General features: G+C 34.4%; 106 protein-coding genes, 4 pseudogenes and 4 other annotated features. Of the genes and pseudogenes, 35 read left to right on the top strand and 75 right to left on the bottom strand.

Annotated features, from left to right (window positions below):
• Nucleotides 1–91 precede the first annotated feature (91 nt).
• The 3 genes from ABH957_RS26320 to ABH957_RS26310 all read right to left on the bottom strand — a co-directional run bounded on the left by ABH957_RS26320 (nt 92) and on the right by ABH957_RS26310 (nt 1,701).
• Nucleotides 92–280 (bottom strand): DUF3970 family protein, encoded by a 189-nt coding sequence (locus ABH957_RS26320; RefSeq protein ID WP_215573431.1) that lies wholly within the window; start codon nt 278–280, stop codon nt 92–94.
• Between the two features lie 69 nt (nt 281–349).
• Nucleotides 350–1,135: a class I SAM-dependent methyltransferase gene (locus ABH957_RS26315; protein ID WP_404490897.1), complete on the bottom strand. Its 786-nt coding sequence runs from the start codon at nt 1,133–1,135 to the stop codon at nt 350–352.
• Between the two features lie 227 nt (nt 1,136–1,362).
• Nucleotides 1,363–1,701: a hypothetical protein gene (locus ABH957_RS26310; RefSeq protein WP_404453501.1), complete on the bottom strand. Its 339-nt coding sequence runs from the start codon at nt 1,699–1,701 to the stop codon at nt 1,363–1,365.
• Nucleotides 1,702–2,185: 484 nt separating this feature from the next.
• On the opposite strand from ABH957_RS26310, the gene ABH957_RS26305 reads away from it, so the two are divergent.
• The 8 genes and pseudogenes from ABH957_RS26305 (at nt 2,186) to coaW (ending at nt 8,122) form a co-directional block, all read left to right on the top strand.
• Nucleotides 2,186–2,338, top strand: coding sequence for a YqbF domain-containing protein (locus ABH957_RS26305; RefSeq protein WP_078179002.1), 153 nt, complete (start codon nt 2,186–2,188; stop codon nt 2,336–2,338).
• 170 nt (nt 2,339–2,508) lie between these two features.
• Nucleotides 2,509–2,943 (top strand): exosporium protein ExsC, encoded by a 435-nt coding sequence (gene exsC, locus ABH957_RS26300; protein WP_002165595.1) that lies wholly within the window; start codon nt 2,509–2,511, stop codon nt 2,941–2,943.
• A 293-nt stretch (nt 2,944–3,236) separates the two neighbouring features.
• Nucleotides 3,237–4,439: an MFS transporter gene (locus tag ABH957_RS26295; protein WP_404453495.1), complete on the top strand. Its 1,203-nt coding sequence runs from the start codon at nt 3,237–3,239 to the stop codon at nt 4,437–4,439.
• Nucleotides 4,440–4,604: 165 nt separating this feature from the next.
• A pseudogene (locus ABH957_RS26290) lies at nt 4,605–4,896 on the top strand (hypothetical protein).
• A 178-nt stretch (nt 4,897–5,074) separates the two neighbouring features.
• Nucleotides 5,075–5,443, top strand: coding sequence for a hypothetical protein (locus ABH957_RS26285; protein ID WP_113937515.1), 369 nt, complete (start codon nt 5,075–5,077; stop codon nt 5,441–5,443).
• Between the two features lie 176 nt (nt 5,444–5,619).
• Nucleotides 5,620–6,819 (top strand): LL-diaminopimelate aminotransferase, encoded by a 1,200-nt coding sequence (locus ABH957_RS26280; protein WP_404490896.1) that lies wholly within the window; start codon nt 5,620–5,622, stop codon nt 6,817–6,819.
• A 55-nt stretch (nt 6,820–6,874) separates the two neighbouring features.
• Nucleotides 6,875–7,273: a 3-hydroxyacyl-ACP dehydratase FabZ family protein gene (locus ABH957_RS26275; RefSeq protein WP_002127819.1), complete on the top strand. Its 399-nt coding sequence runs from the start codon at nt 6,875–6,877 to the stop codon at nt 7,271–7,273.
• A 27-nt stretch (nt 7,274–7,300) separates the two neighbouring features.
• Nucleotides 7,301–8,122 carry a type II pantothenate kinase gene (gene coaW / locus ABH957_RS26270; RefSeq protein WP_404453492.1) on the top strand — a complete coding sequence of 274 codons (822 nt, stop codon included), beginning with the start codon at nt 7,301–7,303 and terminating at the stop codon, nt 8,120–8,122.
• Between the two features lie 15 nt (nt 8,123–8,137).
• Here coaW and ABH957_RS26265 read toward each other — a convergent pair whose 3' ends face one another.
• The 6 genes from ABH957_RS26265 to ABH957_RS26240 form a co-directional block, all read right to left on the bottom strand.
• The gene (locus ABH957_RS26265) at nt 8,138–8,647 is read right to left on the bottom strand and encodes a 2'-5' RNA ligase family protein (RefSeq protein WP_113937519.1); all 510 of its coding nucleotides are present in this window, start codon (nt 8,645–8,647) and stop codon (nt 8,138–8,140) included.
• A 117-nt stretch (nt 8,648–8,764) separates the two neighbouring features.
• A complete protein-coding gene (locus ABH957_RS26260) occupies nt 8,765–9,244 on the bottom strand; it encodes a CcdC family protein (RefSeq protein WP_113937520.1) in 480 nt (159 codons plus the stop codon).
• Nucleotides 9,245–9,276: 32 nt separating this feature from the next.
• Complete coding sequence (locus ABH957_RS26255; RefSeq protein WP_040963093.1) at nt 9,277–9,948, bottom strand: DUF4052 family protein; 672 nt, start codon at nt 9,946–9,948, stop codon at nt 9,277–9,279.
• Nucleotides 9,945–10,817: an ATP-binding cassette domain-containing protein gene (locus ABH957_RS26250; RefSeq protein ID WP_012261132.1), complete on the bottom strand. Its 873-nt coding sequence runs from the start codon at nt 10,815–10,817 to the stop codon at nt 9,945–9,947. Before ABH957_RS26250 ends, ABH957_RS26255 begins: the two co-directional genes overlap by 4 nt.
• The gene (locus ABH957_RS26245; RefSeq protein ID WP_000805182.1) at nt 10,814–11,194 is read right to left on the bottom strand and encodes a GntR family transcriptional regulator; all 381 of its coding nucleotides are present in this window, start codon (nt 11,192–11,194) and stop codon (nt 10,814–10,816) included. The genes ABH957_RS26250 and ABH957_RS26245 overlap by 4 nt, the downstream gene beginning before the upstream one ends.
• A 171-nt stretch (nt 11,195–11,365) precedes the next feature.
• Nucleotides 11,366–11,959, bottom strand: a complete 594-nt coding sequence (locus tag ABH957_RS26240; RefSeq protein WP_404512535.1) for a DUF4825 domain-containing protein — start codon at nt 11,957–11,959, stop codon at nt 11,366–11,368.
• A 441-nt stretch (nt 11,960–12,400) separates the two neighbouring features.
• Here ABH957_RS26240 and ABH957_RS26235 point away from each other — a divergent pair, with 441 nt between their 5' ends.
• Genes ABH957_RS26235 through ABH957_RS26205 form a run of 7 tightly spaced genes read left to right on the top strand, consistent with a single transcriptional unit; the run spans nt 12,401 to nt 13,556 of the window.
• The gene (locus ABH957_RS26235; protein WP_000156202.1) at nt 12,401–12,541 is read left to right on the top strand and encodes a YrzI family small protein; all 141 of its coding nucleotides are present in this window, start codon (nt 12,401–12,403) and stop codon (nt 12,539–12,541) included.
• A gap of 27 nt (nt 12,542–12,568) precedes the next feature.
• On the top strand, nt 12,569–12,712 hold the full coding sequence (locus ABH957_RS26230; protein ID WP_000142704.1) for a YrzI family small protein: 144 nt from the start codon (nt 12,569–12,571) through the stop codon (nt 12,710–12,712).
• Between the two features lie 26 nt (nt 12,713–12,738).
• Entirely contained in the window at nt 12,739–12,882 is a 144-nt protein-coding gene (locus ABH957_RS26225; protein ID WP_000668987.1) for a YrzI family small protein, read from the top strand.
• Between the two features lie 26 nt (nt 12,883–12,908).
• A complete protein-coding gene (locus ABH957_RS26220; RefSeq protein WP_000668953.1) occupies nt 12,909–13,052 on the top strand; it encodes a YrzI family small protein in 144 nt (47 codons plus the stop codon).
• Nucleotides 13,053–13,078: 26 nt separating this feature from the next.
• Complete coding sequence (locus tag ABH957_RS26215; protein ID WP_002120145.1) at nt 13,079–13,222, top strand: YrzI family small protein; 144 nt, start codon at nt 13,079–13,081, stop codon at nt 13,220–13,222.
• Between the two features lie 25 nt (nt 13,223–13,247).
• On the top strand, nt 13,248–13,388 hold the full coding sequence (locus ABH957_RS26210; protein WP_000672237.1) for a YrzI family small protein: 141 nt from the start codon (nt 13,248–13,250) through the stop codon (nt 13,386–13,388).
• A gap of 27 nt (nt 13,389–13,415) precedes the next feature.
• Nucleotides 13,416–13,556: a YrzI family small protein gene (locus ABH957_RS26205; protein ID WP_002065956.1), complete on the top strand. Its 141-nt coding sequence runs from the start codon at nt 13,416–13,418 to the stop codon at nt 13,554–13,556.
• Nucleotides 13,557–13,778: 222 nt separating this feature from the next.
• Here the strand turns inward: ABH957_RS26205 and ABH957_RS26200 are convergent, their stop codons facing one another.
• A complete protein-coding gene (locus ABH957_RS26200) occupies nt 13,779–14,864 on the bottom strand; it encodes an AI-2E family transporter (protein ID WP_000837889.1) in 1,086 nt (361 codons plus the stop codon).
• A 149-nt stretch (nt 14,865–15,013) separates the two neighbouring features.
• Here ABH957_RS26200 and ABH957_RS26195 point away from each other — a divergent pair, with 149 nt between their 5' ends.
• Nucleotides 15,014–15,835 carry an HNH endonuclease gene (locus ABH957_RS26195; RefSeq protein ID WP_000189680.1) on the top strand — a complete coding sequence of 274 codons (822 nt, stop codon included), beginning with the start codon at nt 15,014–15,016 and terminating at the stop codon, nt 15,833–15,835.
• Nucleotides 15,836–16,063: 228 nt separating this feature from the next.
• On the opposite strand, the gene ABH957_RS26190 is transcribed toward ABH957_RS26195, so the two are convergent.
• The 9 genes and pseudogenes from ABH957_RS26190 to ABH957_RS26150 all read right to left on the bottom strand — a co-directional run bounded on the left by ABH957_RS26190 (nt 16,064) and on the right by ABH957_RS26150 (nt 22,064).
• On the bottom strand, nt 16,064–16,156 hold the full coding sequence (locus ABH957_RS26190; RefSeq protein WP_001289318.1) for a putative holin-like toxin: 93 nt from the start codon (nt 16,154–16,156) through the stop codon (nt 16,064–16,066).
• Between the two features lie 143 nt (nt 16,157–16,299).
• Nucleotides 16,300–16,413: pseudogene (locus ABH957_RS26185) on the bottom strand (alkanesulfonate monooxygenase); the annotation flags it as partial.
• A 217-nt stretch (nt 16,414–16,630) separates the two neighbouring features.
• On the bottom strand, nt 16,631–17,359 hold the full coding sequence (locus ABH957_RS26180; protein WP_002127829.1) for a hypothetical protein: 729 nt from the start codon (nt 17,357–17,359) through the stop codon (nt 16,631–16,633).
• Nucleotides 17,356–17,946: a TetR/AcrR family transcriptional regulator gene (locus ABH957_RS26175; protein WP_002127831.1), complete on the bottom strand. Its 591-nt coding sequence runs from the start codon at nt 17,944–17,946 to the stop codon at nt 17,356–17,358. The genes ABH957_RS26180 and ABH957_RS26175 overlap by 4 nt, the downstream gene beginning before the upstream one ends.
• 251 nt (nt 17,947–18,197) lie before the next feature.
• Nucleotides 18,198–18,707 (bottom strand): ribonuclease FAU-1 family protein, encoded by a 510-nt coding sequence (locus tag ABH957_RS26170; protein ID WP_001038143.1) that lies wholly within the window; start codon nt 18,705–18,707, stop codon nt 18,198–18,200.
• Nucleotides 18,708–18,826: 119 nt separating this feature from the next.
• The gene (locus ABH957_RS26165; RefSeq protein WP_113937523.1) at nt 18,827–19,891 is read right to left on the bottom strand and encodes a hypothetical protein; all 1,065 of its coding nucleotides are present in this window, start codon (nt 19,889–19,891) and stop codon (nt 18,827–18,829) included.
• A 12-nt stretch (nt 19,892–19,903) separates the two neighbouring features.
• Nucleotides 19,904–20,377 (bottom strand): tetratricopeptide repeat protein, encoded by a 474-nt coding sequence (locus ABH957_RS26160; RefSeq protein ID WP_002013416.1) that lies wholly within the window; start codon nt 20,375–20,377, stop codon nt 19,904–19,906.
• 184 nt (nt 20,378–20,561) lie between these two features.
• The gene (locus tag ABH957_RS26155; protein WP_404490894.1) at nt 20,562–21,251 is read right to left on the bottom strand and encodes a phosphopantothenoylcysteine decarboxylase domain-containing protein; all 690 of its coding nucleotides are present in this window, start codon (nt 21,249–21,251) and stop codon (nt 20,562–20,564) included.
• 12 nt (nt 21,252–21,263) lie between these two features.
• Nucleotides 21,264–22,064, bottom strand: a complete 801-nt coding sequence (locus ABH957_RS26150; RefSeq protein WP_125930143.1) for an AAC(3) family N-acetyltransferase — start codon at nt 22,062–22,064, stop codon at nt 21,264–21,266.
• A gap of 172 nt (nt 22,065–22,236) precedes the next feature.
• Here ABH957_RS26150 and ABH957_RS26145 point away from each other — a divergent pair.
• Nucleotides 22,237–22,687: pseudogene (locus ABH957_RS26145) on the top strand (hypothetical protein).
• A gap of 96 nt (nt 22,688–22,783) precedes the next feature.
• On the opposite strand, the gene ABH957_RS26140 reads toward ABH957_RS26145, so the two are convergent.
• The 9 genes from ABH957_RS26140 to ABH957_RS26100 form a co-directional block, all read right to left on the bottom strand.
• On the bottom strand, nt 22,784–24,031 hold the full coding sequence (locus ABH957_RS26140; protein ID WP_404490893.1) for a glutathionylspermidine synthase family protein: 1,248 nt from the start codon (nt 24,029–24,031) through the stop codon (nt 22,784–22,786).
• 20 nt (nt 24,032–24,051) lie between these two features.
• The gene (locus ABH957_RS26135; protein ID WP_404453480.1) at nt 24,052–24,651 is read right to left on the bottom strand and encodes a hypothetical protein; all 600 of its coding nucleotides are present in this window, start codon (nt 24,649–24,651) and stop codon (nt 24,052–24,054) included.
• A gap of 107 nt (nt 24,652–24,758) precedes the next feature.
• Nucleotides 24,759–25,175, bottom strand: coding sequence for a GNAT family N-acetyltransferase (locus tag ABH957_RS26130; RefSeq protein WP_113937526.1), 417 nt, complete (start codon nt 25,173–25,175; stop codon nt 24,759–24,761).
• Nucleotides 25,176–25,236: 61 nt separating this feature from the next.
• Nucleotides 25,237–26,175: a DMT family transporter gene (locus ABH957_RS26125; RefSeq protein ID WP_404490892.1), complete on the bottom strand. Its 939-nt coding sequence runs from the start codon at nt 26,173–26,175 to the stop codon at nt 25,237–25,239.
• An 87-nt stretch (nt 26,176–26,262) separates the two neighbouring features.
• Nucleotides 26,263–26,763 carry a GNAT family N-acetyltransferase gene (locus ABH957_RS26120; RefSeq protein WP_113937528.1) on the bottom strand — a complete coding sequence of 167 codons (501 nt, stop codon included), beginning with the start codon at nt 26,761–26,763 and terminating at the stop codon, nt 26,263–26,265.
• A 34-nt stretch (nt 26,764–26,797) separates the two neighbouring features.
• Nucleotides 26,798–27,343: a GNAT family N-acetyltransferase gene (locus ABH957_RS26115; RefSeq protein ID WP_404453476.1), complete on the bottom strand. Its 546-nt coding sequence runs from the start codon at nt 27,341–27,343 to the stop codon at nt 26,798–26,800.
• 15 nt (nt 27,344–27,358) lie between these two features.
• On the bottom strand, nt 27,359–28,060 hold the full coding sequence (locus ABH957_RS26110; protein ID WP_113937530.1) for a nucleotidyltransferase domain-containing protein: 702 nt from the start codon (nt 28,058–28,060) through the stop codon (nt 27,359–27,361).
• 14 nt (nt 28,061–28,074) lie between these two features.
• Nucleotides 28,075–28,758, bottom strand: a complete 684-nt coding sequence (locus ABH957_RS26105) for a DNA alkylation repair protein (protein WP_404490891.1) — start codon at nt 28,756–28,758, stop codon at nt 28,075–28,077.
• A gap of 147 nt (nt 28,759–28,905) precedes the next feature.
• Complete coding sequence (locus tag ABH957_RS26100; protein WP_113937532.1) at nt 28,906–29,574, bottom strand: hypothetical protein; 669 nt, start codon at nt 29,572–29,574, stop codon at nt 28,906–28,908.
• Between the two features lie 218 nt (nt 29,575–29,792).
• Here ABH957_RS26100 and ABH957_RS26095 point away from each other — a divergent pair, with 218 nt between their 5' ends.
• Entirely contained in the window at nt 29,793–30,620 is an 828-nt protein-coding gene (locus ABH957_RS26095; RefSeq protein WP_113937533.1) for a peptidoglycan-N-acetylglucosamine deacetylase, read from the top strand.
• A 42-nt stretch (nt 30,621–30,662) separates the two neighbouring features.
• Here the strand turns inward: ABH957_RS26095 and ABH957_RS26090 are convergent, their stop codons facing one another.
• The 5 genes from ABH957_RS26090 to ABH957_RS26070 form a co-directional block, all read right to left on the bottom strand.
• Nucleotides 30,663–31,088: a WapI family immunity protein gene (locus ABH957_RS26090; RefSeq protein WP_404512533.1), complete on the bottom strand. Its 426-nt coding sequence runs from the start codon at nt 31,086–31,088 to the stop codon at nt 30,663–30,665.
• Between the two features lie 221 nt (nt 31,089–31,309).
• On the bottom strand, nt 31,310–32,581 hold the full coding sequence (locus tag ABH957_RS26085) for a PTS ascorbate transporter subunit IIC (RefSeq protein ID WP_000459912.1): 1,272 nt from the start codon (nt 32,579–32,581) through the stop codon (nt 31,310–31,312).
• 24 nt (nt 32,582–32,605) lie between these two features.
• On the bottom strand, nt 32,606–32,875 hold the full coding sequence (locus tag ABH957_RS26080; protein WP_000757313.1) for a PTS sugar transporter subunit IIB: 270 nt from the start codon (nt 32,873–32,875) through the stop codon (nt 32,606–32,608).
• Nucleotides 32,876–32,888: 13 nt separating this feature from the next.
• Nucleotides 32,889–34,994 carry a BglG family transcription antiterminator gene (locus ABH957_RS26075; protein ID WP_404453461.1) on the bottom strand — a complete coding sequence of 702 codons (2,106 nt, stop codon included), beginning with the start codon at nt 34,992–34,994 and terminating at the stop codon, nt 32,889–32,891.
• A 405-nt stretch (nt 34,995–35,399) separates the two neighbouring features.
• Nucleotides 35,400–35,945 carry a TetR/AcrR family transcriptional regulator gene (locus tag ABH957_RS26070; protein ID WP_404512531.1) on the bottom strand — a complete coding sequence of 182 codons (546 nt, stop codon included), beginning with the start codon at nt 35,943–35,945 and terminating at the stop codon, nt 35,400–35,402.
• 173 nt (nt 35,946–36,118) lie between these two features.
• On the opposite strand from ABH957_RS26070, the gene ABH957_RS26065 reads away from it, so the two are divergent.
• A complete protein-coding gene (locus tag ABH957_RS26065) occupies nt 36,119–37,567 on the top strand; it encodes a DHA2 family efflux MFS transporter permease subunit (RefSeq protein WP_404453455.1) in 1,449 nt (482 codons plus the stop codon).
• A gap of 47 nt (nt 37,568–37,614) precedes the next feature.
• Here the strand turns inward: ABH957_RS26065 and ltaS are convergent, their stop codons facing one another.
• The 15 genes from ltaS to ABH957_RS25990 form a co-directional block, all read right to left on the bottom strand.
• A complete protein-coding gene (gene ltaS, locus ABH957_RS26060) occupies nt 37,615–39,588 on the bottom strand; it encodes a lipoteichoic acid synthase (RefSeq protein ID WP_113937537.1) in 1,974 nt (657 codons plus the stop codon).
• A gap of 384 nt (nt 39,589–39,972) precedes the next feature.
• Nucleotides 39,973–40,140 (bottom strand): ATPase, encoded by a 168-nt coding sequence (locus tag ABH957_RS26055; protein WP_404447110.1) that lies wholly within the window; start codon nt 40,138–40,140, stop codon nt 39,973–39,975.
• Nucleotides 40,141–40,223: 83 nt separating this feature from the next.
• Nucleotides 40,224–40,382, bottom strand: a complete 159-nt coding sequence (locus tag ABH957_RS26050) for an SRPBCC family protein (RefSeq protein WP_002084908.1) — start codon at nt 40,380–40,382, stop codon at nt 40,224–40,226.
• 160 nt (nt 40,383–40,542) lie between these two features.
• The gene (locus ABH957_RS26045) at nt 40,543–42,168 is read right to left on the bottom strand and encodes an ABC-F family ATP-binding cassette domain-containing protein (RefSeq protein WP_002013447.1); all 1,626 of its coding nucleotides are present in this window, start codon (nt 42,166–42,168) and stop codon (nt 40,543–40,545) included.
• Nucleotides 42,169–42,480: 312 nt separating this feature from the next.
• A complete protein-coding gene (locus ABH957_RS26040) occupies nt 42,481–45,597 on the bottom strand; it encodes an MMPL family transporter (RefSeq protein ID WP_404512529.1) in 3,117 nt (1,038 codons plus the stop codon).
• Nucleotides 45,598–45,825: 228 nt separating this feature from the next.
• Nucleotides 45,826–46,392 (bottom strand): TetR/AcrR family transcriptional regulator, encoded by a 567-nt coding sequence (locus ABH957_RS26035; RefSeq protein ID WP_002084903.1) that lies wholly within the window; start codon nt 46,390–46,392, stop codon nt 45,826–45,828.
• 126 nt (nt 46,393–46,518) lie between these two features.
• Nucleotides 46,519–46,974, bottom strand: a complete 456-nt coding sequence (locus tag ABH957_RS26030) for an NUDIX domain-containing protein (protein WP_404453445.1) — start codon at nt 46,972–46,974, stop codon at nt 46,519–46,521.
• A gap of 110 nt (nt 46,975–47,084) precedes the next feature.
• The gene (locus ABH957_RS26025) at nt 47,085–48,248 is read right to left on the bottom strand and encodes a GNAT family N-acetyltransferase (protein ID WP_404512527.1); all 1,164 of its coding nucleotides are present in this window, start codon (nt 48,246–48,248) and stop codon (nt 47,085–47,087) included.
• A gap of 289 nt (nt 48,249–48,537) precedes the next feature.
• Complete coding sequence (locus ABH957_RS26020) at nt 48,538–49,044, bottom strand: SpoIIAA family protein (RefSeq protein ID WP_033734078.1); 507 nt, start codon at nt 49,042–49,044, stop codon at nt 48,538–48,540.
• A 17-nt stretch (nt 49,045–49,061) separates the two neighbouring features.
• The gene (aroA, locus tag ABH957_RS26015; protein WP_404512525.1) at nt 49,062–50,351 is read right to left on the bottom strand and encodes a 3-phosphoshikimate 1-carboxyvinyltransferase; all 1,290 of its coding nucleotides are present in this window, start codon (nt 50,349–50,351) and stop codon (nt 49,062–49,064) included.
• 16 nt (nt 50,352–50,367) lie between these two features.
• Nucleotides 50,368–51,468: a prephenate dehydrogenase gene (gene tyrA, locus ABH957_RS26010; protein WP_404512523.1), complete on the bottom strand. Its 1,101-nt coding sequence runs from the start codon at nt 51,466–51,468 to the stop codon at nt 50,368–50,370.
• Entirely contained in the window at nt 51,461–52,561 is a 1,101-nt protein-coding gene (hisC, locus tag ABH957_RS26005) for a histidinol-phosphate transaminase (RefSeq protein ID WP_002136935.1), read from the bottom strand. Before hisC ends, tyrA begins: the two co-directional genes overlap by 8 nt.
• Nucleotides 52,562–52,579: 18 nt before the next feature.
• Nucleotides 52,580–53,752, bottom strand: a complete 1,173-nt coding sequence (aroC, locus tag ABH957_RS26000; protein WP_404453432.1) for a chorismate synthase — start codon at nt 53,750–53,752, stop codon at nt 52,580–52,582.
• Between the two features lie 53 nt (nt 53,753–53,805).
• Nucleotides 53,806–54,025, bottom strand: a binding site (T-box leader).
• Nucleotides 54,026–54,034: 9 nt separating this feature from the next.
• Entirely contained in the window at nt 54,035–55,111 is a 1,077-nt protein-coding gene (locus ABH957_RS25995; RefSeq protein ID WP_002013433.1) for a bifunctional 3-deoxy-7-phosphoheptulonate synthase/chorismate mutase, read from the bottom strand.
• 194 nt (nt 55,112–55,305) lie between these two features.
• Nucleotides 55,306–55,542 (bottom strand) — a binding site (T-box leader).
• A 54-nt stretch (nt 55,543–55,596) separates the two neighbouring features.
• Nucleotides 55,597–55,833 (bottom strand) — a binding site (T-box leader).
• A gap of 108 nt (nt 55,834–55,941) precedes the next feature.
• Nucleotides 55,942–59,454 (bottom strand): DUF4020 domain-containing protein, encoded by a 3,513-nt coding sequence (locus ABH957_RS25990; RefSeq protein ID WP_404512521.1) that lies wholly within the window; start codon nt 59,452–59,454, stop codon nt 55,942–55,944.
• Between the two features lie 150 nt (nt 59,455–59,604).
• Here ABH957_RS25990 and ABH957_RS25985 point away from each other — a divergent pair, with 150 nt between their 5' ends.
• Nucleotides 59,605–60,042: a YndM family protein gene (locus tag ABH957_RS25985; protein ID WP_002032800.1), complete on the top strand. Its 438-nt coding sequence runs from the start codon at nt 59,605–59,607 to the stop codon at nt 60,040–60,042.
• Nucleotides 60,043–60,246: 204 nt separating this feature from the next.
• Here the strand turns inward: ABH957_RS25985 and ABH957_RS25980 are convergent, their stop codons facing one another.
• Genes ABH957_RS25980 through ABH957_RS25970 form a run of 3 tightly spaced genes read right to left on the bottom strand, consistent with a single transcriptional unit; the run spans nt 60,247 to nt 61,659 of the window.
• Nucleotides 60,247–60,771 carry a cysteine hydrolase family protein gene (locus ABH957_RS25980; protein WP_404453426.1) on the bottom strand — a complete coding sequence of 175 codons (525 nt, stop codon included), beginning with the start codon at nt 60,769–60,771 and terminating at the stop codon, nt 60,247–60,249.
• 42 nt (nt 60,772–60,813) lie between these two features.
• Nucleotides 60,814–61,353 carry a GNAT family N-acetyltransferase gene (locus ABH957_RS25975; protein WP_404453423.1) on the bottom strand — a complete coding sequence of 180 codons (540 nt, stop codon included), beginning with the start codon at nt 61,351–61,353 and terminating at the stop codon, nt 60,814–60,816.
• A gap of 9 nt (nt 61,354–61,362) precedes the next feature.
• Nucleotides 61,363–61,659 carry a YfzA family protein gene (locus ABH957_RS25970; RefSeq protein ID WP_193653291.1) on the bottom strand — a complete coding sequence of 99 codons (297 nt, stop codon included), beginning with the start codon at nt 61,657–61,659 and terminating at the stop codon, nt 61,363–61,365.
• Nucleotides 61,660–62,058: 399 nt separating this feature from the next.
• Here ABH957_RS25970 and ABH957_RS25965 point away from each other — a divergent pair, with 399 nt between their 5' ends.
• The gene (locus ABH957_RS25965) at nt 62,059–62,559 is read left to right on the top strand and encodes a kinase (protein WP_404453419.1); all 501 of its coding nucleotides are present in this window, start codon (nt 62,059–62,061) and stop codon (nt 62,557–62,559) included.
• 29 nt (nt 62,560–62,588) lie between these two features.
• Here ABH957_RS25965 and ABH957_RS25960 read toward each other — a convergent pair whose 3' ends face one another.
• The 4 genes from ABH957_RS25960 to ABH957_RS25945 form a co-directional block, all read right to left on the bottom strand.
• Nucleotides 62,589–63,245, bottom strand: a complete 657-nt coding sequence (locus tag ABH957_RS25960; protein ID WP_404453903.1) for a hypothetical protein — start codon at nt 63,243–63,245, stop codon at nt 62,589–62,591.
• Nucleotides 63,246–63,299: 54 nt separating this feature from the next.
• Nucleotides 63,300–63,722 carry an SMI1/KNR4 family protein gene (locus ABH957_RS25955; RefSeq protein ID WP_404453416.1) on the bottom strand — a complete coding sequence of 141 codons (423 nt, stop codon included), beginning with the start codon at nt 63,720–63,722 and terminating at the stop codon, nt 63,300–63,302.
• A gap of 468 nt (nt 63,723–64,190) precedes the next feature.
• Nucleotides 64,191–65,573, bottom strand: a complete 1,383-nt coding sequence (gene entB / locus ABH957_RS25950) for a cell wall-binding protein EntB (RefSeq protein ID WP_404512519.1) — start codon at nt 65,571–65,573, stop codon at nt 64,191–64,193.
• 216 nt (nt 65,574–65,789) lie between these two features.
• Entirely contained in the window at nt 65,790–66,281 is a 492-nt protein-coding gene (locus tag ABH957_RS25945; protein ID WP_404512517.1) for a nitroreductase, read from the bottom strand.
• Between the two features lie 261 nt (nt 66,282–66,542).
• Between ABH957_RS25945 and ABH957_RS25940 the strand changes: the two genes are divergently transcribed.
• From ABH957_RS25940 to ABH957_RS25925, 4 genes are all read left to right on the top strand, one after another.
• Nucleotides 66,543–66,923 carry a VOC family protein gene (locus tag ABH957_RS25940; protein WP_002142261.1) on the top strand — a complete coding sequence of 127 codons (381 nt, stop codon included), beginning with the start codon at nt 66,543–66,545 and terminating at the stop codon, nt 66,921–66,923.
• A gap of 52 nt (nt 66,924–66,975) precedes the next feature.
• Nucleotides 66,976–67,461 carry a GNAT family N-acetyltransferase gene (locus tag ABH957_RS25935; RefSeq protein ID WP_404453409.1) on the top strand — a complete coding sequence of 162 codons (486 nt, stop codon included), beginning with the start codon at nt 66,976–66,978 and terminating at the stop codon, nt 67,459–67,461.
• 221 nt (nt 67,462–67,682) lie between these two features.
• Nucleotides 67,683–69,020 carry an FAD-binding oxidoreductase gene (locus tag ABH957_RS25930; RefSeq protein ID WP_404453406.1) on the top strand — a complete coding sequence of 446 codons (1,338 nt, stop codon included), beginning with the start codon at nt 67,683–67,685 and terminating at the stop codon, nt 69,018–69,020.
• A gap of 216 nt (nt 69,021–69,236) precedes the next feature.
• Nucleotides 69,237–70,073 carry a COG4705 family protein gene (locus ABH957_RS25925; RefSeq protein WP_404453403.1) on the top strand — a complete coding sequence of 279 codons (837 nt, stop codon included), beginning with the start codon at nt 69,237–69,239 and terminating at the stop codon, nt 70,071–70,073.
• A gap of 95 nt (nt 70,074–70,168) precedes the next feature.
• Here the strand turns inward: ABH957_RS25925 and ABH957_RS25920 are convergent, their stop codons facing one another.
• Nucleotides 70,169–70,933: a VOC family protein gene (locus tag ABH957_RS25920; protein WP_404453400.1), complete on the bottom strand. Its 765-nt coding sequence runs from the start codon at nt 70,931–70,933 to the stop codon at nt 70,169–70,171.
• Nucleotides 70,934–71,156: 223 nt separating this feature from the next.
• The gene (locus tag ABH957_RS25915; RefSeq protein ID WP_404453397.1) at nt 71,157–72,203 is read right to left on the bottom strand and encodes a DUF2332 domain-containing protein; all 1,047 of its coding nucleotides are present in this window, start codon (nt 72,201–72,203) and stop codon (nt 71,157–71,159) included.
• A 423-nt stretch (nt 72,204–72,626) separates the two neighbouring features.
• Here ABH957_RS25915 and ABH957_RS25910 point away from each other — a divergent pair, with 423 nt between their 5' ends.
• Complete coding sequence (locus ABH957_RS25910) at nt 72,627–74,129, top strand: malate:quinone oxidoreductase (protein WP_404512515.1); 1,503 nt, start codon at nt 72,627–72,629, stop codon at nt 74,127–74,129.
• Nucleotides 74,130–74,192: 63 nt separating this feature from the next.
• Here the strand turns inward: ABH957_RS25910 and lsrB are convergent, their stop codons facing one another.
• Genes lsrB through ABH957_RS25890 form a run of 4 tightly spaced genes read right to left on the bottom strand, consistent with a single transcriptional unit; the run spans nt 74,193 to nt 78,686 of the window.
• On the bottom strand, nt 74,193–75,236 hold the full coding sequence (lsrB, locus tag ABH957_RS25905; protein WP_404453391.1) for an autoinducer 2 ABC transporter substrate-binding protein LsrB: 1,044 nt from the start codon (nt 75,234–75,236) through the stop codon (nt 74,193–74,195).
• A complete protein-coding gene (locus tag ABH957_RS25900; protein WP_002189993.1) occupies nt 75,233–76,231 on the bottom strand; it encodes an ABC transporter permease in 999 nt (332 codons plus the stop codon). The genes lsrB and ABH957_RS25900 overlap by 4 nt, the downstream gene beginning before the upstream one ends.
• Nucleotides 76,228–77,196: an ABC transporter permease subunit gene (locus ABH957_RS25895; protein WP_404453388.1), complete on the bottom strand. Its 969-nt coding sequence runs from the start codon at nt 77,194–77,196 to the stop codon at nt 76,228–76,230. Before ABH957_RS25895 ends, ABH957_RS25900 begins: the two co-directional genes overlap by 4 nt.
• Nucleotides 77,193–78,686, bottom strand: a complete 1,494-nt coding sequence (locus tag ABH957_RS25890; RefSeq protein WP_404453385.1) for a sugar ABC transporter ATP-binding protein — start codon at nt 78,684–78,686, stop codon at nt 77,193–77,195. The genes ABH957_RS25895 and ABH957_RS25890 overlap by 4 nt, the downstream gene beginning before the upstream one ends.
• 241 nt (nt 78,687–78,927) lie before the next feature.
• Between ABH957_RS25890 and ABH957_RS25885 the strand changes: the two genes are divergently transcribed.
• The 4 genes from ABH957_RS25885 (at nt 78,928) to lsrF (ending at nt 82,750) form a co-directional block, all read left to right on the top strand.
• Entirely contained in the window at nt 78,928–79,860 is a 933-nt protein-coding gene (locus ABH957_RS25885; protein WP_404512513.1) for a sugar-binding transcriptional regulator, read from the top strand.
• Nucleotides 79,860–81,422: an autoinducer-2 kinase gene (gene lsrK / locus ABH957_RS25880; protein WP_404453381.1), complete on the top strand. Its 1,563-nt coding sequence runs from the start codon at nt 79,860–79,862 to the stop codon at nt 81,420–81,422. The genes ABH957_RS25885 and lsrK overlap by 1 nt, the downstream gene beginning before the upstream one ends.
• 176 nt (nt 81,423–81,598) lie before the next feature.
• Nucleotides 81,599–81,961, top strand: a complete 363-nt coding sequence (locus tag ABH957_RS25875) for a cupin domain-containing protein (RefSeq protein ID WP_000909986.1) — start codon at nt 81,599–81,601, stop codon at nt 81,959–81,961.
• Nucleotides 81,962–81,967: 6 nt separating this feature from the next.
• Nucleotides 81,968–82,750 (top strand): 3-hydroxy-5-phosphonooxypentane-2,4-dione thiolase, encoded by a 783-nt coding sequence (lsrF, locus tag ABH957_RS25870; protein ID WP_404453379.1) that lies wholly within the window; start codon nt 81,968–81,970, stop codon nt 82,748–82,750.
• A gap of 149 nt (nt 82,751–82,899) precedes the next feature.
• On the opposite strand, the gene ABH957_RS25865 is transcribed toward lsrF, so the two are convergent.
• The 9 genes and pseudogenes from ABH957_RS25865 to ABH957_RS25825 all read right to left on the bottom strand — a co-directional run bounded on the left by ABH957_RS25865 (nt 82,900) and on the right by ABH957_RS25825 (nt 89,483).
• On the bottom strand, nt 82,900–83,403 hold the full coding sequence (locus tag ABH957_RS25865) for a GNAT family N-acetyltransferase (protein ID WP_404453376.1): 504 nt from the start codon (nt 83,401–83,403) through the stop codon (nt 82,900–82,902).
• A 471-nt stretch (nt 83,404–83,874) separates the two neighbouring features.
• Entirely contained in the window at nt 83,875–84,156 is a 282-nt protein-coding gene (locus ABH957_RS25860; RefSeq protein ID WP_404453900.1) for a hypothetical protein, read from the bottom strand.
• 76 nt (nt 84,157–84,232) lie between these two features.
• A pseudogene (locus ABH957_RS25855) lies at nt 84,233–84,451 on the bottom strand (IS1595 family transposase); the annotation flags it as partial.
• A 147-nt stretch (nt 84,452–84,598) separates the two neighbouring features.
• Nucleotides 84,599–85,018, bottom strand: a complete 420-nt coding sequence (locus ABH957_RS25850; RefSeq protein ID WP_404490883.1) for a VOC family protein — start codon at nt 85,016–85,018, stop codon at nt 84,599–84,601.
• Between the two features lie 207 nt (nt 85,019–85,225).
• The gene (locus ABH957_RS25845; RefSeq protein WP_404453371.1) at nt 85,226–85,930 is read right to left on the bottom strand and encodes a nucleotidyltransferase domain-containing protein; all 705 of its coding nucleotides are present in this window, start codon (nt 85,928–85,930) and stop codon (nt 85,226–85,228) included.
• Nucleotides 85,931–86,121: 191 nt separating this feature from the next.
• A complete protein-coding gene (locus tag ABH957_RS25840) occupies nt 86,122–86,559 on the bottom strand; it encodes a VOC family protein (RefSeq protein WP_000250787.1) in 438 nt (145 codons plus the stop codon).
• A gap of 184 nt (nt 86,560–86,743) precedes the next feature.
• Nucleotides 86,744–87,070, bottom strand: coding sequence for a heme-degrading monooxygenase HmoA (hmoA, locus tag ABH957_RS25835; RefSeq protein WP_404453368.1), 327 nt, complete (start codon nt 87,068–87,070; stop codon nt 86,744–86,746).
• Between the two features lie 97 nt (nt 87,071–87,167).
• Complete coding sequence (locus ABH957_RS25830; RefSeq protein WP_404453366.1) at nt 87,168–88,382, bottom strand: MFS transporter; 1,215 nt, start codon at nt 88,380–88,382, stop codon at nt 87,168–87,170.
• Between the two features lie 57 nt (nt 88,383–88,439).
• Entirely contained in the window at nt 88,440–89,483 is a 1,044-nt protein-coding gene (locus ABH957_RS25825) for an ArsR/SmtB family transcription factor (protein WP_404490882.1), read from the bottom strand.
• A gap of 354 nt (nt 89,484–89,837) precedes the next feature.
• Here ABH957_RS25825 and ABH957_RS25820 point away from each other — a divergent pair, with 354 nt between their 5' ends.
• Nucleotides 89,838–90,329 carry a DinB family protein gene (locus ABH957_RS25820; protein ID WP_404490881.1) on the top strand — a complete coding sequence of 164 codons (492 nt, stop codon included), beginning with the start codon at nt 89,838–89,840 and terminating at the stop codon, nt 90,327–90,329.
• A gap of 293 nt (nt 90,330–90,622) precedes the next feature.
• Here ABH957_RS25820 and ABH957_RS25815 read toward each other — a convergent pair whose 3' ends face one another.
• A complete protein-coding gene (locus ABH957_RS25815; protein WP_404512511.1) occupies nt 90,623–92,911 on the bottom strand; it encodes a glycoside hydrolase family 3 C-terminal domain-containing protein in 2,289 nt (762 codons plus the stop codon).
• A 226-nt stretch (nt 92,912–93,137) separates the two neighbouring features.
• On the opposite strand from ABH957_RS25815, the gene ABH957_RS25810 reads away from it, so the two are divergent.
• Nucleotides 93,138–94,373 (top strand): helix-turn-helix domain-containing protein, encoded by a 1,236-nt coding sequence (locus ABH957_RS25810; RefSeq protein WP_404490879.1) that lies wholly within the window; start codon nt 93,138–93,140, stop codon nt 94,371–94,373.
• Nucleotides 94,374–94,619: 246 nt separating this feature from the next.
• The gene (locus ABH957_RS25805; protein WP_002084844.1) at nt 94,620–95,813 is read left to right on the top strand and encodes a NupC/NupG family nucleoside CNT transporter; all 1,194 of its coding nucleotides are present in this window, start codon (nt 94,620–94,622) and stop codon (nt 95,811–95,813) included.
• A gap of 77 nt (nt 95,814–95,890) precedes the next feature.
• Here the strand turns inward: ABH957_RS25805 and ABH957_RS25800 are convergent, their stop codons facing one another.
• Nucleotides 95,891–97,138 (bottom strand): glutamate-5-semialdehyde dehydrogenase, encoded by a 1,248-nt coding sequence (locus ABH957_RS25800; protein WP_404453354.1) that lies wholly within the window; start codon nt 97,136–97,138, stop codon nt 95,891–95,893.
• A 123-nt stretch (nt 97,139–97,261) separates the two neighbouring features.
• On the bottom strand, nt 97,262–98,365 hold the full coding sequence (proB, locus tag ABH957_RS25795) for a glutamate 5-kinase (protein WP_404490878.1): 1,104 nt from the start codon (nt 98,363–98,365) through the stop codon (nt 97,262–97,264).
• A 144-nt stretch (nt 98,366–98,509) separates the two neighbouring features.
• Nucleotides 98,510–98,720, bottom strand: a binding site (T-box leader).
• Between the two features lie 339 nt (nt 98,721–99,059).
• Between proB and proC the strand changes: the two genes are divergently transcribed.
• The gene (gene proC / locus ABH957_RS25790; protein WP_404490877.1) at nt 99,060–99,878 is read left to right on the top strand and encodes a pyrroline-5-carboxylate reductase; all 819 of its coding nucleotides are present in this window, start codon (nt 99,060–99,062) and stop codon (nt 99,876–99,878) included.
• Between the two features lie 542 nt (nt 99,879–100,420).
• Here the strand turns inward: proC and desA are convergent.
• Both desA and ABH957_RS25780 read right to left on the bottom strand, forming a co-directional pair.
• Complete coding sequence (desA, locus tag ABH957_RS25785; RefSeq protein WP_404447186.1) at nt 100,421–101,452, bottom strand: Delta(5) desaturase DesA; 1,032 nt, start codon at nt 101,450–101,452, stop codon at nt 100,421–100,423.
• A 241-nt stretch (nt 101,453–101,693) separates the two neighbouring features.
• Nucleotides 101,694–101,879, bottom strand: coding sequence for a hypothetical protein (locus ABH957_RS25780; RefSeq protein WP_404512509.1), 186 nt, complete (start codon nt 101,877–101,879; stop codon nt 101,694–101,696).
• A gap of 446 nt (nt 101,880–102,325) precedes the next feature.
• Here ABH957_RS25780 and ABH957_RS25775 point away from each other — a divergent pair, with 446 nt between their 5' ends.
• A complete protein-coding gene (locus ABH957_RS25775; RefSeq protein ID WP_002065987.1) occupies nt 102,326–102,916 on the top strand; it encodes a hypothetical protein in 591 nt (196 codons plus the stop codon).
• Nucleotides 102,917–103,411: the final 495 nt, after the last annotated feature.

Genomic DNA, 103,411 nt, shown 5'->3' with positions numbered 1-103,411 from the left:
CAAAACTAAAAGGCATGAGCCCAGTACAATACCGGACCCATGCCCAAAAGGTTGCCTAATGAAATAATCAGTCTAACTTTATGGGGTCACTTCATTTATTGGCGACTTCAATCTTTTTATAAGATAAATATGCTAGTATACTTTTGCTTGAATCATATTTCGGATTATTCCCTTTTCTCGGTTCTCTCATATGTGTTTTTTCAAACCCAGGAATGTCAGGCATTTTCTCTAAAAATTCAATCATCTCTTCCTCAGTTCCCTCAATACGTACACGAATCATTATTACTATTCCTCAATTCTCATTTTCTCTGTACTAAGTATATCGTACATCAGAAAGACTGCAAGAAATTTATCTTTTTAATGTTGAACTTTTTTTACATACGAACAGTGCCATTTCAGTATAAAACGATTCTATTTTATTGTTTTCAAATTGAATTTTGAAAAATTCTTGCATTTCATTTGATGTTTTCATCATACACTCTGTTAACTTTACACGTTTTTGCATAGGAACATCCATCATATCGCACCACCAATCAAAATCGAACTTCTTGTCAAAAGTATGACATGACTGCATTTGCAAACCATGTTTTTCTAATAAAGTAATCCATTCTGTTTTTTTCAAAGCTCGTTCATGGCTTGGATCTCTCTTCTTTTCGATAAAATTATAAAATGTATCAAACTCATTATTTTCTGGTGAAACGTTATCAATTAATATAAATAACCCATTATCTTCTAACGTTCGATTTACTTCAAAAATAAATTGCAAAGGATCAACAAAGTGATGTGCTGCAATTCGGCATGTAATTGTATCAAAGGATTCATCAGCAAATGGTAACCTTTCTGCATGTCCTGCTACAAATGATACATTTTCATGTCCGTTCCCTTCTATAAAACCTTTTGCTTTTTCTAACATTTTTTCTGTTAAATCAAGAGCGACTACCTCTTTGAACATTGGGGCTAACAAATTAGCAACATGTCCGCCACCAGTAGCAATATCAAGAAGACGAGTATTATGACGAGTTTCAACTTGCTGAACTACATATTGTAAATCCAGTCCTTTTGCATGAATTTTACTTTTCACATACTTCTCTGCATTACTACCAAATTGTTGTTTCACAAGTTCTTCTTTACTCACTTTTATCATCTTCTTTCTATAAAGTATTATATTTAATTTATAAGTTCTCTTTATATAATTTCAAATCCTCTTTTAGTTTAGTCTCGTCTCTTGTATTAGAGACCTTCTATCAAAAAAATTTAACTCTTTTATTTTTAAGCACAAAACAAAAAAAGTTATGGGGAATTATCCCACAACCCCACAAAGTATCTCTTATATTTGAGGATCTTCTTACACGTCTAAATAACTTAATCCCCCTGTAACTTCACAATAATTTCTACTTCGCTATTAGTAGCCTCTCTTGCATGCAATCCATATTGGTCCATGCCAATCCATATCCACCCAGGACTATCATAAAGAATATCTATGTTGAAATGCTTCAACTTAGTAAGCTCTGACCTAATAAATTTATCCCTACTAGCGATTTCCTTATCAAGCAAGCCATATTCTTTCCCATTTTCAAATAGCGCTATCATCTTTCCTGCAAGTGGATGTATACGAACAATAAATTGATATTCTTTTTCATTTATATTCGCTACAATCGTACTAGAATCAGGTACATCACATCTAGAATTCGGCATATTCATATCGGTCAGCTCCTTTATTGATTTCATTAATATCATAACAGGTTAATATTTAGATATTATTAATATAATGTAAAAAATATAAAAGCTGACTTCCCTTTAGAAATCAGCTTTTACACATTGTTTATCTTTAAACTTTTTACAAATTTTATAATGTTTCTTTCTCTTCATCATTTCCGGAAACTAAATCTCCTAAAACATCCACCGTAACTTCAACTACAAATTCACAAATCCCTGCTACAACTTCTCCAATTACTTCCTCCATCTTTCTACCCTCTTGTTTTATGGAACCTATTTGTAGTATAGAAGATACTGGTTAATTTTAACTATTGGCAAAGGTGACAAAAACATTACAGATTTGTAAGCTATTTCAATGTTTTTTTGAATTTATACTTCTCCCCTTCGAAACTTTAAGTATTATTAACAACCAGATAGGTCATCATAATATAAAGTATTTAAGAATCCTAATTTAAAGGAGGCGTGTAAAATATACTACGTAAAATTAATTAAAGGTCAATCTTTCTATGCTTTTGATCAACGATTCTTAGTGTCTCATGAAGAAGAGGTTTCGGAAAAAATTTTTAATTACTTACGCCGGAATGAATTCTTCGAAGTACGTAAAGAAGAATATTCCGCCTAAAGTATGAAAAGCATCAAAAAATGACTCTCATAATTGGGATTTTTTCTTGATGCTTTTATATTATCTCCCTTTATTCAACATTACTCCTCAATTCTCTTAAAATCTTATAGTATATGTCCAAGCTAATTCATCGTTACCTTCATATTTTAGTATATGAGGAGGTGACGAATATGACTCATATCATTGATTATCAAGCTACTCAACCTTTAAATAAAACAGGTGAAACAACTTTTGTAATTCCCCATTCCCCAGAAAAAGCAATTCTAGCAAGTATTAAATTAAAAATTTCAAGAAGAGATTCACGTAATAATCGAGTAGAATTAATTGCTACAGTTGGGGTTAAAGGTATAACTGAGATTTCACAAGTTTTATTCCGAATTTTCCGTGACAATACAGAAATCTTCAACGCTCAAGTAGGGATTGAATCTACAGATTCTGAGCAATTTTACGCGCAAACATTTCAAGCTATAGATCAAAATGTTAGCTGCGGGACTCACGAGTATTCATTAACTGTAGAAAACCTTACTAGTGGTGCAAGTGCAGACATTGTTGGTCCTCTGTCTTTTAGCGGCTTAGCTATTGGACAAGATCATAAGTGTTGCTAATTTAATCTATTTTGGTTTTTTGAGAAAAGTAAGACGTATTATCTGCGTTCTTACTTTTTTTATTTTCCCCACACTTACCTTCCCTTTGAATTTACTTGTGAATTTTTTGTATTTTTAGTTACCCATTGTATCACTTAATTCATCATTTTTTTACAAATCAAAAAGATTGAAATCCATCAATGAAACACGTAATATAGACTCTGACTCTAAAAAAGTTCGTTAAAAATAATACATAAAATAAGGAGGTTTTATATACGAGTTTTTCATTTTAAAAGACAGAGAGGTTTTACATTATGTGGCGTAATAAAAATGTTTGGATTGTGTTAATTGGGGAGTTTATTGCTGGTCTAGGGTTATGGCTTGGTATTCTTGGTAATCTTGAATTTATGCAAAAATACGTCCCTTCTGATTTTATGAAATCCGTTATATTATTTATCGGACTGTTAGCTGGTGTTCTAGTCGGTCCAATGGCTGGGCGTGTCATTGATCAATATGAAAAAAAGAAAGTTCTTCTTTACGCTGGATTGGGTCGTGTTATTAGTGTTATTTTCATGTTTTTCGCTATTCAATATGAAAGTATCGCTTTCATGATTGCATTTATGATTGCACTTCAAATTTCCGCGGCATTTTATTTCCCTGCATTACAATCTGTAATTCCACTCATCGTTAATGAACATGAGCTATTACAAATGAACGGTGTACATATGAATATCGGTACAATCGCTCGTATTGCAGGTACTTCACTAGGTGGCATTCTTTTAGTTGTAATGAGTTTACAGTATATGTATGCCTTCTCAATGGCAGCATACGCTTTATTATTCCTCTCAACTTTCTTCTTACAATTTGAAGATAAAAAATCCGCTACATCAAGTAAACAATCAGCTAAAGATAATAGTTTTATGGAAGTATTTCGTATTTTAAAAGGAATCCCTATTGCTTTTAAAGCACTTATATTAAGTATTATCCCTCTTTTATTTATAGCTGGATTCAATTTAATGGTTATTAACATTAGCGAAATGCAACATGACCCAACAATTAAAGGATTCATATATACAATTGAAGGTGTAGCGTTTATGTTAGGTGCATTCGTTATTAAACGTTTATCTGATCATTTCAAACCTGAAAAGTTACTATATTTCTTCGCATTTTGTACCGCTTTTGCACACCTTTCGTTGTTCTTTAGCGATATTAAATGGATGGCACTTGCCTCATTTGGTTTGTTTGGATTTAGTGTTGGCTGCTTCTTCCCTATTATGTCGACAATTTTCCAAACGAAAGTCGAAAAAAGCTATCACGGACGTCTCTTCTCATTCCGTAATATGTTTGAAAGAATTATGTTCCAAATTGTCTTACTCGGCACAGGCTTCTTCTTAGATACGATTGGATTACAGTATATGGTTCTAATTTTCGGAGTCATTTCATTGTTAATTATATTTATTTCCCTATCTAAACAGAAACGATTTGAAAAACAAACGTCGCAATCTGCGAATTTATAAAACTAATACTTCTTAAGAATGGATCCCGTATTTTACTGGGTCCATTCTTTTTGAATTTCAAGGATTAAAATCTATTCTCTTAATGTAGTTCAAATATTTAAAGGATTATCCCCTACTACTTTCGAATAAAATAAATTATAGATTTTTCAAAAAGGAGCTGTGGAAATGTCTGATGGCATCCAATTATTAATTACCCTTCTGTTTTCATTCATTATGTTTGGCGCCCTTAATTTTTTAGCCATTTCCCTATCCCAAAATAACTTTAAAAGAAGAATTGTTGCAGGTTTCTTATTTTTACTGTTAACTCCCATTATCTTTTTGACTACTACAGTATTCACCTCTATATTCGATAAAGGTGGATTTGGCGCAGCTAACCTAGCCTTTATTATTGCAAATATGTAGAATTGTCATTCTTCTTTCCGCTTCATTTATCCTCAAAAGACATAACATAAGATAGACCATTAGGCATGAATCTGGCATTACACTAGATTCATGCCTTTTTATTTTGAAATCCCACCCTTCTCCAAATTTTTATGTGAAATTTATTAATTCTTTATAAAAATTTAAACTTTATTCATTACAATATTCCTATCGTATTCGCACGTTTATAAAAACTAATAAGAAAGGAGTACACAATGAAAAAGCTTCTATTTATTTTCCCTATATTAATCGTTCTACTTAGTGGATGTAGCAATAATGATATATACGGTTCTTGGGAAGTCATTGATAATAAAAAAGGTGAATGCCCTGTGTATTATAAATTTGAAACAGTTGTAAAAGAAGAAAAGAAAGAAAAGGTTGTTCACAATTTAGTGGAAATGCAAACAACAACTAAAAAAGAGGATTTATTTAAGGGATCGTTTGTTAAAAATTCTAACGTGTATCGTATTGATTATGGTAACTCGTTTACATCAGATCAATCTTTAAAAGTTGTCGATAATGAATTAAATGTATACTTTTTTACAACTGAAAAAACATGTACATATAAAAAAACAAACAATTAATCTTCATTTATAACGTAGAAAATATTTTCTACGTTATTTTTATATTCTCCCTTATTATCCTCCCTCTAAATTTGTCAATCGTTTTAATTTTCATAAAAAAATGATAAAATGTAAACATGTGTTTTCAGAATAATTAAAAATACAGAAAGAAAACACTGTTTTTAGGAGGGGTTTTGATGACTTACACTTTAGCAACTAGAATGAAAGCATTCCAATCTTCTATATTTAGTGAATTAGGCGCCTATAAAAAAGAGAAAATTACAGCAGGTCATAAAATGATCGATTTAAGTATCGGGAATCCTGATATGCCTCCTGCTGATTTTGTGAGAGAAGAAATGGTACATACAGCAAGTGCAAAAGAAAGTTACGGATATACATTATCTGGTATTCAAGAATTTCACGAAGCTGTAACTGAATATTACAACAACACTCATAACGTTATTTTAAATGCCGATAAAGAAGTTTTATTATTAATGGGTTCACAAGACGGACTCGTTCATTTACCGATGGTTTTTGCAAATCCGGGAGATATTATATTAGTTCCTGATCCTGGATATACGGCTTATGAAACAGGAATTCAAATGGCCGGTGCAACATCTTACTACATGCCATTAAAAAAAGAAAATGATTTCTTACCTAACTTGGAAGTTATCCCTGAAGAAATCGCCAATAAAGCAAAGATGATGATTTTGAACTTCCCAGGAAATCCAGTTCCAGCAATGGCACATGAAGATTTCTTTAAAGAGGTAATCGCATTCGCGAAAAAACATAATATTATCGTTGTCCATGATTTTGCTTATGCTGAATTTTATTTTGATGGTCAAAAGCCAATTAGCTTCTTATCTGTACCTGGTGCAAAAGAAGTTGGCGTTGAAATTAATTCTTTATCTAAAAGTTATAGTTTAGCTGGTAGCCGTATTGGTTATATGATTGGTAACGAAGAAATTGTCGGCGCGCTTACGCAATTTAAGTCTAATACAGATTACGGTGTGTTTTTACCAATTCAAAAAGCTGCATCCGCTGCATTACGACACGGCGCTGCATTTTGCGAAAAAAACCGTGAAATTTACCAAGAACGTAGAGATACTTTAGTGGACGGATTCCGCAAATTCGGTTGGAATGTCGATAAACCAGCTGGAAGTATGTTCGTTTGGGCTGAAATTCCGAAAGGATGGACTTCGCTAGAGTTCGCTTATGCACTTATGGATCGTGCAAATGTCGTTGTCACACCAGGCCATGCATTTGGTCCTCATGGCGAAGGTTTTGTTCGTATTGCACTTGTTCAAGATAAAGTAGTATTACAAGAAGTAGTTGAAAACATTAAAAATAGCGGTATTTTCTCTATTGAAAAAATAGAAGAATTAGTTAAGAATTAATAATAACTCCCCTGCTTAACTTTAGCAGGGGTATTATTATTCCTGGAGGTACGATATGAATATTAAAGATACTCTTCCCCATCGCTATCCATTTTTAATGATTGATAAAATTACAAACGTTAAAGAATCTCAATCAGCTACAGGATACAAACTGATCACAAATAACGAGTGGTTTATTAATGAAAATCAAAACTATATGCCTCATATGCTAATTGTAGAAGCACTGGCTCAACTTAGTGCTTTTGTAAGTACAGGTGAATCTGAAGGTCTTGGTTTCCTCTCCTCTTTAGATGGGGTGGAATTTCATGAAAATGCGTATCCCGGTGATAAACTTGACTTACATTATGAATTAACACGTAACAGACGAGGTTTTGTTCTTGGGAAAGGAATTGCCTCTGTAAACGGTCAATCAATCGTTACCATTGAAAAGCTATTAATATATCAAGCTGATTAAACAGATCACATAGTAAGGGGTAGGAAAATGCGGAATGTTGTTGGTATTGATGCTGGGGGAACATTAACAAAGATTGCTTACTTTAACCTAGAGAAAAAATTATGTTTTGAAAAATTTTATTCATTTGAACAAGAAAGAATTAAAGAATGGCTTCAAAATCATAATTCAATTACACAATTATGCATTACAGGTGGTAAAGCTACACAGTTAGAACAACTCCTTTCAAGTTCATATAAAATAGTAGAGTTAAACGAGTTTGAAGCTACTTTAGCAGGAGTACGATACATACTAAAAGAAGAAAAACGTGCTATAAACAACTTTGTATTAACAAATATCGGTACAGGTACTTCCATTCACTATGTTCACGACAAGCAATATGTTCGCGCTGGTGGAACTGGAGTTGGCGGTGGTACTATTATGGGTCTTTCAAAACTATTAACAAATATAGATCATTTTGAAGACGTGATTCCGCTTACGAAAATTGGTTCAAGAAACAGTCTAGATATTACAGTTGGAGATATTTATGGCGGGATTCTCTCCCCTCTTGATAATAACTTAACTGCTAGCAATTTCGGAAAAGCGACCATTACAGACTCAAATTATAGTAGTTCAGATATACTAGCTACCGTTCAAGGACTTGTCGGTGAAGTCGTCACAGCATTAAGCCTTCAATTCGCCGAAGCAAAAAACATTGACCATATCATTTACATCGGTTCTACTCTATGTAATAACGTACATCTTCAAAATATTATAAGTAGCTATACAAAATATCAAAACAAAATACCTGTCTTTTTACAAGACGGCGGTTATAGTGGTGCGATTGGTACTTTACTTCATGGTATGAAATAAAAAAGCTGACTTTTGTCAGCTTTTTTGCAATGGTACTTCAAATTCAATAATTGATTCTCCATTCTCACCAATTCGTTCCACACTAATTCTATCAATTACACAATTTAACTTCTCATGAAAACTAGGAATATCCTTCGCTATTTCAGCCGCTAACTCCGCGCTATCTTTTCTCCCAACTGTTACATGTGGTATGTATGGAATGTCTCTTTTCAAAAATCGTAATAAGGGGCCTGTATACAATTTATCATGTAGTTTTTCTATTTGTTCTTTTCCTTGCTCAATTTCTAAAAATAAATAGCCTCCTATACTAGTTACACCACTTGCAAACTTAATCTCAATTGTACCTATCCCTTTTGCTAGATTCGAAATATGTGATTTCAATTCATCATTTGAAATATTACCTTCAAAAGGAAATACAATTGTTATGTGGGGAGGAATTAAACCAAATAAAGGATCGTGTATTTCTCTAATACTTTCTATCTCATCAGTAGACATGTTAGTTAGAAAAAGTAAAATTGTACGCATTTTTATATCCCCCACTCTCCTCAATTTTTTATATTTATCATATTGCATGGTAGTTTGCACTTCAACAAGTTATTTCACTTACATAGAAAAATAAAAAACTTCTCAAATGAGAAGTTTTCATATTGCATGATTATTATTTTCCCGCCAAACTTTCCTGAATTTTATATAACAAGCAATTCTCCACGGAATAATATAAGACACCGCAACGACGTAAAATAATAAACCAATTATTTGCGGATCTAAGCCAACGATATATTGTCTTGAACTATATCTTAAAATAACAATTCCGATAAAAGTAATTAAAAAGGCAGCACTTTTTTTCGTATAAATGTTTCCGTCTTCTCTTCGCTCATAGTTTGTTAGAAATATAAGTGGGATTGCGAAAATCACCCCACTGGATGCTGCTATAGTCACTTGTAATATAGCTGGATGTACTGGACCAAAAAACAATAAAATACCCGGTGTTAAAAATAGTAATGGCCACAAAATACGTTTTCCCGTTCCCTTTATCGGCTTATACATAGAACGATATCGTCGCCAAAAAATTAGCAGTGCCACGCATAAAAAGACGGTTATTAGTGAAGAAGTATCTCCCATACAGTCTTCCTTCTCTCTTAAAGTATTTGTGCTTAAATCGTATCCTCAAAAGAAACTTTACGAATAAATAGAGCGCTAATTATAAAGTATATTAAAATAAGCACTATCGAAATTGATATAAAATTGGGTATATCAAGTAACGATTTACTATCAATAAATACCAATTCTTTCAAACCTACCTTACCATAAATTGTACTCGTCAACCCCAAGAAAAAAATCACACTAAAAGCAAAGCCTATCCAATTAAATCTTTTCTGAAAAATAGTTGTTAATTGAAATAAGCTAGCTAATAATAGATAGAACACGAACTGTGCAAAGAATTGTTCAATTGTATGTGCTCCTAAATTTATATGTTTCGTTTCATAAAATGTACCTTGTAAAAGCAAAACTTGTAGAAATGAAAAAATTACTGATTGTAATATGATAAAACATACTGAACCAATAAAGAATTGTAATCTAGTAACGCCAAATGAGACAACTGTACGAAATATGTCATCTTGAACAAGAAAAACACTTGCCACAATAAATATTGCAATTGCAATAGATGAATTATTGAAGATATCATGTAAAAATGCTACCTTTAGTCCCTTTATATCAGTTGCAGTTGTTGTCCATTTTATAAATAATGCCACACACCAAAAGATAAGAATAGCCTTATAATGAAATTTCATATGTAACTTTAATTGTTTTAAAAGCATTTTCATTTCACCTCATTATCTGTTAGATAAATAAATAGTTTTTGCAGTGTTACTCTGCCTATTTCTAACCCTTCAGTTTCTATTAGCTCATAATCTCTAGCAGAAAGATCTCCCCATATCGCAGAAATCTCTTTATTCCCATACAACTCTTGTTTTACAACATTTTTCCCCATTAAAAAATTTGTCACTTTATCTTTATGTCCTGATATTATGTGTCCTTTTTCTAAAAAATCTTCCACAGAGGATTGAACAGCTAACGATCCTTCTTTTAATATGATTACATTTTCTATAACATGGGACACTTCCTCAACTAAATGTGTTGATAAGATGATTGTTCGTGGATATTCACTATAATCTTCCAATAATAATTCGTAAAACAACTCTCGATGTGCTGCATCTAAACCGGTAGTCGGCTCATCAAAAATAGTAATTGGTGCTCTACTAGCTAAACCTTTAATAATACCAACAATTGTTTGCATACCATGGGATAAATCATAATATTTTTCTTTTGCATTCAATTGAAATTTTTTAATAAGTTCCTCAGCATATTCTTGATCCCAATTTTCATAAAACATGTTACACAAATAAAAAACATCTTTTACCTTACTACTTAAATTAATGTTTTCTTTCACCTTTACGAAACAAATATTTCGCATCGCTTTACTATTTTCAAATACATTTTCACCAAATACAGATACGCTTCCACTACTTGAAATAATCTGACCTGCGAGTATGTTTAATAAAGTTGTTTTCCCCGCTCCGTTTCTTCCAAGCAAACCATATATTTTATGCTCTTCCAATGAAATAGTTACTTCGTTAACAGCTAATTTCTTTTTATATTTTTTAGACAAGTTTTTCGTTTCAAGTGCAATCATCCCTCTTTCCCCTCCTTCGTAATTTTGTGTATCATGTCCATCAATTCGTCTTTTGATATTTCTAGTACTTTTGCTTCTTCCCACACTTTAGGTAAATACTCAGTCATAAAAGTATTTTGTCTTTTTTTTAGTACGACTTCTTTTGCTCCCTTTGTAACAAACATCCCGATCCCTCTCTTTTTATATAAGATCCCCTCATCTACTAGTAGATTTACTCCTTTTGCAGCTGTAGCCGGATTAATTTGTAACATCTTCGCAAATTGATTTGTCGACGGGACTTGTTCTTCTTCAAGTAATATGTCTTTTAAAATATCAGATTCAATTGTTTCTGCAATTTGTATGTATATTAACTTATTTTGTTCTAGAGTAGGTTTCACGATTTCACCACCTTAGGTTCATAGGTTCATTACTTATGTAATTAACCATAGCACAATGTTATATTTTTTTCCATAATTTTCATCAAAAAAAAAGAATCATTCGATACTGAATGACTCTCTTTAAAAAATGTCCGTATTTTCAATCGTTAAATAACCATATCTTCCTCCATATCACTTAGATTCCCGCACAGGATGTTCATTAAAAAATTGCTTTCGAAAATCTTTATTATTAACTAGCTTTTCTATTTTTTCTTGATTACCGTAAAAGAAATTCATTACGATTCCCTTATTCCATATAAGATTATCCTTTAGTAAATCATTAAATTCTTTATACAGTATGGGTAAAAGTTCTTCTCTTTTTAATGCAAAACTTTGATTTTCAACCCGAAACTCATACCCTTTCGCATTCGGTACTAAAACTGCAAGATAAATAGCATTAAAGAGAAAGTTCTTTTTCATCGTATCCTTTTCGTCAAACCAATACGTCTCAATGATATCTTCTGTTAAGTTACCGTTCTTTTTCTCACCGTATTTCACCGCGATCTTCTCATTTTTCAAATTTATACTTTGAACTGTTTCACCACCAGGTAAGTTTGTAACAATCGCAATAACGTCGGAATTATTTCCAACGTATGTCCCCGTATATTTTTTAAAAGCCCCAGGTTCAATATGTGATATTTCTTTTATTTGCTCCCCATTAGAACAAGCAGTAACAACTAATAAAATTGTTAGCATAACACCTGCTATTCTATTCATATACTTCATTAGACACCCCCACGTTCTATTTATTATCCAATCCATACAATGTATCCTTTAAAAAGCCCTTTTAAATATACGCATTTTAATCAAAATTAAAAATTTTCACTTTTTATGTTTACAATTATCCATTAATTGTATATAATTACTAACGTAAGAAAAATATTCTAAAAGGAGGTCGAAGGAAATGATGAAATTACAATTACATGCTTTAACTTTAGCGTTAACTGCATCTGTGTTTTTCGGACAATTAAATATGAATTCGACCACCCTAATGGAGAATTAAAAATCGTACTTTATTTCTTTTAATTCATAAATTCGCCACAGGAGGTCGTATACTTTCCTGTGGCTTTTTCACGCCCAGCCATAGGAAAAAGATATCTTCCTGTGGCTTTTTTGTGCGATTTTTTAGTCTCATACATTATTTTTTAAAGAAAGGAGCAACATTCGATGACTATTAGCGTATTGTTTTTAAGTATTACGATTCAAAGAAATACACTTTCCAAAGCTGAAATTCTTCATAATGAGCAAATTACAAAAGCTATGAATGATGTTAAGGAGCGCCAAGTGCTTTATTGCGATCACCTGTAATTCCTTTTCGAAAGGAGGAATTCGCCCATGACTTTTCATATTTTCTTTTTTACGACAGCACTTCAGAAAAAAACGTTATCTGAAGCTGAAATCTTTCGTAAACAACAATTAAAACAAACTATGGATAAAATAACGGACATTAAAAGTTCGTATTATACACAAATGTATTAAATTTTTTTTAAAGGGGCAATATCCTAATGAAATTCAAAGCTTTCTTTTTAACTATCACCATTCAAAAACGTAAATCTTCAAAAGCTGAAATCTTACGTGAACAACAAATTAAAATTATTATGGACGAAGTAAAAGAGCGTCAGTCCTCTTATTACAATCGCCTTTACTAAATAAATTATAAAGGGGTAATTTCCTAATGAAATTTAAAGCTTTCTTTTTAACGATTACCATTCAAAAACACAAACTTTCAAAAGATGAAATTTCTCGTGAACAACAAATTAAAAATATTATGGATGATGTGAAAGAGCGTCAGTCCTCTTATTACAATCGCCTTTACTAAATAAATTATAAAGGGGTAATTTCCTAATGAAATTTAAAGCTTTCTTTTTAACGATTACCATTCAAAAGCGTAAACTTTCAAGAGATGAAATTTCTCGTGAACAACAAATTAAAAATATTATGGATGATGTGAAAGAGCGTCAGTCCTCTTATTACAATCGTCTTTACTAAATAAATTATAAAGGGGTAATATCCAATGAAATTCAGAGTATTATTTTTAACAATTACCATTCAAAAAAACAAACTGTCTGAGTCTGATATGCTTCATGACCGACAAATTGAGCAGGCTATGTACAACGTAAAAGAACGACAAAGTCATTATTGTAGTCACCTGTAATTCCTATTCGAAAGGAGGAATTCATGTATGAAGTTTCACCTTTTCTTTTTAACCATTACGATTCAAAAAGAAACTATATCTGCAAATGAAGTAAAACAAGAGGAACAGTATAAAAAGATTATAGATGAAATTCGTGATCGTAGAAGCAAGTACTACACTCACCTATAATTGTTTGAACTTATATTAGAAATGAAAGGAGTCGATTATGATGTTAATAACGCGGTGTAAAGAAATGATTTGGATAGTTCAGAGGGATTCCACATAGTTCATTTAACAAAAATTCACCGCCTGATTTGATGTGTAAAAAATATACAATAATAAGTATTTCATACACTAAAAAATAAAAGATACACCCCTTTTTATTAAGCGGTGTATCTTTCTCAACATATTCTATTTCCGTTTACTTCGTTTCGTCTTAAACAATCTCACTAAGTTCGAAACAACTGTTTTTGTTACCGCATAAGCTGGTACTGCTAAAATCATTCCGATAATTCCCGCGAAATTACCTACCCCTAAAATAAGGATGATAATTGTCAACGGATGGATATTTAATTTTGAACTCATAATACGCGGTGAAATGATGTTACTTTCAAACTGTTGTACGATTGTTACTATAATAATTACGTACAGAGCTTGCATCGGAGATACGAACAGACCTATAATGACAGCTGGTGCTGCTCCGATAAATGGACCTAAGTTCGGAATTATATTTGTAAATGCTGCGATAATTCCTAAAACGAAAGCATACGGTAAACCGATGATTAAATAACCAGTAAATGTAAAGGCACCAATAAACATACAAACGAGCGCTTGACCTTGAATATATGCAGATAATGTTTCGTTCGTTTCCTTTATGATACGAAGTCCTTCTTCACGGTAAGACTCTGGTAATACACTAACAGCTTTTCCTGGAAATGCATGTCCATCTTTAAACATATAAAATAAAATGAACGGTACTGTAAAGATAACTAACGCCACGTTCGTGATAATACCAAATAAAGCCGTTGCACTCGACGTAAGTGTGTTTGGTATTTCCTTTAAGTATTCAATTGCATTTTTCTCAATTGTCTCAATGGAAACGTAGTTTTGTGTAGATAGCCATTCAAATAATCTATGATGGGATAGATCTTGTATGTATACTTTTCCCTCTTTTATGTAAGTCGGCATATTTTTTACTAAATCCATTAACTGTTGTGAGATGGTTGGAACAACTACTCCAATAGCAACTCCAGTTAATGTGATGATAAAAAGATACAGTAGTAAAATCGCTAAACCTCTAGGTACTTTTTTATTCTCCAAAAAGACTAACAATGGGTTAAATATGAAGTATAAAAATAACGCGATTAAAATTGGGAAAAATAATGTTGATATGAAGATACCAATCGGTTGAAATAGAAACGATATTTTTGTGCAAATAAATATAATTCCTACAACCATCAGCACTTCTAATGTCCAAAAGTGCACTTTCGATTTCAAAAAAACGTCCTCCTTTAAACTAGCACTTCTCTTCATTGTACCAAATTAAACTTAGATTTCACATAATATTTTCCTTTACAATATTCCAAAATCCCATTAAATACACTACAATGAGATTACAGACAAATTTGCAGGTAAAGGTGATAAATATGACACAATGCATCATTTGCAGAAAAGATACGAAAGAACTTAGTGAACAATATGTCATTCCAGAGATATTATGTGGATATTATTTCATAAATTCAATTTGTGATTCATGTCATGAACATATGACAACAAATATTGATCGTCCTTTAATTAGACATAAATTAAGTCAATATAAGATTGAGCAAATGAAAAAACAAATCGATTCCCCTCTCTATACGAATGAACATGGTGAGGAGCTAGCAGCCGCTGAGACAGATGTAGTCGAAGTAAGTGATGAGATACTTTATTCCAATGCATTAATTATGAAACTATGTAAAAAGCACGATATTTCATTACATAATGAAATTTGGAAAGAAGAGCGCGTAACAAAAGTAGCTAGTTCTATTCAACGTGAATTGCTTTTAGATAACCGTAAATATAAAATGAGTGTATTAAAAATGGCTTATACTTTTGCTGTACAAACAATTGATGGCTACTTTGACGATCCAGATGCGATTGATATTTCTACCATTCTATTAAATGCCGATTTCATGGAATTAAAGGAAAAGAGTATCGTTCGTGACTTAAGCAAAAGCTCTTTATGGAATACATTAAATACAACGAGCGAAAACCATTACTTTATTTTACTTAGTGATAAAGACGGTCTATTCTGCTTCATTCGCCTATTTGATATTTTTGATGTTGTTGTTCATTTATCAGAAAAAAGATACAATCTTCCATCACCAATTGTCGGCGTAAATAATGTAGACAAAAAAGGATTTTTTGTGGAAAGTTTAAAACAGTATATGGATGGGCTATTTAAAGAAACTACACGTTCTATTTAATCCATATAGGAACATACGGTCTCCTTTCTTCATGAAAAGACACTGTGTTATAATGAGTGTGAAAAGAACAATACAATCACATAAAACAATTAAAACCTGTATATAAATAAAAAAGACTAGTGTGCGGCTACACACTAGTCCACGTAACTTAGCAGATTGGATTGTTCATTTATCCTATTTGTTTCGTACAAACACAACAACCCACTTTCTATAGGCATAGGTGGGTTGTTATTTTTTGAGCTTGTCAATTAAGACGACAATAAACGTTAACAATGCAATGAGAAACAGTCCACCTTGCAATAACAACGCAATTTCACTCACTTATTATCACCCCCCTCCTACTCGGAGAAGTGATAATTGAACAACCAACCGTACCATAAGTTACCTCTTAATTTTATCATATTTATTAATTGTTTACGATGAAAACCCGCAAGCTTAAAAACTTGCGAGTTTTTTATTTCTCACTATTTTTTTAAAGCATATGCATCAGCTATCATTTCACCAACGATTTTATTTTCTTGTTGCTTCTCGTCTTTTAATAAAGGGAATAACAGTTCTGCCACTTCTTCCCCCTCCTTGAACTGATTCATATAAATGAATGGATTCGGTTTTTCCAATCAGCGATACGTTATAGAATTAACTACATATTATAAAAACATTTCCTATAAGTTAACTAGTCTTTATTTAAAGACACATATGATTCGTTTGAACATCGTTACTGTTTGTTTGAAATACAGTTCGATTTATATTCATAAAAATTGTATATTTCTTTATTTGAAAGGTATTTTTCACTTACTATTTTTTATGGTCCTTAATCCGCTGTAACCAATAAGAAAACTCACATGCTAAATGCATTTGATGTGATTTAATAAGACTATTAGGACAAAGTGCTGGGAACTCAACAACTAGACTTACTTCTATCCCAGTATCAATATCTTTAAATTGATGCCGAACTCCACCAATAATAGTACCATCTTTCATACGTGCAACACCTGTTGATTGGTATTGGTAAGACTTATCTCTAGGTGTTTTCAATCCCGTTTCGTCACCAAAAACAATGAAAAATTGAACTGGGAACGGAGAATTACCTGTAGTTTCGATAACCTCTAATTCATTTTCCCCAAAGGGGCTTAGTACATAGTGATCAGGACAAGCCGATAAATTCACTTGATTATTTTCACGTGATTGTTCAAGCATAAAACTATCAATTCCATTTATAGCTTCTTCTGCTGTAATCCCATCTAAATAGATGCTTGTTTTTGAAAATTTTCGTCTATCACCAGATAAAACAGTACAGATACGCATACCTATTCCACTTAATCTAAGTTTTGATTTCAGTTTATCATACATTTCATTATATGAATATTTCAACTTTACTTCCGTTAGCTTTTTTATCATGACGTCTGTATCATTTATTTCAGGCCCTTTATGTCCTAATGTATTTAATGCTTTTTTAATACGTTCTCTTTTCCATTTTGTAAGTTGCTCTTGCGAAATATTGTTTCCATCGATAATAATCTTCATATACATTCACCTTCTTTTTGATCGTATCGTAGTGTAGTTAATACTAAATTAACCATTTCTTGCTTCGTATCTAGATTCAACTTTACTTCTGAATGAGCAATACTGCTAAGACCGTATAAAATAAATCCAGAAGCTAATGAGGAGTTGTCAGTATAAAAAATCCCCGTTTTCACTCCTTCTTCAATTACTTGTCGAATTAATGGTTGAATTCGTGTGAATAATTTCTGTTCCAGTTGAAAATGTTGTTCCGTCTGAAACGAACTCACATTTTTATAGGGTGCTAATTTTTCAATAAATGTCCAAAATATATCTAGAGAATCTTTCATCTTCTGCATTACAGACCGTTCATTTGAAATAAGTATTTCTTCAATTAACTCCATATTTTTCACAATGAAGCTATTTAAAGTCTCATCAACAAAATCTTCTTTAGATTTAAAGTAATAGTAAAACAACCCTGTTGCTACACCAGCCCGACTAACAACATCTTTTATGCTAAATCCTCCCATACCATTTTTCATATATAGTTCAAAACCAATATCCATTAACTCTTGGCGTCTTATATCGGGTTCTTTTGATATTCTTTTCATACGTCATCTCCTACTATGTTTTTTACCACGACTGAATCTGATTCAATCATAAACGACTGAACTTGATTCAGTCAATCTTATTTGATAAATTTAAAAATCAATTTAGAAACTAAGCAACAAAATTCCTACAAAAAAAGAGTAATCCCAAGAAATATGCTTCTAACCTTAGATTTATCAAAAAAGTTAGATCATATAACTTGAGACTACTCATTTTCATTAAACACGTATTCTCTTTTCAAATCGATTAAACTTTATTTTAGCCGCACCATTTCTGTCTCTACAATCATTTGAGGAAGCGACTTTTGAATTATTTCCTTTAATACATAAAGAGCTTCATCCACATAGCCACCTTCAAAACTCTCTAAGGGCTCAGGTAACTCATCCTCATCTAAAATAAAACATTCTCCACTTGGCATTACCATAATATCAATAATTAAGTCTTCAAATGACACTAGTTCGTCTGTTATTTGCGTATTTTTTACAACATTAAAATAAGCGCCTAAATACATTCCGTTCTTATCTCTCCATATGTATAAATTGTACGGACGATTTTCCCAGTAGTATGCAATGGTGTAACTTCCTTTTGGGATTGTTAAACTCGAATCATTTGTATTCATCGTAAATGAATACTGAACCTCATAAAATAACACGATACTTTGCGATTTCTTTTCAAGTATTAAGCAATTGTGATCTACTATTGTCGAGTCATATCGGATTTTTCTTTCTATAATTTCACTTTTAGGTGTTCGTAATTTATTCATTTTTTTGTTTCCCCTTATGCTATTTCTAGTCTTAATTATATCCGTTTATATAGCGATAAAGAAGTGTACGGTCTACAATTACACAATAAAACTCCTTCTTATTTAGAAGGAGTTTTTCACTATCCACCATTCATATGTTTTAGCCTTTCAGTAACCGCATCATAAAATTTTCGTTTCTCATCAACATTTAAGTGAACACGACTTACTGTTTTAGTAAATCCATACAACAACTGCACTTTCACTGGCTCTTTTAGCGTTATTTCAAAAGTAGGAGGTTCTTTTATGAACTCCATAACAGTTGCATCCAGCACCTCTTTTTCTTCTTTTGCTGTTAGGGATTCCCCCTTGTAGAATGCAATATTATCAATTTGTGTAAATGACAATACAACTTTCTTTCCTAATCCAATTTGAATGATAACTTGTTCTTCTGTTACGACAATTGGATTTTTACGCATCACTTGTATTTCAGCTAAAAAATAAATCATCGCATATACGTTTAGTATGAGTAAAATCCAAGCTATTACTGGATTCCATTGATGAAGTAAATAGTGAAAACCGATACTTTCAATTACTGTTGCGTGAATAATCATAATATAAACACCTATAGCGCCGGTCTTTTTGTGATAGGAATATGTACATTCACCATCTGGTACTTTTTCACGCCACGATAAAAATGCATAATAGATTAATTTACACTCAGTAAGAATGATACTTACAGCCTTACTTCTTTTCATAGTAGCATCAAACGCTGCATCAATCGCATAAGAAAATGAAGAATACTCACTTCTATATTCTTTATATCGTTTTATTATTTTAGGAAGTACTCTTATAATTTTATATATAAGAAACAGTTCAAAACATACGAACACAATTTCTCCAGCAACTATTACATACGAAACAAATGAAAAAGCTTGTAAATAATCACTAGGAATTATAAATCTTGCGAATACATATCCAGCTATAACTACAGGAAACATATACGTTAACGAATATCTTTTCCGTATAATAAAGAAATATGTGATGACTGGAATTACAAACATAAAATCTAATAATGAACCGAGGACTACTTCTTTCGGGGCAGCTGGCACTATTGGCAGGGCATACAATAAATAGTTTGATAACATAATTAAAGATACGAGTCCAATCCAAATGCCTTTTTTCCTTCTTGAAATTGATGGATTCATTCCTTCTCTCCTCTATTCAAAAACCTCATTTAAATGGTCTTTATAAAATGAAATAGCACGTTCAAATTCTTTTATCTCATCTACTTTCACAACTGTCTCTAACAGTAATTTCATCGCTTCTTCATGTTCGTTTACGTTATATTTTGCTAATGATAAAAACACTTTCATCACGTCATTTTCCGGGAACTTCTTTATCCCTGCTTCTAATAAAGTAATCGCTTTATCATATTCCCCTATACAACGATACGTACTGCCAAGACCGATATACGCACCGCAAAGGGATTCACCATCAAGTCCGTTCGCAATTGCCTGTTCATAATACGGAACCGCCTCCGTTTCAAGACCCATTACATCATGTATCCAAGCACATTGATATAGTACTTCTGCATCCCTCGTAAAGTTTGTTAATCCTATAAGTATCTCTCTAGACTGCGCATATTTCTTTTCATTTCTAAGTTTAATAGCTTGCTTTAATAAATGTTCCATACAATCCACTCCTCAAAAAATGTTCATTATGCATATATCATGTATTACACATTTACGAGCAGCTAATGGCCTATTTCATTGATTTGATTCAATTTAATAATTAGTGAGGGATACGTTCCCCCACTAATTTAATATTAACTCCATTATATACTATGCGACTGCATCTCTTTCTAAAAGCTTAAATCTACATAGTAGTGATACGATTACATAAATGCTCTAACATATTGACAATTTCTTTTGCAGTTTCATCTTTCCCATTACATAACTTCACATTACCGTCTTGTCCAATAACGTGATGCACAGCACCGCGAGAATATAAAGAATGCGGTGAGTTCGCTATCATTACACTCGCTTTTGCACCCTCCATTCTTTTGCTTGCTCTTTCAATAAGTTCTGCTTCATTTACGTCACTTTCAAGTTTAAAGCCAACGAGTATCGTTTCTGGATCCCAACTCTTTACTTGTTTTAATACTTTTGGCGCTTTTTGAAAATGAATAATTGGAGCGATGTCACTTGAAATCTTTCCGTTCATATTAAGAATATTTCCATCTTGATCACAAATCTTTTCGACAACCCAATCTGAGCCAGCAGCAGCCATAATAACTGCATCTACTTTTTCATGTGTAATAATACTTTTCATCTTATCTTGTAAATCAATAATCCCCTCAAATGGGTGCAATTCTAATTGGTTATTTACATCCATTGGCTTCTCAGCGAAATAGCCATGCAAATATATTACATGTGCGCCCTTTGTCATTAGCTCTTCCGCAATAATTCTTCCAATCGTACCTTTTGCTAAATTTGTATGTCCACGTACTTGATCCCATTTTTCTAGGCAGCCGCCGCTCGTAATTAATACTTTTTTCTCCTGCATAATAACCATCCCTTACTGATTTTTCGCACGAAACCACTCTGTTCCAAAGTCAACTGCATCACGCTGCCTCATAAAACGGCACGTCGCATTCCCTATCTTCCCACGCGTAACTGTTCCTTTAAGCTCATATTCAACTCCGATTTCTACAAACGTATCAGAATCGTAATCCATTTCAACGAATTCTTTCCATACTCTTACACCTTCTTCTATAATAGGTGCTCCTACCTTTATTAACTCGCGTGCACCTGTACGTACCTCAGATAAATGTATAGACGTATTAGAGTCATAACCAACACCAAGTAATAATATGTATCCATCTAAATCGTATATTTTTCGTAATGGCGATTCTTCACCAAAACTTATGGAAAGTGAATGATTCGCTGTAATTTCTTCTGCGTGTTGCCCCCATGCTGCAAAACTACTGAGTGGATGATTACTGCGCAATACATTCGGATATGTACGAAAACATTCAACTACTTCTCCCATTGCCCTTGTTGGTGTTATACGTGGATCAAATGCTGGGACGTTATCCCGAATAATTTGCCACCATTCTTCTGGTACAGGTGGTCTTGACCAATGTTTTGGATCGGATAAATCCGAAGATTGCGTCGGCATAATTATCGTTCCTTCTTCTGTAACAACTTTCATTAACGCTTCTACTACGGCAACTGCACCGCCTGATATCCAACCGATTGAACTTAATGAAGAATGTACAATAACTGTCATTCCCTTTTCTATCCCTAATGCTTTTAAATCATTTGTAATTGTTTCGATTGTATTTGGAAATTGTGTATTCGCCACTATGTCATTCATTTTCACGATTGTTCCCCCATTTTGCTTTAAACTAATACATACATATATTATCATATTTTTCTTAATTTTTAACATAATCATACAGATTACTATAGACCTATCGTTCTTATCATATCGGAAACAGTTAAATTATGGTGTATTTATTTAAAATTAATAAAGGAAGGTGCACACAATGAAGAAAATTATATTACCCCTTTTCATATTAGGGATTATTAGCTTAAGTGGCTGTACTTTTTCTAATAATGAATATGAAGATTTTTGGGTGTTAGAAAAATCTAGATATAACGAAGGTGGATATGGCCCTTCAAACTTATATGAAAAGGCACAGGAAGATCCAACTATGATTCATTACTCAAACGATAGCATTAGTGAAGGAAAAAGGATGGTATATTTAGCATTTGGAGAAAAGTATAAAAACGATAAAATTACAGTAAAAGAAGTTACAGACGAAAAAGATACATCAGTTATCGTCTTACGTATTGAAAAAAACAAAGGAAAAGATAAAAAACCCTGTTATGTATATCGGTGTGCCTAAACTTAGAGATTCTATTAAAATTGTAGATGAAGATGGTATGAAAATTTTTGAAATGAAACAAAATGAAAGCGTTACATCAAAGCAATGATCACTCTAGCACTCTTAATTCAAGCTTTATACTCATATGAAAGAGCCCATCACAAATGATGCGCTCTTTGTTAATTACCTTTTAATTCAAATGTTGCTACCCTTCAATCGTAACTCCAGTAAACATCGATAAATTCCCTGTTATTCTTTCACCTACTCGTAAAAACAGTCCAGCGGCTCTTCCGCTAATACAATGAGAACCGATAAGTAGTTTACCAGTATATGGTCCATCCCACGTATCAATTGTATAGTCAGGCATGTCTACATATTGCTGATATATTTTTCGTTGTTCAAAATAATACTCTGTTTGATCTTCAGCCAATAGTTCATCATTGTCATAAATAGATACTCCGCCGCCTTCGCGACCAAATAACGGTTTTGAAACATATGATTCTTTTCTTTCTAAGAATCGTTTATTTGTGAAATACGTTGGAAGGAAGTATTTCTTAATAATCTCTCGCTCTTCTTTTTCAAAGAAAACTTCATCTTCATAAAGTTGCCAAATTAATGCGAGCATACCTTTATTTTGCATAACAAAAGCAGCCGGTGGGTTAATAATTTGCACCTTTCCTTGTGCGATATGATTTAAAAATTGCAGACCGATTCTTTTACCATTTTTATCAGTATCTGAAACTAAATATTCAATTGGATATAAACGATATAAGTATTTAATTTTATCGCCTGCCGGGGTGTATATTCCATCATCTGCAACAACGATATCTTGTATTCCTACATAATCGGTTTGTTGCTGTAAACAATAACTTCGTAAAAACTGAACGGTTTGATGATCTTCATCATGCCAATCGTAGCTTGTAAAATAAATCGTTTCGTCAGGACTTATTTTGTAATCATGTTTAATTTGTTCCCAAGCTTGAACGATGTGTTCTTCAATATGATTCGGATGATTCACATCGTGATATCGACACAATACTTCATTAGCGACAGATGGTTCTAAATAACCTGTCGGAGTATCGCAATTTACTTCAATTAATTTAATATCATCATGATTTACGATGAAATCAAGCCTTGTAAAATATGAAAATAAACCAGTATGTTTCATTCTTGCAATTTCCCACGTCTCTGGTGGAAAACCAAGTTTTTGAAATTGTGCTGGTGTATTTGTAATGTATTGATATGTTTTATATAACACATACATAATTTCTTCTGTCGCTTTAGAAATTGCAGTATATGTACGTACTGGCATACGATACATACTAGTTGCCATATATTGATTCCATTCTTCACTCTCTAACAAACTCGGCCATGTAAATCCATTTCTACCAGCCTCTTCTGCAAGAGAAAACCAGATTTTCATATACTCTTCCTGTTCTTTTTCTGTATACATTTCTCCATTATCCTTTCAAATTAGGATCCAGCTGGTGCTTTTGCGTTTCCAATTCCATTTGAACCAGAATTCACTTTTGGCGTTTGTGTAGTAGATGATTTTGACGTATTTGAATCTGGCGTCACTTTAGTTGAACTGTTCGGCTGTTGCTTATTCAAATCCACTTTCTTTGAAGAATCATTATTACTACTAGTGCCACCGTAATACCCACCGCCACCACTTCTTCGCTCATCCTTTTCACGGTATGGGATAATATTATTTGCATATGGTTTCTTTGTAAGATTTGGTTTCGCAGTATTATACATATTCGACGTCTTACTTGCTAATAAATATCCAGCAACGAACGGAAGTATTGGCAAATGGGAACTCTCATTATTAAATGAAGCGGGTGAATTATTATCTCTACATAATTCTTCTTTTTCTATATTTCCTGTCGTTGGCGCTTTATCATCACAATTTAATTTTTCTTGTTCGCTTTCTTGCTTCGTACCATCTGTTTTTACCGCACTACTTTCTTTTTGTGCACTCTCTTCATCATTATCAGCACATCCTGTTAATAAAAAAGATGACACTCCTATTGAAGCTGCAATTTTCACAAATTTGCTTTTATCCATTCTCATGTGTTATGCACCTAATTTCTATTTATCTATATTTTTCCAATTATCTTTATTATATACTGTAAATATCATTTTTTTCAAACTAAACTAAATATGTAAAATTACATATTTCACATACTTTTCAGCTGTTCATTCTCGAGATAGCAATGAAATCTTTCCACCCCTGGATGTTTTTCTCCTAGACTTTTAATCTTAAACTTACACTTTTTATAAAATCCGACTGCCTCTGTATCTGTCTCAGCCTCAATATATGTTAACTCATATTCCCTAATTATTTCTTTAATCATTTGAAGTGCAATTCCTTGATTGCGATATTTTTCATCAACAGCTATGTGACACATTCTCGCTCTATTTGTATGAATTAGCACTATACCTATGCAACCCTTATTCCCATATTTATATAGCACTGCCTGATTATTTTTATACATTGAAACTGCTTTAAATAAGCTTGCTTCACTCGGACCGGTCGCATGCTTTAATACTTTTTTAATGGGATCTATTTCTAAATGCTCAACACGTTGTAACATCCTATCTCCATCCTTTCTCATGAAAAAAGATTAGCTCTTTATTGAAAAAGAGCTAATCTCATTACGCCGTTATTTTCTCTTCTTTTTTCACAACTACAGCTACATAACTATGAAGTATCATTCCGACAATTACAAGACTCATTCCAACCCACGATAAAGAAGACGGAATTGGAGCCGATAACCAGATCAGCTCTCCTACTAATACAAATAAAACTTCACCAGACTGTGTCGCCTCGACTGTTGCTAATTTTTGCGGATCATCTTTTACAAGATCTGTCGCAAAGAAGAATAATACCGTTGCGATTAACCCTGAACTAACTGCTACAATAAAACATTGGAAAACTTGACTACTTGACGGTAGTCCGCCTGTTGATACTTCATAACCAGATAGTAAAAACCAAAATGGTAAACTTGCTAATGTCATACCGAGAACTCGTTGGAAGACATCTAATTCGCCCTTACATACTTGCATCATTTTTCTATTTCCAAGTGGATATGCAAACGCAGCAATGAGTACAGGAACCACACATAAAATGGTTTCACGAATCCCTAAAGAAGAAGCGTGTTCTACTTGCATAAGAACAACACCGAATAAAATAATGCCTGACATTACTAATTCTTTCATTGGAATTTTTTTATGTAATGGGTCTACCGCAAAAAATGGTGTTAACAAAATCCCTGCAACTATTGTAATTTGCCAAGTCGAAGCGACAAGCCACCCCGGTCCAAACGCACCCGCGAAACTAAGCGGTGCATAAAAGAGACCAAACCCTACAATACTCCATAACAACCACTCTTTCGGATTGTTTTTCATATATTGCAAGAGTTGTTTTAAATTCCCCCTATACATGACAATAAGTAATAGCATTGGAACCATAAAGTAATACCGTAGTGATGCACTCCAAATCCAACTCCCGCCCCCTAAGTCCATCGACCGGTTTAACACAAAGGTAAAGGCAAAGAAAAATGATGCCAATATCCCTATTACAATAGCTTTCATTTTAAAACCCCTTGTTTAGTTTCTTGTTATACGATACAACAAAATGAATATAATTAAAATTCGCAATTCTTATTATATATGTATTCTTTAAAGAAACAACACCATATTTTCATCATCACTATACACACCATTCATTTTTAAAGCTCTCTTTTCAATTCCATAAGTTTTAAAGCCCATTGATCCGTATAATTTTTTTGCTGGTTCGTTTGTGGATACAACACCTAAGTTCAATTGCTCTAGTTTTATATCTCGCGCTCTTTGAATGGCATTTGTTATTAACTCACGTGCCAATCCGTTCCGCCTGTTTTGTGCATCTACATACATCGCAACGATATGACCTTTATGTTTATACGCCTCTCTCTCTTCTGTTAGTAAAGTGACAACTCCAACTAAATGATTTTCTTCATTAAATGCACCAAATGTACAACTAGTAGTAGCTGTTAAATTACTTTCCACTCTCTTAATAGGATTTTCCTGGCGAATCGCCTCTTCATACGTTGTTACAAATGCCTCTGGATTTACTTGTAAAGCTTGTAAACGTAAGTCCCAATATTTTTCCGCATCTTCTTTCGTAAGTAATCGAATCATATTTATCCTGCCCCTTTAAGTTAACATAATATTTTTATAAGCTACTATTTAAAGATTGGTATTCTTCTCTTAACATACTATAGCGATAACGATGAATGAACTTCCCTTTACGTAACCGATCATTTCTCATTATTCCTTCACAAACAAATCCTACTTTTTCATAACTCTTTCTAGCTTGTAAATTATCTTCGTCTACTCGTAGCCAAATTTTTTCTAATTTGAATTCAGAAAAACCGATTTGTAACATACTGTATAGGGCTGCTATTCCATATCCTTTACCCCAATATTCTTTATTTCCAATTGCAATCCCTAGTTCAGCATTTTTATTTGTATTATCAAAGTTTTTTAGGTTTACCCATCCAATGTGTATACCTTCCTTTGTAGCGATAGCTCGTTGTTCATAACCATTCGCTCGACTTATGCATGTTTCAATCCACCTTCTCGTATCGCCACGAGTGAACGGTGGATATTGATCTGGTACAACTAAATGTTTTGTTACTTCTGTATCTAATGACCATTGATATCGATCTTCTACATCGTCTTGTGTCAATTCTCTTAATTGAACGAATGGTACATTCATTTTGATATCCCCTTTTCATTTCCCGATAGAAAACCCTTCAAAAACTCTTCCTCCATACTGCTCTAACGTATTTTCTATAAAACTAATTAATTCATTTTTATCTCCTGTTTTATAAAAATGATCAAAAACTGCTACAAATTGGTCTGCATATTGTTCGTCATATCTTTTTAATACTCTAATAAACCATTTTGAATTTCCAAGCCATTGACCATTTACCCTTAAAACATATTCATGTACTAAATCAGCTAATAAATTTGCGATGAACAATTCTTCTTCTCTCTTTGTTGCACCAATGAAGTCATCCAAAGTATCCGTAATAAAATAGCGTTTCTGCTTCATCGTTTCTTCTGTCCATTTTTCTGGTCCTTTATTTAATAAATCATTCGCTTCTCTTTTGAGTATTTTTACAATTTCATCTTCTCCTTTTAACACAATACCTTCTGAAACTAATTGAGGTAATGAAGGTCGTCCGCGCTCACAATCACTTTTGAAAAAGGTTTTATACGTTTCAAAATTATGTACGAATACTTCAACAGGCCAACCATTACTATAGAAAGATTCTCTATAACAAGATGACAAACTTTGGTCAAATATTACAATATCAAGGTCAGATGTTTTCGTAGCTTCTCCTCTAGCAACACTTCCCCCTAGTAAAGCAACATCACAATTCGAAAATTGTGATGTAATAATACTTTGTGCCGCTTCAATTGGTTTCATAATCTTATCCCTTCTTATTTTACTTTCTTCTTTTCAGCTCTTTCTCGTGTCTTTTTAATATAGGATTCTGCATTTGGTGTTTTGCATGACGTTTCACCGTGATCAACTTCTACTTTTCCAATTTCACGTGAGATTTTAATTGCTTGTTGTTCCAAACTTTCATTTCGAACCCCTACCGCAATTAAAGCTCTATTCATCGCTTCTCTTTTACGATTTTTTTCATTATGTATATGAACTTTAATCTCTTCTAAATACGGTAAGAAAAAGTCATCGTCTAACGTTTTATTTTTTATTGCGATATTCGCTAATAATGACCAACCAGCTCTTCCAATCCATTCATCATCAGACTTCGTCCATTCTTCCATTCTTTCTATCACGATTGGCGACGTACATATAGCTGTCATAAGAACGTCCATTAAACAATAATAATCAACATCCTGAACCCATCTATTTAGTTGTTCTGACGTTAGTTTCTTCGGATCTAAAATCATCGTTGCTAAAGTCATTGCATCCATATTTTTCGTTTCCCATAATGAGATTGCTAAATCATGATCCTTTTTTATCTTCTTTTTCAACAATTTTAAATTTGCAAAACTAACTCCAAATAACGGCTCTTTTGCCCCATGATTTTTAAAGATTTTACGGTTTTGTTCCGTTCCACATTCTTCCAGTTTCTGCATTACTTCTTCAAGTAACATAGGTCCACCTCTTTTATATATTTTGTTGCCTTCACATATGTATGTACGATATATTCTACATTATTTTTTGGTTTTCCTATATTTATTTTTTAAATACGGTATGTGAAATTTTATTGATGTTCTTTAAAACAAAAAACATCCTCTTCCTTATTTTGCACACGGTTGTTCATTCACACTCTGTATACAATACTCCACAAGCGCATTCAACGGATTTATTATGTTCCTTCCTATTATATTTTCTACCCTTGTAGCAGCGTCTACCATCGATAATTGTGCAACTGAAAGCATTTCGTTTCTATCTTTCATAATTTCATATAAATACTTTTCTAATTTAACATCATGCTCTTCTTTACGACCTTGCATAATTAACTCAAATATCCCTTCTATCACTTCTACTTTTACTTGTATGGATTTATTATTCTGCCGAGCGTATTGTTTTAAACGTTCCATCGTTCCTGAAACCGTACGATTATTTGTAAAAAGTATTGTTTGTGGCTCTTCAACATGACAAATCATTTCAAAAAATGGCTCATCAATTTTCAATATAGGTATGTCTATTTTGAAATTCTCATCTAATAGCGTAATATAATCTGTACAAGTTAATAAAAGTGTATCTACATCACTTTTGGCTATATACTTTATAATATCTTTTAAATTATTCCGTGCTTGTTCTTTTTCAAAATCACAATCTTTTTTTAATATGCGTGATAAGATGGGATCTACAAAATGGAGTATTTCGATTCCAAAAGATTGCAACGCTCGGTCAATGTATTCAATATTTGAATGATGAGCATGTAAACAAGCTAATTTTTTCATACTTATCCTCCCTTTCTAAAACAAAAAACATGAATGAACCATTTTACATGCAGTTCCATACATTCAATTCTTGTTTCATTTTTTTAAACCTGCAAAACGTTGAAATCTTGCATATTTTTTTACAAACTTTCTTACGCTTGTAAAAAAGTTTTTTTGCATTTCCCCCTCTAAAATTGCTAATATAGTAGAGTAGAACTTTTATAGAGAGAAGGAAAATTATGCGCAATGGAATTCGGATGACAACTTTAATGAAAAGGGCTCTGTTGATATGCGTCGGGGTATTGTTTACATACGAAGCTGCTTATGGATCAACACATACTGCTCTAGCAAGTACAGAGGATGAAACTAAATCTGTTCAACTTGTAAGTGAAATTCAAACATCCCTAGCACCAAAAGAAGCTCCAAAACACTATAATGGGCAGGTTAGAAAAGTTGCTTACTTAACATTTGATGATGGTCCTGGAAAATACACAGCTGAGCTTTTAGATATGTTAAAAAGTGAAAATGCAAAAGCAACATTCTTCCTAATTGGTTCAAACGTGAAAGCTTTCCCTGATCTTGTAAAACGTGAAAATGCTGAAGGCCACTATGTTGGGATGCACAGTATGACTCATAACTACAAGAAGCTGTACACAGAAGGTCATTACGTTGATGAAATGAAAGAAGACCAAGGCTTAATCGCTGGTGTTCTAGGAAAATCACCAGTATTAACACGCCCTGCTTACGGCTCAATGCCAGGATTAAATGAAGCCCTTCGCAACAAAGTTGTAGAAAATGGTTTAAAAGTTTGGGACTGGACAATTGATTCATTAGACTGGAAATACAACAAAATGCCAGTAGACGCTGCATCTGCTAAAATCGTAGAAAACGTTCTACATGGTGCTACAAACCCAACAGAAGTTATTCTAATGCACGATATTCATCCACAATCAGTTAAAGCAGTACCTGGAATTATTAAAGGGCTGAAAGAAAGAGGATATGAATTAGAAGCCTATAATGAGAACGAACACTTCCCATTAAACTTCTGGCATGATAATCGTATGTAATAAAAAGACTTGATTCCCTCTTGTAGGTTATCAAGTCTTTTTTTATCGTTTTGGGAATTTCCTTTGTTGCTCTTCAATAGAACGAATAATATTCTCCCTATCCTCTTGAGTTATACCGATAGAAAATTCGTATTCTTCTTCCTTACACCATGTGGGGTTAAGTTCCAGCGATAAGCGAATAACAATGTTAAGCTCCCCTGCTTTTCCCCCCATAAATTCAAACGCTAAATTTGGTTCTATGAAATCTAGTTCATTATATGTAGGGTTTGGTAAAGATTCAAACCATTTTATCATGTACTGTAAATCGTATGTTTGTAAAAAAGGATCCATCGTTTCAAAAACTTTATTTTCTTCTGATAGTTTCGCTTTTACTCTTAACCAATTTCTATCACACTCGTCTTTTGCATCTGCATATTGGTAATTTACAACCTCTAAATGTAATGATATTTTTTCATTTTTAAAATTCATGCATAGACTCCTTTTATTTACCCTATTTTGAAAATATACTTTTCTGTTTCAATATTGATCCTCAAGGAAAATCAAAAGATTTTACAAACAATCATAACACATTTTTTTCAAACCAATCCCTATTTCTTTTATTCAAATCCCCTCACTTTCTTACACTTTAATATTTAAATAAAAAGACTTGAATTCATAATTAGAATTCAAGTCTTTTTATGCTCTATTATTTAGAAAACATTCCCTAGCAATTTCGCAATTTCACTAATTAAAATACCAACAACAGCAAAGTCGGAATCACCGAATGTTGTATTTTCAAATCCTAATCCACCTAATATAGGTAATAATATAGCTGGTAGGAATGAGATTAATAATCCATTTACAAAAGCTCCAAGTATTGCTCCTCGTCTTCCTCCAGTTGCATTTCCAAATACAGCAGCTGTTGCCCCTGTGAAGAAATGAGGGATTAATCCTGGCACTATTACACTTAATCCGATAAACGGAAGAATAAACATAGATAGTAATCCAGCAATAAAACTTGTTAAAAAGCCAATAATAACTGCATTTGGCGCGAATGGGAAGATTGTTGGACAATCTAATGCTGGTTTGGCATTTGGTACAAGTTTATCTGCTATCCCTTTAAATGCAGGGACAATTTCTGCAATCAACATACGGACACCAGCTAGAATAATATATACACCCGCAGCGAATGTAATTGCTTGCATGAATGAATACACGAGATAATTTTGTCCGTTACTTAATTCTGTTTCGATAAAGTTTTTCCCAGCAAATGGTGCAACAATAAAGAATAACACAGCCATTGTTAATGACATAGAAACTGATGTATCACGTAAAAACCCTAATGACTTCGGTACTTTAATTTGTTCTGTAGATTTTTCCTTATTTCCAAATTTACTACCAACAAATCCTGCTGCTAAATACCCAACTGAACCGAAATGGCCAATTGCGATATCATCCATTCCCGTAATTTTTCTAACATACGGTTGAAGTAGAGCTGGAAAAATGACCATAAGTAATCCTAAAATAATAGACCCACTAATAACTAGTGAAGCGCCTTTCATCCCTGTAGTTGAAAATACAGCTGAAATTAAACATGCCATGAATAAGGTATGATGACCAGTTAAAAATACATATTTAAATCTTGTAAATCGTGCAATTAGTAAATTAGCAATCATCCCAAATACCATAATTAATGCCGTTTCTGTTCCTAAAGTTTGCTGTGCTATCGCAACAACAGCTTCGTTATTTGGAATAATCCCTTTAATATGAAATGCTTTATCAAATATTTTACCAAAAACATCTAAAGCCCCTATTAATATAGTGGCTCCGCCTCCTAAAACGACGAAGCCCATAATTGTTTTTAATGTTCCTGAAACTGTATCTGCAAAATTCTTTTTTTGCAATAGTAAACCACACATAGCAAACAATCCAACTAATATTGCAGGCTGTCCCAAAATATCTTTCATTATTAAATCAAACATAGCACTACTCCCCTTTCACCGTTTCTACATCAGGTGTTTTTGTAATGCTTCTTTAATTTCATTTAAATCTAGAATGTTTGTTAATCCAGCAACTGTGCGAGTACCATCTTCAAGGTTGCAAATGATATCTTTCGCACCTAAATATAGATCTGCTTGTTCTGATTTACTTGATGCTAAATCCGTATGAGAAACTTCAGCTTGCATACCAAGTTCAGTTAATATTTTCTTTACATTCATTTCTATAATAAAACTACTTCCTAATCCATTTCCACATACAACTAATACTTTTTTCATTTCAATCTCCCCTTTAATTAGAATATTTAGCTATCATTTCTAGCATTTTATCTTTTGAATTTGAATGCATTAACATTTCTATGTTCGTTGGTTCAGATAACATCTCACTTAATTGTGCCAATGCCTTCAAATGTGTCTCGTTATCTATAGCTGCTAATACAATAATTAAATTTACAGCATGCTCTTGTTTTTCTGAAAATAACACACCCTCTTTTAGTTGTAATAAACTCATCCCTAATTTTTTGACACCTGCTTCTGGACGAGCATGAGGTATAGCGATTTTAGGTGCAATTACAATATACGGGCCTAACTTCTTTACATTCGCAATCATTTCAGAAATATATTCTTCAGAAATATGTCCACTTTGTAATAAAGGTTCCGACGCAACACGAATTGCTTCCTCCCACGTCTCAACGTGATTCTCAAGCTCTATAAATTCTCTAGTTAATAGCTCGTTTAACATAGGCTTATATTTCTCCTCCTTATCAATATGTACCGGACCACTCATAAACTCTCTCAATTCATTTTTCAAAGATTTTTCATCTAAAATGTCTGTGTATTTTTGGATAATACCCATCATCATATCAACTGAATCATTTTGATTTTCGCCATATAAAGCTACATTGACTTTTCGTAGTAACGATGCTTTTTCGGAATCGGTCAAAATTGGATTTACCATAAAGATAGGAATTTTCCCCTTCTCCAGTTCAGTTGTAGTAATAATACAATCTACATCAAATGTATTTGATTCATATTCCCGCTTTGAAATGGCTTTTAAAATATCTACACTTGAAAACACTTGCTCTAATTGGTACTGCAACATACGTGATGTACCAATACCATTTGGACAAACAAGTAGCGCGGTTTTTCTTGGGCTGGGAACGATTCCCTCTTTCCTCATCCAAGCACCAAAGTGCATAGTAATATATGCCATTTCATCATCTGAAACTATTTTTCCAACATATTCTTCAAAATGATGAATTACTTTTTTTGTAAGAGTATATACTTCTTCATAATTTTGCTGGATTGTATAAAGTAATGGATTTTCTATTTCAATCCCGTACTTTACACGATAATATGCCGGTTTCATATGCAGATATAGGTCTGAAGCAAGTCCTTTAAAATCTTGAAATATAACACAAGCATAATGTTGAAAATCCTTTATCATATACCCGACCATTGAATGTATTCCATCAATCTCACTTTTTTCAAAGTCTTTTTGTTGAGCATTTACTTTTGCTCCTAACAAATGAGTCGTAATATAATAAATTTCATCTATTGGAAAACCCACGAAAAATACTCTTTCAAACTGTTTTGCAATATATTTTGCTGCTTCAAATTGTTTTGTTTCTCTTAGTACATCCTTTTCAGCATCTTCCATCTCAACACATTTTCCATTTACAATACGATTGCGGAATAAATACATGTAAACGCTTAAACTTTCAAGTACCTCATCTGTGTACTGGACCCCTAAAAGCTCTTCACAATTTGATAAAATATTTTTTATTATAAGAAGTTCCTCGTGATCTTTATTACCTTTTACATTTTTATTATCATTCGTAATATATTTCACATGCGATATTAAATATTCCCATCCATGCTTTGAAATTATTTGTGAAAGATTTAAGATTAATATATTTCGTTTTCCATGTTCATTCCCTATAATATTGTAGCCATGTTTACGATTAAAGTTTAATGCGAGCTTAAACTTCACTAACTCTGCTTTTATTTTTTTTAAGTCAGCAAGAGCAGTATTACGACTGACTTGCACAAGTTCTATTAAGTCTTCTAATAGAATCCTTTTCTCCATTGTTAGTATATAAAGAACCAGCAATATTTTTCGTTCATGTGGAGAATATTCATATTGGTTTGTTGTAAATCCATTTAACTTTTTTATCACTCTTTGCTTCGTTTCATTATCAAAACAGTAGCCTAAAGGGCGAATATATTCATATGAATTTAAATCCTCTGCAACTAACCAATCTTCTATTTTCTTCATATCATAATAAATTGTTCGCTTTGAAACTTGTATGACTTCCATTAATTGAGATACAGAAACATAGCTATCCGCTTGAATAATTTGCTGTAAAATACTTATACTTCGATTATCTAATATCATATATGATATACACCCTTTCTATACTTGTTCTTAAATAGAATTGCAAGTATAGATACTAACTTTGCAAAATTAGAGTTTGAAATCGCTTTCTATTAATATCTTATCTTGTATCTCTTCTAAAATTAAGTCCAAATTCTTGTTTATGCACAGTGCAATGATTGTACTTTCATTTAAAAATTTTACTATATACATGCGGCATATGAAATTATACAATACGATTTTTTATTTTAAAGACAATTTGTCAATCTAAGTGCGACAGTTCTTCCTGAAACCCTTCATGGGCAGTTTTCTGTATGAAGTAAGTGATGTGATAACTTCTACTTTATACGAAGCGATATGGGCTTTTTTCTTTAGGTGTCGCACTTAATAATACAATGTGTCGATACATAAAATATTTTTAACTCATTACCCTCTGTACATGAAATAAATTTGATTTGCAATATAATCTGAACTAAAGTGAAGTCCATTCCTTATCCACCACATGATAATACCTACCAATGAAGCTGTTTTAATATCAACCGCAACATAATCATTAGGCAAACCCTTTTTCTTATTCTCTCTTCTCGTTTCTATTAACTCTTTTAAAAATAAAAATAGTTGCTCCTCAAATTGATTCATTTTAAATAATATAAATAAATAATTTCGGTGGATATATAAATAATCAAGTAATTGTGTTAGCTTTTGTTTTTCTGATAAATCTTTTGCATGTATTAAATCGGTTATTTTATTTGAAAGTTCATTTGAAATCTCATTCGTGATTTGGTCTAGTAAATCTTGAATATCTTGATAATGTAAGTAAAAGGTTGTTCGGTTTAATCCTGCTTTTGTTGCGACTTTCTGAACCGTTAAACTTGAAATACTAGGATTCTCACATAGGAGAGAAAAAACAGCATTTTTAAACATTTCTCTTGAACGAACTGTACTAGGATCTTCTTTTTTAGGTGTAGACATTTTGAAACTCCTTTATAGATTTTCTCTTTACTTACTCGACAGTGCATACCTTCTATGTCGAGTAGTGAACATTTTCAACAAAACTGTTCATGGTCAAAGAAAATTTATTTTGTTACCATTAATTTTATCGACACAATGTCGATAAATCAAGACAACAATGAAGGAGTTTACCAATGCAAAAGGAAATATCAGAAAGAAATAAAAAAATTATATTAATTGTGCTCATTTCCGGTTGTTTTTTATCAACATTAAATCAGACGCTATTAAATGTAGCGATGAGTAATCTAATGGAAGTATTTGATGTTACGGCCGCTACAGTTCAATGGCTATCAACAGGCTTTATGCTCATAAATGGTGTTCTCGTGCCAATTACGGCATTTTTAATGAAGCGATTTACAACAAGGCAGCTATTTATTAGCTCGATGCTCTCTTTGTTTATTGGGACTGTTCTCTGCGCATGTGCCATGAATTTTGGCATTTTGTTAACAGGAAGAATGATTCAAGCAGTTGGGGCAGGAATTATTATGCCACTAATGATGACAGTTATTTTATATTTATACCCTAGTGAAAAGCGTGGCAGTATTATGGGAACCATCGGTTTCGCCATAATTTTCGCGCCAGCCATCGCTCCACCATTATCTGGCTTTATTATTGAATATGTATCATGGAGATGGTTATTTATTGGATTAGCTCCATTTGTATTAATCGTTATTATTCTCGCGCTAAAATATTTAATGAATGTTGCTGAGACAACAAAAGCAAAATTAGATATCGTAAGTGTCATTTTATCAACGATTGGCTTTGGTTGTATTATATTTGGATTTAGTAGTGCAGGAAGTAAAGGATGGGATCATCCAGTTGTTATTACTACAATTATCATCGGAATAATTGTTACAACCCTATTCTGTTTACGTCAAATAAAGTCTAGCGATCCACTATTAAATTTATCCGTATTTAAATATAAAATTTTCACTCTTACATCAGTCATTAACGTACTCATTACGATGATTATGTATGCTGATTTAATTCTTTTACCGATTTACTTGCAAAATGGACGAGGTTTTACTGCTTTTGAATCAGGTTTACTTCTATTACCTGGAGCTGTGATTAATGCCTTCTTATCACCTATCACAGGTAAAATGTTTGATAAATATGGGGCGAAACCACTCTTTATTACAGGTTTAATATGTATCATTATATCTATGTGGGGTGTAATTGATTTGACCGAATCCACCACTTATATGTATTTAATGGTTCGTACCATTATTCTACGTATTGGACTAAGTTTCATTTCGATGCCTTTAAATACAGCAGGTTTAAACGCTTTACCAAGAGAACTGGGTTCACATGGTTCTGCAGTGAATAATACCGTACGTCAATTAGCAGGTGCTATTGGAACAGCAGTTATTATCACGGTATACACAATTCAATCAACTTCACATGCTTCGCAGTTATCTAGTGAAAATGGAAACATTTCAGTTATGCAAGTAAAGAAATTATCTTCTATCTTCAGCTCAAGTGATGCCTACGTATTTATGTTAGTCTTATCTTTTGTAGCTTTGATTATCGCATGTTTCATGCCTAAAAAAGTAGCACTCCAAAAATCTGAAAGTAAATCTTAAAACAAAAAATCCTACTCGTTTTCTATACGAGTAGGATTTTTTGTTATTTATTTTGTTTCCCCGTCTTCAGTCGTCTTCACCTTCGTTTTATTTTTATCACGATGGTTATAGTTGTACTTAGAACGCTCTACTGGAGTGAAGCCTTCTGGTGTGTAGAATCGTAATAAGTCGCCGTTAACAACTTGGTCAGAGTATTTTAGTGATTTTTGAACCATTTGTTCATTTTGTTTTATTTCGTCTGTAAATTCTACTGGATTTCCAGTCGCTGTATCATAGTATTTGCCGTTCAGTGCAGTCACTGTTGGACTTACATAGTTACCGTTACGGAAAGGAACGACTTGTTTATGATCTGGCGATAATAAATCTGATCCGAATTGGACATAATTCTTTGTATCTGTACCTAGTAAGTGTAATAAAGTTGGAAGAACGTCAATTTCTCCGCCATATTGATGTTGTATGCCGCCTTTCATTCCTGGTACGCGAATGATTAATGGTACACGTTGTAATTGAGCATTTTCAAATGAGTTCATTTCTTTACCCATTATTTGAGACATTGCTGCGCCATGATTATCTGAAATACCGTAATGGTCACCGTACATAACGATAATTGAGTTATCGTATAAACCAGATTGTTTCAAGTAATCCATGAAGCCTTTTACAGATTCATCTAAATAACGTGCTGTTTGGAAATACGTATCTACAGATGAATCACCTGTTTTCGCTGGTTCAATTGTCGCTTCCGCTTTATCAATTGGATAAGGGAAATGGTTCGATAACGTAATAAATTTTGAATAGAACGGTTGTTTTAACGTTTGTAATAATGGAATGGATTCATTAAAGAACGGTTTATCTTTTAACCCATAGTTTACTACATCTTTTTCGTTCATATCATAGTATGACGCATCAAAGAATTTATTAAAACCAAACGATTTATAAATTTCATCACGGTTCCAGAACGTTTTGTAGTTACCGTGGAACACTGCTGATGTGTATCCTTGTTGACCTAAAATAGCTGGTGCTGATTGATACGTGTTATTAGCTTTATTTGTAAAAACAGATCCTTGCGGTAATCCAAACATTGAGTTCTCTAACATGAACTCCGCATCAGATGTTTTACCTTGTCCTGTTTGATGGAAGAAGTTATCAAAGTATAACGTATTCGCATCTTTTGTAAATGAGTTTAAGAATGGTGTAACCTCTTGACCATTTAGCTTGTAGTTTAGTAAAAAGTTTTGGAATGACTCTAAATGAATATAAATTACGTTCATTCCTTTTCCTTTACCAAAATACTCAGGATTTGGACTTGCATAAGTTGATGTAAGATAGTTTCTAACTTCTGTCATATTATCTCCATCCGCTAATGCTCGTTCTGTTGATGCTTTCGCACTTTGAATACCATCATAAATCGTAAAGTTGTACGCCCCTAAATATTTCACGATATAATTGCGGTCAAATGTTCTTGTTAACAATTCAGGACGGTCAGATTCTGCCAGACCTAAGTTAACGCTAAAGAATAAAATACCTGCTACAAATACTAGCGATAATTTATGCTTCGCAACACGGATTGGTTTAGGATTTACAAATTTCGTTGCGACTAAAACAATTAAAATGATTGTATCTAAGAAATATAGTGGGTCATATAAGTGTAGCAATGCAAAAATACTACCACCTAAATCTCCAAAGTTATTCGTTTGTGTTAATGTCGGGAACGTAATAAAGTCGCTGAAAAAGCGATAATATACTACGTTGGCATATAAAAGTATAGACATTAGCAAATTAATAATAATTAACCAAATGTAAGCTCGTTTCCCTTTCGCGAATAGTGCGAGCCCTAAAAATAGAACTGCTGAGCTTAACGGGTTGAAAAACAGTAAGAACTTTTGGATTGTGTTCGATATCCCTAAATTAAATTCTGTCACATATGCTGCATATGTTTTTAACCAAAGTAAAATAACGGCAAATACGAAAAATCCAAAATGATTACTTAATACTCGTTTACTCTTTAATAAAAATTGTTGCATCTCTCCACCTCTTTTGATCATCCAAGGCTTATTTTATATAAGTCTGTCTCTCTATTTAATTTTTCTTCTTCAAATAGATTTTATTTGTTTAACTATATGAAGAATATTAGTAATTATAATTTGTAGCTTTTATTTATTCAACTATTTCTTTTTAAACATTTTGACTTTGGTTTCTATTTTACAAAATACATTTGTAACATTTCCTGTTTTCTCCCAGGGGCCCATCCACTAATTATGACTCCACAAACTATAATCCTTTATTTCCTCATTTGCAAACTAATCTATCTCCAATTTTGGTACATTCATGTAAACTACCCAATTTCATAAAATAAAAAGTGTAGTTTGGGCAATTTGCTCAAACTACACTTTTTCGACTACCGTTTATCATCCTTTGTAGCTATTCCCTCTTCTTTTAAACAACTCTTTAAGTCCCATGAACATTACATTCCAACCATGTTCAGAGCCATCATGACACCCCTCTAAAGCTTTTTCAACATCATATTTTGTCCAATCTTCTTCATGAGCAACGATTATATTTTGTGAAAATATCATTTTAAACCCTTGTTGTTTCTCTTTTATTTCAACTGTGTTTTTATCTAATAATTCACTAAACTGCGGCGTTTTTAATGTAAATACTAATTTTTTTTAGGACGATTCATTTCGATATATTCCCCAATTGCTCGATAATCTTTTCCGCCACGATGATCAATAATTTCCCAACTCCCTCCTACTTCAGGAGTATTTCCCGTTACTTTATCCGTCCCTTCCAATGTAAAAAACCATTTCTTCATCATTTCAGGGTTTATCCACGCTTCAAAAATTTCTTACCTTCGCTAATGTTATTTTTGAATAATTATTCATTTTAATCCTTCCCCCACTTTATATTAAAACGAATATTTGTTTACTTAAAAAACCCCCGCTCTCATAAAAGAGAGCGGGGGTTTTAATCATTCATTATTGACCTTTGTACATTGCATCAACTTGTTTTTGAAGTTCTTCATTTTCTAAGAACTCATCATACGTCGCTACCTTATCAACTACACCGTTTGGCGTTACTTCGATAATACGGTTTGCAATTGTTTGTACGAACTGATGGTCATGAGAAGTGAATAGTAATGTTCCTTTAAATGTGATTAAACCGTTGTTTAATGCTGTAATAGACTCAAGGTCTAAATGGTTCGTTGGATCATCTAATGTTAATACGTTTGCACCGCTTAACATCATTTTAGATAACATACAACGAACTTTTTCTCCTCCAGATAAAACAGAAACGTTTTTCTTTACTTCTTCACCAGAGAATAGCATACGGCCTAAGAAACCACGTAAGAAACTTTCTGATTCATCTTGTGGAGAGAACTGACGTAACCAATCAATTAAAGTGTAATCACTGTTCTCGAAGTACTCAGAGTTATCTCTTGGGAAATGAGCTTGAGATGTTGTTACACCCCATTTGAATGAACCGCTATCTGGCTCCATTTCACCCATAAGAATTTTAAATAATGTTGTCATTGCAATATCGTTACGGCCGATAAATGCAACTTTATCACCTTTATTTAAAGTGAAGTTCACATTATCTAATACTTTTTCTCCGTCGATTGTTTTAGAAATACCTTCAACCGTTAATAAGTCATTTCCTACTTCACGCTCTGGTGTGAAACCAACGAACGGATAACGACGTGATGACGGTCTAATATCATCTAATGTAATTTTATCTAATAATTTTTTACGAGAAGTTGCTTGCTTCGCTTTAGATGCGTTTGAGCTAAAGCGCGCAATAAAGTTTTGTAACTCTTTTACTTTCTCTTCTTTTTTCTTGTTAGAATCTTGCGTTAGTTTTAATGCTAATTGGCTTGACTCATACCAGAAGTCATAGTTACCAACGTATAATTGAATTTTACCGAAATCAAGATCAGCCATGTGCGTACATACTTTATTTAAGAAGTGACGGTCATGGGATACAACGATAACTGTATTATCAAAGTTCATTAAGAAGTTTTCTAACCATTGAATCGCTTTTAAGTCCAAATGGTTGGTAGGCTCATCTAGTAATAGAATGTCAGGTTGACCGAATAAAGCTTGAGCAAGTAATACTTTTACTTTCTCTGCCCCTGTTAATTCAGACATCTTTTTATCATGAATATCTTCGCCGATACCTAATCCTTTTAGAAGGATTGCAGCTTCTGACTCAGCTTCCCAACCGTTTAGCTCAGCGAACTCACCTTCAAGTTCTGCAGCACGCATGCCATCTTCATCACTAAAGTCTTCTTTCATGTAAATTGCATTTTTCTCTTGCATTACTTTATAAAGACGTGTGTGACCCATCATTACTGTTTCTAGTGCAGGGAACTCTTCATATTCGAAGTGATTCTGTTTTAATACTGCTAGACGCTCACCTGGCGTAATATGTATGTCACCTGTTGATTGGTCAATTTCTCCAGATAAAATCTTTAGAAATGTTGATTTACCAGCACCGTTTGCTCCAATTAAACCATAGCAATTACCTGGCGTGAATTTTATGTTAACATCTTCAAATAATTTGCGATCTGCGAAACGCAAACTAACGTTACTTACTGTAATCATTTGTGTCCTCCTACTAATACCGCTTATTTCAGCGTTTTCTCACCGATTGTCTTAAAAAATCGCATATTACGACTCAATTATTGTAGACTATAGCTATTATATAGTAGAAGCTGGATGAATAGCAACGGTTGATTAGCTTTCTACAATGAAATCGAATAGTTTTTATCCATTCCCCTAGTTATTTTTTGTATATCATCGACCTCTTTCTAATATCCCCATTCGCTTCTCATTCTGTAATACATTAGATCATTTTTTCATTTCATATTTTATATACAAAAAACCTGTAGAGAAAACATTCCCTACAGGTTTTTCTTATCTCGTATTTATTATTTTCTCTTTATAACTCTTCAATTTACTCGCCAATCCTATTAAAGCTGGTAACAATATCGGCATTACAATTAAAGCTAATAGCATAAGGGCAATGCCAACAACTAATGCCACTTGTATTAGCGTCAATACTCCTGAAGGGATTAATGCAGCAAATGTTCCGCCTAAAATAAGTGCCGCTGATAATACGACTCCCCCTATGTGACGAGATGCATTTACAATTTTCGTTACTGAATTCCCTTCTAGCTCATTGTATCGCATCATTACGAAAATGCTATAATCCACACCTAGAGCGACAATCATTATAAAGCTAAAGAATGGAACATTCCAGCTTAATGACTCTACGTTTAATAAGTGTGAACTAATTTGTTCACTTATACCAAGTGAAGCAAAGTAAGCTAATATTAATGATCCAATAATAAAGATTGAATTTAAGAATGAGCGTGTAATCACGATTAATACAAGCGAAATCCCTAATAACATAATCGTAGCAGTACGTAAGAAATCTTGCCCGGTTACTTCTTTTAAATCAACGTTTCTAGCTGTTGTCCCGCCGATCGCTTTTTTCACCGATTTTAATTCTGTACCATTTAACGTACCATCTATCGTTTTATTAATCTCTTGTATGATTGGCATCGCTTCTTTTGAATACGGATTTACGTCTAAAATAATTGTCATTTTAGCAATTTTTCTATCATGTGACATGTACGTATTCAATGCTTTTTGGAAATCTTCTCCCGCTAAAACTTCTTTTGGAATATAAAATTTCTCAGAGTTTTTTGATTCATTAAGCTCGCCTAAATATTTCTGAGCATCCCCTAGGCCGTTACTTATCTTTCCAAGCCCTTCTGTACTTTTAGATAAGCCTGATTGTAATTGCCCCATCTTTTCTTGCAAATCTTTAAGCCCTGTTAAAAGTTGCCCTTGCCCATCGTTTATTTTCGTTAATCCGGATTGTAACTCAGTTGATTTGTTCGCAATTTGTTTTGAACCTGTAGCCCCTTCGCTCAATCCTTTGTTCAGCTCAGCAGCTCCTTTTTGTAACTTGGTAACTCCATTGTTCATTTCTTTTAAACCGTTATCTACTTTCAGTAACGATTGATTCGCTTCTTTAAACGAATTCATCGCTGCTTTATGCTGCACCGCCAATTGATTTAATTCTTTTGAAAGTCCAGTTAATTGTTTTTGAGCTTCTTTAGCAATTCCTAATGTTTGCTGCACATTAGGATCATTTGCTAATTCTGGTTTTGTTTGAATGAAATTGTTCATTAACGTTTCAATTTGTTCATATCCTTTTTTCGCACCATCAATCGCTTGAGAAATACTTCCGAAATATTGATTGTACGAACTTAAACCTTTTTCTAACTGAGCATAGCCAGCATGAAGCTGCGAAGTTGCATTTGACAGGGCATTGATATTTCCGTTTAATGATGCTACCCCATCCTCTATTTGCTTCGCCCCTTGTGCTCCATTGTTTATTCCATTCGATAATTGATTTAAAGCTGTCCCTAATGCTGATACGCCATTTTTCGCTTCATTTGTTCCATCAATTAACTTTTGAACATTTGCGAGACTATTTGAGTCATTCCCATCCATCTTATCTTTCGCATCAGTTAATCCATCATTAATTTCCTTTATACCACCATTGGCATCTCCTAAGCCTGTATTCAATTCTCCGGCTTGTTTATTTATATATAATTCTTTAATCTTATCTCCAGTTGGACGCGTCGGTGAATATACTTCTGAGACTCCTTTAACTTTCGAGATTTTATCAGTAAGTTCATCTAAATTTTGTAAAGAAGTCGCCTCATCTAACTTTTTATCCGATTGAATGACTAACGTACTTGGTGAAGAAAAACCAGGCGGAAAATGCTCTTCTATTACGTTAATCCCCATTTTTGATTCATATTTATTATCCACTTCAAATAAATCATTGTAATTAAGCGTGTTAGAATATTTTAATACGAATGGAATCGATATCACGAATACGATAATTAAAGCGATAAATGGTCTTGCTACTGAATTTTTCGCAAAGAATCCCCATAAACGACTATCCTCATGTCCTTTAAATGTTTTAACTGGATAAAACATTCCTTTTCCTAAAAGCACCATGAAAAATGGATTTAAAGTGGTTAATACGAGTAGTAGTACTGCGACACCAATTGCTACCGCTGAAGTAGATTGATATAATTTAAAACTCGCTAAAGCAAGAGATGCAAAGCCAATTAGTACTGCTATCCCGCTATATAAAACGGTTTTACCTGCCGATTTAAACGTTTCTTTCGTAGCCAAAAATGCATTTTCTTGTTTACTTAATTCTTCTTTAAATCTTGTATATAATAAAATGTTATAGTCTGTTCCCACTCCAAACAGGACGACTACTACAAACACTTGCGTAAAGTTTGAAAACGGAAAATTAAATTGATCTACAAGATGGGCAATACTCCCCATTGAAATTAAATACGAAACACCAACTGTAAGAAGAGAAATAATCGGAACAACTGGTGAACGGAATACAATGATTAATACTACAAGAATGAAAATGATCGAAATAACTTCTGTCTTTTTCACGCCCTCTTGAGAGGATGTAAGAAAATCACCCGCTATTAAATCACTTCCTGTTAAGTACGTTGTAACTCCTTTCGTTTGTACTTTTTTATGAAGATTATTTGCAATTTTTGATATTTTACCATGTTTTTTATCTACCGATATTTGCGTTAAAATAGTCGTATTATCTTTAGAAACTAATTGTTTCTCCAGTTCTTTATTATCTAAATGTGAAACGACTTCCTTAATTCCTAATTGCTCTTTTTCATTTTGCAGGGCGTTAATCGTTTTTGTTATTTCCTCTTTTTGCTCATTTGTTAAAGCCTTCTTACTTCCACTATTAAAGACAGCTATAATTTCATACTTTTCAGCCCCTTCTTTATCCATCTCCTTTATCATCTTGTCAGCAATACTGCTTTGTTCTGTATTAGGAATCGTGATTTGCCCTTTTTCCTTCACTAACTGATCCATATTAGGCATCGTTACGACCATTGCAATAGTAATAACTATCCATAATAGAAAAGATAAACTTCTCCAACTTTTTAGCTTGCTCATTTGAATCATCTCCTGTTATTAGAGTTTCATTCCCTATTTTTGAAAATATCATTTAGGAATGAACGTTCATTCCTATTATCCTATTAAATTATTTTTCAATTCTATCAAATCACTCCCTGCGGAATGAATATTCATTCCTTTAACTGTACAGATATATCATCTCCTGTAATCGTTTTTTATATTTATTTAGGAATGAATGTTCATTCCTGTCCTTATAAAGCTATAGAATCAAATGATTCTAATAGCATTCCAAGAGCTCTCTTCCAATTCTTTTACTAATTCTTTTGAGTATTCTAATTGCCCTGTCGCCATTACTTTTATTAATTTTTCAAGCGGTTGATATACAATAATAATTAAAGCAATTATAGGCAATGGACGAAGAAAACCTTTTTCGATTCCATCTTCAATAATATTCATAAAGAAGCCTATAAAATCATCAAATATTTTCTTACTCTGTTCATCAAGAAAATAACTATCACAGTGAGAATTTGTAAAAAGAAAAGCATTCACATTGTTTCTCGCAAATTCAAATAAACGGTTATACGTATGACTAAACTGTTCACGAATATTTGCTTCAACAGGAAAATCAGTTTTTATTGTTTCAGATAGCTGTAGCATACTTTTGGTAAATAATGAGTTAACGAGTGCCTCTTTATTTTCAAAATAGCGATAAATAGTACCCGCGCCAACTTTTGCTTTTTCAGCGATCATCGGAATTGTCGTACCATCGTAACCACGCTCTGCGAATAATTGTATAGCCGCTTCAAAAATGTCTTCTTGTTTATTTTTAGCCATTTTTCTCACCTCAATTTCCAGGAATGAAAATTCATTCCGTTTTTAATTATAAATTACATGAATTAAAAGTCAAGTGTGTAAATACGCTATTGAAACATTTATCAAATAACACACTCAATTAAGATATTAATACATTTTTTGCGTTATCCCATCAAAAAATTTCTTTGTATCATCATGACTTAAAACCCTCAATACATCTTGTACCTTAAAAAATTGAACTTGACTTATTTCATTATCTTTTGGATGTAAATCTATTCTGTCACCTATATATTCTACATAAAACATAGTAGTTTCTTGCTCTTCATATCCAATTTTCATTTTGAGTTCTTCAGGAAAGCCAAAGCAAATTTTATCTTCAAATTGTTTTATAACTTTAAACTTTGTAGATCCAGTTTCTTCTTCCAGCTCTCTCAAAATAGCACTCTCTAAATCATTATCTGTATGTTTCACTCCACCTTTAGGAAAATCCCATTCCCCCTTTGACATAGCATATTCTCCATCTATGTCGCTAATTTTCACCTTATGTACCAATAAAAATTCACTGTGTTGGAATACGACCGCACCTACGGCTTGCCTAATCATTTTACTTTTCCTCCTAAAACAATGATTTCACTCTATTAAATAGAAAAGTACTATAATAAAAAGTTTATCATTATAGTACTTTGTTACTCATACATAGCACATGACATTAATTAAAAGAAATCATAAATAAACGGCTTACGCACCGGCACTACATTCTCAAATGCACGTATCTCCTCTTCGCTACCGCTTATTAAGTCTATTTCATTTAATTCTAGCGGTCGCTTGTAACCAAACATAATAGTAGATAACGCATTAATATCGATTTGAATTCCATTTTCTTTTGCTGTTTCTTCTTTAACGATTGTTATTTCATTATTTTTAAGTTGAACCGTTACGTTATTCCACGGTGCAAATGAATCTGTAATATGTAAAATTACTTCTTGCTCTTCGTTGTTCCAGTTCCATTCATATTGTTTGAAAAACTGTTCTACATCTACAATTCTTCCCATGAAATATGGAGTTACTTCTGCTTTTACTCGTGGTTCTTTTAATGTGTAAAGAAGTGGTTCTGTCTCACTTAGTATCATTTCTAGATCTTTAATCATAGAATCATGTTGGCAGATGAAGTTCCAAAGACCAATTCTTGCTTCATTATGTAATGGGACAAATTCTTCTACTTTCATTTTAGAATTCTCTATTTTGTATAAAATGTAACCAGCCGCCGTTTTATTTTCAACATAGTAAACTGCCAATGTTAAATCATGATACACCGCTTGTAGCCACCATTTACGTCCGCGAACTAACATACCAGAAAATCGTTCTGCAAATGTTTCATATAGATTCTCTACTTCTTCTGGATGATTATCTTTACTAAAACGTTTCACTGTACCATTCACTTGTTTTTTAATTATTAAATCGCTCTTTGTCATCTGACATACGATTCGATTCGCACAAAGTTCCCAGCCGTATTTACGATAAAATGAAACGGCAAATGGATGTAACATCGATACACTATGTCCATCTCTTTTCATAGTTTGCAGTGAATGCTGAAGTAACTCTTTTACATATCCACTTCTTCTATATTCCGGATACGTCGCTACCCCCGCAACGCCGCCCATTTTAAACTTTCCTTTTCCTATGTAAATATGAAAAGGAATTAAGTGCAACTTTGCAGCTAACTCTTCTCCTTCCATAATACCGTATATTTGATGGCTTTCCTTCATTCGTGTAATTTGCTGCTCTACTCGTTCTTCATTTGCTTTATATTGAAAAGCATATTCTGATAAACGTAATGCTTCTCTAAACTTATCTTCTTTTAATTGTATAACGTTCATATATTTCTCCTCCATTCCTCGTTTGAATTATATCATAATTCAAACTATTGTAGTTCGGTAAGTGAAATTACGAGGATGTTTCAACAAAAGATATCGATTTAGAAACAATCTAACATAAAGGCTCTTTTCAACTGCTTTCTATTGGCGGCATAAGAATATTAAAAGCCTTGCGTTCTCTTGGGTTTGCGAAGCTAAGAGGTACCATTGAAAGTGATGAAACTTATGACAACGGCAACATTACGGGCATAAAAAAACCAGTTGATTGAGAGAAACTGGTTCAATAAAGGTTTTATATTGGATATTCATTCAACCAAATTAATGCTTGTTCATAATCATCGAAAAATTTTACGGATTCTTTTGTATTGGATTGTTGTAAATAATTCATTATCTCCCCTTCTTCAAGGAGAAACGCAATTGCCTTACTGTGATTCAAAATGGTTTCATTGAAGAACTTATCTTTCCATGCTTTTTGAACAGAAAAATGATCTGGCGTGTATCCTTTTCTATCCACCAACAATTTGTATTTCCGACCCTCGGAAATGAATTGCTGACAAACCTGCTCGAAGCCATTAAACCATTCATAAACATCAGCTGTATTAATCTTGCCAATTAGATGGGTAACAATTAAATCCCCTGAAACTGTTGTGCTGATATTCTGTTTACTCAACTTGGAACCATCTCCCTTAGTTACAATTATGCGTAAAAATCTCATAAAATCAATAAGGATAAAATTCTTACGTAATAAAGCAACATTATTTAAGAAAAAAGCCAACATAAAAAAGCAGATACATTGCATATCTGCTTCTCATCAATTTATTTAGCTAACGTTTGAAGCTCTTCAAAAAATGTAGGATATGATACGCCTACTGCTTCTGCATCTTCAATCGTTGTTTCTCCTTCAGCAATACAGCCGGCGATCGCCAGCATCATGCCAATGCGATGATCTCCGTGACTATGTACTGCACTACCTTTTAAAGTTGATTTGCCGTAAATAATCATTCCGTCATCAGTTGCTTCAATGCGGGCTCCGAGTTTCGTTAGTTCAGCAACGACTGTATCGATACGATTCGTTTCTTTCACTTTTAGCTCGTGTGCATCTTTAATGACTGTAATTCCATCTGCTTGTGTTGCCGCTAAAGCGATAATTGGGATTTCATCAATCAGTCGTGGAATGATATCTCCACCGATTTCGATTCCTTTCAGCGGCGATGTTTCAATTGTAATATTCGCAGCAGGTTCTGATGCTCCTTCGTTAATCTGCTCTACAGTAAACGTAGCGCCCATTTTCTCAAGAACATCAATAATACCTGTACGAGTCGGATTCATTCCCACATTTTGTAATAGTAGTTTACTATTTGGAATAATTGCACCTGCTACTAAGAAAAATGCCGCTGATGATACGTCACCTGGCACATGAACGTCTGTTGCTGTTAACTTCTGTCCACCCGCTAGTTTTACAGTTTTCCCCACGCGAGTTACCTTTACACCGAACGCTTCAAGCATTCTTTCCGTATGGTCGCGGGAAATATGTGGTTCTGTAACAGTTGTTACACCTTCTGCACGAAGTCCTGCAAGTAAAATAGCTGACTTTACCTGTGCGCTTGCTACAGGTGAAGTGTACTCAATTGCTTTTAAATCTCCGCCACGTATTGTGAGCGGCGTAAATGTTCCTTCTTCTCGGCCATCAATTTTTGTGCCCATTTGTTTTAATGGATTTGTAACACGTTTCATCGGTCTTTTTGCGATAGACGCATCACCTTGTACGCAAGAGAAAAATGGTGTGTTAGCCAAAATCCCTGACATTAATCGGATCGTTGTACCAGAATTACCAACATCTAATACAGCTTTTGGCTCTTGCAAACCTTCTAATCCTTTTCCAATTACCGTAACTTCTTCTCCATTTTGCGTTATCTCTACTCCCATTTCTTTAAAACAAGAAATAGTACTTAAACAATCCGCACCAGGAAGAAATCCTTTAATTGTTGTTTTACCTTCCGCGATTGCGCCAAACATGACAGCGCGATGGGAAATTGATTTATCTCCAGGGATTGTAATTGTGCCATTCAATCCGTTATTTACAGATTGTATTTTTGTTTCTTTCATGTTCTCACCTTCTTTTCTAAATTGTTTCATACGTTTGGTATTCTTCTTTTCCGAGCGCAATTTTTGCCTGCGTTCGATCCTCTTCTCTTTGGAAACTAATTCGTAAAACTCCGAGCAATCCTTCTCGCGCTTCTAATATTTGCAAGTTCGTAATACTAATTTCTTCTTCTGCTAGAATGCTTGTGATATGGGCTAATGCCCCTACTTTATCTAAAACGTCGACGTATAAGTCATGATAGGCAGGAATCGCCCCTCTTTTTCGAACTGGTAAAGAGTCACGATATTCTTTCGCATCTGCAAAATAACTTTGTATTTCTCCTGCATCTCCTTTAGAAACCGTCTTATATAGCTCTTCCATTTCTAAAATCCATTCTTCTAATAGTTCCAATAAATGCCCGCGATTTTGCTTTACGATATCACTCCACATTTTCGGACTACTTGATGCAATACGTGTTATATCTTTAAATCCGCCTGCCGCTAGTTGATGAATAAGCGGATTATCACCAGCATGTTTCTCAACTTGTTTTACTAATCCTGCTGCAATTAGGTGCGGAAAATGACTAACTATTCCTGTTATATAATCATGTTCTTTTGTATTTAATACAAGAAAATGAGAGCCTGTTCCTTTTAACCATTCTTTTAGCTCGTCTACTTGATCCGCCTGTACGTGATTCATTGGCGTTAAAATGTAAAATGCGTTTTCAAAAAGGTGTGCTTTTGCACTTTCAACTCCAGTTTTATGAGAACCTGCCATCGGATGTCCACCAATAAAAGAAACTTCCTTTGAAAATAAAGCTTCCGCTTCGTTCATAATCGTTCCTTTTGTACTACCAACATCGGTCACTATAACATCTTCTCGTAAATGAAATGATGCAAGTTTGTGTAACAACTTTTTCGTTTCTTCAACTGGAGAGGCAAATACAATTAAATTTGCCTCCTCACATGCACGCTGCAAATCTACTGCTACTTCATCAACTACATGTAATTCTTTTGCGTGCTCTACTTGCTCTTTAAATATGTCATAACCGATAATCGTTACATCGTGCTCTTTTTTAATCGCTAATGCAAGAGAGCCTCCTATTAATCCAGTACCGATTAATACTACCTTTTTACACATTTGCCTCATCTCGAGACTTACCTTTTTTATTTTCAAAGTGTTGTTTTAACACTGAAATCACTCCTTCATTTTGTTCCCTAGTTCCGATTGTAATACGGACACCATTTGGGAACGGACGAATAATAAATCCTGAGTGTGCACAAGCTTCATAAATCTCTCCCCCATTATCTACTGGTAAGAAGATGAAGTTTGTTTGCGACGGATAAAATGGAATTTCATTTTCCGTACAAAAACTCTCGTATTGTTGTAATCCCTCTGTATTAACACGTACAATTTCTTCAATAAATGCTGCATCGTTAAAAGCAATCGTCGCTGCTTTTTGCGCTAATGAAGATACGTTAAATGGCAAACGTACGACATTTAATTTCTCGATTAACTCTTCCTGTCCAATCGCATAACCAACGCGGAAAGAAGCTAATCCGTACGCTTTAGAAAACGTTCTAAGTACAAGAATGTTGTTATGTTTTTCTAAAAGCGGTAATGTCTCAGGGAAATCTTTTGCTGTTACGTATTCATAGTACGCTTCATCAATGACAATTAACGTATTTTCACTAATGCTTTCAATGAATTGAGTCAATTTTCGCTCATTCACATATGTGCCTGTCGGGTTGTTCGGATTACAAATCCATACGATTTTTGTATGTTCATCAACTGCTGAAGAAATTTCATCTAGATCATATACACCGTTCTTTAAAGCAATTTCTTTCACTTCACAGCCTTCAATAATTGCATGATGACGGTACTGTGGGAATGTTGCACCAGCCGTAACAATATTATCTCCTTTACATAGTACTGCACGGCTGATAATTTGAATTACTTCATCAAGACCACTACCACAAAGCACTTGTTCCATTTGAACTTGTAATTTCTCTGCAATAGTTTGACGGAGTACTTCAGCACCTCCGTCAGGATATAAAGCATGCTCCTCCCACGATTTTTGTAATTCTCCTAAAACACGAGGTGAACAGCCAAATGGATTTTCATTTGATGCTAACTTAACAAATGAATGATTCCCGTATACTTCTTTCATTTGCTCTGGTGATTTACCTGGTTTATACGGTTGTAATGATGATAGTTGATCTTTTACTCGCATGTTAAATCCACCTTTTCATTAAAATTCTTTTGCGTATTTGTTATGTTGCGAAATATTTTGTTTTAGTAATTCCATGCGATCTTTTCCGAATTGCTCGACTAGTGCACCGGCAAGTTCCCATGCAACGACAGCTTCAGCTACAACACCTGCTGCTGGTACTGCACAGCTATCAGATCTTTCAATACTCGCTTGGAACGCTTCTTTCGTATCAATATCTACGCTTGCTAACGGTTTATATAATGTAGGAATTGGCTTCATTACGCCTCTTACGACAATTGGCATACCTGTTGTCATACCGCCTTCTAAGCCGCCGGCATTATTCGTATTTCTCGTGTATCCTTTTTCTTCATCCCATAAAATTTCATCGTGCACTTTACTTCCTGGCTGTCTTGCCGCTTCAAAACCAATTCCGATCTCAGCACCTTTAAATGCATTCACGCTCATAATAGCACCGGCAAGTTTTGCATCTAGTTTACGATCGTAATGAACGTAGCTACCAACTCCAATCGGCATTCCTTCTGCAATGACTTCGACAATACCGCCTATAGAATCCCCGCTACTTTTCGCATTATCAATCGCATTCATCATTTCTTGTTCTACTTCTTTATCTAAACATCGAACTGGTGAATTTTCAGTTATCGTTTGAATTTCTTCAATTGGTAAGTTTGAAATACGCTTCGCTTGTACCCCACCAATTTCAAGAACATGCCCTGCAATTTCCACGCCTAATTCTTTCAAAATTTGTTTCGCAACTGCACCAGCAGCTACACGAACTGTCGTTTCTCTTGCAGATGAGCGCTCTAATACGTTTCTTATATCACGATGGCCATATTTAATTGCTCCGTTTAAATCCGCATGTCCTGGACGTGGTTTTGTAATTGTACGTTTCATTTCTTTACTTTCTTGCTCCGAAATTGGTTCAGCACCCATTACCTTCGTCCAATGTTTGAAATCATCATTTTTTACGATTAACGTAATTGGTGAACCAAGTGTCATTCCGTGACGTACACCACTTGCAATTTCAACTGTATCTGTTTCAATTTGCATGCGTCTTCCGCGCCCATGCCCTTTTTGTCTTCTTAATAATTCTTTATTAATATGTTCCGCTGTTAATGTTAAACCTGCTGGTACACCTTCTAAAATAACTGTTAACTGCGGCCCATGTGATTCTCCAGCTGTAATATATCTCATTTCTCTTGCCCCTTTACTATTTTTTTGTACAAAAAAGTCCCTACTGAGCGCTCAGTAGGGACGATGTTTATCGCGGTACCACCCTAGTTGTAGACTTCTTTCGTCTACCTCTCTTCTTCTTTAACGATCGTTTGACCGTCTTTCTCTCCAAAAGTTGGCGGGAAAGATGCTCCAAGGCTGTAATTCATGCTTACCTTTGTACTGATTCACACCGGCCATCAGCTCTCTTTAACAGTGAGATAAGCACTACTGTTTCCTCTTCAGCGCATTTATGATATGGAATTAAGATAATTTATTTTTGAAACCTTTTAACTCATCCATGAATCTATGGAATTCTGGAATATCCATTTGTTGCGCAGAATCTGATAACGCAACTGCTGGGTCTGGATGTACTTCCGCCATTACTGCATCTGCTCCAATTGCAAGTGCCGCTTTCGCTGTTGGTAATAATAAATCTCTACGTCCTGTTGAATGTGTTACGTCAACGATAACTGGTAAATGTGTTTCTTTCTTTAAAATCGGTACTGCTGAAATATCTAATGTGTTACGTGTCGCTCTCTCGTATGTGCGAATACCGCGCTCACAAAGAATAATTTGGTCATTACCTTGTGCAATAATGTATTCCGCTGCATTAATGAACTCATCAATTGTTGCTGCTAACCCACGTTTTAGTAATACTGGCTTGTTAACTTTACCTACAGCTCGTAGTAAATCGAAGTTTTGCATGTTACGTGCTCCAACTTGAATTACATCAACGTATTCTAGCGCCATTTCTACGTCATTCGGATTTAAAATTTCACTAATAATCGCTAAGTCGAACTCATCTGCTACTTGTCGTAAAATTTGTAAACCTTCTACTCCCAAACCTTGGAAATCGTATGGAGATGTTCTCGGTTTGAAAGCACCGCCGCGCATTAATTTAAGTCCTTGATCTTTCATCGCTTGCCCTACTTGGCGAACTTGCTCTAAACTTTCTACCGCACAAGGTCCCATAATGAACGTTTGTGTTCCGTTTCCAATCAATTCACCTTTAACATTAACAATTGTATTTTCTTTTTTCTTTTTACGTGAAACTAGTAATGCTTTACGGTTATCATCTTCTTGCAATTCTAAGCTAGCTTTGAAAATCGTTTTGAAAATATGTTGAATCGTTGACGTTTCGAATGGTCCTTCGTTATGCTCTGCAAGCATATCAAGTACTTCACGCTCACGTACTGGATCAAAGCGTTTCGTACCTTGTACTTGTTTTTGCTCTCCAATTTTTTGAACGATTTCACCGCGTTTGTTTAATAGGTGTAATAGTTGTAAGTTAATTTCATCTACCTGTTTACGTAATTGATCTAATTCGTGATTTGCCATTTGGAAATCCTCCTCTAATGTTTTAAAAGTATAGTAAGAGAATAAAAAATTCTCTATTTTCTGAACTGGTTAATTATACACATTTAAAGTGGAATCGATACCTCTTCTTATTTTAAACTAATAATTACCATAAAGACACTAACTACTAGTTAATAAGCCACTTTTTTGTACAAAAAAGCCCTACTGATTCAATCAGTAGGGACGATATTTATCGCGGTACCACCCTAGTTGTAGACTTATTTCGCCTACCTCTCTTCATTTTTAACGATCATCTGACCGTCTTTCCCTTCATAAAGACAATAACTATCTTTACTACGAAAAAGATGCTCCAGGACTGTAATTCGCTCTTGTTTTTGTACTGGTTCGCACCAACCACCAGCTCTCTGTTACAGGGAAACAACAACTACTTCTTTTCCTTTCAACGCGTGACTATTTTATTTTCAAGTTGGACCACTAAAATACAAAAAGTCCCTACTGAATAAATCAGTAGGGACGATATTTATCGCGGTACCACCCTAGTTGTAGACTAACTTTCCGTCTACCTCTCTTCACTGTTAACGATCAATTGACCGCTTTTCCTTCATAAAGACAATACTATCTTTACTACGAAAAAGATGCTCCAAGACTGTAATTCATGATTATCCCTGTACTGGTTCACACCAACCACCAGCTCTCTGTTACAGTAAGACTAACCACTACTGTGATCTCTTCATTGCACTTTGTTTATTCAAATGTTTTTGAAATTGAATAAGTATGATTCGTATTATAGAACGCTTTTCAAAACACTGTCAATAACTTTTTATATATTTTTTAAAAATTCCACTTCCGCCCTATGATTCCTCTTGTAAATTCTCCGTTACGATTCCGATGCGAATTATTTCATTTTCTATTAAATTTAATACATGTCTTTCTACTTCATACCTGGTTAATAGTTCTTTTATTTGTATGATCTCACTTTCAAGTAAATCGGCTTCTTGACACGTCTGAAGTAAAGTGAAAAACACATTTGCATACAATTCTTTATACGCTTTCATACGCTCTTTCTTTTCAAGTATCTCTATAAACAACTGTTTCATTTCTTCTTGATTAGATTGTCCTTCCACACCTTGAAATTTACTCGAAATAATATTTAATCCTTTTTCTAAAACCTCATCCATGCATAAAACAATACGTAAAAGCATCATATATTCTCTCGTTGTTATTACGCCCATTTTCGGACGTTCTCTTAAAAACACACTAAGCCACGCTGTCCAAAATTTTTGTTGTTCCTTACCACTTAACGTTTTTACGTAGTAGCATAAATACTGCATAAATTTAATTTTATTCTCTTCGTTTTCTTGCATCAAAAGTGGATATAACCAATCTGTTTTTTGCTCCCAATATAATACGCATTTAATAAATACAAAGCTAAGCCATTTTAAAAATGCTTCTCTCGTATATGGATGTAGTGCATCTAAATGTTCTACTGCATACTTAATATATCGTCTTATTTCTGTAAACAAAGGTAGATTAATTTGCGTATAACATAATCCCGCCCACGCATATTTCGTAAGCTCACTTTCTTTCTTTAAATCTAAGTAAGGTAATACATTTTTCCGACACCATTGCTTCTCAATATGGTATAAAAACGTAATATCTGCTGTTAAACGCGCAAACATGAAATTCGTTCTTTCCGAAGTAACCCTTACCTGCTCCTCAAATAAAAATAAATATTCATACACGTTGCGATCGTATAAATGATCATATGCTAGCAGTTTTAGTAATACAGCAGTCATCTTCCCAACAGGATGCTGAATAGATTCATTGTAAAACTCTTGTTTTCCAATCTTAAAATCCGATTCCCCTCTCATAACTTGTGGAAGTACAGAAAAAGCAAAGCGTTTTACAATCCTTATACTATTTTCATCTAGCTCTTCTAATCGATTACTAATTTCATATAGAAAACTACTAATTAACCAATGAAAAGCAGTATTTCTAATAAATTTCTGCAATAACGGAATGATTTTTTGAATTTGTTCATTCGCCAAATTCCGGTTATTTCGCCACTCTCTAATACATACAAACCATACTTCATTACTAATTTCGTGCACGCCTACTAGTTGATAAGCAAACGAAATACTCCACTCTACATTCAATTTACACGCTTTTGATAACATCTCTAAAAAATGGCGTTGCTCAAAAACACCATCTCTTGAAAATTGCCGAACTTGCTCCATTATTTCATCGTCTTTCAGCTGCAGTAATCCATCAGCTGTTACATTGCATGTAATACGTTGTTCATTTGCCTCTTTCTTTGGAACACTGTATAGATCTGAAGAAAAATGGGGGTGTTTCTGTTTCATTAGCTCGTATCCTTCCGCCGTACACTTACTATTCGAATCACACGTGAATAGTAAGTCTAATACAAGACAAGCATCAAACGCCCGCTCTTCTGCAAGATACTCTAATACATGTTGAATTACTTCTTCTTTCGTTTCCTCTAAAGCATCTGCGTAATAATTCTTTAAAAGTTGAAACACTTCATGTTTACATGTGAAATCTAACAGAACATCCACATGTAACAACCACTTCAGTTTGTCATCCGCTGTAACGAATACATTATTAATCATTGCTTCAATTGCAATTCGCTTTTGAAGTACACTAGCAGTTTCTATCATTTCTGTAATATAATGATTTGCTTTTTTCTCATTGTTTTCACATAAATATGTAAGACACTCTTTTACAATTTGAATTAAAAATGTAAAATCATTTTGCTGTAACTCCTGCTCTGAAATTTCTCTATCTCTTCTTTTCAGTGCATTTTGTCTTAATGACAATAGTTGTATCTTTTCTAACCCCGTAACCATAATCGGATTTGCGTAGTAAGCGATATGTGGTCTCATTTTCTCTTTCCAAATTCGCTCCACATGAGAAAAAATAGGCATCGGTATACGACTCGATTCCTCGAGTTCAATCGACTCTTGCGTATCATTTCCCCATCTTCTTACACGCTTCAATTTAAGTTTCCCGTCTAAAATAAACGTTAATAGCAACAAGCCAATTTCTTTATGCTCAGGGAAAGAACATTTTTGCAATAAATATGTGATCATTTCAATAGAGCTACTATCTTTCTCTGCTGTTTCTAATAAAAGCAATGTCCATCTTGCAAACAACAAAGGGTCCATCGTTTCTTTCGTTTCGTTTAAGTAAGTACAAATTGTTCGCCACCATAATGGGGATATTTTAGAATGATTTTTAAAAATCAATTGAAATAGTTCTTTTTGATGACTAAATAGAAATTGCTCCACCAACCATTCCGCAAGCAATTCATCTACTTCATCATAATTTGCTGTAAGCAGAAATAAATTTCTTAGTTTCCCTTCTGCTTCAAGCCATTCCACCCATTCATAATCACGAGCAAATTCAACGAAGTACCGAACGGTTTCAATTTTTTTTATTGACTGTTTTATATAGGATAATTGCTCCTGCTCTACTGATGGAGGAACGGTTACAATATCACGAATACGCATTCTTTTCGTAATATAATTATCCCCCATTAATTCCGCCCACCGCTTCACCGCTTTCACAAGCGCCTGATGATTATTTGCTTTATTCGGATACACAATCGGTCTTATCCCTAAATGCTCCCAATGATATGTATTATCACCTTGTGCGACGAAAGCATAACGCCTTGTACTCGGTGGTAAGCCTGTTGCTAAATATTTCATTACAGGATCATTATGACTATACCCAACGAATAAAACAGTGTAATTTGAGAATAAATCAACTAAAAATCGTCTCGCCCATCCTTCTGTTAAGTAAGCCCTTCCAAAATCACCATCCGTTAAAATTAAAGCTTCTTTCTCTTGTTCTACATTCCCATGTATGTAAGCCAACCCTTTAAACGCTCTCCCTGTCGGTAAAGCAGGTGCATAATAAATATTCAGCTCTCTATTCATTTCTGTAATTACAGACGTAAAATGTTGATCAAAGTTTGTCGTTACAATTCGAACATCCGTATCTAACGGAAACAGCTTTGGAATCGCATAGTGTAATGGATTTGGTTTTGATTTTTCTATATTAACGAGGTCTCTTGCAACTTGATGCACATCTTTCGTTTTCGCAATTTTACCGAGATAATAATCGTGGGGTTCTGTCATCTCACGCCTTTCGACATATAAAGCTTTCGAAATTTCATCAACTAAATCATCGAAATTCGGTAAGTTTGATTTCCCCTTCATAGAAACTCCTGCTCCAACGAATAATACTAACTTACCTTGTTCAAGGTGATCGATTAACTCATCTGGAATTTCTACTTCTGAAGTTATCCACATCCCGGATTCCCCCTTACCTAAAAATGTCATACGCTCTCATTTCACTATAACATTTTTTAATTGTTTTTTTAATATTTAGATAAAATTTCAGCATGATAAAGTTTTATATAAATTAAACCGTTCCAATGTATGAACTCCTGAATTTATTGTAAAACTATGTATAAATGGGAGGTGTAAATATTGAGTGATATTACTGTAATACTTATCAAATTTATATCATGCATCATCGCTTTTAGTATCGGACTAGCTCTATTTTTCCCAGCAACGCTCGTCCAAATCATTTCTTTTAGTCTCTTCGTCACAATCGTTTCTTATATGTTTGTTGATAAAATTATTTTAAATCGAATTGGCAATTCCGCTGCCATTATGACGGATTTCTTACTTACGTATTTAAGCGTTTGGATTTTTGGTAATATTTTATTAGACAACTACATGCAAATTGCATGGGGCAGTATCCTTTCTGCCATCGTCTTTACATTATCAGAAGTAATCGTCCATCGCTTTTCTAATTCCCACACAAGGCACAGCAATGATAACATTCGAATTAATCGCCGGTTTGCATATGGCACGGAGTTTGCTGAAGAACAGAATGTGTTGGATAAAGATAAGAAGAAATAAAGCCATAATTACTGGTGCAAAAAAGTAGCTGTCTCATCAGTCGAATTTTTGACGATGTGGCGCTCCTTTTTGTTTTTTGTACTATCAATACGGTGAATGAAATTATATCAACGATTCGACAAGAAATATCAATTTGTCGACAACGTTTGATAGGCTATCTTCAAATAAAAAAGCTGCCCCATTAAGAGACAGCAACTTCTGTAATTACGCTTTTACTTTTAAATCTTTTAACGTAATAACATCTGCAAATGATCCAAATACAACATTATGATGTTTTACAATATCTTCAGCGCGTAATACATCTGTGTCAAATGTACTATGTGCATCACTTACTAATGTTACTTTATACCCTTCACTAAACGCTCTTCGCGTTGTCGTATCAACACAGTACTCTGTTTGCATTCCTGAAATAATAACATGCTCAATCCCTTTTCCTTGTAACACTTCGTTTAAGTTTGTCTTATGGAATGAGTCTGGAGTCGTCTTTTCAACGACAAGCTCCCCTTCTCGCGGAGCAATCGCCGCATGCACTTTCCAGCCATCTGTACCTTTTTCTAACGGATGACCTTTTGGCCCGTTATGTTGTACATAAATAACCGGAATACCATTTGAACGACATTCCCCAATGAGCTCTTGCAACGTTTCTAAAAACTTTTCCCCATTATGTACTGGGATTCCTGCTGTATACATACCCGCTTGCACATCAATAACTAGTAATGCCTTTTTCATTTCACACAGCTCCCTTTATTTTTATAAGCCCCTGCATATTTATTATAATTGTTTATATTCTACCATCCAACAATCTTCTAATTTCCCCTCATGCAGTTCATGTTTCTTTAATATCTTCACCTTTTTAAATCCGCACTTTTCATAACAGCTTATCGCACGTTCATTATTTACTCTAGGATCCATCGCGATTGCTTCCGCACCCAATTTCTCCATAATGTATGTAATAGCTGCTTGAACAAGTTTTGTTCCAATTCCTTTTCCCCAAAAAATCGGTTCACCGATAAATTGGTCCATTCCCCATACATTCTGCGATTCTCCATATCCATATAACGCTTTCCATTCAGAATCAACTGGATACATTTGAATGTAACCGATTGGAACGGCATCAAATTCTATTAAACATCTTTTTTCATGACCGTTTGGATGATGTATAAAATGATCAAGCACCTTTTCTACAGATTGCGGATTATCTCGTCCTTCGTAATACTGCAGGACTTCTGGATCTGTTAACCATTTAGAGATGATAGATGCATCTTTGTCATTAACATATCTAACAGATAAATTCCCTTCTTGAAATAGCATGTGACACCTCTATTGTTCATTTATATTTTTTCTTGCTGTTAAATCTTTAATTGCACCTATTAATGCATATGGCAGTAATGTAATGGTGAAAAATGCTGTAAATACATTAAATTGCGGAATTTGATATGGTGTGAACCATTCTGTGAAAAATTGAGAATTTAATATTCTATTAAAAAATTCTCCGCCAGGTCTAAAGTTTGGTGCCCATGCAGTAACTTCGCAAGTAATAAATAGTAATTGTACAATTAAAAATGCTCCTAGATAGCGAAACCACGTCCGCTTCCATATAGGCTGTGCCTTTTTCATGTATCTCCCACCTGCTTCATCCTTCCTTTATTTTTCATCACATTAATTATACACTTTATTTTGTAAAAAAATGTAAAAAAATTGTAAATAATACACGAAACACTACAATTGAAAACTACTTCTACTTTTATAATTTATATGTTGTCAGCGAATTCGTTTAACAGTTCGCCCTGACAACCCTAGCTGGACAAAAGTTTTATAGCAAAATATGATTTGCCGATTACAATCTTTTAACTTACGATGAGTTTACCTATTCGCTATTCGCTATTCGCTGTATCTTTACAAATAAAATTTAAACTGTTCAACCTAGAACAAATCCCCTAAACTATTACTTAACCAACTAAGAGATTGTCTCACATAAAGCGATTTGAAAAATCAATACAATTTGGAGATGAGACTTTGAAATCAACATTAATTATTCTTCGAGGAAACTCCGCAAGTGGCAAAACAACAATCGCAAAAGAACTGCAAGAGCATTTTGGCCAAGGGACACTACTAGTCTCTCAAGATGTCGTGCGTAGAGACATGTTAAAAGTGCACGACACAATGGGTAACTTATCTCATGATTTACTATTTGAAATTACGAAGTATGGAAAAGGAAAATGTGAATTTGTTATTTTAGAAGGTATTCTAAACAGCGGTAGATATGGAGATATGTTAAAAGAATTAATACATTATTTTGACGACGCACATACATATTACTTCGATTTATCACTAGAGGAAACCATTAGACGACATAATACAAGAGAAAAACGGCATGAGTTTGGTGAGGATTTATTAAGTAAATGGTATAACCCTCACGATACAATTGAAGTTGATAAAGAAACTATTTTTACAGATGATTTCATACAAAAAGACATCTTTCATACGATTCTTAATGATGTGACACATCAAAAATAAGACTGACTTTTTATGTCAGTCTTATTCTTTTATGTTCCTTGAATTTCAGTTTTCATAACGGAACAATCTTTACATACATAATAATATATATTCATTTCCCCAAACTGGAAATCAACTACTGAAATAAGTTCCCGTTCTTCAAGATCTTGTGTAATTGTAGCAACATATTTCATCTCTTTCGAACAAGTTGGACATCCTAAATCTTCTGGAACATCACCATATAAAGGCGCTCCTAACAATCTACATATATATTCCGAACCGAATAAGTCAAAAGCTTCCCAGTAACTATCTTCATTTTTCATATTCGTTAGCTTTACATTAGTTTTTGGAAGATTGACCGGTAGCTTATACTCAGCTTCCATAATCCACTCTTCCGTATTGTCTTGTTTTATTATTTGTACCGTTTTGCCCCCATTACTTAATTGAAAATATTGCGGCTCCCACACCATCGCACAATTCAAACAAGAGATGAATGGTAATACAATCAATTCAGCATTTTTAAGTTCAGCAAGTTTCTCATCTTTCAAATCAAAACAAAAAATTTGATGCATTTTCTCACCGCATAACTTACACAATGGTAATTCACAATCTTGACCACCGAAATAATGATTATATGAATCTTTCCCTTCCATTACTCTATACCCTTTTATTCCATCCCAATGTTCGCCATATAATTCCATTGTCATTTTTAATCCTCGCTTCATTTAAATCTGATCCACTTTATTATAAGAAAATAAACATTACAAGTCGTCATCTTCCTGAATAGTTTCCATAATAAAACCTTTTAAATTTGGGGCTATTTCTTCAATTTCAGCATCTTCGTGATACCAAATATATATTTCATCATCCATTATTCCGTTATTTATTTTAAAACACAATTTATCCCCTGAACCATCGTCACCAATTATAATAAGATCTTCAGGCATATGCTCATCGCTCAACTCAACGTTTTGTCTAACTATATCATCCCAAGTTTTCATTAAATTTCTATTATCTTTAATAGGATATAGTATCCATTCTCCTATTTCGGCGTTATTAACTAATTTAAAAAGATCCCTATATTGTGCTGGAAAAATAGCACCTAACTTTTCTTCGGTTTCTTTTATATGTAATTCAAATACTCCTTGTTTCTTTGTTTCAATATATCCTCTTACTTTTTTCATGAAATACACCTGTCCTTTAAACTTAATTACAATATTGTAATTCAAAATATAATTGCCAATAAACCGCAACTTCATCACTTTCAGCCTGATTACTCCAACAATTATGTTATATAAAAATGCTATGTAAATGATTTAATCGGTTTTACTTATATATTTCATTATACGTTAACTCTTCATTGCCATCATACTAGTATTCTGTATTTCCCGATAAATTTCAGTTCCACACCAAACCACAAACTCACTTAAATAAAAATAAAAATTAAAACTCAGCTCGTTCTTAATATATTTGTATTTTATAGACATAATACAAGTTTCATGTTTAATTTAAGTTTTGGTGCAGATTTAGCAACACATCCCTTAAAAATCCTATGTCAGATCAACAAAGTTTTCCAATGAATTACACTAACTCAAAAACAAAAGCCAGTCTCAATATTAGAGAACTGACTTCTATTTGGATAACTATAATTATTATAAAACTTTTACTTTAACAGTTTGCCTTCCCCAGTTCATAGCTTTACTTTTTGAACCCATTAAAACATCAATACGATTTCCTTTAATAGCACTACCAGTATCACCAGCAATAGCTTCTCCATAACCTTCTACCCATACTTTAGATCCTAATGGAATTACCTTCGGATCTACTGCGATAATTCTCATATTAGGATTTGCCGTTAAATCATGACCCATCGCAGTTAAAACGCGTCCACCATATGTACCATTTTCACTTGGATCAGCAGTATATGCTGTCGCTACTACCGTTAATTCACGTTTAGCAGACTGTGTGTTATTTTTAGATACTTCTTGTGTCTTTGTTGCTTCTTTTGCTTTCGCTTCTTCTTTCGCTTTTTCTATTTCTCGTGCTTGCGCTTCTTCCTTAGCCTTTGCTATTTCCTGCGCTTTTGCTTTTGCTTCTTCTTTTGCTTTTTCTATTTCTCGTGCTTTTGCTTCTTCCTTAGCCTTTGCTATTTCTTGTGCTTTTGTTTCTTCCTTTTCTTTTTCCATTTCTCGTACTTTTGCTTCTTCCTTAGCTTTTGCTATTTCTTGCGCTCTTGCTTCTTCCTTTTCTTTTTCCATTTCTCGTACTTTTGCTTCTTCCTTAGCCCTTGCTATTTCTTGCGCTTTCGCTTCTTCTTTTACTTTTTCTATTTCTTGTACTTTTGCTTCTTCCTTGGTCTTTGCTATTTCTTCTGCTTTCATTTCTTCCTTAACTTTTACTCTCTCTGTTACTTTCGCTTCTTCTTTAGGCTTTACTATTTCTTCTGCTTTCGTTTCTTTCTGCTCTTTTGTTGTTTCTTTCGCTTTTGCTATTTCTTGTACTTTTGCTTCTTTCTGCGCTTTTACTTCTTCCTTTGCTTTAACTGCTTTTTGTATTTTCGCTACTCGCTTCGTTTTCTCTTCAGCTTTCTTTTCAATTGGTGCTGTACTTGATAGGAAAGAAACATTTGCATAGGCTGTTTTTCCTTTATACTCAAATTGCAGCCAGCCATCTTTTACTTGATGTGTTGATTCAATTACATCATCTTGTTTCAGTCTGCCAAGAATTTCTGATTCTGTGTTTGCTTCAGTACGTACATTTAACAAATTTGCTGTTACATGGTAAATATCTTTTGTAAACTCCGAACTTACAAATACTTCTTTACCATTTAACTCAATTTTTGACCACCCATCTTCGGTATTTATGACTTTTAACTCTTGCCCATTTTTTACTTTTTCGACAACTTTTGATTCTGTAGTCGGTTTTTCACGTACATTGAGTACATCTGCTGTTACGATCGTTTCTGCGGTAACAGTTGTAGTAAATGCCCCCAATCCAAAAAACGTTGCTGTTGCTGCGCCAATTATTTTTTTCATAATAGCCTCCATTACATTTTTTTGAATTCTATGAAATCCTTCCATTAAATTAGGGAATTCCACAGAGTATCAAAACATTTGTAACAGTATATTAATACCACTTAATATACTGTTTTTAAAACTTCCTACTCCAATATTATCAAATTTTCATTTCTAATTCTATACATTATAAATCTATTTATCTTCTATAAACTCTTCATGACCTTCTACTTCACACTAGATAGTTGTCGCAATTCCTGCCAAGAATAAACTTACAATTGCTAAAAATGGCGTTCCAGCTATTGCACCTCTTAAGTGAAACTTATTGTCTTTATATCCTTTCATTCCCTCAGTACTAGGAATAACAACAAATCTTGGAGTAATCCAGCAAAATATAAGCCAATCGATTATTAATAAATCTACTAAATTGAAAATCATTACAATCCCAAAAGTATGTAAATAGGCTCCAATATACAATAATTCCCCATGGTGATGTAGTATATATGTAGAAACTAAAGGCGTTCCGAAGAGAATAATATTGTAAATAATTCCGAAATAAAATGTTTGTTTTTTCTCATTTATCGATTTTGGCAAAACTACTTTTTGAATATCTTTCGGATAATCATTTAACCAAAGGCGAGGATTATAATATATAGACCCTAACATCATAATAGACAGTATAAAAGACATGGAAATACTGACAATCACCATTTGTTCAAATTGCCCCACAAATGTCCCTCCTTATTTGAAATTTTGACGTACGTAATTCACTTAATTAGACATTGTATGCATGTTATGACTTAAAAATCATCTAATACCATTAATAAAATTTTTTTATTACAATCCGCTTTTTCCTAACGTCCATTCTTATTTCTTGCAATATGCATGCAAATTTAATAAAGTGAACATCTAATTAGTGTTGTTGAATTTCGCTAATTATTACAGAGTACATATTTTCAAATTTACATAAAGATAGGATTGGTGAAACGAATGAAAATCGAACATATAGCACTTTGGGTAAATGATTTAGAATTAATGCGTACTTTCTATACAAAGTACTTTAATGGTAAAGCAAACTCTTTATATCATAACGAAGCAAAGCAATTTGAATCTTATTTTATTACGTTCGAATCTGGAGCAAGGCTTGAACTTATGCGTAAAAAAGGTATAGAGAATGAGCCTAACCTTAATATTACTGGTTATGCACATATGGCATTCTCAGTTGGAAGTGAAGAACGTGTAAATGAACTAACAAAAACGTTAAAAGAAGCTGGTTCTCCTTTATTAAATGGACCACGTTTCACTGGAGATGGCTATTACGAAAGTGTAATTAGTGATCCGGAAGGCAATCAAATAGAGATCACTATTTAACTATCGTTTATCTTTTCTGAAGAACAAATAAAAATTCGTTTGGAGGAACCCTATGCATAAACTGCATTTCAAAAAATTTGAAGCAACAGATTTTAGTCCATATTTCCAGCTCGTATCAAATGAAAGAGTGATGGCACAAATTACAGAGCGTGCTATTCCGCTAGAAGAGGCACAAAACGACTATGAAAAATTGTTAAGGCGCAATGAAAAGCATAAACTGTTTGGGTCTTATAAAATTTATGACAGTGCAACAAATGAATTTATCGGCCTTGGACATGTAACAGTGAATGAAGATAACGTAAAAGAAGCTGAAATTGGGTATATGATTTTGCCAGAGCACTGGGGAAAAAGATATGGTAGTTATATTGCAAGAGAATTAATTGAAATAGCGAAGCAGACAGATGTAAACGTACTAAAGGCAATTATCGATCCAAATAATATCCCCTCTCGAAAAATATTAATAAACGTTGGTTTTACATCAGATGTAGTTTGTGAGATTGATGGATTACCTGGGGAAATTTTAAGTATATATATTTAACTTTATTAAGGCAATGCTGCATTTGAGATACATGTAGTGTTGCCTTTTATTTATTATCTCGATTCCCCGATAGGCCCGAAAATCCCATTCTAGGAATAATCCCCCTCACTCACTCATTCATCTACTTATAACGTATAGTCAGTTCTATTTTTCTATTTGATTTTACACCTGACGAATAACATTTTAGATATTTTATTATGTGACAAGGGGAGAAGACTTAAATGAGTAATCAAAATATTGAACTTACAGGACGTATCGTAACTCCCGGAAATCCAGAATATAATTCCGCTCGAGAGGAATTCAACACATTTTTCAACAAATTCCCATTAATCATTGTCTTTGCTCAAAATACACAGGATGTAGTAAATGCAGTTCTCTGGTCGAGACAGCATAACGTACCTATGCGCATGCGCTCTGGTCGTCATAATTACGAAGGGTTATCCGTTAACAATGCTGGAATTGTAATTGATGTAAGTGAAATAAAGCAATTAGAAATAGATCATAATGGTGGGACTGTTACAATCGGGACTGGATGGAGAAACCTTTCTTTAACTGAAACACTCGCAGCTGAAGGGTTAGTTGTGCCAAGCGGCGTTTGTCCTACTCCTGGTATTGCAGGTGTGACATTAGGCGGTGGACATAGTGTACTCTCCCGTCCATGGGGATTAACTTTTGATCATTTAATTGAGCTAGAGATGGTTGACGCCAACGGTTGTATTATACGAGCCAATGCTAATCATAATTCTGATCTCTACTGGGCGTATCGAGGTGCAGGTGGTGGTAACTTTGGAATATGTACTTCCTTCAAGTTTCGAACACATAAAATTAATACAGTGGGATTTGCAGAAATTAGTTGGGGCTTAAAAGATTTAAAACCTGTACTAAAGTCATGGCAAGAATATACCCTCCCTTGCGCTGATAAGCGATTTACATGCACCCTCTTCATGTCTTCAGGGGTAGAACCATCGTTATTGATGCAAGGAGTATTCCTAGGTTCAGTCCAACAATTGCAAGCACTTCTACAGCCATTATTACAAACTGGTTTACCATTAACAGTAACTATAAATGAAATACCTTGGGTAGAAGCTGCAACACGAATTGCTGCAACACAACCTATAGCGCCTTTACCATTTAAAAGTGTAGGTCCATATTTGTATGCACTATTGCCTGAAGAAGCACTCACGATCATCGAGCACTTTATAAACAATTCACCGCAGCATGCAACAACCTCTCTATTTTCCCATGGATTAGGCGGAGCCGTAGCTGAAATATCGAACGAAGCTACAGCTTATTTTTACCGAAAAGCACTTTCGAACATGTCAATATTCTCCACTTGGGATCAAGAAGAAGGTGCTGCCGCAAGCATTCGATGGACCGAAGATTTTCGATTAGCAATGTTACCATACACAAAAGGCGTTTACGTTAATACACCCGACCTCTCCATTAAAGATTGGCCGGATGCTTACTACAGCTGTAACTTTGATCGGTTAATGGAAGTAAAGGCTAAATATGACCCAAAAAACATTTTCAACTTCCCGCAAAGTATTCCGCCCTTTTAATAGTCGATACTGAAATTTATAGTTTATATTTCTAGCAAAAAAGGAACGATTCTTTCCATAAAAATTATGGGAAGAATCGTTCTTTTTCTATGCTGGATATATTTCATTTTTTTTTCATCTTTTTTTAATGTTCTTTTCATCCTAATTTCATCTGAATCTCATTCTTATTAGTTACACTCAGTTTATACATAAATAACTAGTAAGGAGGAATCATATATGAAAAATTATGAGACGGACCAAAATAAGAATAGAAATAGTATCCCTCTTCCTGATGAAGTCACTTCTGTTTCATCACGAAGTTGGCAGATGCTGAGCAAAGTTCCAGAAGTCACGATTTTCTTCTGGATTATCAAAATCATGGCAACTACAGTGGGCGAAACAGGCGCGGACTTCTTAAATACAAACTTGAACTTCGGCTTGACTAAAACGACCTTTGTTATGAGTGCTCTCTTGTTTATAACACTGTTCTTCCAGTTCAGGTTGAAGAAGTATGTTCCCTCGGTTTACTGGCTCACTGTTTTGCTAATTAGCGTTGTTGGCACGCTGGTCACCGACAATCTTACGGACAACTTCGGGATCGCTTTAGAGACTACAACCATCGTTTTCACTCTTTTGCTACTGGCAACTTTTGCTGCTTGGTATGTGAGTGAGAAGACACTGTCCATTCACTCTATTTACACAACAAAACGTGAAGTATTCTACTGGTTGGCTATCCTATTCACCTTCGCATTAGGTACTGCAGCTGGTGATCTCGTAGCAGAAAGTCTCAACTTAGGTTACTTGATTTCAGCGCTCATATTTGCCGCATTAATTGGGGCTGTATCCATCGCTTACTACCGCTTCAAATTAAATGCAGTGTTGGCCTTTTGGATCGCTTATATTTTAACTCGTCCTTTCGGCGCCTCTTTTGGAGATTATTTATCACAGCCTCACAATTCCGGTGGTCTTGGTCTCGGTACCGTGGGAACTAGCTTAATTTTCCTCGCAATAATCTTGAGCTTAGTTATTTATTTGACCAAGACGAAAAAAGACGTGAACCCGAGCGTACATTAATATATATTTTATCTGAACCTTAAAATAGGTGACATGATTTCATAATCGTTAGTACAAATTTCAAACAAAAGAAAATAAAAGATGAGATACTACTTTTAAACTACCAGTAGTATCTCATCTTTTATTTCTAATAAGCGTTGGGTTTCATTTTCTACATTTCTTTTTTCATTTAATGTTAATTGGATTGATTCTAACTCTCGAATGATTTTTATAGCTTTCTCTTGCCTATTTAGTGCAAGTAAAACATCTATTTGAACCACTTTCGCTTTAAAATATAGTTCATTAGAAACTGAATCGCATTGTTTATTAAAAACAGATTCTAATAAGTTGCTTGCTGCCAGGAAATCTTCTTTTGGATAGGCATATTTATAAGCCAATTTATATATTTTTTCAAACTTAGAGGCAGCTTTTGTCTGTTTATTTTCCTCGCTTATTAAAAGTGTTGAATCGCCTAACGGCTCTCCTATAATAAGTGTGTTTCCACTTGGATCAGTAATATTACACCTTCGATCCTCTACCGTAGTATTTAATCTAGAAATACGAGGTACTCCCTTCATAGGAATTTTGCCATAATATTTTTTAAGGTTCGTTTTCAATATGTTATATACATCATCAATGTTTGAAACGACAATGTAGCATCCAACATGTTTTTGCTCTATATCAAAATTCTTATCTCCGAAAAAACTAAGTTCTGTAAATTCATTTTTTACAGATGCAAAACGATATGGTGCTTTTTGATAATACGTAATATCGAATCCTAGTGCTGTGTAAAATTCTAGTTGCTCGTCTATTTCAAACAGGCAATCAAAGATTGGTATCGTTCGATTTCTTTTCAACTCATTCAGCTCTTTTTTTTTCATACATAATCTCCTTTATTGAGTGGATTAGATTTCAAAGTATACTTACTTTCTAAAGTGATTTCCTATTATTTTTCGTGACAATATTGTGAACAAGCCCTTTTGTATATATTAAAATTTATATATAAATATACTATTATATATTATTCATCCCTCTTTTTTCAAGATACATTTATAGCAATCTAATCAGTGGAGGTTTTGTTTATGTCCGCTATATAAATCACATTTAACAAAACGACTCATTCCCAAGCCCCCAACTAAACCATTTTCCATGCCCTTCCGTTTCCCCAACCGTTTCACAATATTCGTTTCCATTAATATAATAATCAATATGAAGGTCCCGGTCCCACATGTTGTTATATAGGTGGAATACATCACGTTTTGCACCAATTTCTTTAATTTGTTTTTCTAGCGTATGTTTCACACCTTCTGGTATTTGATTCGCTACATGTGTATGGAAAATACAAATCACTGCATCTTCCCTTATTTGATCTACAATGGATGGTAGAAGCACTACACCATCTCCTTCAATTAATTGCACTGATTGTTCTTTTACAAGTTCTGCTGCTTGATCGAATAGTACCAGTCTTTCTTTATGTTCTGGCCAAATAAGCGCTCGTAACCATAAATAGTCTTCGTCATCATTTAAATCGTTCACGTGTAAATCTAGTCCGATTCTTTCTACGACAGGTGGACTTTGTTTTAGCAGATTCGGCATATTCTCCCCTCTTATTTCAGAGGTTAAATGAACATTCGATTGTGTATTTCCATACACTTCTTCCATTCCATATGAATAACTATATTGATCCCAAAATAGTTGTAATCCTGAACTTGTACCAATTTCTATTAACGCTAACGGTTTGTTCACTTTATTAAATATGTAACAGAAACTTGGATACAAATAGGCACATCGTCTTACTTCATTCGTTTGAACGAGTTTCGTTTGTAATAAAGTAATTATTTCTTCACGATATACATGGCAAAAATCTTTAAATTGGTGAAAGGCATTTTCAAAATTTGTATCAGCATTTTCAACTAAACTTTGATAATAGTTTTTTAAACTGTGCTCTTTTCCTTTTAACAATAAATAATGGACTGCACCTAATAATAAGTTTGGGACTGGTTGACCAGGTTGTGCGTAGGAAGCTAACGTAAGAACTTCCTCATCTTCAGAAATTTTTATTGATAAATATTCGTATAAGTCACTAGATCCTTTACATTCATTCACAGAAAAGTTTCGAAATAAGTTTGCGACTTGTTCTTTTGTAAGCATTGGTATCCCTCCTTAATTATTTTCAGAATAATCTTATCATCTATTTGTTATTTTTTTCAAATAAGATGTAATAAAAACAGATTTTTACAAATTCTCAAAGATTAAAACTTAAAAATAAAAGTATTAGTAAGTTTTTTTGAGATAACATCAAACTGGAATTCTTCTCCAAATTCCGCTTTACTACAATGCTTTTTACCCTTATGGCAGAAGAATTCTACAAAATAAAGCGTTAAATAGTTTAAAATTATCAGATAACACTAGATATTTTAGTCTATTAATTATTATAATAGAGTATGAGATGGTTATATAATTGAGACAAAAAAGGTAAATACCTAGGTGGGGCCTAGGCGGTGTTTTCTTTTTACGGCTTAGATATAAAAACACCTACTCTTTTTTGCCAATATAGGGGATGGAGAGATTATCATGAGCAACATGCAGCAAAAAACAGACGTTATCTTAATTGGCGCTGGAATTATGAGCGCAACGTTAGGATCATTACTTAAAGAATTGGCACCTGAATGGGAAATTAAAGTATTTGAAAAACTCACAAATGCCGGAGAAGAAAGTTCTAACGAATGGAATAATGCTGGTACAGGACATTCTGCGCTATGTGAGCTTAACTATACATCCGAAAAATCTGACGGGTCTATAGATATTGGTAAAGCTGTAAAAGTAAATGAGCAATTTCAACTCTCAAGACAATTTTGGGCGTATCTTGTTAAGAAAAACTTAATTCGTAATCCACAAGATTTTATTATGCCACTACCTCATATGAGTTTGGTGCAAGGGGAAAAAAATGTAGAGTTTCTAAAAAACCGTTTTGAAGCGCTTTCAAAAAACGCTCTATTCCAAGGAATGGAATTTTCTGATGCTCCTGACACATTAAAAAAATGGCTTCCACTCATTATGGAAGGCCGTAACTCTAATGAACCAATGGCTGCAACGAAAATTGACTCTGGAACAGATGTTAACTTCGGTGCGTTAACGCGCATGTTATTTGATTACTTAAAAACTAAAAATGTTGAGCTAAACTACAAACATAGTGTTGAAAATATTAAACGCACGAAGAATGGTTTGTGGGAAGTAAAAGTTCACGATATGAATAGTGGCAAAATCGAACATCATACTGCGAAATTCGTCTTTATCGGCGGCGGTGGCGGTAGTCTACCTCTACTTCAAAAGACTGGTATTCCTGAGTCAAAACATATTGGAGGATTCCCAGTAAGTGGACTATTTATGGTATGTAAAAACCCAAAAGCTGTAGAGCAGCATCATGCAAAAGTATACGGAAAAGCTAAAGTTGGTGCTCCGCCAATGTCTGTACCTCACCTTGATACAAGATATATAGACAACAAAAAAGCTTTACTGTTTGGACCATTTGCAGGCTTCTCACCTAAATTCTTAAAAACTGGCTCAAACCTTGATTTAATTGGTTCTGTAAAACCGAATAACGTCTTAACGATGTTAGCAGCCGGTTTAAAAGAAATGGGATTAACAAAATACTTAATCCAACAAGTTATGTTATCACACGAAAAGCGTATGGAGGAATTACGTGAGTTTATTCCGAACGCTAAAAGTGAAGATTGGGATACTGTCGTTGCTGGACAACGTGTGCAGGTAATTAAAGATACTGATGCAGGTGGTAAAGGAACACTTCAATTTGGTACAGAAGTTGTTAGTGCAAATGACGGATCAATCGCTGCGTTACTTGGTGCTTCTCCAGGTGCTTCTACTGCGGTTCACGTTATGCTTGAAGTATTAGAAAAATGCTTCCCAGAACGTATACTAGAATGGGAGCCAAAGATAAAAGAAATGGTCCCTTCTTACGGCGTGTCACTTACGGAAAATCCAAGACTGTTCCAAGAGCTTCACGCTTCAACAGGACGCACACTTGGGTTAAATGAAAAAGAAGCTGTTCACAATTAATGAATAGATTAAAAAAACGACATAATAAAAACGTCCGATATATTCGGACGTTTTTATTTTCTACTAGAAATTATACTTATCGATATTATCTTTCGTAAATACAACTCGTTCAGGTAATACGATAATACCATTTCCGTCTGCCTCATAGTCATACCCTTGAATAGAGTTCGGCTCTACTTTCACTTTTCCGATTCCTTTTACTTCAAAGCTATCCCCGACTTTTAACTTCTTCCCTTTTACAACAATTTCATTTGCAACATACGTTGCGAGGGCACCTTGTTGTTTTACATCCCATAATCCAAATTGTTGTACTGTTCCTCGTTTTACATAATCACGCATAACGTTCGGTGTCGAAAATCCCGTTACGACTACTTTCTTATCCATTTTTAAGTTCTCAGCCGCTTGCGCCATTGCTGGAAGTGCCGTTGCATCTGGACATATTACTGCGTTAATATCCGGATACGTTTTTAATATGTTCTCCCCTACTGACAAAGACTTTTGTGCATTATTTTCACCGTACTGCGTCGTTACAATTTCCCAGTTCGGATATTTCTTTTTAATAATTTCTTTTGCTTCCGTTACCCATTGGTTTTGATCTGTTACTGTTGGGCTAGAATAAAAGAATGCTACTTTTCCTTTATCCCCAATTTGCTTAGAAGTCATTTCAATTAATAAATTTGCAAGTTGGTCTGGTGTACCTTGACTAATATAAAATGAACGGTCTTTCGGATTTACATCAGAATCCCACGTTAATACAGTCATCCCCTTTTTCTTTGCACGTTGTAATGATTGCGAGAGACCATCAACTGACGTAGATGAAACCATAATCGCATCATAGTTTTGGTTAATAAAATTGTTTATATATTTTACTTGCCCTGATACGCTCGCCTCAGACGGTCCATCATACTTCACTTGTACACCTAACTTATCCCCCATCTCTTTTGCACCTTCACCGCCTGATGTGAAGAAGCCAACTCCTGTTAATTTCGGAATGAATGCAAATTTCACATCATCTGCTTTTTTCTTATCCGCTGTTTGGCTAGAACAAGCAATTAAACCGATTAAACAAATACACATAATAATAACAATCCCCAGTTTTCTCTTCATGACATTTCCCCCTTATGCAAATTCCTTCTTTTCCCCGTAGTGAATCGTTGTAATTTGAAATGTCTCATAATAACAGAAACAATAAGGATAATACCTATTACTACATTAGATTGTTCATTCGTTAAGCCCGTCATTTGCAAACCGTACTGCATGAGTCCTATAAAAATACTCGCTAGTACTGTCCCAATAATACTCCCTTTTCCGCCTGTAATAAGTGTGCCGCCTAATACAACTGCCGTAATTACTGGCAAAATCGTTTCACTTCCAATATCTGCACGAGCTGAACCGAAATACGCTGTTAAGAAAGCTCCTCCTAATCCACCTCCTAACCCAGAAAGTACGTAAGCAATAATCACTACTTTCTTCGTTCGAATGCCGGAATATCTCGCCGTACTTTCATTTGCGCCAGTTAATTTTGCGTAGCGACCATATGTTGTACGGTGAAACAATATCGTAAATACTATCGTTAAAATGACAAGGAGCCATAATAGATTAGGTATACCGATAAAACTACCATTTGCCATTTGCACATACGAATCTGGTAAACCACTTATTCCTTCATAGCCCGCTGCACCCGAACCACCTGAAATAACAAGGGCGATTCCTGCATATAAAAACATCGTTCCAAGTGTAACGACAAGAGGTTCTACATCTGTCATTTTTATAATAAGTCCATTTAATCCGCCCGCTATGCAACTTATTACGAGCGCAATGATAACGGCCAACAGTATAGGCATGCCATTCATCCAAAGTGCTCCGATAAGAATCGAAGTAAGCCCCATAATAGATCCTACTGATACATCAATTCCACCAGTTACAATGACAAATGTCATCGGAATAGCCGCGATTGAAATAATGAGGAAATCGTTCATACTAAAAAGGAGGTTACTAATGTTTAAGAAATCACTATTTATGAAACTAAAGAGAATGAGTTCTACGAGAAGCAATATGAGAAGAACCCCTTCCCATCTATACAAGCTACGTATTCCCCTCATAGATTCACCCTTCTTTCTTCTAGTTGCCGGAGTTTCTTCCATTTTTTTAAGACACTATCTAATATGATGATGAGTAAAAGTAAAAATCCTGAAATAGCACTATTCCAAAATGCAGGTATTTTTAAAAAGACGAGTGAACTGCTTATCACTTCTAAAAAAAATGCACCTAATGCCGCTCCAAATATAGAACCTGTTCCTCCTTTTAAATGTATACCACCTAAAACAGCAGCGGCGATAACTTGCAATTCTATCCCTGTACCTGTTTGATTTGGAACGAATCCAATATTCATTACGAATATACATCCAGCGAGCCCAGCGCTTATGCCTGATATGATAAACGCGTATATTTTCACTTTATCTACATGTATTCCAATAAGCCTTGCACCATCTTCATTATCACCGACCGCATAAAAATATCTTCCAATTTGTACTTTCATTAAAAAGAAATATAGTAGTAGTAATATGATAAGAACGGTCCATACCGTTACCGGAATGCCTAACATCATAATAGAAGAAATTTGTTTATACTCATTCGGAATATCTTCAATCCACTTTCCGCCCGTGAATAGTAACATTGCACCTCTAATAATACCGAGCATTCCTAATGTCATAATGATAGCTGGCACTCGAAATTTCGTAACGCCAATTCCGTTTACCAGGCCAATTAGTGCGCCAAGTATAATTGCCACAAGTACTGAAAAGAAAGCATTGTAACCATCCGTTAACAACATCCCGCAAACCGCAGCGCTTAATCCCATAATAGATCCTACTGATACATCTATATTTTTCGTAAACAATACGAAAGATTGACCAATTGCCAAAATAACTAAAATAACGCTTGATTTCATAATTAAAGATAAAGAGCTAAACTGAACAAAACTAGGATTCATCACTCCAACGAAGGCTATGTAAAGAAGTAATAAAATAATAATAGACGTCTCATGCATTTTAAATAAACGGTTCACTCGGTTACACCTCCATTTCCTCCGTACGCAAGGCGTGTAACTTCATCAATACAAATTTCCTTCTTCTCCAAATGAGAGACGAATGCTCCGTTTCTCATCACATAAACACGATTCGCTAATTGAGCGATTTCTTCCATATCTGAAGAAATTAATATGAGCGCAAGTCCCTTTCTCTTCAAACTTTGTATCGTTTCGTATACTTCTAATCTTGCTTTCGCATCAATACCACGGGTCGGTTCATCAAGAATAATCACTTTCGGATTACATGCAAGATATTTCGCTAGCACGACCTTCTGTTGGTTCCCACCTGATAAAGACGTCATTTTCTCATTCATATGAGGGACAACAATTCTAAACTGTTTTATATACAATTCGGATAAAGCGCTTTCTTTTTTGTTATTTAAAAAGAAGCTACTCATACTGTTTAAAGATGCAGATGTTATATTTTCCTTAACAGACGCAATTGAAAAAATACCACTCCCTGCTCGATCCTCCGGTACATACACCATACCTTCCTTTATTCGCTTATGTACCGAATACTTTGTAATGGATTTCCTATCTAATAAAACAGAACCTGATTTCAAAGGCTTTAATCCACATAACGATTCAGCTAGTTCAGTCCTACCTGATCCAACGATCCCAGCAATCCCAACAACTTCTCCAGCGTGTACAGTAAATGATACATTTTGAAACGCATAGCTTGACGCATTCGTGACATCTAATATTATTTCCGAAGGCTCTATTTCTTTATGTGCAATTTCTTTCTTCTCCTCAAGTCTATAACCTTTCGGCAATAACCCCTCCATTAGCATGTCATATGTATACCTTGATACATCACCTTGACTTACAATCATTCCGTCACGTAAAATCGCTACTTTATTTGCAATTTCAAAGATTTCTGGAAAACGATGCGTAATATATATCATTCCAATTCCTTTTTCTCTTAAACTTTTTATCAATACAAAAAGACTCTTAATTTCGTGAGTTGTTAATGTCGATGTTGGCTCATCTAAAATAAGAATCTCAGCTTCCCTTATTAATCCTCTCAATATTTCTACTAATTGTTGCTGGGCAATGGATAACGATAACCCTAGATCATGAAGTTGAATGTTCCACCCTAATTCTTCTAGCAACTTATTAATTTTATTTCGCAGTTCTTTCTTGTTCGCTTTCATTCCGATACGAATGTTCTCTTCAATTGTCATATGAGGAAAAATGAGCGGTTCTTGTGGTATTAAGTAAATACCATGTTGATGCGCTTCTGCTGTGTTTGAAAACTTTTGTATTTCCCCCTTCACATACATTTTGCCAGCATCGTATGAATACAAGCCCGTTAGTATTTTCGTTAACATTGATTTCCCGGCACCATTTCCTCCAACTAAAGCGTATATATCTCCACGCTCTAATTGTAAATTGACTTCTTTTAATACGAGTTGATCTGCAAATGATTTACTCATCTTTGTAACTTGTAATAAGGGCACGCTCTCCACATGTTGTCACCTGCCTTTATGCAGAACATTTTTTGAGAAAATAATTTTTTGTTCTACTTGTTTTGTAGCATTGTATATTTCTTTTTTCATATCTAGAACACTTTTTTCACTGGGCCAATTATCAGTGTGGGGATGAAACCCTACACTGATTAAAGTTTCACTTTATCGCTTCAACTGGAATAAACAAAATAACGAACACATATGTTTAAGCAGTGGTCAATTGTTGAAAGGGATGAAGAGCATGTCACAGCTGAGCTTTGAAGACAATTTGTTAACAAAAGTAGCTTGGTACTATTATAAAGATCAACTAACCCAGCAAGAAATTGCTTCACTTCTTCACATTTCAAGAAATAAAGTCGTTCGGTTGTTAGATAAAGCACGGACGGAAGGTGTCGTCACATTTCACATAAAAGGTACTGGTTTGCACTGTTTAAGCATCGAACGTGACCTTATGAAAAAATTCCATCTAAAAGATGCTTTCGTTATTCCAACTCCACCTGAGGATTATGCATTTTCACTCGGAAAAGCTGCCGCACAATATTTAGAAACTCAATTGCAACAAGGTGATTTACTTGGGATTGGCTGGGGAGAGACGATAAGTAAAATGCTAGAAAACATTCATTTTGATAGCTCTATGAGTCTTTCAATCGTTACTCTTACAGGAGGCGTAAATCACTATATTCCAAGAAATCAAAGCTATTTAAACTACATGCAAGGCGATCTTCATATTATTCCTACCCCTTTTCTTACATCTACAAATGAAATGACACAAATTATTCTATCTGAACCGAGCGTGAAAGATATGCTTCACGTCGCTTCACTCGCTCATACAGCAGTAGTTGGCATTGGCAGCTTATCTCAAGACGCCACAATTGTGAAAGAAGAAAAATTAACACTATGTGAAATGACTTATATACGTAGTCAAAACGGGGCTGGAGATATTTTAGGGCAATTTTATAATACTGACGGAAAACAATTAGAACTTCCCCATCATAACCGTCTTATCGGCACACCACTCTCTGTTCTTCAAAATATGAAACATGTCGTTGGTGTAGCTGGCGGTACGGAAAAGATAGCTGCAATTTACGGCGCCTTAAAAGGAAAGTTCATTCATACATTAATTACCGATGAAGAAACTGCCCTCTCCTTATTAAGAAAGGAAGGTGACTCTTAATGTCTACTCTATTAGCTTACGACGCTGGTACAGGGAGCATTCGAGCAGTTCTTTTTGATTTAAGCGGTAATCAACTTGCTGTTAGTCAAAAAGAATGGATTCATAAATCAGATAGTCGTTACCCTGGTTCTATGAATTTTGATGTAACTGAAAACTGGCAGCTCGTTCAACAATGTACGAAAGAGGTTCTTCAAAAAAGTAATACGTCCTCCTCTTCTATTAAAGGTATTAGTGCAACGAGCATGCGCGAAGGTTTTGTTTTATACGATAAAAACGGGCAAGAAATATGGGCTTGTGCAAATGTTGATGGCCGCGCATCAGCGGAAGTTAGTGAACTAAAACAAATACGTTCCGAAATTGAAGAAGATTTATATAGAAAATCCGGTCAAACTTTTTCGTTAGGTGCTTTACCTCGCTTACTTTGGATTAAAAAACATGAACCAGACGTGTACAAAAACATTCATTCCTTTACGATGTTAAACGATTGGATTTTATATAAATTGTGCGGCGTACTGCAAATTGATTCTTCAAATGGATGTACGTCCGGTATATTCGATTTACAAAATAGAGCTTGGGATAACTCCATCGCTGAGCAATGCGGTCTTACTCTAGCCTTTTCTCCAAAAGTAAATGAAGCTGGTACAACTATTGGGAATATCACAAAACGAAGTGCTGAATTAACAGGATTACATGAAGGAACACCGGTCGTTGCTGGCGGCGGAGATGCACAAATGGCATCGCTTGGAACTGGAGTTGTAAAGCCTGAACAAACATTTATATGTGGGGGCAGTTTTTGGCAACAAGAAGTAAATATAACAAAACCAGAAACTGATCCAAATGCGGCGATTCGTGTTAATTGCCACGTCATTCCTAACCTATGGCAATACGAAACAATCGCTTTCTTCCCTGGCCTTGTTATGAGGTGGTTTCGAGATGCCTTTTGCCATGAAGAAAAACGGCTCGCTGAAAAACTCAGTATAGAGGCTTATGAATTACTAGAAGAACAAGCGAAAGAAGTTCCTGTAGGCTCACATGGCATAATCCCCACTTTTTCAAATGTAATGAATTATATTTCTTGGCGACATGCTGCACCATCCTTTTTAAATTTAAGTTTAGATGCTGAAAAATGCGGTAAAAAAGAAATGTTCCGGGCAATAGAAGAAAATGCCGCCTTCGTTACATTCGGCAACTTGAAATTAATAGAGGCTCTCACAGGTAAATTTCCTTCTGAAGTGATTTTTGCTGGCGGCGCTGCTAAAGGAAAACTTTGGCCACAAATCTTAGCAGATGTCCTCGGAATCTCTGTTAAAGTACCCGTTGTAAAAGAAGCCGCTGCTTTAGGTACGGCAATTGCCGCTGGGGTTGGTGCTGGCATATATTCATCTATGGCAGAGACTGCCGAACAATTTGTACAGTGGGAAAAAACATTTGAGCCAGTCACTGAAAATCATGAACTATATAAGGAATTCTATGAAACATGGAAAACTGTGTATAACAGTCAGCTCGCTTTAGCCGATAAAGGGCTCACCTCACATATGTGGATTGCACCCGGTGCTCTGTAACACATTACATAAAGTGAAACTTTAATCAGTGGGGGTTTTGTTCCTCCCCCACTGATTATTAGTTGAACCAATCGGGCGTTTACGGGCAGTTGACTTCCCCCTAACTTCTTTGCTCCAGCCAATTTTTGAGATGGGAGTTTTACTGCCCGTTAACGCGGGATAAAGGAGTGAAATGTATGTTAAAAGCGAATGAAAATGATTTCTCCTATCGCTTCGGTGATAACGGCCCGAAATATTTAATACAAGGTCCGAATATTGATCTTGGGCTTGTCGTCATTCAGCCTGGGCAAGAGTTTCAAAATCACTATCATACAACGTGCGAAGAAGTCTTCTATGCGTTAGAAGGCGAAATAGATTTCTATGTGAATAACGAGAGAGTTCCGATCAAACAAGGTGATGTCTTGCAAGTTCGCCCTCATGAATCTCATTATCTTATTAACCATTCCGATAAGCCTTTTAAAGCTGTTTTTATAAAGTCACCACATTTACCAAATAAAGATACTGTACAAACTGAAAATCCAACATTAACGAAGGAGTGATTCCTAATGACTTGGGGATTTAAAAATCGATTAAACACAATTTTACCTGACGGCAGAGCGGTTATGTTAGCGATAGATCACGGCTACTTTTTAGGGCCAATTCACGGACTTGAACAACCGTTAGAAACAGTTAAAAACTTGCTTCCATATACTGACTCCCTCTTTTTAACACGAGGCGTATTAAGTTCCTGTATTCCTGAAAACTGCAACACACCGATGGTTATGCGTGTATCAGGCGGGGCAACTGTAGTAGGCAAAGATTTAGCGAATGAAACAATTGTTACACCTGTGAAAGAAGCAGTAAAACAAAACGCAATTGGCGTCGGCGTTTCTGTCTTTGTTGGATCAGACTTTGAAACACAAACTGTTTCAAATCTCGCAAACGTAGTCTCTGAAGCTCACGATTACGGCCTGCCAGTACTCGGTATTACCGCCGTTGCGAAAGAACTACAAAAACGTGAAGCTCGCTTTCTAGCACTCGCCTCCCGCGTATGTGTTGAAATGGGAGCTGATATTATTAAAACGTACTACTGCGAAGGATTCGAAAAAATCACAAGCACATGCCCTGCTCCAGTCGTAATCGCGGGAGGACCGAAACTAGATTCAATCGAAGACGCATTAAACATTACGTACAATGCGCTGCAAGAAGGTGCAATCGGAGTAGACATGGGCCGAAACATATGGCAGTCCGAACATCCGGCTGCGATGATTCAAGCGATACATGGCATTGTGAAAAATAGATTGAATGTGAAAGAGGCGCTGGAATTATATGATGATGTAAAAAATTAATGTGAAAGACAGACTATTACACTTAAATATACAAAAATTTAATATTCTACTATAAAGAAAAGCCCATATGTTAGATGACTGAGTAATCTAACATATGGGCTTTCTTTTACATTTTACATTTTACATTGTTCCGAATTTAGTCAGGATCTCTACAGATCGCGTACGTTCCAAACAATCTCACCGCGCTCGTCCCACGTACTGTGATGCCGCTCAAATCCTATCTTTTCTAGTACCCGGAAGGACGCAACATTCCAAGCACCTACAGTTGACCAAAGTCTGTGGCGCCCAGTAGCAATCGCAGCCTCCAGCACAGCGGATGCTGCCTCAGTCGCATAACCATTACGATGAACACTGCGGAACAACTCGTATGCAATTTCCGGCTCTTCAAGCGTGGAACGACCGATAATCAAGCCACAGTATCCGATAAAATCTCCTTCGTCTCGCCTACGAATCGTGAGAAGGGAAATGCCATTTTCGGTTGCTCTCTTATGCATCTCGATAAGATCGCTACGAACGGAGTCAATGGTTGGCACGTCCACACCACGTTCGCCAATTAATTTTCTCAGCCAGACTGCATCGGATTCCTCCCACATATTCAGGTCAAGTCGTTCAGTTTTCAGCTGGAACGCCATAGCTTTATATGAAGTTGTCATAGTGAAAACCTCCTAGTTATTTCACTGCACTCATAATAGTTTCGTACCTCATCACCACATCAGATTGGAAACCCGATTGATTTGCAAATCTATTTTCCAACCCTCGCGAAAGTTTACAGAAACAGTATACAAAAAATTAGTATTCTTTTATGCATAAACAATTCCCCTACAAAATAGTCCTTTTTATCAAACTTTATTTAAAATCTACAACAGTTGGTTTAAAGTGACTACACTCTCGTTCATAAATAATTTGTTTTAGATTTTCACTTATCCTATAAGAAATCTTCCTCTATTTCTTAAAATAATGATAAACTCCCACTAATTTTCTGCCATAATCGGTGTATCCTTACTATTTTCACGCTTAATATTTATATTTTTGGCTCTGCTAAATTTTAATATTGAAAATTGAGTAAATTAGAGGGAAACCCAAATATAAGGGTTTCCCGTTTTTATACTTTCGACTTTTCGCTGTTAAGAGACATTTTTTAGCCAAGTAATAATTCGAAGTACCTGAAATGGTTCAAACCAAGTAATTAAAAGCATCACAACGAAGAAAGAAATAAGTGATATGAATTTTAATGTTCCTTTTTCCCGTTTAGCAACTGCTATAAAACTTAGTACAATTCCAACTAAAAAAGAAATAAAACTAAAAAGGACAACCGGCTCAGAATATCCATCTATTATCCAATTTAATCCGAATAATAATATCCCCACAAACATCAAGACTATTGAGAATACACTGAATTTTTTGATAATTTAACCTCCAAATATAATTTTATCATTTTAAGAAAGAAACGATAATTATTTTTTGTTGCATAAGAATGAACAATTACACAATAAATTTAAATAAACGTAAGCTCTCATACGTATCAATCATTTCATATACAAATGACGATAGGAGAAACTCTTTTATATTGTGTTTAGTGCTTTCGTTACTGCAACTATCAATAAATAAAAATCAAACGAGATAGTTATCGAGATCTTTTGTAACCACGCCTTTAAATCGGTCTATCCATTGTTTCATACGAGAATGGAGACCATTTACATTATAGGTTAATAAAGAAGCTGTCTCACAAGTCAGATTTTTGACTAAAAGATGCTTATTTTTCACTTGGGTGTTCCATTAAAAAAGCGAATAAAATGAACAAGCCCCTTTCCAAACTGGATAAGGGGCTATATATACACCTTCAAAGAATTATTCTTGATGAGTGCCATTCAGTTTTGAAACTTTCTTACCATCTCTATAGTCAAGGCAAGACACTTCAATTAACAATCCATTAAACATTGTAAAATAAAAACCATAACTACTACCTCTCATTGCATACGGTTCCTTGTCTATTTCAATGCCACCAGCTACTAAACGATTATATGCATGATCAACTTCACTTGAATTATCCACTAAAAAACCAATATGAAAAGCTTCCGGATACATAACTTCCTTATTCCCCTTAAATGCTTTTGGATCGCTTAGCACAAGTATAAATCCACTCTCATCACTCATCACTACTAGTGCCTTTCCCTTTTGCTCCAAAAATTGAAAATCAAAAAATGTTTCAAAGAAATGTCTAGCTTCTGATAAATCATCGACACATAGATTCAAATGATTTAACTTCATTTACTCATCTCCTTTTAAGCAGAGGGTATATATACTCATATTGATAACACTTACATATGTAAAGAAAGATATACCGTCTAAGACTTTTTTATAGTCTTATGCTTTTTCCTATAGCTTAGAACGTTTTTCGAAAGGAATGCAATCATATGAACAATTCGACATGGAGTATCGATTTACCTATATAATTTGACAAGTGTTATAGCCATATTATTTATTCTCCAAATTAAGTAAAATCCACTCAATCAAGGAAATTGCTGAAGAGATTCGCTCTGTCGTATCTCCTAAAAACACTTTATTAAGTAAATCATCAAAATTATTCGGTTTAATAGATAATGCTTGAATATACCTTAAAGCAGATCCAGCTGGAGGTGTCGGCTTGTTATTAATAGCCCATATTCCCTCTAGTAATGTCCACATTGATGTGTGAACTATGTATGAAGCTTTTAACTCATCTTTCACTTTCAAAGCAGCCTGAATTTTAATAAGCGAACTATTTAACCAATGAGAAATGCTTTTTACTTTATCACTAGAAACAGCATAATTTTCATAATTATGTTGAGCTATTTCCTTTAACCTTTTCAACTCACCGTTACTATCAAATAAAATTTCTCCTTCTAGAAAAGAGTATAATTCCATTGGATTATTTTTAAAGTTTAATTGAATTCTTTTAAAGTCTGCATACTTATATTCAATTAAAATACCTTCTCTCTTTTCAGAATGAAAATCTTTCTTTTGTCCATTCTCTAAAAGAACGTATAAATCTAAATCGGATTCGGGGTATGCGTCACCTCTTGCTATAGATCCGATGAGCATTAATCCACTCTCTTCATTCCTAGCTATATATTCATTTAGAATTTTATGTACTAACTCTTTATGATTTTCATATGTAATAAATGAAAGATTTTCTATCATTTTTACCCTCCAAAGTTATTGAGCACGTAATAGAATTCCTATAAGAATATATCGATATTTCTCAGTTTCTAAAATACGCAAACACCTTTTAAACGATATTGAATTATATTTTTTCTCATACATTTCCATTATAAACACTGCTAATTTTTACATACCGAGCTCTATTTTATTTTCACATACATGTGAAATGCTTAGTCGCATTGCTTTCTATTAATTCTTTGTGCAATTGGGTGATCATCTTTTAGTTGCAGGAGGTCCCATAAATTCCCGTATAAATCCTTAAACACTGCCACAATTCCATATGATTGCTCTTTCGGTTCTCTCACAAATTCTATTCCTCTTGAAATCATTTCATTATAATCTCTCCAAAAATCGTCAGTATTTAAGAAAAGAAAAACTCTACCACCTGATTGGTTACCAATAAAGGGCTCTTGTTCAGGTTTAGATGCCCTGGCTAGTAATATTGTGGTGCCGACTGAACCTGGAGGAGATACCACTACCCACCGTTTGTTTTCTTCTGGCTGATAAATATCTTCAACTAATGTGAAATTTAGTTTCTTTGTATAAAACTCTATTGCCTCGTCATAGTCTTTTACTACTAATGCAATATGAACTATCGATTGAACCATTATTGTCCCTCCTAATCTTACTCACTGATCGAGTTTATATTATAACATTTCTAGTTTTAACCTGTCCGTTAATTCTTCTTACATCACAGGCGAATCATTCTCTTTATTCAATATAAATAACCATCTATCAGTAAGCAGATAGATGGTTATTTATTCGAAAGAATATAATTAAACAAATGTATTTTTACGACTGTTGATAAGTCGATTTCGATGATTTCACATAATAAACCCCGTGCTCAACCTTAATGATATGATCTGGTTTTGGCTTACCGCGGCCCGCTCTATGTCCAGCTAAGTGCTCTTCACTCGTTTCCCAGTTCTTCCATGCTTCTTCCGATTCCCAGCGAATCATAACTACAACTTCTTCGTCTCCGCGTCTTACTTTTTTAACGAGAACACTTAAGTCGATGAATCCTTCAAATTTTTCAATAATTCCTTCTCCTGTGAAACGCTCTACAACTATATTAGATGTACCTTCTTTTACTGTAAATGTCTTCGTTTCGATAAACATATATTCCACTCCCTCTTTGTAATACGAATACTAGTATTCTTCTATTATAATTGATTATGATAATTATTTTCAATTATAAAGTTTCGAATCTTTAGCATTATGCAGATTTCTCCTCAATCGCCTCATCTAAAAATTTGAAATACGGAAGCAATATTCCTATTAAAGAAGTGACACATATAATCGAGCCAATGATAAAGTATAGTACTCTCACTCCCCACATTTCACTCAGTATTCCCCCTAATAACACACCTAATGGCATTGCCGATCGTATGAAAAATAATCGCACTGAAAATACTTTTCCTATCATATTATTTGGGACAGTTTGTTGGCATATCGTCGTATTATGAACATTGAAAAATGAAATACAAATACCAGCAATTACCTCGATTACAATCGCAATAATAATACTATTATTTAAACCTAGTGAAATGTAAGTAAGGCCCCCTACGAATAATCCTCCAAGCATAAGTAATCTACGGCTTCTATACTTCACTTTCCCAACTAACATGGAACCAACTACATAGCCAAGTGGGAATCCTGCCATAAAATAACCGTATTCAGCATACCCTGCCGATAGTTCATCTTTAATATAAGGAAGATTCGTAACCATCGTTACTCCTACTCCAAATTGAACGAATGTTAGAAAGATACCAAGCCAAACGATAACTGGTTTTGCGAAAAAGTATGTAAAGCCGTGAAGAAACTCTTCTAGCCACGTTTTTCTAAGTTCTTGCTGTACCCTCTTTTCTTTTATGAAAAGCAATAATCCTCCGCTTATAAATAAACACATACATACGAAAGATAGCGTAAGTTCGATTCCAATAAATTTAATGACGATACCACCTATTACTGGCGCGAGAAACATCATAAGACGAGTCATTCCATCAATATACGCATTCGCGTCTTGAAGCTGCTCTTTATTCACAACAGTTGGTGTAATCGCTTGGCTCGCAGGGGTATAAAGAGGCGTAATGATACCAACTATAATTTGGACAACGTAAATGTGCCAAACTTCTATACTGCTAGTAACTAGCATCGCCAAAGGCAGTAAGAAAACAGATGCCCGCATCCATTGCGAAAAAATCATAATCCACTTTCGGCTCCATTTATCAATAAATGGGCCACTTATAAGTTGCAGTATGAGAGAAGGAATTAGATATAGTAACCACATACTGCTTAATGCTGTTTTCGATCCTGTTAACTCATATACAAGAATTGAATTACATAACGTCCCGAAAGCCCCGCCTAATTCTGAAATTGCACTACCAATCCACATATAAAAGAATGAACGGTTTTTCAATACACTTTTCACTATAGCTCACCAACTTTTCTATTAAATTCCTCCCTTTATGTACATTCTCGTTATATATTATCTATTCAAAAATGCATCTAATTCTTTCGCTAAAGACTGCACTGCTTTCTTTCTCAATACATATTTCCCGTCTTGAATATCAACTAACTTTGCTGAACGTAACAATTTCAAATGATGATGTACTGTCGATTTTCCTAGTTGTAATCTTTCCGTTATTTCTTGCAGCGTACGCTCTTGTTCAAATAGTAGTTTTACAATACGAAGCCTTGCCTCGTCCCCCAGCGCCTTATGTTTATGAACTAAAAAATAACTCGGCTCATACGGATCTTCTGGATGTATACTTTCATTTGCGACTGGATAATGAAACACTTTCGTATCTTCAATATCAGCTTCTATGTTCCACGGTCTGTATGTAATTTGCGGGATAAGAAGTACGTGATGAACACTTGGCTCTGGCATATATGTAACGCCACCTGTTGCCCACTCTACAAACTCTTCCGGTTGCATCTTTTTATTCATTTCATTTTTCGCTTCATAATCTCGCTCTAGTATAGAAACAATTTCTTCTGCCTCTTTTTTAACAACACTGTCATACCACCCTGTCATAACGGCAATTAAATGCGTTTTTAGTTCACGCACATCGGCATGACATACAAACTCTATATACGTAGAGAAAAACTGATGATCATGTGTCAGTTCCTTTAGTTCGTGTATTACAGATGCTTCTCCGCTTGCGGCTAAACGTCTTTTCGCTTGATACACTTCTCCTAAAAACGGTAAACATATATACTTTAAATCTTCTTCTGAAAATGAATCGATATTTGCAATAAACTGTGATAGATCCTGAAAATCTCCCTCATACAATAACTGAAGCAACGCTTTCCACGTATTATGCTTCTCAACAAATTGTAAATGCTCTATCATTTCATGTGATAAAGATTGTCTTATTTCTTCCCATTCACTTTGAGTCTTTTCAAGAGTATCGATTAACCTCTTATGAGTAATTGCCGCAATGCCAAGTGCGCATTCGAAAAGTATCGAATACTTCATTTCAACGTTGTACGTTTCCCTCTTTCTACTCGTCACGTGAAAGACTTCCATTTTATCCCCTCCTTATTTGCTATGTATTTAATTCTATTTTTATCGAATTATACCTTCTAATTTTTTGGAATTTTAAAACTTTCTGAATTTTATATTGCTACAAGTTTTTAAATTTAAGCTGCAGTTAATTTTCTTGTTCAACTATGAGGCAGGTTTATTGAAGAGAAAGGAGAATTTATTGCAGTAAGAAAAATGATTTAGAAAGCATAAGTTTATTTCTGCAATTACTACAACGGCGCCGTATTGTTCTTTTAGAGACTTCCAAATATCAATTAGATGATAAGTAGGTACGTTTCTACTTAATTTCTCTAACACTTATTGCCGGTCTATCTCATAGTTAAGGAGGCTATACGAATGAGTAAAAAAGAAATATTACAAAATGGGGTCAAGCAAGTTTTTTACGAAGAAGAATGGTATCCACCGATATCAGAAGCGTTAAAGAATCTTACTGCTGCACAAGCATGTTGGCAACTAGAAGGAAAGGCCAGTAATACGATTTGGGAAAATGCAAACCATTTACTAACCTTTAAAGAGCGCTTACTTTCCCGCTTACATCAAGATGACACATTTGTTGCTCCACAAAATAATGATGACACGTTTGTCCAAGGTGGACCTAATGATGATGATGCTTGGCAACAAACAGTGAAGCGAACGCTCCAAGTACATGATGCCTTACGATCTTCATTAACATCCCTTCAAGAAGCAGAACTGGATCAACCAAGTCCGTCTCTACCAGTTTGGCAACAATATATGAATATCCTATTGCACGATGCATATCATACAGGTCAAATTATACAACTTCGTAAACTCCAAGGTTCATGGCCATCTCATCGTTCATATTTATAAGCAATGATTAAAGATGATAGATAAGCATATGATTCTACATTTAGCAAAATAAGTACAAAAAAAGCAAATGAGATTCTAACTCTCATTTGCCTTTTTGCGTGCTGGAGAAACGTCCTACATGGATAAAATAAAACTTTAATCAGTGGGATTTTGTCCATCCCGACTGATTATTACCCAAACCAACCGGGCATCTCCGGGCCATTATCTCCCACCTCACTTCCTCGCATTCGCCAAGTTTTAAGGTAGGAGTCTTACCGCCCGTTAATACGGGATAAAAAATTCATTCACACTTATTAATTCATCTGCGCATCGTTCAATATCCCAATGATTTCACTCAACATTTCTTCTGTAAAAGCACCTGCGCTAAAGTTCACTAATGCTCGTAATGGCATATAGTTCAGCATAGCGTCCATCATTTCAGAGGCATCACTATCCCCTTCAGTCATACTACCAAACGGACTGTCTTTTAATGCTTTTTCCATAAGCTCTTTTGCAAGTGGTGCTAAGATTGGTTCCGTAAGTATGTCCCCAAGTAACGTATTACGATGCACTGGTTTTCGAGTTATAGTCGTTGATTGAACATACATGCTATCATGTAAAACGATCTCTTTTGAAGACTTTCCTACTAAAATCTCAAATTCGCCTGTTTCAACATGCCAGTCCTTTAATTCAACATTATAATAAGCAAATGCTCTTTTATTTAAAGTAAAGCTAACCGTTTTTTCTTCTCCCGGTTGCAATTCTACTTTTTCAAATCCTTTTAGCTCTTTTTCAGGACGAGTCATGCTGCTTTCAACATCTTTTATATAAAGCTGAATAATTTCTTTCCCTGCTATACTGCCAGTATTTTTCACGTTCACACTGATAGAAACAGTGTCCGTATCCGTTATCTCTTTCTTATTTATTGAAAGATTACTATACTCAAAATTTGTATAGCTTAATCCAAAACCAAATGGGAACAACGGTTCAATATTTTTCGCATCGTAGTAACGGTATCCGACGAACACACCTTCTTTGTATTCCACTTTGTCCCCTTCACCAGGGAAGTTTAAGTAAGAAGGATTATCGCTTAACACTTTCGGGAATGTTTCCGCTAATTTCCCGCTTGGATTCGCATCACCAAATAATATATCGGCAATCGCCCCGCCTAATGCTTGGCCACCTAAATAGCCTTCAAGTATTCCTTTTACTTTACCTATCCATGGCATTTCAATTGGAGCACCGTTACTTAAAACTACAACGATATTACTTTGAACTTCAGCGATAGCCTCAATTAATTGCACATGATTTTCTGGCATCTGTAAATGCTTTCGATCAAAGCCTTCAGATTCATAACGATCTGGAAGTCCAACGAAAAGGACCGCTGTATCTGCTCGCTCTGCTATTTTTTTTGCTTCATTAACCATGCTTTCATTTACATCATCACTTGCAATGTCATAGCCTTGGGCAAATAATATGTTCGTTTTTTCACCTGATACCGTTTCAATTTCTTCGAGAATACTTTCAAGATTTGTTGGATTAATATGAGAGCTTCCGCCACCTTGAAAACGTGGTTGCTTTGCAAACCCTCCAATTACTGCTACCGTTCCCTCTTTTTTCAGCGGAAGAATGGAAGCTTCATTTTGTAACATAACCATACTTTCACTTGCAACTTCTCTTGCAAGCTGATGATGTGCGTCCTTACTATACACAGCGTTTTCTAATTGGTTATCATACGCTTTAAAAATAATGTAAAGTAATCGCTCTGCTGCTTGATCAAGCTTTTCTACAGCCAGCTCACCACAGTTAACTGCATCAACAATCTTCTTCTCACCAATTCCAAAGCTTGAAGGCATTTCTAACTCTAAGCCGTTCGCTATACTTGCAACACGCTCATTTACTGCACCCCAATCAGAAACGACAAAACCTTCAAATCCCCATTCATCTTTTAAAATATCATTTAATAAATAGTTATTTTCCGAAGCGTATTCACCATTCACTTTGTTGTAAGCGCTCATTACTGTCCAAGGCTGTGCTTCCTTAATAACATCTTCAAAGCTAGCAAGATAGATTTCACGCAATGTTCTTTCATCAACAATTGCATCTACAGACATTCTGCGATGCTCCTGATTATTAGCAGCGAAATGTTTTAATGACGTTCCAACCCCTTGACTTTGTACGCCTTTAACATGGTTTGCAGCCATTTGTGATGATAAATACGGGTCCTCTGAAAAATATTCAAAGTTTCTTCCGCATAGCGGCGAACGTTTTATATTTGCACCTGGTCCAAGGAGAACTCCTACATTTTCAGCCTGACATTCTTCTCCTAATACAACTCCTACTTGTTTTATTAATTCTTTATTCCATGTACTTGCTAACCCTACTGCTGAAGGGAAACAAGTCGCTGGAATACTGTTATAAATCCCTAAGTGATCAGCTCCCTCTGCCTGTTTTCTAAGTCCGTGTGGTCCATCAGTTACCATAATTGAAGGAATTCCTAATCGCTCAATCCCTTTTGTATTCCAAAAGTCTAATCCAGAACATAGACTTGCCTTTTCTTCTAATGTCATTTGTGAAATGATTTTCTTAATATCCCTTTTCATGATAGCCCTCCTAAAAAATAATTAAGTAAACGCTTTCTTAATGTCATTATAGTTATTATTTTTTAGATGTTATGGTATATTTTTTAGAATACCGGTAAAAATTTTAGCTGATTATATTTATGGTTAAACCGTACTCTCTTTCGTTCTTATTTTAAAACCTTTGCTTAGGAGAGGATTTTAACTTGTACATATATAGGCTAATGCTTAAAGAATAGAGGTTAAAATAATGAATTGCTCCAAACTTGAAGATTTATATTATATTTGTAAGCTAGTCTTTGACATACATAAAACACCTATCTTTTTCATTGATAACAAAGGGGATTTGGCATTTGAAATCTCGCACAATTTTCAACATAACCCTTTGTATTCTTCAAAAGAGGCGTTATTTAATCAACTATTTAAGGGAAATCCACCCTATACTTTTCCGGTACTTGAAGAGACTGCCTTTCTTGAAAATTTTTTCTCAATTAACTTACGTTTAAACGATCAACTTTGCGGGAATATCATCGTTGGACCAGTCCTTTATTCCAGGTTATTAGAAACCTCAATTAAAGGAATCGTTAATGATCTTCAACTAAAAATAAACAAAGAGGAAATGATTCGCTATTATCAATCTCTCCCTGTTTTAAGCAATTTGCAATTTTTAAATATAAGCATGGTTCTTTATTACATGCTGTATCAACAAAAATTAGACATTGCTGATATTTTGCAAAAAAATATACTGTTAAAAAAGGATGATTTTGAGATTGAACAGCCCGCTATACATATATCGGAGCAACGTCAAAGTACATTAACTCATATCGATCCACTAGTTGAAAGGAAAATATTTGAGTGTATTAAGGAAGGAAAAAAGGATGATTTAATTAAAAATCTAAGAAAATTACCTGAATCAGGAGATTTTGGGGTGTTGTCAAAAACAAGTCACCTGCGAAGCCAGAAAAATTCTGCCATCGCAGCAATTACACTCGCGACAAGGTCGGCTATAGATGGTGGACTATTCCCTGAAATTGCATATACCCTCAGTGATTTATTAATTCAAAAACTCGAAGAGATAAAAAAAAGTGAAGCCATTTCCCCATTTTTAGAGAATGCTTTACTTGAGTTCTCAGAACGAGTTAAAAACGGGAAAATGCAAAAACATTCAAAGCCTATAAACATATGCCAAAATTATATATTTACTCATCTTTACGAAGATATTACACTATCCCATCTAGCAGAAATAGTCGTATTAAATCCTAGTTATCTATCTTCCCTTTTCAAGAAAGAAGTTGGAATTTCATTAGACGAATATATTCAGCGTGCTAAGATAGATGAGTCAAAAAGCTTAATGACCTATACAAAACATTCTATATCAGAAATCTCCACACTATTAAATTTCCATGACCAAAGTCATTTTACAAAGGTCTTTAAAAAACATACTGGTATTTCACCTAAACAATTTAAAAATGGACACAGTTATTAGTTTAGAAAATTTTATCATACTTCCAATAATTATTGTCCTTCGTTCTACCAATAGATTTATTTTGTTGCTTTACATTATTAATACATATCCTTTATAAAGCGAAAAAACATTAATTTTTAATACATAAATTGAAATAGATTACTCCCAAACATAATTTACATTCTTCATAACTTCTGATCATAATCCAAATTTGGAAGAATAGAGGCTTTTTTATATACAAATAATAAGCCTCAAGGAGTTGTTGACATGCATTTCATATTAAATATGTTAGGGATTTTCGTTGTAATATTAATCGTTTTCCTATGTTCGCCTAATAAAAGAAAAATAAAATGGAGACCAATTGTTATTCTAATAATATTGGAGCTTTTTATTACGTGGTTTATGTTAGGCACGAAATTGGGCAGTATTATCATTAATAAAATTGCGTCATTTTTCAGTTGGCTACTATCATGTGCGAATGAAGGAATTCGATTTGTATTTCCTTCAGCTATGGAAAATCAAACAGTTGATTTCTTCTTTAGCGCCTTACTTCCTATCATTTTTGTTATCACTTTCTTTGATATTCTTTCGTATTTTGGAATCTTAACTTGGATTATTGATAAAGTTGGTGCAATCATTTCAAAGATTTCTCGTTTACCAAAGTTAGAAAGCTTCTTTTCCATTCAAATGATGTTTTTAGGAAATACGGAAGCACTTGCAGTTGTTCGTGATCAATTATCTGTGTTAAAAGAAAATCGTTTGTTGACTTTTGGAATTATGAGTATGAGTAGCGTCAGCGGATCCATTCTTGGTGCTTATCTATCAATGGTTCCAGCAACATATATTTTCAGCGCTATTCCTTTAAACTGTATTAACGCATTAATCTTGGCTAATGTTTTAAATCCTGTAGAAGTTACTAAAGAAGAGGATGTTATTTATTCACCTTCAAAAAATGAAAAAAAAGATTTCTTTTCTACTATTTCAAACAGTATGTTAGTTGGGATGAATATGGTTATTGTTATTTTAGCGATGGTAATTGGATATGTAGCATTAACAGCATGTTTAAATGGTATTTTAAGCTTTTTTGTAACAGGTTTAACAATTCAAAAAATCTTCTCGATTATCTTTAGTCCCTTCGCTTTTTTACTTGGTTTATCAGGAAAAGATGCTATGTATGTAGCTGAATTAATGGGGATAAAAATAACAACGAATGAATTTGTTGCAATGATGGATTTAAAATCAAACCTAAAGTCTTTACAACCACATACAATTGCAGTTGCAACTACATTTCTAGCTTCTTTTGCAAACTTTAGTACAGTAGGTATGATTTATGGAACTTATAATTCATTATTTGGCGGGGAAAAATCATCAATAATCGGTAAAAATGTTTGGAAGCTTCTTGTTAGCGGAATGGCTGTTTCCTTATTAAGCGCTATGCTTGTGGGGCTTTTTGTATGGTAAATGAATAATTGTAATAAGATGAAGACACTTAAACTGAATTGGGTGTCTTCATCTTATTACTTGTTCTTTTATAATTCTTATCTCCGAATCTGTCCATTTCCACGAATCACATATTTTGTGGAAGTCAATGCAGGTAGCCCCATTGGTCCCCTTACATGTAGCTTTTGTGTACTGATGCCAATTTCTGCGCCGAATCCGAATTCAGATCCATCAGTAAAACGAGTTGATGCATTATGATACAGTGCAGCCGCATCAACAGATGTGAAAAACTTACTGACGTTTTCCTCGTTCTCTGTAATAATCGCTTCGGAATGCATGGATCCATACGTATTTATATGATGAATCGCTTCTTCCGTAGTGGAAACCACTTTAACTGCCAGTGTGAGAGATAAAAACTCTGTTTCCCAGTCTTCTTCTGAAGCTAATGCAATAGAAGAATCAATTGCCAATGCTTTATTATCACCACGTAGCTCCACGCCTCTTTCCTTCAAGGAAGAAAATAGCTCGCTACCAAATTGTTGCGCCCAATTCTCATGAAGTATAATCGTTTCAATTGCATTACATACAGATGGACGCTGCGTTTTTGCGTTTATAATAATATTAAATGCCATTTGTTTATCCGCTGTTTCATCAATGAAAATATGACAATTTCCCGCACCTGTTTCAAGTACTGGAACAGATGCTTCTCTCACTACAGTATCTATTAACTGCTTGCCGCCTCTTGGGATAAGAACATCCAAGTACTCATTCAATGTAAACAACTGCTTTGCACTATCGCGCGTTGTATCTTCTATGAGCTGTACGCTTTCTGGAGGCAAGCTTGTTTGTTTAAGCGCTCGGTGAATAACGCTAACGATGGCTTTGTTAGAATGAATAGCAGAAGAACTACCACGTAGTATTACTGCGTTTCCTGTTTTCAAGCAAATTGTAGCAGCATCCACTGTCACATTCGGCCTTGCCTCGTAAATCATTCCGACAACACCAAGTGGTACGCGCATCTCCTGAATAGATAATCCATTTGGTCGTTCCCATGCACTAACACATTCTCCAACAGGATCACGTAAATCAATTAGTTGCTTAATACCTTCAGTCATATCAATGATACGCTGTTCATTCAGCATAAGGCGATCAAGAAGAGAATCAGAAAATCCTTTTGTCTTCCCTTCTTCAATATCCCGTTTGTTTTCCTCTAAAATATAAGCTGTTTCTACTATCATCTGATCAGCAATCGCAGCAAGTGCTTCGTTTTTTTGATTTGTAGATTTAAGTACAAGTTCTCTAGCAATTTCTTTCGCCTTTTTCCCCTTTGCCAACACTTCATTCATTTTTATTTCCTCCTTTTAAAAAGTTAATAAGTAAAAATTAAAGACCCGTTTATCTCGACCAACTAAGTGTTTCCCGCCTATGGAATTAAAGAATTTGAGCAGTGGACTCTGCCCTCACTATTCTTAAAATGAAACCCAATGATCCCTATGGATAACTTCATAACTAGGCCTTTCCCCTCTTGCTTGAATATCTTGGCTTTGCATACCTTTTAGATCCTTTAGTTCCTCTGCGCTATATGTGCATTGTCCTTTTCCTATTACGCGCCCTTGTTGCGTGATTACTTCCACGACTTCACCCACTTGGAAAAATCCTGACACATTTGTAACACCAGCAGGAAGAAGACTCTTTCCATGTTGAATGATGGCAGTGGCTGCCCCCGCATCTACTTCAATTTGTCCGCTAACAAGCGAATGTAGTGCGATCCATTGCTTGTTTATCTTAATCACTTTTTGAGGAGCATTCCCGATATATGTTCCATCACCTTTGCCCTTCATAACATCTAAAAACTTCTCCTGTCCACATCCCGTTCCGATAAATACACTCACTCCAAGAGATAGTGCCGTCTTTGCAGCATCGATTTTTGATTTCATACCGCCAGTCCCAAGTTTTGAGCCAGCATCTCCTGCAAGAGAAGCAATTTCTTCCGTTACCTCAGGAAGGAAATGATATTTTTTCGCATCCGCATTTTTCTGAGGATTTTGGTCATATAAACCGTTCACATCTGTAAAAATCATGAGCATATCCGCCGAAACAAGTCCGCTTACTAAAGCTGACAGCATATCATTATCACCGAACGTCAGCTCTTCTAAAGAAATGGAATCATTTTCGTTGATTATAGGAAGAGCGGAACGATTTAGTAGCTCTCCTAAAGTAGCGTAAGCGTTACTGTATTGTTCTTTTCTAGAAAAATCACTTCTCGTTAGTAAAAGTTGTGCAGTAACGATACCATATTTACGGAATTCCTCCGTGTATGCCTGCATTAATAAACTTTGCCCGACAGCGGCAGCAGCCTGTTTCCCTTTAATTGTCACAGGTCTGCTAGGATACCCTAGAGCAGAAAAACCTGCAGCGACTGCCCCAGATGTAATCAACAAAACTTCATGCCCTTCCTCTTTCAATCGTGCCAATGCAGCAACGTGATCTGAAAGTTGTTCTTTACAGATGCCTCCATGACTTGCTGCCAAGGAACTGCTCCCAATCTTTACAACAATTCTTTGCTTTCTCACTTTTTTATCCCCCAAGTCTAAAATCAAAGTTTTTATAAATTACACTTTTATTTATACAGTTTGCAGCTATGTCTATCCTCATCAATGCTGCACCTATAGTACTAAAGGGCAAAATAAAAATGACCGCTTCGCCCTTAATAAAATAAAAAGGACGAAACGGTCATTGTTCCGCGGTACCACCTTAATTGATATACATAGATATCCACTTGGCGCCTATAACGCAGGCGTACGCCTAAACTTTCATTTAAGACTCAGGGATAGGTTCGATACATTCTATACGAGGAATCTTTCAGCCGGTGAATTCCACTCTCTTTCGCAAGAAGACATATGTACTATTTCCCTTCAACGATTTTCGGTTTAATTTTTTATATTATGCGATATAATTTGATTTGGTGTCAAGAAGTATTTTTAAAAATAAATAGAGCGGCAAGTTACTTGTATGAAATTATTACCCTACTGAATGAAAATACAAATCGATATAAGTTTACCTCATATTCATCAACATAAAACCTAAAATTAAAGTGTATATATTTACATAATGTCGAATATAATTGATTTTCAACTTTTGGTGTTGCAAAAAGGAATATATTCTCTTAGAATGTTTCTTTATATTGCATGGAGATGTTATTGTTATTTTAAGATAACAATTTCAAAATGATATAATTTATTATAAAAGGAGCAAGATTGAGTTATTATGGATAAACAAATTGGATTCATCGGTTGCGGAAATATGGGAATGGCTATGATTGGTGGGATGCTAAACAAAAAGATAGTGTCTGCAAATAATATTCGTTGTTCGGATTTAAACACTACGAATTTAAAAAATGCTAGTGAAAAATATGGGCTAACTACAACTACTGACAACAATGAAGTAGCTAAAAATGCTGATATTTTAATTTTATCAATTAAACCAGACCTATACGCATCAATCATTAACGAAATAAAAGAAATAATCAAAAACGATGTTATCGTCGTAACGATCGCTGCCGGGAAAAGCATTAAAAGTACTGAAGAAGCTTTTGCTAAAAAATTAAAGGTTGTAAGAGTAATGCCTAACACCCCTGCTCTTGTTGGAGAAGGAATGTCTGCGTTATGCCCTAATGAAATGGTGACAGAAAAAGATTTAGAAGATGTGCTAAACATTTTCAATAGCTTTGGTCAAACAGAGATTGTAAGCGAAAAATTAATGGACGTTGTAACATCTGTAAGTGGTTCTTCGCCAGCATACGTATATATGATTATAGAAGCGATGGCAGATGCTGCCGTACTAGATGGTATGCCAAGAAATCAAGCATATAAATTCGCAGCTCAAGCTGTATTAGGCTCTGCAAAAATGGTACTAGAAACAGGAATACATCCAGGTGCATTGAAAGATATGGTTTGTTCTCCTGGCGGAACAACGATAGAAGCTGTAGCAACATTAGAGGAAAAAGGCTTACGAACAGCAATCATTTCAGCTATGCAGCGTTGTACGCAAAAGTCTGTTGAACTATCTAGGCAAACTAAAAAGTAATAAATAAGTGTAAAGAAACCCACTTTAAATACATTCACATATCTTTAAACAGTTTTAGACTATATGTACATTACATTTACATACTCCTCCTTTTTCACCAGTAACTGAACGGACAAATTCAAGGATAATTGAGTTTGTCCGTTTTCTATTTTGTTATCTTAAAATAATTTCACTGTTCTTATTATCATTTATTTTATAGCGTAATACCCTTTTATCATTAAGGTAACATCATTTTTATATGTATTTTCTGCAGATTGTATTAAGTTTTAAATCATACGTTTCTTGTAAAAGACATGATACATACCAGATGAAATATACTCAGAGACTAAGCATAATATCTATTGAAAAAAGTAATATCAATCGCCCTAAATTGTTAACATAATATTTTTATCGTCCTCTAATATTAATACCTACTATTTCCTAATCCACCTCCATTACAATTTAAATCATTTAAGTTTGCTGTTTATCCGGCATTTACCATTTAAACAAAAACTCCCCTTAAATCGAAAATGATTAAGGGGAGTCAGTCATATTTGATGAAGTTATAGTTCTGATTTTACTGGAATAGAAACATTGTTTTTCACTAATTTTTTAACGTCTTTAAAGCTAACAAAATTGTTGTTTTGCTCATCCCAAAGACGGAAACGGATTGACCGCAAGCTTGTAGCAAGAGTAATCGTTGGTACATTCTTTAAAGGAAGCGTATTATTGTGTGCCTCTTCTAGTTTATAGTTAGGTACTCTTGGACTTAAATGGTGAACATGATGAAATCCAATATTACCAGTTAGAAATTGCAGGATTTTGGGAAGTTTATAAAACGAACTTCCTTCCACTGCCGCTTTCACATATTCCCAATCTTTATCTTCTTCAAAATAAGAATCCTCGAATGTGTGCTGTACGTAAAACAGCCAAATACCTATTGAACCTGCTATTAAGAATATGGAACCATGTACTAAAAGAAACGATTGCCATCCGATTGCCCAGCAAAGTAACCCTACTAAAGCAACAATTAAAACATTCGTCAAATAGGTGTTCATGCGTTCCTTCTTTCTAGCACCTTTTCTGTTAAATCTATTTTTAAGTAAGAAAACATAAATCGGACCTAACACAAACATAACGAATGGGTTGCGATATAAACGATATGCTAAACGGAGTCTAAATGGCGCTGCCAAATATTCATTCACTGTAAGCGTCCAAATATCTCCTGTACCTCGCTTATCCAAATTACCACTTGTAGCGTGATGAACGGAATGCTCATGCCCCCATTGATCAAACGGGAATAAAGTTAAAACACCCATACATGTCCCTACTATTCTATTTACACGGCGACTTTTAAAAAAAGAATGATGGGTACAATCATGAAAAATAATGAAAACCCGTGTCATAAATCCAGCGGCTAACAGAGATGGAACTAATGCTAGCCAATAAGAAACGGACAAACTTTTATAAGCAAGGTACCATAAGATAATAAATGGCACTACCGTATTGATGATTTGCCAAACACTTTTTTTTGCCGTTGATTTTTCAAAAGGAGCAACTTGTTTTTTTAAATTTTTAGTATTTTGTAATGTCATTTTTTCTAATTCCTTTCCTTTATGTTGCTAATTCGTATTATAACACATTATTAGTAGTAGGTGTTATACGTAGGTATAATAAATATTTTATACTATGAAAATCTCTTTTTTCTTACTCATTCCTTACAAATTACTTACGTCCAGAATAGCTTCTATTATAGGATAGAAGGAGCATTTGTGCCGGAAATTTCGAAGTTTTTCCAAATAAATATATTAATTAAAAAGAAACACAGAGTTTTTTTCACTTCTGTACTGCCCTGTTTCCACAATAAGAAGTGAGCTGTCCTGCTTTTTTCGTCTCAGCTTTTACCTCGTTATCGTTCATTATGCTTCCTGTACCTAGTACAATCGTTCCCACTAATGCTAGCCTCATTATCTTTTTACGAAGATTCATCATTGTTGCTCCTCCATAAGCTGTTTTCGACATCCTCAATGTAAACAAGGATTTGATTTTCCATAACATTTACGCAAGCTTATATTTATTCTTTTTTATTATTAATTCCCCACTGTCAGGAAACTAACAATAACCAGTTTTCTAGAACGATAAAAAACGAATAACATACACAATGAACGTAATGTTCACTTGTTACAACTGATTTTACCGGAACCGGATCTATTTCATGAAACAAATCAAATTACATTTAAAATAAAAAACTAGTCTATTTTGAAAACTTCCCTCACTTTTATTTAACTGTTATTCTATATAAAATATAAAAATTCAACGTCCGTTTATTTAATTTCAAATCTATGATATATTCAAAATATTAATCACACAAAGTTAATAAAATGAAAACAAGGGAAATTTATGAAAGAATATATTTTATATTCATACTAAAATCACATAGTTTTTAGTATAGAAAGGAGATTCAAAATTTGAATAAGAATTTAACCAAAATTACATTAATAAGCGGTCTCGCTCTCATACTTTATCATTTTTTCAAATGGTATTTAGTTGAATTCCTTACCCCATTTGTTATGCCATTTCTTTCAATAATAGTTCATGGATTGTTTTTCTTAATATTAATTTTCACAATCATACATCTTATCAAATACAAAAATTGGAAACCATTAATTATTCAATTAATCATAATAATTACTTGGATATGTATACCATTTAATGAGATTTATATAAATTTAGATTTTATTATCTATAAAGAAGACCGTGAAAAAGTTATAGCACTTATAGAACATAAAGAGTTAACTCCTAATGTTCATTATGATAGTAGACAAATTCATTTACCTAAACAGTTTGCATCCACTTCCAAAAACGGTGGGGATGTAATTATTCAACAAAATAAAAATGGTATTTCTGTTTTCTTTTTTACTTATCGTGGTATATTAGATAATTTTTCAGGATTTATTTATACACCAAATGATACTAGACCAAACAAATACGACTTTAATAATGAATATAAAGAAATCACAAAAATAGAAAAAAACTGGTATTATGTGACATCATATTAAAGAACACAAAAATTTTCTTTTAATTATATTAAAAACATACCGTATTTATAGAAAGGGAATGCTTGTATACTATATACTGATCTGTACTGCATTCCCTAATTAGGCCCGAAACGGATTCTTGTCGTATTAGCTCATTCAAGGTGATGCAATTTTTTTACAAGCGATACATCTTTTTTATCATATACGTCGCTTTAACACCACTCAATATAGAGGGTGCTGTTTCAAATGACTCGAACCTTAACATATGAGTAGCATCACACATCCATCAACTTAAGAATTTTCTCGTTTTGGATTATTTGTTTTTCTCAGCTTGATTGTGACAGGGCACTGCCAACAAAAAGCGATTTTCGTACGCTAAGCGATCTTTTATATAAAAAGCCGATTTCTTGTAATCTAAAGGATGAAGTGACCCCATAAAGTTAGACTGATTATTTCATTAGGCAACCTTTTGGGCATGGGTCCGGTATTGTACTGGGCTCATGCCTTTTAGTTTTG

It is taken from the genome of Bacillus sp. RC242, from assembly GCF_044908245.1.
GTDB classification, from domain to species: domain Bacteria; phylum Bacillota; class Bacilli; order Bacillales; family Bacillaceae_G; genus Bacillus_A; species Bacillus_A mycoides.
Note: the sequence above shows the minus strand (reverse complement) of the source record. Positions and strands in the feature narration are given on the sequence as shown.

Bases quoted from the DNA above. Each gene is read 5' to 3' on its own strand.
- ABH957_RS26320 (WP_215573431.1), bottom strand. From the start codon at position 280: ATGATTCGTGTACGTATTGAGGGAACTGAGGAAGAGATGATTGAATTT.
- ABH957_RS26310 (WP_404453501.1), bottom strand. From the start codon at position 1,701: ATGAATATGCCGAATTCTAGATGTGATGTACCTGATTCTAGTACGATT.
- exsC (WP_002165595.1), top strand. From the start codon at position 2,509: ATGACTCATATCATTGATTATCAAGCTACTCAACCTTTAAATAAAACA.
- ABH957_RS26295 (WP_404453495.1), top strand. From the start codon at position 3,237: ATGTGGCGTAATAAAAATGTTTGGATTGTGTTAATTGGGGAGTTTATT.
- ABH957_RS26285 (WP_113937515.1), top strand. From the start codon at position 5,075: ATGAAAAAGCTTCTATTTATTTTCCCTATATTAATCGTTCTACTTAGT.
- ABH957_RS26280 (WP_404490896.1), top strand. From the start codon at position 5,620: ATGACTTACACTTTAGCAACTAGAATGAAAGCATTCCAATCTTCTATA.
- ABH957_RS26275 (WP_002127819.1), top strand. From the start codon at position 6,875: ATGAATATTAAAGATACTCTTCCCCATCGCTATCCATTTTTAATGATT.
- coaW (WP_404453492.1), top strand. From the start codon at position 7,301: ATGCGGAATGTTGTTGGTATTGATGCTGGGGGAACATTAACAAAGATT.
- ABH957_RS26265 (WP_113937519.1), bottom strand. From the start codon at position 8,647: ATGCGTACAATTTTACTTTTTCTAACTAACATGTCTACTGATGAGATA.
- ABH957_RS26260 (WP_113937520.1), bottom strand. From the start codon at position 9,244: ATGGGAGATACTTCTTCACTAATAACCGTCTTTTTATGCGTGGCACTG.
- ABH957_RS26255 (WP_040963093.1), bottom strand. From the start codon at position 9,948: ATGAAAATGCTTTTAAAACAATTAAAGTTACATATGAAATTTCATTAT.
- ABH957_RS26250 (WP_012261132.1), bottom strand. From the start codon at position 10,817: ATGATTGCACTTGAAACGAAAAACTTGTCTAAAAAATATAAAAAGAAA.
- ABH957_RS26240 (WP_404512535.1), bottom strand. From the start codon at position 11,959: ATGAAGTATATGAATAGAATAGCAGGTGTTATGCTAACAATTTTATTA.
- ABH957_RS26235 (WP_000156202.1), top strand. From the start codon at position 12,401: ATGACTATTAGCGTATTGTTTTTAAGTATTACGATTCAAAGAAATACA.
- ABH957_RS26230 (WP_000142704.1), top strand. From the start codon at position 12,569: ATGACTTTTCATATTTTCTTTTTTACGACAGCACTTCAGAAAAAAACG.
- ABH957_RS26225 (WP_000668987.1), top strand. From the start codon at position 12,739: ATGAAATTCAAAGCTTTCTTTTTAACTATCACCATTCAAAAACGTAAA.
- ABH957_RS26220 (WP_000668953.1), top strand. From the start codon at position 12,909: ATGAAATTTAAAGCTTTCTTTTTAACGATTACCATTCAAAAACACAAA.
- ABH957_RS26215 (WP_002120145.1), top strand. From the start codon at position 13,079: ATGAAATTTAAAGCTTTCTTTTTAACGATTACCATTCAAAAGCGTAAA.
- ABH957_RS26210 (WP_000672237.1), top strand. From the start codon at position 13,248: ATGAAATTCAGAGTATTATTTTTAACAATTACCATTCAAAAAAACAAA.
- ABH957_RS26205 (WP_002065956.1), top strand. From the start codon at position 13,416: ATGAAGTTTCACCTTTTCTTTTTAACCATTACGATTCAAAAAGAAACT.
- ABH957_RS26195 (WP_000189680.1), top strand. From the start codon at position 15,014: ATGACACAATGCATCATTTGCAGAAAAGATACGAAAGAACTTAGTGAA.
- ABH957_RS26180 (WP_002127829.1), bottom strand. From the start codon at position 17,359: ATGAAGATTATTATCGATGGAAACAATATTTCGCAAGAGCAACTTACA.
- ABH957_RS26175 (WP_002127831.1), bottom strand. From the start codon at position 17,946: ATGAAAAGAATATCAAAAGAACCCGATATAAGACGCCAAGAGTTAATG.
- ABH957_RS26170 (WP_001038143.1), bottom strand. From the start codon at position 18,707: ATGAATAAATTACGAACACCTAAAAGTGAAATTATAGAAAGAAAAATC.
- ABH957_RS26165 (WP_113937523.1), bottom strand. From the start codon at position 19,891: ATGAATCCATCAATTTCAAGAAGGAAAAAAGGCATTTGGATTGGACTC.
- ABH957_RS26160 (WP_002013416.1), bottom strand. From the start codon at position 20,377: ATGGAACATTTATTAAAGCAAGCTATTAAACTTAGAAATGAAAAGAAA.
- ABH957_RS26155 (WP_404490894.1), bottom strand. From the start codon at position 21,251: ATGCAGGAGAAAAAAGTATTAATTACGAGCGGCGGCTGCCTAGAAAAA.
- ABH957_RS26150 (WP_125930143.1), bottom strand. From the start codon at position 22,064: ATGAATGACATAGTGGCGAATACACAATTTCCAAATACAATCGAAACA.
- ABH957_RS26140 (WP_404490893.1), bottom strand. From the start codon at position 24,031: ATGTATACAGAAAAAGAACAGGAAGAGTATATGAAAATCTGGTTTTCT.
- ABH957_RS26135 (WP_404453480.1), bottom strand. From the start codon at position 24,651: ATGAGAATGGATAAAAGCAAATTTGTGAAAATTGCAGCTTCAATAGGA.
- ABH957_RS26130 (WP_113937526.1), bottom strand. From the start codon at position 25,175: ATGTTACAACGTGTTGAGCATTTAGAAATAGATCCCATTAAAAAAGTA.
- ABH957_RS26125 (WP_404490892.1), bottom strand. From the start codon at position 26,175: ATGAAAGCTATTGTAATAGGGATATTGGCATCATTTTTCTTTGCCTTT.
- ABH957_RS26120 (WP_113937528.1), bottom strand. From the start codon at position 26,763: ATGATTCGATTACTTACGAAAGAAGATGCGGAAAAATATTGGGACTTA.
- ABH957_RS26115 (WP_404453476.1), bottom strand. From the start codon at position 27,343: ATGAATGTACCATTCGTTCAATTAAGAGAATTGACACAAGACGATGTA.
- ABH957_RS26110 (WP_113937530.1), bottom strand. From the start codon at position 28,060: ATGAAACCAATTGAAGCGGCACAAAGTATTATTACATCACAATTTTCG.
- ABH957_RS26105 (WP_404490891.1), bottom strand. From the start codon at position 28,758: ATGTTACTTGAAGAAGTAATGCAGAAACTGGAAGAATGTGGAACGGAA.
- ABH957_RS26100 (WP_113937532.1), bottom strand. From the start codon at position 29,574: ATGAAAAAATTAGCTTGTTTACATGCTCATCATTCAAATATTGAATAC.
- ABH957_RS26095 (WP_113937533.1), top strand. From the start codon at position 29,793: ATGCGCAATGGAATTCGGATGACAACTTTAATGAAAAGGGCTCTGTTG.
- ABH957_RS26090 (WP_404512533.1), bottom strand. From the start codon at position 31,088: ATGAATTTTAAAAATGAAAAAATATCATTACATTTAGAGGTTGTAAAT.
- ABH957_RS26085 (WP_000459912.1), bottom strand. From the start codon at position 32,581: ATGTTTGATTTAATAATGAAAGATATTTTGGGACAGCCTGCAATATTA.
- ABH957_RS26080 (WP_000757313.1), bottom strand. From the start codon at position 32,875: ATGAAAAAAGTATTAGTTGTATGTGGAAATGGATTAGGAAGTAGTTTT.
- ABH957_RS26075 (WP_404453461.1), bottom strand. From the start codon at position 34,994: ATGATATTAGATAATCGAAGTATAAGTATTTTACAGCAAATTATTCAA.
- ABH957_RS26070 (WP_404512531.1), bottom strand. From the start codon at position 35,945: ATGTCTACACCTAAAAAAGAAGATCCTAGTACAGTTCGTTCAAGAGAA.
- ABH957_RS26065 (WP_404453455.1), top strand. From the start codon at position 36,119: ATGCAAAAGGAAATATCAGAAAGAAATAAAAAAATTATATTAATTGTG.
- ltaS (WP_113937537.1), bottom strand. From the start codon at position 39,588: ATGCAACAATTTTTATTAAAGAGTAAACGAGTATTAAGTAATCATTTT.
- ABH957_RS26055 (WP_404447110.1), bottom strand. From the start codon at position 40,140: ATGATATTTTCACAAAATATAATCGTTGCTCATGAAGAAGATTGGACA.
- ABH957_RS26050 (WP_002084908.1), bottom strand. From the start codon at position 40,382: ATGATGAAGAAATGGTTTTTTACATTGGAAGGGACGGATAAAGTAACG.
- ABH957_RS26045 (WP_002013447.1), bottom strand. From the start codon at position 42,168: ATGATTACAGTAAGTAACGTTAGTTTGCGTTTCGCAGATCGCAAATTA.
- ABH957_RS26040 (WP_404512529.1), bottom strand. From the start codon at position 45,597: ATGAGCAAGCTAAAAAGTTGGAGAAGTTTATCTTTTCTATTATGGATA.
- ABH957_RS26035 (WP_002084903.1), bottom strand. From the start codon at position 46,392: ATGGCTAAAAATAAACAAGAAGACATTTTTGAAGCGGCTATACAATTA.
- ABH957_RS26030 (WP_404453445.1), bottom strand. From the start codon at position 46,974: ATGATTAGGCAAGCCGTAGGTGCGGTCGTATTCCAACACAGTGAATTT.
- ABH957_RS26025 (WP_404512527.1), bottom strand. From the start codon at position 48,248: ATGAACGTTATACAATTAAAAGAAGATAAGTTTAGAGAAGCATTACGT.
- ABH957_RS26020 (WP_033734078.1), bottom strand. From the start codon at position 49,044: ATGCAATGTATCTGCTTTTTTATGTTGGCTTTTTTCTTAAATAATGTT.
- aroA (WP_404512525.1), bottom strand. From the start codon at position 50,351: ATGAAAGAAACAAAAATACAATCTGTAAATAACGGATTGAATGGCACA.
- tyrA (WP_404512523.1), bottom strand. From the start codon at position 51,468: ATGTGTAAAAAGGTAGTATTAATCGGTACTGGATTAATAGGAGGCTCT.
- hisC (WP_002136935.1), bottom strand. From the start codon at position 52,561: ATGCGAGTAAAAGATCAACTATCATCATTACAACCGTATAAACCAGGT.
- aroC (WP_404453432.1), bottom strand. From the start codon at position 53,752: ATGAGATATATTACAGCTGGAGAATCACATGGGCCGCAGTTAACAGTT.
- ABH957_RS25995 (WP_002013433.1), bottom strand. From the start codon at position 55,111: ATGGCAAATCACGAATTAGATCAATTACGTAAACAGGTAGATGAAATT.
- ABH957_RS25990 (WP_404512521.1), bottom strand. From the start codon at position 59,454: ATGACATTTTTAGGTAAGGGGGAATCCGGGATGTGGATAACTTCAGAA.
- ABH957_RS25980 (WP_404453426.1), bottom strand. From the start codon at position 60,771: ATGAAAAAGGCATTACTAGTTATTGATGTGCAAGCGGGTATGTATACA.
- ABH957_RS25975 (WP_404453423.1), bottom strand. From the start codon at position 61,353: ATGCTATTTCAAGAAGGGAATTTATCTGTTAGATATGTTAATGACAAA.
- ABH957_RS25970 (WP_193653291.1), bottom strand. From the start codon at position 61,659: ATGAAAAAGGCACAGCCTATATGGAAGCGGACGTGGTTTCGCTATCTA.
- ABH957_RS25960 (WP_404453903.1), bottom strand. From the start codon at position 63,245: ATGACAATGGAATTATATGGCGAACATTGGGATGGAATAAAAGGGTAT.
- ABH957_RS25955 (WP_404453416.1), bottom strand. From the start codon at position 63,722: ATGAAAAAAGTAAGAGGATATATTGAAACAAAGAAACAAGGAGTATTT.
- entB (WP_404512519.1), bottom strand. From the start codon at position 65,573: ATGAAAAAAATAATTGGCGCAGCAACAGCAACGTTTTTTGGATTGGGG.
- ABH957_RS25940 (WP_002142261.1), top strand. From the start codon at position 66,543: ATGAAAATCGAACATATAGCACTTTGGGTAAATGATTTAGAATTAATG.
- ABH957_RS25935 (WP_404453409.1), top strand. From the start codon at position 66,976: ATGCATAAACTGCATTTCAAAAAATTTGAAGCAACAGATTTTAGTCCA.
- ABH957_RS25930 (WP_404453406.1), top strand. From the start codon at position 67,683: ATGAGTAATCAAAATATTGAACTTACAGGACGTATCGTAACTCCCGGA.
- ABH957_RS25925 (WP_404453403.1), top strand. From the start codon at position 69,237: ATGAAAAATTATGAGACGGACCAAAATAAGAATAGAAATAGTATCCCT.
- ABH957_RS25920 (WP_404453400.1), bottom strand. From the start codon at position 70,933: ATGAAAAAAAAAGAGCTGAATGAGTTGAAAAGAAATCGAACGATACCA.
- ABH957_RS25915 (WP_404453397.1), bottom strand. From the start codon at position 72,203: ATGCTTACAAAAGAACAAGTCGCAAACTTATTTCGAAACTTTTCTGTG.
- ABH957_RS25910 (WP_404512515.1), top strand. From the start codon at position 72,627: ATGAGCAACATGCAGCAAAAAACAGACGTTATCTTAATTGGCGCTGGA.
- lsrB (WP_404453391.1), bottom strand. From the start codon at position 75,236: ATGAAGAGAAAACTGGGGATTGTTATTATTATGTGTATTTGTTTAATC.
- ABH957_RS25900 (WP_002189993.1), bottom strand. From the start codon at position 76,231: ATGAGGGGAATACGTAGCTTGTATAGATGGGAAGGGGTTCTTCTCATA.
- ABH957_RS25885 (WP_404512513.1), top strand. From the start codon at position 78,928: ATGTCACAGCTGAGCTTTGAAGACAATTTGTTAACAAAAGTAGCTTGG.
- lsrK (WP_404453381.1), top strand. From the start codon at position 79,860: ATGTCTACTCTATTAGCTTACGACGCTGGTACAGGGAGCATTCGAGCA.
- ABH957_RS25875 (WP_000909986.1), top strand. From the start codon at position 81,599: ATGTTAAAAGCGAATGAAAATGATTTCTCCTATCGCTTCGGTGATAAC.
- lsrF (WP_404453379.1), top strand. From the start codon at position 81,968: ATGACTTGGGGATTTAAAAATCGATTAAACACAATTTTACCTGACGGC.
- ABH957_RS25865 (WP_404453376.1), bottom strand. From the start codon at position 83,403: ATGACAACTTCATATAAAGCTATGGCGTTCCAGCTGAAAACTGAACGA.
- ABH957_RS25850 (WP_404490883.1), bottom strand. From the start codon at position 85,018: ATGAAGTTAAATCATTTGAATCTATGTGTCGATGATTTATCAGAAGCT.
- ABH957_RS25845 (WP_404453371.1), bottom strand. From the start codon at position 85,930: ATGATAGAAAATCTTTCATTTATTACATATGAAAATCATAAAGAGTTA.
- ABH957_RS25840 (WP_000250787.1), bottom strand. From the start codon at position 86,559: ATGGTTCAATCGATAGTTCATATTGCATTAGTAGTAAAAGACTATGAC.
- hmoA (WP_404453368.1), bottom strand. From the start codon at position 87,070: ATGTTTATCGAAACGAAGACATTTACAGTAAAAGAAGGTACATCTAAT.
- ABH957_RS25825 (WP_404490882.1), bottom strand. From the start codon at position 89,483: ATGGAAGTCTTTCACGTGACGAGTAGAAAGAGGGAAACGTACAACGTT.
- ABH957_RS25820 (WP_404490881.1), top strand. From the start codon at position 89,838: ATGAGTAAAAAAGAAATATTACAAAATGGGGTCAAGCAAGTTTTTTAC.
- ABH957_RS25815 (WP_404512511.1), bottom strand. From the start codon at position 92,911: ATGAAAAGGGATATTAAGAAAATCATTTCACAAATGACATTAGAAGAA.
- ABH957_RS25810 (WP_404490879.1), top strand. From the start codon at position 93,138: ATGAATTGCTCCAAACTTGAAGATTTATATTATATTTGTAAGCTAGTC.
- ABH957_RS25805 (WP_002084844.1), top strand. From the start codon at position 94,620: ATGCATTTCATATTAAATATGTTAGGGATTTTCGTTGTAATATTAATC.
- ABH957_RS25800 (WP_404453354.1), bottom strand. From the start codon at position 97,138: ATGAATGAAGTGTTGGCAAAGGGGAAAAAGGCGAAAGAAATTGCTAGA.
- proC (WP_404490877.1), top strand. From the start codon at position 99,060: ATGGATAAACAAATTGGATTCATCGGTTGCGGAAATATGGGAATGGCT.
- desA (WP_404447186.1), bottom strand. From the start codon at position 101,452: ATGACATTACAAAATACTAAAAATTTAAAAAAACAAGTTGCTCCTTTT.
- ABH957_RS25780 (WP_404512509.1), bottom strand. From the start codon at position 101,879: ATGTCGAAAACAGCTTATGGAGGAGCAACAATGATGAATCTTCGTAAA.